Source organism: Tunturiibacter gelidiferens (genome assembly GCF_014201335.1).
GTDB classification, from domain to species: domain Bacteria; phylum Acidobacteriota; class Terriglobia; order Terriglobales; family Acidobacteriaceae; genus Edaphobacter; species Edaphobacter lichenicola_E.
The window spans coordinates 115,344-229,140 of the sequence record NZ_JACHEB010000012.1 but is presented as its reverse complement, the minus strand read 5'-3'; the positions used below and the strand labels follow the sequence as shown (position 1 = coordinate 229,140).

The window sequence follows — 113,797 nt, the reverse complement described above, 5'->3', positions numbered from 1 at the left end:
GTATTGCTGATCGCGGGTGTAGAGGCGAGCCAAGAGGCGGGTGAGATTGGCGTCGTCCGGGTGGGCGGCGTGGAGCTTCGCGGCGAGGGGGATGGCCTGGGCGGTTTTTCCCTGCTGCTCGTAAAGGCTGGCTAACTGGGCGTTGAGGATGGGGTTGTCGGGATCTTTGGCGAGGGAGGCGGTGAGGAGGGATTCTGCCTGGTCGGGTCTTTGCTGGCGGGCGAGCAGGTGTGCAAGGGCTGCGGTGGCGTCATGATTTTGTGGGTCGACGGCGAGGAGGCGGCGGTAGGCTAGCTCGGCGGCGGTAGTGTCGCCGGAGGCTTCGGCGAGTTCGCCGGAGAGGAGGATATCGTCGCCGGTCTCAGGGGTGATTTTGATGGCGGAGAGGAGTTCGTCACTGGCGGTGGCGGGGTTGGCGGTCTGGTCGATGCGGGCCAGGGCTCGGAAGGCGCGGCCTTTGAGGGCTGGGTTGTCGGTGTTGAGGGTGGTGGCTTTGAGGAGTTCGGCGTGGGCGTCGGTGAGGCGGCCACCGCGGGCGAGGAGGAGGCCGAGGGCGAGGTGTGGATCAAAGTAGGTGGGGTCGGCGGCGATGGCGCGGCGATAAGTGGCCTCGGCGGCTGTGATCTGGTCGAGTGCGTCCTGGGTGAAGGCGAGATCGTAGAGGAGGTGGGCGTCGGTGGGAGATTTTTCGGCGAGGGGGGTTAGGAGTTTGAGGGCGGTGGGGTAGTCCTGCTTGTCGAGCGCTTCGTTGGCCTGGGTGCGGAGGGGATCCTGGGGTGCGGTCTTCGGGGGAGCGGTGGTGTCGATGGCTCCTGCCGGGAGCTGTGCGTTGATAGACCCGGAGGCGAGCACGAGGGCGCAAAATAAATAAGCCGGAAAGGCGGAGACAGCGCGATAGAGCAAACTTCGGTGCGCTCGTTTCTTGCTTCCTGCGTGGTGCATTGCCGGTACTCCCCCTCCTACCCTAAAGTGTGCAAAGTATTCGATCCCGATACTTTAGGTTTGGACTTCCTGTGGTTTCTTAAGTGCGGAAGCCCGGCCTGGATGGCCGGGCTTCGACAGCTTTTCTCTGATTTAAGAGTAACAGATCAGTCAAGAAGGCGCGGCCGGAGGCTGTTACGAAACTCTATGGGCGGACGCATCTTATTGTGGGTGTAACCGCCGATTTGCGGACCATCGGTGCCTTATGACTTCGTAGTTCGAATTCAATGGACACTGGGCTGCTCGTGAAGCCATTGAAAGTCCAGAAGACCGGAGATCCTGGCACTACTTTCGGTTGCCGTGGTACGCAGTAGCCCTCGGCAGAAAGATACGAACCGCAGTACCGTGGTTCTCCGTGTCGCTCTTACTTTCAATTTCGATCTTGCCTCCGTGCCCTTCGATAAACTGCTTCGCGACAAACAGTCCAATGCCGGTTCCTATGGCGCTGCGGGTCGTGAAGAAGGCGTCGAACACCTTCGGCAGATGCTCCGGCGCGATCCCCACACCATCGTCCTGGATGGTCAGCACAATCCCGTCGGGTGAACCTTTCGAGTCCTCGACCGAGATGGAAAGAACGCCGCCTGATGGCATCGCGTGGATCGAGTTCGCGATCAGATTCGAGATCACCTGCATCATTTCGCCGCGGCGCAAGACAATTTTGGCCGACGAAAGGAGCGCTGTCCTGATCTCGATACCGGCAATTTTACAGCGCGGTTCGTAGATCGTGATCGCGTGGAGAGCGATCTCTGTGAGCGAGGCGTTGCTTGCCGAGGCGTGTTCACGGTAGTAGCCGAGCGTCTGTTTCGCGATGTGCGAGACGCGGCCAAGTTCGTCTTCGGCGGAGCTGAGGTAGTTGATGCCGACGGGGTCGGTAATCATCGGGCGGAGGAGGTAGAGCAGATTCATCACTGCTTCGAGGGGATTATTGATTTCATGTGCGATCGTCGCCGCCATGCGTCCTGTTGCGGCAATTTTTTCTGACTGCAGTAAGGACTGTTCGATCCGTTTGCGTCCTGAGATATCGCGGAGAATCTTGGAGGCTCCAATGACTCGTCCAAGATCATCCCTGATCGGAGAAATTGTGAGCGAGACGTCGATCAGGCGGCCGCTCTTTGTAAGACGCACAGTCTCGAAGTGTTCGACTCGCTTACCGGCGCGAATGCTTTCGATGATGGTCTTCTCGTCGGAGTGGAGATGATCGGGAATGAGCTTGAGAATCGACGAGCCAACCATCTCCTCTGCCGAATAGCCGAAGACGCGTCTGGCAGCGGCATTCCAACTGGTGATTATGCCATTGAGATCTTTGCTCAAGATCACATCGTCGGAGGATTCGACGATTGCCGCGAGTTCATAAACGCGCTTGGAACTATTCTGCAGTGCCTCCTCGCCTATCTTGATCTCCGTGATGTCGCGTATGGTGCCGAGGATCTGGCCGGCTGAACCATGCATCTTTGGTTGGAGTTGCCCACAAGCCTCGATCCAACGCAGAGTCTTATCCGGAAGCGAGATCATTCCCTCGAACTGGAATGGCACTCCATTCTGCAACGTCGATTCTGTAGCCTCTCGAAATGCTTGCCGGTAGTCGGGATGCACCACCTCGTTGATGAATGCGGTGCCGTTGATGGGACCATCTTCGCGCGAGCGCCCGAAGATCTCGTACATGCGGTCATTTTCCCAGACACCGCGATCTTCAAGAGTGTCCCACATGAACACTCCAAGCTTTGCCACCTCGGTTGCCAGCTTCAGCCTTGTTTCACTTTCGCGAAGCCTGCGAGCTCCCACCACGATCTCGGTCGTGTTGCGGTAAGCGTCGTAGACGCCTGCGATGCTGGCGTTTTCATAGACCGGGATAAGGGAATAGCTCCAGTAATGGTCCTCCAGGACTCCATTCAGGAAGATGGGAATTAACATGTTGTCCCGGACCGCCGTCACGCCCTGGTAGAAACAGGCTTCCAGATCGGCACTGACGAGGTTCCAAGCCTCATGGAAGACATCGCGGTATAGTCCGCCGAGAGCGGTCGGATGCTTTCCTACCAGGGTAGGGATTGCCGCATCGTTGTAAAGGAACACCATCTCCGGCCCCCACGAGAGGATCGTTGGAAATGGCGAATGCAACATGAGGTTGACGGTCGCGACGAGTGTCTCGGACCAGTCCTCTATTGGGCCCAGTGGTGTCGCGCTCCAATGGTGTGCTCGAATGCGATCGGCCATCTCGCTATTTCCGGCAATCAGGCTCTTCGCTCGTGCTGTCAGAGCAGGTGAGTTCACATTCATAAGACTACTGTTCGAACATCGTGCATTTCAATATCTACTAATAACTAAACGTTTTCGCAACCGTTGATGTGAGTCTTGCAATCTGTTATCCATCCGACATAAGCGAGCAACGAAAAATATCTGGATTTGAAACACGTGGGCGCCGTCAGCGAGATTAGCAGACGCTGCTTTCGCCCGCCAAGCTTGAGTTTCGTATCGAACTCCGCTGCCCGCAACAGTCGGGGGCTTTGGTCCGATGAACCGGTTGTCACTTTTATGGGTTGGAGCTATTTCTTCGCGCTTGGCTTTATTGGAGGACGGCTTCGTGCATCGGCAACAGCTTCTGCACGAGAACAATAAGAACACTCTGCTCCTACGCCATCACCTTTGACCGTAAGCCGTGAAAACGTAATCTTTTGTCTTCACTGCCGTATGGCACGCGAACCCGCACTTGGCGTCGTTCCCCTGCGGTGGCTTGTCACCTAAGTTGCCGAGTCTGAACTTGCCGGAAGCGGCGTCGAACTCGAAGACGCCGTAACCCCATCCGCCGCTGTCCGCGAACCTTTTGCTGTCCTTCACCATGAAGTCTACGTCATGCTGGACGCCTGGCACCGTGGGTGCACCGGGCTCGCCGGCATCGACTTTCGCGACCCAATGGACCTTCGCCATCCTGGCGCCATCCGGAAAGGGCTTGCCGTTACCGGGAATTCCTGCCTTATAGGCATCGATCATTGCAGGGTTTCCGAGGATGGCAGCGACTGCGCCTCCGTTATGGCTGATGGCGATCACCGGCCAGCCTTCGTATCCTCTGAACTCAGCGAACGCGAGGCCATTCGGGACTTTGAGGGTGTATTTGTCCTGTGCGGAAACGACAGCTTGTCCCTGTGACGGGAGAGTTGTGGAGGCGGACGCAGCGCCGACGCGGGGAAGGTTGTGGATGAAACGTGCAAGCTTCCAAGTGTCGTTGTCTGAGATGCGCGACTTCCAGGCGGGCATGCCAGTGAGGCGAACTCCGTTCTGTATGATCCAAAACAGTTCAGCGTCGTTCCAGTGCTGCACGTGAGCGGAGGTCAGGTCCATGGCGGGCGGGGTCATGTTGCGCCCGAGGTCACTGTCTCCGCGCGCATCCGCTCCGTGGCATTGGGCGCACGACCCGAGAAACACCTCGCGGCCCTGGCTCACAACTTCGTCCGTCTCGGGCAGGGGATTGTTCATCTTGCCTGCCTCCAAGGGAATGGCAACGTCTTTAGCGGCATCGGCCAGACTGGTCTCTCCCTGAGAAGGAGTTTTGCCTGCTGTGCAACCTTGAAGCATGGCGCCCAGCGTTGCACTGATTATGCCAAGCATCAGTTTGTGTTGTAGCGCTACGCTCCGATCACAACCGGACCGGACACCAATCCACGGCAGACGCGCCGATTTCCTCATAAGTTCAGGCATGGAGGGTTCCCCTTCACAAAGAAATTTTCTAAGGTCCGATCCAGCGTGTGTCACCTACAAAGCTTCTGATGTTTGGAATTAGAATGCGGAGGTATTTACTTTTACTGCGCCCCGTCACGCGCTAACGCGGCGCGATGTGATCTATTTTTACCCCGGCGCTCATGTTTTGGGAAGACTGGCTTTCTTCCCGCGTGACTTGATTGGAGGACGGCTTCGTGTTTCGGCGAGGGCTGCCAGGCCCTTTTGCATGGATTCGAGACGCTTGCGGCCGGTCCGTGATCCTTCTACAAGTTGTTCGACGTTTATCACAAACTCGGGCAGGTCCATCTCCTGGCGAAACTGGGCCAGGTAGGGTTGAATTTTGGCGTATTGGAAGTACATCTCAGGGCAAGTGTCGTAGAGCAGCTCGGCATCGAGGGCACCGCTTTTTACAAAGGCGGCGACCATCTGCCAGTATCCATACACCTGAAGAACGAAGCTGCTTTGCTTGTCGCCTGCGCTCACGATTTGGATGAATTCGCTCGCGGATGCGGGAAGAAACGCGCCGCCTACATAGGAGCGAGCTTCCCGCATGACGGTCTCTCGCCGTAGTTCATACAGCTTGAGAATCAGTTCCGCTTGCCGAATTGCGTTGGCGGTGGTCGTCTTCTTCTTTCTCATCGCCTACACGATAACAGGCTCGTCGAGGGATGGACTGCGTAAAGGCGAAAAATTAGAGAGTTCAGGCGATTTCAGAGACTTTGATTCGCTTGGTGCGCGCTGCTTCTTTGAGTTTGTCGTAGTCGCGCTCGTTTCGTTCGCTGTAAGAGAAAGCGAATTTGGTAAGCGCTTCGTCGATCTCGTCGGTCTTGCCCAGGTAGCCTGCGATGGTTGCGGCGTCTCCCGATTTGGCGTGCGCCAGAGCAAGACCCCAACCGCACAAGCGACAGTATGCTTCCATCCCTTTGTGGTTCGTGGTTGCGGGGTCGAAGTCGTAGCTGCCTTTCATATCTCGTAGCTGACGAACGTAGAAGCTGGTTTTGTTGAAGAATCCCCATCCCAGAAGAATGTCTGAAGAGCCCTGGATCAGATGTTGTCCGGACACTACGCGAAGGCCTTCGTTCTGGAATTTGGGTGCCTTCAGGTACGGTGCGAGTACGGACTCCTGAGCTTCCTTATATTGCAGGAAGAGCGGATCGCCTTCGTCCTTGCCTCGCATGAATCCTATCCAACAACGTGTGCCGACGCTGCCCACACCGACTACCTTTCGGGCCACGTCCACGACCTGATAGCGTGAGACGAGTTGTCTTCGGTCTTCGGTCAGTGAAGCGAGATATTGTTCGAGGAACAGTCCTAGAGCTTCGCGAATCGGCAAGCCTTGGTCCGTCTTTGTCTCGCGCACGACGAACGGAGCGTTTTCAACGATTCGTTGTTTGTTGTCGACCAGGTCCGTCATCTTCTCCAATACCTGGAGGTGTGATCCTTTCTTTGCCTTGTTAATGGCCTTCTTCCATTTGCCCAGAAATTGCGGCGGCGCTGCTGCGAGGATGTCGTCTTCGTGAATGACGGAATACCATGTGGCCAGATAGCCCATTTCGGCGAATTCACGAATACGTTGCCGGTAGGAGCTGACGATTGCGCGGCTGTAGGCTTCGCAGTCTGCATGATCTTTTCCGATGAATTGACCGGCGACGACGGCGCTGGTTGCGAGCCGTTTCAGGTCCCACTCCCACGGTCCGGGGATTGTCTCGTCGAAGTCATTGATGCCGAAGACAAGGTTGCGTTCGGGAGAGGCATAGACCGCGAAGTTTGAGACGTGCATGTCACCGCAGAGCTGAACCTAAAGGCCAGTGACTTGCGATGCTGCGAGATCCTGCGCCATGACGGCCGCTGTGCCACGTAGGAACGCGAAGGGCGATTGCAGCATTCGGGCATAACGGACGGGGACGAGTTCCTGGAGCCGGGTCTTCGCCTGGGCTTCGAGGATTGCGACAGGATCTTTGCGGTTCTTCGGGAGTTGGTTGTCCGCGAGGCTTGCCCTTGGCACGGTGGTTCTCAGGCGCTTTCCGGCGTCTTCACGGTCGGTTACGGATGGACGCGGCGCGGTGAACTGGTCGGCGAGCTTTTTGCTGGCGGTTGGAACCTTGGCAGGCGAGGCTTTTGTCGCTTTCGGCATTCGCGGTTCCTCTAATGGAAGCTCTCTCTTCAACTGCTTCCCGAGACCCGATGCTGGTCAGATTGTGTCTATGAGCCCTTCAGGAAATAAGTTTGTCGAAGGGATCAAATGTTCTCTTATGCCGTGCATCACGTCAAGTTTGTTGGTGAGCTACGCGGTGACCTGGAGCTCTGGTTCGGCTTTAGGGACGGCGAGGTTGAGGACGGGAGCGAGCCAGTGGCCGGTGTGGCTTCGCGGGTTGGCGGCGATCTCTTCGGGGGTGCCGGTGGCTACGATTTGGCCGCCGCCGGAGCCGCCTTCGGGGCCCATGTCGATGACCCAGTCGGCGGATTTAATGACATCGAGGTTGTGCTCGATGACGAGGAGGGAGCCGCCGCCTTCGATGAGCTTGCGGAGTGCGGCGAGGAGTTTGGCGACGTCGTCGAAGTGGAGGCCGGTGGTGGGCTCGTCGAGGATGTAGAGGGTGCGGCTACGGGCTTTGGCGGCGGTGTCGTTGGAGCTGCGCGTGGTGATGCTGCGTGCGGTGGCGAGGTGGGAGGCGAGTTTGACGCGCTGGGCTTCGCCGCCGGAGAGCGTGGTGGCGGATTGGCCGAGACGGACGTAGCCGAGACCGACTTCGTCGAGGACGTAGAGTTTGTCGATGATCCTGGGGTGGCCGGCGAAGTAGACGAGGGCTTCCTTGACTGTCATGTTGAGGACGTCGTGGATGTTCTTGCCTTTGTAGCGGATGTCGAGGATGGAGGATTTGTAGCGTGTTCCGTTACATTCTTCGCATGGGAGTTCGATGTCGGCGAGGAACTGCATCTCGACGGTGACGGTACCGTCGCCTTCGCAAACGTCGCAGCGACCGCCGGGGACGTTGAAGGAGAAGTGTCCGGGACCGAAGCTGCGGCGCTTGGCGTCGGGCTGGGCGGCAAAGAGGGCGCGAATGTCGTCGAAGGCTTTGATATATGTAACTGGATTAGATCGCGGGGTGCGGCCGATGGGGGACTGGTCGACGAGGATGACGTCGTTGAGGTGCTGGGTTCCGGAGAGTTCGCGATAGAGGTGCGCGGGATCGGCGCCTTCGGTTTGCCCGAGCGACTGCATGAGGGCTCGGTAGAGGACCTGGTGGACGATGGTGGATTTGCCGGAGCCGCTGACACCGGTGACGCAGCAGAGGAGGCCGAGGGGAATGTCGATGTCGACGCCGCGGAGGTTGTGGATTCGGGCGCCGGTGAGCTTGAGGTGCTCGCGGCCGGGTTCGCGGCGGTGTTTGGGGACGGGGATGGTGAGGCGGCCGGAGAGATATTTTCCGGTGATGGAGTTTGGGTTTGCGGTGACTTCGGCGACGGTGCCGGAGGCAAGGAGATGGCCGCCCAGCTCGCCTGCGCCGGGGCCGAGGTCGAGGAGATGGTCGGCGGCGCGGATCACGTCGGGGTCGTGCTCGACGACGAGGATGGTGTTGCCGAGGTCGCGGAGATCTTTCATGATGCCGATGAGCTTGGCGGTATCTCGGGTGTGGAGGCCGATGCTGGGCTCGTCGAGGACGTAGAGGGCTCCGACTAGGCGCGAGCCCAGGGAGGTTGCGAGCTGGATGCGCTGGGCTTCGCCGCCGGAGAGGGTGGAGCTGAGACGGTCGAGAGTGAGGTAATCGAGGCCGACCTGAAGGAGAAAGTGGACGCGCTGGCGGACTTCTTCGAGGATTTTGCCGGCTACTTCTAAGTGTGCCGGTGATAGTTGCAAATTATCAAAGAAGGTTTGCGCGGCGGTGATGGTGAGAGCGCTGGTCTCGCAGATGTTTTGGTTGTTGATTAAGACGGCGCGTGCTTCGGCGCGGAGGCGCTGGCCGCGGCAGTCGGGGCAGAGGGCGTAGCCGCGGTATTTGGAGAGGAAGACGCGGACATGGAGTTTGTATTTTTTGCGTTCGAGCGCGGCGAAGAAGCCGCGGATGCCGGGGAAGGTGCCGTTGCCGTCTTCGATGAAGGCTTGCTGCGCAGGTGTGAGGTCATACCATGGAACGTCGGTGGGGATGCCAGCGGCTTTAGCGGCACGCTTCATTTCGCCGTGGTGGGGGCGGTACTTTGTGGTAGTCCAGGGGGCGATGGCGCCTTCGTCGAGGGTCTTCGACTTGTCGGGGATGATGAGGTTGGGATCGAAGTCGATGGTGTTGCCGAAGCCCTGGCAGCGCGGGCATGCGCCGTAGGGATTGTTGAAGGAGAAGAGACGCGGTTCGGGTTCGCGATAGGCGCGGTGGCAGGTGGTGCACTCGAACGCTGCGGAGAATCGATACTTCGTTGCGGGTTCGGTTTCTTCGCGCGGAACGGTGTGGAATTGGACTTCGCCTGATTCACGGTAGCCGGTCTCGATGGCGTCGACGATTCTGGCGCGGCTCTCGGGGGTGATGGCGAGGCGGTCGATGAGGACGAAGATGGGTTGGGTGAAGTCGAGTTCGAGGAGAGATTCGGGGGTGGAAAATTCTACGATTTTGCCGGATTGGTAGAGACGGTTGTAACCGCGGCGGCGCAGTTCGGTGAGGCGGTCTTTGAGTGCGTCGGTAAGGGTGAGAGTCTCGATCGCTGCGGGCTTTGTGGACTTCGCGGATTTCTTTGCGGCGGTCTTTTTGGGCTTGGGGGCTTCGACCTCGACGTCGGGTGTGGCGATCTGCATCGGCTCGAGTTTTACTTCGGTGCGGATGATGGGGAAGAGGACGTGGGTGCGCGTGCCTTCAGGTAGGGCGAAGAGGGTGGTGATGATTTCGTCTACGGTGTCGTGCTTGACGATGCCACCGCAGTGGAGGCAGGTGACGGTGCCGCAGCGGGCGTAGAGGAGGCGGAGGTAGTCGTAGATCTCGGTTGCGGTGGCGACGGTGGATCGAGGATTGCGGGTTTGGTTTTTTTGCTTGATGGCAATGGCGGGGGCCAAGCCGTCCATGTGGTCGACGTCGGGCTTTTCGATGCGCTCGAGGAACTGGCGGGCGTAGGCCGAGAGAGATTCGACGTAACGGCGCTGGCCTTCGGCGTAGACGGTGTCGAATGCGAGCGAGGATTTGCCGGAACCGCTTACGCCGCTGACGACGGTGAGGGCGTTGTGCGGGATGTCGACGTCGATGCCCTTCAGGTTGTGGGTTCGTGCGCCGCGGATTGTGATCTGGTCATTCATAGGGAGTGGTGTACAGGGTGAGGCTTAGGCGTCAGTTGGTTGCGGGCGGAAGATTTCGATGAGGAGGAGGCAGGCGCCGATGACGATGCAGCTGTCGGCTACGTTGAAGTCGGGCCAGTGGTAGCTGCCGATGTGGACTTCGAGGAAGTCGACGACGTAGCTGTAGCGGACGCGGTCGTAGAGGTTGCCGACGGCTCCGCCGAGGATGAGTGCTAGAGCGACGGAACTGAGAGTGAGGACGCGCCCTGCTCGCCACAGCATTCCGATGAGGACGACGGCGGCGATGATGGAGAAGGCGATGAGAATGTTGCGGACGGTTGTGGGCGAGGCTGATTCGGCAAACATGCTGAAGGCGGCGCCGGTGTTGTGGACGTCGGTGATGCGGAAGATGTTGGGGATGACGGTGTGGGCCTGGCCGTTGGGGAGCTGCTGGACGACCATGCGTTTGGTGATGCGGTCGAGGATGACGACTGCTGCGGCAATAGCGAGCGCAACGCCGCGTTGATCGCGTGGTTTGGTCGCGATGGCTGGCGTTGCGGCTTCGTAGGTCGTCTTGTTCGGTGAGGACATCAGGCTTGCGGCTCCGTTGAGTTGCTCGGTGGTGAGTCGTAGGGTGGGAAGTGAATGGCTTCGAGAGCGTCGGCGCAGCGAAGGCAGACGGTTGGGTAGTTGGCTTCTTGGCCTACGTCTTCGGTGAAGCGCCAGCAGCGCTCGCACTTCGAACCTGCGGCGGGTTTCGCTTGGACGTAGAAGGCTCCTTTTTCTACGTTGCCTTCGGTGATGATGGCGTTCGAGATTTCAACCTGCGCTACGCCGAAGAGCTCGGGAAGGATGGATTTGTATTGCTCGAAGACCGGGTTCGGTTTCTCGGCAACGCTGTTTAGCCAGCCGAGCACGATCTGGGTCTCGGAGGGCTTGTTGCTGATGGTCTTTGCGGTGCGCGCTTCTTCGAGGACCTTGAGGACCTCGTCGCGGAGGGTGAGGAGTTGGTCCCAGTCTTCTTCGAGCTGGCGGGTGGTGCCGGGGATGATCTCGGCCATGGCGGGGAAGAGCGCGAGATGGACGCTGGCTTCTCGGTTCGGTGAGGGCGGGAGGAGCGCCCATACTTCGTCGGCGGTGAAGCTGAGGATGGGGGCGATGAGGCGAGTGAGGGTTTCGGCGATGCGCCAGAGTGCGGTTTGCGCGCTGCGGCGGCCGGGGTGGTTGGGGGCGAAGGTGTAAAGCCGGTCTTTGAGGACGTCGAGGTAGAGCGCGCTGAGGTCGGTGTTCACGTACTCGTTGAGCGCGTGATAGGCGCGGTGGAACTCGAAGTCGTCGTACGCGGCGCGGATTTTGGCGTCGAGCTCGGCGGTGCGGGCGAGGATGTACTGGTCTAGCGGTTGCAGGTTGGCGAAGGCGATGGCGTCGGCCGCGGGATTGAAGTCGTGGATGTTGCCGAGGAGGAAGCGCAGGGTGTTGCGCAGCTTGCGGTAGTTGTCGCTGACGCGCTGCATGAGGTTTTCGCTGGCGGCTACGTCTTCGCGGAAGTCGACGGAGGCTACCCAGAGACGGATGACTTCCGCGCCGAGACGCTTGGCGATGTCTACAGGATCTACTCCGTTGCCGAGGCTCTTTGAGAAAGCGCGGCCCTGCTCGTCGAGGGTCCAGCCGGAGGTTGCGACCATCTTGTAGGGGGCGTGGTTGCGTACGGCGACTGATGTGAGAAGCGAGGAGTGGAACCAGCCGCGGTGCTGGTCGCCGCCTTCGGTGTAGAGGTCGGCGGGGGAGTGGAGTTCGGGTTCGAGGTCGAGGACGGCGTGCCAGCTTGCCCCAGACTCGAACCAGACGTCGAGGATGTCCATCTCTTTGCGGAACTCCTGGTGATGGCAGCTTGCGCAGGCGGTTCCGGCGGGGAGGAGCGCTGCGGCTTCGTGCGCGTACCAGGCGTCGGCACCCTCTTTCTTGAAGAGATCGACAATGCTCTGGTTGACGGCGGGTTCGTTGAGAGGCTCGCCGCATTTGTCGCAGAGGAAGACGGCGATGGGAACGCCCCAGATGCGCTGGCGGGAGATGCACCAGTCGGGCCGGGTGGCGATCATGTTGGAGATGCGCTCTTCGCCCCAGGCGGGATCCCAGACGACTTTTTTGATCTCGTCAAGGGCGCGCTGACGGAAGGTGGTGACGGTGCCTTCGTCGGTGATCATCGGAGTTTCCATGCCGATGAACCACTGTTCGGTGGCGCGGACGATGACGGGGTTGTGGCAGCGCCAGCAGTGCGGGTAGGAGTGCTCGAAGCTGGTGTCGCTGAGGAGTGCGCCGCGCTCGCGGAGGAGCTCGATGATGGGCGCGTTGGATTTGAAGACGGTGAGTCCTTCGTAGGGTTCGCCAGGCTGGCCGCCATTCAGCTCGGTGTGACGCTGCTTGCCGGCGTTGTCGACGTATTGAATCTCGGGGAGGTGGTAGCGATGACCAGTATAGAAGTCGTCGACGCCGTGGGCGGGTGAGGTGTGAACGGCTCCGGTGCCTTGCTCGGCAGTGACGTAGTCGGCGGTGACGCCGAGGATGCTGCGATCGAGGAAGGGGTGCCGGAAGGTGGCGTGCTCGAGATGATTGCCGGTGAAGACGGCGACGATGTCGGCCTGGGACGCGGGCTCGGCGGGGTTCTTCGCGCTCATCAGGCGGCAGTGGGTGATGACCGAAGACATGAGCGCTTGCGCGACGATGTAGGTGCCGCCTTCGCATCCGAGAGCGACGTATTCGAGGAGTGTGTTGAAGGCTACAGCCTGGGACGCGGGGAGTGTCCAGGGTGTGGTGGTCCAGATGATGGTGTAGAGGTCTTTTATTCCGGCGAGCGATGGGGCGATGACCGATGGATCGCTGGTGAGGGCGTAGCGGACGTAGACGCTGGGCGAGGTGTGTTGTTCGTATTCGACCTCGGCTTCGGCGAGCGCGGTGCGGTCGTGGATGCACCAGTAGACGGGCTTGAGGCCTTTGTAGACAAATTTTTTCTCGAAAAAGTCGTAGAAGGTTTCGACGATGCTGGCTTCGTAGCCGAAGCTCATGGTGAGGTAAGGATCGTTCCAGCGGCCGAAGACGCCGATGCGCTCGAACTGGCTGCGCTGGAGGTCGACGTACTTCTGCGCGTACTCGCGGCAGGCGCGGCGGACGGCGATGGGATCCATCTCGAGTTTTTTGCGGCCTAGCTGCTCGTCGACTTTGATCTCGATGGGGAGGCCGTGGCAGTCCCAGCCGGGAACGTAGGGGGCGTCGAAGCCGGCCATGGTCTTGGTTTTGACGACGAAGTCCTTGATGCACTTGTTGAGAGCGTGGCCGAGGTGGATGGCTCCGTTGGCGTAGGGAGGGCCGTCGTGGAGGATGTATTTGGGCTGGCCGGCGCGGGCGGTGCGGATCTGGGCGTATAAGTCGCCTTGCTGCCACGCTTCGAGGCGTGCGGGCTCGTTCTGCGGCAGGTTGGCCTTCATGGGGAAGGCGGTCTGCGGGAGGTTCAGCGTCGACTTTAGCGCTTTGACTTCGGGTTTTGCCTGGGTTGCTTCCGACATTCGGTCCTCTTGGTTCGTTGTGACAAAGATCCAGTTTGTGGCAAACCTCTATTGTAGACGGCGCGGAGGGGTGGTACATAGGATGGCAAGGAGACATTCGCATGGTGTCGTGCGTCCAAGGTAACGAGCGCCCGTTGGCGAATGTTTGTAGAATGTTAACAATCAGGTGCTGTTGCCAGAGCCGGGCGAGAACCGACCTGGCATTTGGAACGTAAGAAGAGCAGTAGATTCAGGGCGGTCATGATTTTTGGAAGTGGTGTGCGGAGGCTGCGGCTTACTGCACCGAGGCGAAACAGCTTATGGCGAATAGTTTATTGACACCACCACCGCAGATAGACCCAGAGAGACAGGCTCCGACCCTGCGACCGGCAGATGCTCCAAAGTTGAACGAAGAGACCGATGGGTCCATGTGGACGTCGTTCTTTGCGAACCTTCGGGACGCGTTCAGCAAGTCAAATGAGGCTCCGCTGCAGTTGGAGTCGAAGCCAGTTGACAGCGACATGGTTATCGAGGAGGAGGGAGTCTTTGCATCCCTTGGGAGCAGCATTCGGGATGTGTTTTTCCCGGTAAAACTGCCGCCTCTGGTCCTGGAATCGAAGCCGATCGCTGTCGTCGATCGGATGAAGACGAAGCAGAATCCGATTGCGACGACCTCCGCGGTGATCATCTACGGGTTGATTATTCTGCTGATCGCGTTTCTGCTGGCGAAGAAGGTTCAGTTTTCAGCTCCGGTCAAGACAATGCAGGTGACGGAACTTTCCGTTCCCCCGCAGGCTCCGCCAAGGGCTCAGGCGATGGGCGGAGGCGGTGGACAAAAAGGGCCAACTCCGGTGGTTAAGGGATCTCCTCCGAAGTTCGCGGATACTCAGATAGTTCCGCCGAACAAGCCTCCGCTGGTTGAGCCCAAGATCAAGATCGACCCGACGATTGAAGTGCAGCAGGATGTAAAGATGGCCAGCAACTTGCCGCAGGTCGGAGTTCCGAACTCGCCGATCATTGGGCCATATTCGGGCGGCGGCGGCACGGGCACTGGTCTTGGATCGGGCAACGGTTCGGGGCTTGGGCCGGGCTCGGGTGGAAATACCGGTGGTGGACCGAAGCGAATTGGTGGAGGGGTTTCGGCTCCGGTGCTGATCTTCTCGGTTGAGCCGGAGTTTTCTGAGGAAGCTCGGAAGGCGAAGGTTGCCGGAAACGTTCTGGTCAATCTATGGGTCGATACCAACGGGAATCCGAGCCACGTTCACGTGATTCGCGGCGTTGGAATGGGTCTGGATGAGAAGGCTATGGAAGCGGTGAGACAGTACAAGTTCAAGCCGGCGATGGAGAACGGAAGGCCTGTTCTGGTCGAGCTGAACGTTGAGGTCAACTTCCAGATCTTCTAAGGTTGTTCTCTGCTAAACGAAGAGGCCCGCTGTGTGCGGGCCTCTTCGCTTTTGGGGAGGATGCGGTTGTTTATGCGGGTTGGAAGGTGGCATGACGTTTCGTGCTGCTCTCGACGCGAACCAGTCTTGAGTCCGGTGCGGATTTGAGGCTGAAGCGGTCGACCTGCTGCTCGAGCGTGACGGCGGTGGAGCGGAGCGATTCGATTCCAGCCGCGGTGGTGGCCATCTCGGTGAGATTTTCGTGGCTGAGGGAGTGGATCGAGTGCAGGCTGGCGCTGGACTGATCGGCGGCGGCGGTTTGCTGGGACGCGGCGATGGCGATCTGGGCGATCATGCGATCGACGCGCTCGGCCATACCGATGATGCGCTCGAGGGCTTCGCCTGCCTGGTTGGTGGTGATGACGCCCTGCTGTACGGTTCCGGTGCCGCTCTCCATGCTGGCGATGGCGGTGAGGGTGCGATCCTGAATGCCCTGAATCATGCTGGCGATCTCGCCGGTAGCCTGCGCGGTGGACTCGGCGAGACGGCGGACTTCTCCGGCGACTACGGCGAAGCCGCGGCCCTGGTCACCTGCGCGAGCGGCCTCGATGGCTGCGTTGAGCGCTAGCAGGTTGGTCTTGCGGGCGATCTCATCGATGACGGTGACGATCTGCGAGATGCGACGAGAGTCGTCACCAAGGAGGCCGACGGTGGCGGAGGTGTCGCTGACGGCTGTGGCGATGGAGTGCATGCTGCCGAGGACCTGCTTGACGATGGTGCCGCCTTCGCGTGCGGTTTCGGCGGCGCTGCGGGCGGTCTCTGCGGCGGATTGGGTGTGGCGGGAGACCTCGGCGATGGAGGCAGACATCTCCTGCATGGCGGTGGCGGCCTGCTGGGTCTGCTGACTCTGCTGGTCCATACGGCGATGGATCTGGTCGCTGGCTGAGCCCATAGTGGCGGCGCTGCCGGTGATGGTGGAGACGGTCTCGGCGAGGGTTCCGATGATTCCGGCGAGATTGGTCTGCATCTTCTGGACTGCGTTTGCGAGAGCGCCGGTCTGGTCGGTGGTGTCGAGGGCGAGGGGCTGGCCGCTGAGGTCGCCTGCGGCGATGGCGTCGGCACGCTGCATGACAACGTTCAGGGCATAGGCGATCTTTCGTCCGAGGTAGACCGATACCGTGATGCCGATGAGAGAGGCGATGATGGTGCCCAGCCAAAGGACGATGAGAGTGAAGTGGTTGGCTCCGCGGAGCTGTGCCTGCTCATCGTTGGCGAGGCGGGTCTGCGACTGGGCGATCTCGGTGATGTTGGAGAAGAGGCTTTTTTCAAGAGGCAGAATCTGGTTCTGCAGGGTGTCGTAGGCTGCAGCGGAGCCTTGGGGAGTCTTCGATTCGTTCAGGGTCTCAACCTTCTCTTCGAGTGTCTTGAGCGCGGCTAGATCGGAGTCGAGGGCAATTAGACGTGGGGCGTCGGAGCCGAGATCGAAGTGCGAAGTCTGCTGATGAAGCAGGGCGAGCGAGCTCTCGGCCTGCTCGAACTCATCGCGTCGCGACTTGCGATAGATTGCGGAGGAGTTCGCATCAATGCCGAAGAGCATGTAGGACTCAAGCAGACGAACGGTGTCGGTGAAGTGCGAGCGGATGTCGCGACTGGACATGATGACGGGGATCCGGTTCTCCGTGACCATGTTCGACAGGACGTTGGCCTCTTCGATGTATCGGTGGGCGATACTTGCGCTGAGAACGGTAGTGGCGACGATAGCGCCAGTCATCAGGAACATCTTCGACTGCAGTTGCATGAGGACCTCGGAGCGAAGTTAGAGAGTAGGTCGATTTAAAGCGTTGGCAGATACCGTCGGATTGATCCCGACGGTGGTTTCGGTTGCGAGGTATGTCTTGGTTATTGACCGTCGATGTTGAAGTTGACTTCAACTTCGGATTCGGTGGCATCAGAGTTTGGAGCGAAGCGCCAGTGAGTGACGGCGTCCTGCGCTGCGGGCGCGAGGAGGGCGTGGCCCGACTCCACCTTGGTGCCTGAAACAGTGCCGTCAGCTTTGACGGAAACGAGAAGGACGACCTTGCCGCCGACGTGCATGCGCTTTGCCAGCTCTGGATAGGCTGGGGCGGTGCGGGAGACGATTGCGCGGTGAACATCGCCAGCGAAGGCAGTGCCAACGCAGAGGGCAACGCTTCCGGCAAGAAGAAGGGGGCGCGAAGAGCGAAGTGGGATTGCCAAGGAAAACCTCCGGGGTACAGAGGTTGTATCGGCGGAGGTGAGGGAGGCTTTAGCGGAGGGAGAGTACCGGCGGGGTGATTTCGGCGAAGGTGAGGTTTTCGGCGGGGCTGCCGGTGCGTTGTTTCCAGTCGAGGAACAGCTTGCCGTAGCTGTCGGTGAGGCAGGTGTCCGGGTCGATGTGGAGTGCGACGAGGGTTTGGTCGATCCAGGCGGTGGGGCCTTCGAGTTCGGCGTAGGTGCCGATGGGGGTCTCGTCGAGGACCAGGTGTGCGGTGATGCCGGTGTCTGCTGAGTGAGACCACTCGGTGCGGTATTTTTCGTAGGTGAAGGCGGGGGCATAGCCTAGTTGCTGGAAGATCTCGGCCATGGCGTCGCGGTCGCTGAGGGTGGTCTCGGTTTCGATGCGGATCTTGTAGCGTGTGGTATCGACGGGGGCTTGCTCGTCGGGGAGACGCTTGTGGGTGAGGGTATATTTGTCGCCGTACTGGCGGAGGCGGAGGATCTGCCTGCGGGCGCGGAGGTCACGGTTGGGAGTGTCGTAGAGGGTGTTGTGCTCGAAGGTGCGTGGGGTGACGAGTTGGAAGCCAAGTTGTGGGAGGCGGGTTTGGAGAGCTTCTGGATCAGGGACGGGAAACTTGAGTTCGATCTCAGAGTTCTTCATGGGGGGAGTATACGGCGGGAGCTCGGTGAAAAACGTGTACTTTAGTTTGTTTTTGCGGCTTTTTTTAGACGGTCGCGGATGGCTAGGCCGAGGCCTTCGGGTTTGGGCAGAGGGCAGAGGATGGTGGTGACGCCGCGGTCGTCAAGATCTCTGAGGCCGGCGAACAGAGTTTGGGCGAGGGCGGTGGGGTCTTCTATAGAACTCCAGCGAAAGACTTCGACGTGGCTGGTTGGGATGGTCCAGCCTTGCGGGAGCATGACTCCGATACGGCCTTCGGTGGCAGCTAGGTGGGAGTTCAGATCGGCTTCGTTGTCGACGAGGATGAGACGGGCGCGGGGGGCGTAGTGGCGGATGCCGACACCGGGAGATGGCAGGCTTTGCGGGGTGGAGGTGGTCTGCTGGGGTGCGGTGTAGATGGTGACGGGGCCGGCGATGGATTCGAGCATGGCGGGGGTGATGGCCCCGGGGCGGTAGAGGACCATGGGGGACGGATTGGGGTCGAGGACGGTGGATTCGACGCCTACGCTGGTTGCGCCGCCGTCGATGACTGCGTCGATGCGGTGATCGAGATCCTGAAGGACGTGAGCTGCGGTGGTGGGGCTGGTGTGGCCGAAGCGGTTGGCGCTGGGTGCTGCGAGGGGAAGGCCCGTGGCTTCGAGGAGCGCCTGGGCGAGGGGGTGGGCCGGCATCCGGACGCCTACGAGGGGGCGGTTGGCGGTGACTGCGTCGGGGATTTTTTCGGTGCGCTGAAGCAGAAGGGTGAGGGGGCCGGGCCAGAAGGCTTTGATGAGGCGCTCTGCACGGTCGGATACGGTGGCGACCTCGTCGAGCATGGCGCGGTTGCTGACGTGGACGATGAGGGGGTCCCAGTGGGGGCGGTTTTTGGCGAGGAAGATGTTGGCGACTGCGTTGGGGTCGAGCGCGTTGGCTCCGAGGCCATAGACGGTTTCGGTGGGGAAGGCTACGGTGCCGCCGTTGCGGAGGATCTCGGCTGCGCGGGTGATGTCTTGCGGGCTGGTTGAGAGGCGCAGCGTTTCGCGCTCAGCGGGAGAGTCGTGCTTGCTCATCTTGCGGCTAGTTGGCCGGCGAAGGCGTCGAGAGAGAGGCTGCGGAGGAGGTTGCGGCGCATACCGCTTTGAACCTGATCGAGGCCGCGGGAGGCGGATTCGATCCAGGCGAAGTTGAGGGTGGCACTGAGGCGGTCGAGTTCGGGGCGGAGGTCGGTGTTGCGGAGGAGTTCGGGGGTGCCTGCGCCGAGGAGCAGGAGATCTTCGAGTAGGAGCGAGAGGGTGCGAAGGAGAGCGGATGTTTTTTGCTGGCCTTCGGCTCCGGCGCGATAGGTTTCGGTCATCTTGAAGAGGGCGGTGTGGTCTGATTCTGCGGTGCCGCTGCTGGATGCGGCAGCGTTACGGAGGAAGAGGAGGGCGTCGGCACGGGCGGCGGTGTAGGCTTCGAGGTCGAAGCCGAGGGCTTTGCCGGCGGCGCCTTGTGCGAGGCGGGCGATGAGGGTGCGCTGTTTGGGCGGTACATCGGTGCGGCGGTCGGCGAGGAGCATCTCGATTTCTTCGACAGGCAGAGCGCCGAGGCGGACGGTTGCACAGCGAGAGCGGATCGTGGGGAGGAGTTCACCGGGGTTTTCGGCGAGGATGATGATGTGGACGGTGTCGGGTGGCTCCTCGAGGACTTTGAGGAGGGAGTTGGCGGCTTCCTTCATCATGTTGGCCGCGGTGAGGATGAAGATCTTGCGTGGGGCCTCGCTTGGGAGGTAGTGGGAGCGCTGGATGACGGTGCGGATCTGGCCTAGTTTGATGAGGAGCTGCGGGGGGTCGGGTGGAACGATGAGGACGTCTGGGTGGGGCTGGACGAGGACGCGGGTTTCTTTTTTGTCTGTCTCGCGGAGCTCTTCGCGGGCGGCTACGGCTTTGTCGATCTCGTCGCCGAGGTTGGCTGCGCTGGCGATGCGGGTGCAGTTGTGACAGACGCCGCAGAAGCTGGCGAGGGAGACGCCGTTGGACCAGAGGTCGCGGGGCTGGCGCTGGCACTCGACGGCCATGGTGAGCATGAGGGCCAGGGTGTATTTTCCTGCTCCGCTGGGGCCGGCGAGGATGAGGGAGTGGGGGAGGCGGCCGGCGGCGATGGCGGTGCGGAGGTGCTCGATGGCGGTGCTGTTGCCGAGGAAGTCGTTGAAGGTGGCGGGCAGAGCGGTTGGTGTGATCACGACTTTCTGGCCTCCTCCTCAGGCGTACGTTCGATGCAGGTTCGGGATGGTCACCCGGGTGGTACTGTTTGGTGCTAAAGTATTCGGTCTATGAAGGTTAAGTCTGGACCTTCGTCGGGATTCTTCTTTGAAGAGAAAGGCTCCGAATCGGGTTCTTTCCAGAGTGATCTCCTGTCTCTATGATACCCGTTGGAAGAGGGGTAATACGTCAAACTGGTGAGGCTCTAAAAGGCGCTTGGTTAGCGGGTTTTGCGTTGTGTCCAAAGGTTTGGGGAGTTGACAGCGTTTGCGACGCTTAACTATCGGGTTTGTTAATCCGCAGACTTCCCGGCGAAGATTGATGCCCCCGATGATGGCGGCGGCGCATCAAGTCGGCAGTCACTTTTAGAAGAACAAGGCCAGCGAGTCGCTAAGGAGTTGTGCGAACGTCAGAAAGCACGTACGTAAGACAATCGCGTTGATTCTGATGGGAGCGTTCACCGACCTTTTGGGACAGAACATCAAGATCGTCAGGCCGGGTGCTACCGATGAGACGGTCCAGTACCAGCCGCAGTCTGAGCCGGCAATCAACGAGCCGCTCGAGAGGTACCCGCAGGAGCTGGACTCGGCTGTGGCGGCGCTGGGGTTGGTGCCGGCAGATCCGCTCTTTCAGACCGATCCTTTCAGGCTCGTTACCAAGTCGGCGGACATGGGTTGGAGCTGGCTGGAGATGAGTGCGCGGCTTCGATTCGGAGCGACGTATACGTTTCTCAATCAGTATGCGACGGTGATACCTGATACGGCACAGCGTCATGACCAGATAAGCGGACGGCTGGACTTTACGGGAAACTGGGCGGTGTATGAGCACGGAAGCACGGCTGGCTCGATTGCGCTGCTGGTGCGTTCGGGAACCAATATCGGGATGAGCCAGCAGTTCAACCTGAGCGACCAGCTGGGATCGGGGATTTTTTTGAATTGCCTTCAGGGGGGCGGGGCGCAACGGCCAATCACCGTGAACGTTCTTTATTGGCGACAGGATTTCATGCATAAGAGATTGTCGTTTTATGCGGGCAAGCTGCATCCGAATCAGTTTGTCAGTCTGAGCTTTCTGAACAACGATGAGAGAACGCAGTTTCTGAATGGAGAGAACGACGGCAATCTTGCGATTGCTTCGGATGGCACCTATGCGGGTGGAGGAGCGGTTGATTTTCAGATGACCCACCACTTCTATATGCACGCTTTGGCGATTGACACCATCGGTTCACAATACACAGGGATCGGAACGATGGCGCAGGGGAAATTTCTTGAGGGCGTGGAGTTCGGCTGGTTTGACGGTGCGCCCGGGAGCAAATATTTGAAGCTGCGTGTTGGGGGATGGCGTGACGATACGAAGAGTTCAGGAAGCGGCCATGGTGTCGCGTTTGGTTTTGATCATGAGTACGCGAATGGCTGGGCACCGTTTGGCCGGTATGGATTCGCTACGGAGACGGGAACCGCGATCAGACAGACCGACACGATAGGACTGACGAATGTTAGCCCGTTTGGCCGGCGGGGCGATATGTTTGGGACGGCGTTCAACTACATTCAACCGACGCGTGCGGGGAAGCGACACGAGAGTATCGTCGAGACGTTTTATCGAATTCGCATGACGAAGAGCATGGAGATCGGGCCCGATGTGCAGGTGTCGATTCATCCGATGTATGCGGCGAAGAGCTATACCACTGTTCTGTTGAATGCTCGTATGCGGATTATTTTTTGAGAACCTGGTGCGCGCCCTGCGCGGGCGGCGGTCACTTCGTGACTTGTGTACTCCTTTGGGTGGCGCTCCCGTTGGTCGCGTGAATCAGTAGAGGAGCACGGCTGTGTTGTAGGTGGTGAACTGGGGTTGTTTGCTGGCGCAGACTGCGACTTCGGCTGTGGTGTATCTGCCGGTGGCGATGGCGCGGAGGAGAGCGTCGGGCAGGAGAGTCGGGTCGGGGCCGTCCCATTGGACGACTAGTTTGGGAGAGCCTGCGGCTCCGCTTTGCATGGTGCAGGTTTGATGGGCGTCGGCGTTCGAATCGGCTGGGGCTATGCCGTGCTCAAGCAGGATCTGGGAGACACGTTTTTCGAGTGAGTCGAAGGATTGGACCGTCGCACTGCGAGAGAAGTCTTCGACGGCTGAGTAGAGGCTGTGATTTTCCGCGACGGAGATTCCGACTGCGTTGAGATTGGGGTCGAGGATGTTGGCGCGATGGCTGGGGCTGTTCATCCAGGTTTGATGGATGAGCGGGACGTCGGTGCCGCGACCGACGTTTTCGGCGATGGTGGTGAAGTGGGCTCCAGCTTGTGCGCCGCGAGTGGTGAGGTCGGGTTCGCCGGGGTATTGATGGAGGAGTTCGCCGGGTTCGTTGCGGACGCGTTGGACGTGAGTTTTGGCTGCGGCTGCTAGGGCGTTGTCCCAATGGAGCGGCGGCAGGTTGTGCGCGGCGCGGGCTCGGTTGGTGAGTTGGAAGAGAGTCTGCTCGGGAGAGGTGGGCGGGGGTTGGGCGTTGAAGGAAGACGCCGCGAGTGTGAGAGCAAGCAGAAGGGTTCGTGCGTGCGTTCTATTTTGCATGTGTGTGTGGTTGGAGCCGGGAGATCGGAGGAAAGTTGGCCGTGTGGATGGGCTTTTTGAGTTTTGGATAGGATGGTGGCGAGGTGCATGGGGATGAAGACAAGTGCGCGCAATACGCTGGCGGGGACGATTAGCAAGATTACAACGGGCGCGGTGAACTCCGAGGTCATACTGGCGACCGAAGCGGGGAGTGAGATCGTTGCGGTGATTACGAATGGCAGCGTTGAGGCGATGGGGTTGAAAGAGGGGATGAAGGCCTGGGCGTTGGTGAAGGCCAGTTGGATCATCGTGGGGAAGGAGATGGACAAGAGCAAGATCAGTACTCGAAATATCCTGTGCGGCGTGGTGGAGACGATTCACGAAGGCAGCGTGAACGATGAGGTGTCGATCAGGCTGCAGGGCGGGGAGGTGCTTACCGGTGTGATTACGGACGGCAGTCTGCACCGACTGGCGCTGCACCTCGGTGAGCAGGTGTGTGCGGCGTTCAAGGCTTCGAGTGTGATTGTTGCGGTGGATTGATTTTTGCGGGATCAGCGAGGGATGAGTTGCATCATGAGGGGGTCGCGCGGGCGAAGCGTGATCTTGGCCTGGACTTCGGGTGGGGTGGTGCCGAGGTAGTTCATGCGCCAGCGTTGGGCGAGGGTGGCGATGCTGAAGACACCTTCCATCCAAGCGAAGCTTTCGCCGATGCATTGGCGGCTGCCTCCGCCGAAGGGGAAGTAGGTGAACTTGTGGCGGGCGGCTTTGTTCTCGGGGGTGAAGCGGTCGGGGTCGAAGCGGAGTGGGTCGGGGAAGTATTGGGGGTCGCGTCCCATGATGTATTGGCTGAAGAAAAAGTGCGCGCCGGAGGGGATGGTGTAAGGGCCGAGGGTGATGGGCTTGGTGGACATGCGGCCCATGGCCCAGGCTGGTGGGTAGAGACGCATGGATTCGGCGAAGACTTGTTCTGTGTAGCGGAGGACGGGGTAGTCGGCGAGAGTGGGGAGGCGTTGGGTGGGGCCGGTGCCGAGGACTGCGTCTAGTTCGGCGTGGAGTTTGGCTTCGATGGCTGGATTTTGGCTGAGGAGATACCAAGTCCAGGCAAGGCCGTTGGCGACGGTTTCGTAGCCGGCGAGAAAGATGGTGAGGACTTCATCGCGGACTTGCTCGTCGGACATGCCGGTTTGTTTGGTGGGGTCGTCGGACTCGTATTTGCTGGCGAGGAGCATGGAGAGGAGATCTCCGCGATCTGGTTCACCACGGGCGGCGGCTTCGCGGTGCTCGTGGATGAGGCGATCGACGACGGCGTCGAGGCGGGCCTTCGAGCGGCGGAACTTCATGATGCCGGGGATGGGGAGGTGGATGAAGGATTCGATTTTGGGGAAGGCGACGATGAAGTTGTAGAGGTCCATGATGGTGTTGACCTCGTCGTTGATGCTGCGGATGTCGGCGGTGACTTCGGTGTTGAAGAGGGTGCGAGCGACGATCTCGAGCGAGAGCTGCATGCTGGCGGCGGAGATGTCGATGTGCTGGTTTGGGCGCCAGGCTTCGCGCTGATGTACGGCGCTGGCGACGATCTGGTCGCCATAGGCGGCGATGCGCTGGCGATGGAAGGCGGGCGCGGCGATCTTGCGTTGACGCATGTGGATGGGATCGTCGGAGGTGATGAGGCCTTCGCCGAGAAGGACCTTCATGCGGCGGACGGTGCGCTCTTTGACGAAGCTGTTGGCTTGGGTGACTAGGATCTCGCGGATGTACTCGGGGTCGTTGATGAAGACGATGGGGGTGCCGAGGAAGCGATAATGCGCGATGTTGCCATAGGTCTTGAGGAGATGCTCGAAGAGGAGGATGGGGCTGCCGAGTTTGACCCAGGGCTTGAAGGAGTAGAAGGGAAGCGAGTGCTTGAGGCCGGGTGGCATGCGGCCTTTGCCACCCTTGCGCGGCGAGGTGACGGAGGGGATTGGTTCGGGTGGGGCTTCGAGAGTGGGGGTGGTCATTGCTTCGCCTTCGTTGTTCTCTTAGACGAGGAGAACACAGTTCGGCGGGCCGGGGTTGGGAGCATTGACGAGGTGGAAAGAAGACTGGCTAGGCTTTGGCGGGGTCGAGGCGGGCGGCGACAATCTTTTGGATGCAGGCTTGAATCTGGTCGATGGAAGCATCGTCGCGGATGGGGACGACGCGGTGGGGTTCACGGGCGGCGATCTCTTCGTACTTGTCGTAGATGCGGCGGTAGAAGTCGTCGGGCTCGCGCTCGAAGCGGTTTTCGTCGGTGCCTTGTTTTTCCACGTGGCGCTGGTTGCGGCGGCGTGCGCGGCGTAGGGAAGATTCGAGCGACGGAAGAAGGAGGAGGGTCAGGTCGGGCTGGAGGTTGTCGCAGGCGGCGGCGTGCATGACGAGGATGCGCTCGCTGCCTAGCTGGCGGCCTCCGCCTTGATAGGCCTCGGAGGAGTCGGTGTAGCGGTCGCATAGGACGATGGAGCCGGCGGCGAGCGCGGGGAGGATGATCTCGGAGATGGACTGGGCGCGGTCGGCGAACATGAGAGCCATCTCGGCGGCGGGGGCGATGGGACCTAGGGCGGCCTCGGAGCGGGAGTCAAGAAGGATGCTGCGGATGCGGTCGCCCAGGGTTGTGCCGCCGGGTTGGCGGAGGGTGACGACGGTGTGGCCTTCGGACTCGAGAGAGGTGGCGAGACGGCGTAGTTGGGTGGTCTTTCCGGAGCCGTCGAGGCCTTCGAAGGTGATGAAATATCCGCGGGGCATAACTTTCAGCTTATCGCAGATGATGTAGACGTCATCTTATGTGAGCAGAGCAGGACACTGGCTGGAGAATGCTGTGGCTTGTGTTGCACGCCTGCTGGAGAAAGCGGGAGGATGAGATGCTTACCATCGCTTTTGTTGCAATGATCGTTGCGTTACTGGTAGTGGGCGGAGTGATCGCGTTGATGATGAGAGATCAGAGACGCAAAGGACACAGCGGAGACGCTGGAAATGCTGCTCCGGCCACGCATGGACGAGCTTCCGGATTTCACTCGCGGTAGGCGTGGATAAGTAATGGCTTCTGTCGGATGCGAGCCAGTGGGATATCTCTGTGTAGGGGCGATTGGAGCATTTCGCCGCTAAATATATTGCCAGTTTAAGTGTGGAAAGCCTATTATGTTGCGCGCTGCGGAAAGCGGTTGCAGCGGAGGGCTCTAAGTTATGACGGTAGTCGTTTTTGCAATGTTATTTGTGGTATTGGCGCTGGGTACTGTGGTGGTTTTGATGCACCGGGCTCACAAGCATGCGGTTCGGCACAGCTCGCTAGAAGTCGCGACCGAAATGCAAGGCGGAAATTTAGACTGAACCAGGCTATTTGCCTGACGTAACGGTCGTGTCGGGTTGCCAGAAGACTCCGGTGGGAGTGATCGCGATGGACAACAAACCTTCGGCTCCTTCTTTGAGGAAGGGGCCATTGGCTTTGTGGTCTTGATGGGCGCTGTCGGTATAGAGCAGCTTCATGCTGCCCGAGCCTAAAACTTTGAAGCGGTAGTGGAAGTCGGAGCCGGGGGCGAGGTTTTGTGTCCCGAAGCTGGCGCTGGGATAGTCGACCTCGAGGAGTTCGATGGGATGTCCTGTGCGATTGCTGACCGTGGTAGCTACGTAAGGGGAGTGGCAACCTACGGTGATGAAGCTGGTGATAAGGACGAGCGCGGACAGAGGACGCATAGAGTTCAAGGTTAGCAGGGTGATGGGGTGGGATGATCTGGCCAGTTGGACCGGCCGCAGCGGACAGACTGCGCGCGACAAAGGGCCGTCCGCTTCGATCGACTAACCCCACTTGCCCTTCTTCGCAAGGACGACCCTAAGAGGTTTGTCAGGCGACTTTTTGAACTCTCGGCGTTTGCTGAGAGCCACGCGGGATTTGACCAGCAGTTCCGCGTTGTCCAAACCATCTTCGGGCACATTTCCCTTCAGCCGCCGTAATACCTCTCCGGCACTACGGCGCACGTCCATATGCTGGCGCTGTTTCCCCTTAGGAATCGCCTTACGGCTGGACTTGCTATTTTCTCCATAGGTATTCCGCCGATCCAGTTCTAAGCTGAGCCGCTTCTTTTCCGTGGAGTTCTTAACTGTGCTCACGACAGCCATGCTAAACCAAGCTTGTGCAAAAAAACCCGGTTTTGCGCGGCTCGAACGGCTATCTGCCTAGATGAAAGGGAGAAGCTCGGAGGTGCGGGTGGGCTTGTCGAGGATGCGGGCGGTGAGGACGGCTCCGGAGCGGTTGTCGTGGAGGGTGATGGGGAAGGCGAGGACGCTCCAGGTTAGCTGCGGTTCTTGCGGGCGGGGTTGGGCCAGCAGGCCGCGATGGGTGCGATCGATGTAGGTTTCGCGGGTGAGGCAGACGGTTTGGAGGACGTCGCTCCAGTCGCGCATGAAGGGACGCATCTCCTCGTAGACGCTGCGGCCGATGAACCACTCGCGGGGTTGGCCGAGGTATTCGGCCACGCTGTCGTTGCAATACTGCCAGATGCCGTTCTCGTCGAAGATCTGGACGAGCACATCGGAGCCGATGGCCATGGCGATGCGGGAGTAAAAGAAGTCGCGGGCATCGACGACGACGGGTGCGCCACGGCGTTTGGCTTCGAGCGAGCTGAGAGCGTCAAGGAGATCTTCGACTGAGCTATGGCCTTTGAGCAGATGCATGTCTTCGACACCGCCGAAGTAGCGGTCGATGGTAGCCGAGAGAATGATGATGGGAACGTGGGGACGGCGGCGGCGGAGGAGAGCAGCTACTTCGGTGCCGAACTGGCCTGCACCGAGATGGTAGTCAAGGACGGCGATATCGATGTTGTTGAAGAGGTCAGTGGCCTCTTCGATGGTGGCGGCGGGAACGGCCTCGTAGCCGTGCTGGCGCAGGATGGCGGCGCGGAGGTGGAGATTGGTGGGCTCGTCATCAAGCAGAAGTACGCGAACGGGTTGTGCTGTGGTGCTTTGCATTTCGGTAAAGCCGTTACTGAGACTTTCGGGAGGTTCCGTCATCGTTCTACCCCCAAGTGCTTCTAGAGTTATATACGAGGAGGTCACTAGCTGGATGGTTATTTTAGTTTGGACTTTAGATCCCTCAAGAGTTCGGGGAGGCGATTGAAGAGAGCGACGGAACGAAGCCATTGCCGATTGTCGATGGCAGGATAGCCGCTGACGACCTTTCCGGGGGCTACGTCGTTTGGGATTCCGCTTTGTGCGGTGGCGATGGCCCCGTCGCCGATGGTGCAATGGCCGGCAACCCCGACCTGTCCGGCGAGAATAACGTTTTTGCCGATGATGGAGGAGCCGGCGAGGCCGACCTGGGCGCATAGGAGGGTGTTTTCGCCTACGGTGGAGCCGTGACCGACCTGAACGAGGTTGTCGATCTTGGCGCCGGCGTGCACACGGGTTTCACCGATGGAGGCGCGGTCGATGCAGGCGTTGGCCTGGATTTCGACGTTGTCTTCGAGGATGGCGGGGCCGGATTGGAGGATCTTGTACCAGGTGCCGTCGGATTGGCGGGCAAAGCCGAAGCCGTCGGCTCCTACGATGGCTCCGTTCTGGAGGGTGACGTCGTCGCCGAGCTTGCAGTATTCGCGGACGATGGCGTGGGCGTGGGCGAAGAAGTTGTCGCCAATGCTGGCGTGGGGGTAGAGGACGACGTGAGGGAGGATGATGGCGTTGTCGCCGACGGTGACGTGGTCGCCGATGACGGCGTAGGCGCCGACGTGGGCGTTGGCTCCGATGGTAGCAGTTGGCGCGATGCCGGCTGTGTGGTGGACGCCGGGGGCGTAGGCAGGGGGCTGATAGAAGAGCTCAATGGCGCGCGCGAAGGCGAGGTAGGGATTTTTGAGGCGGAGGGTGGCCGCGGAGATCTGGGGGAAGTCGGGCTCGACCAGGACGGCGGTGGCCTGGGTGGTGTGGGCGAGAGAGGCGTACTTGGGGTTGGCGACGAAGGCGAGAGCGCCGGGGGTGGCGGTTTCGATGCCGGCTACCTGGGTGATTCTGGCTGAGGGATCGCCGTTAAGGGTGGCTCCAAGATTGTCGGCCAGTTCGGCCAGGGTGATGGACTTCGCGGGAGATTGCATGGGGAAGATTGTAGAAGACTAGAACGTGTGCCCTGGGCAAACAGCGGGTTTCTCCGCTGCGCGGGCGAGAAAGCCATCCCGCCTCGGTAGAAATGACAGACCTAGAGCCGGAGTTTTCAGTTGGGGCGGGTGTTGGGTGGGATGAGGTTGGTGAAGAGGTCTTCCTGAAGGCTGGGGACTGAAGAGGCGGGCAGGGGCTTGCGGCGGGAGGGTGAGGTGATGACGGCCAGGAGCTGAAGCTCAGTGATCGAGGTGCGGGGCACGAAGATGCGCTGGGTGTTGGAGCGGACGTCGGGAGGGGTGAGTTGGAGACCGGCGTCGTGGATGAGGTCGTCGGTGAGGGTGAGGTCGATGGGGGCGAGGCCTTCGAGGAGGTCGCCGGAACGGAAGGTGAGCCGGAGCCAGAGGCCCTCGGTGCGCGGCTTGGCGAGGAAGGTGCGGCGGGTGAGGCGCTCGGGGTTGGATGTGTCGTTCAGGTTGAATTCGCGGACGTAGCAGATGTGCTTTATGTCGTTGAGGGCGAGGGGGATGACTCGGCCGCTCAGGTCGAGCAGGTCGATAGTGTGGTTACGGACGAAGCCGGCTAGCGGCAGGTAGCCGGGGAGGGTTTCGTTGGTGAGGCGGCGGACGATGACCTTCTTGTGTGCAGAGGACATAAGGACTCGCGGATTGTCGCATACCAGGGGTTGGAGCAACGAAAAAGGTGCATTCAGAGTAGTCAATTCGCTAACGCTGTGTTACATTGGCCTTTTGCGTTTACCTGTGCTCACCATTATAAACGCTTGATTCGTCGTAGCTTAGCTTGGCTTTGACGGGTTGAAGTGTCCCGGTTTGAACCGGCTTGGAGTAAAAGTACCAGTTATGGCCGACTACATCTACCTGCTCGAAAATCGCCTTTCTCATGCGCAACGCGCCGCGTTGCTGGCAGTCCGTGAAGTAGCTCGTGCCAAAGGACTTACCGTGTTTTTGGTGGGCGGCGCGGTACGGGATATGACCAGCGGATCGCCGGTGCGGGATCTGGATGTCGTGGTTCAGGGTAATGCCCTCAAACTCAAGAAAGATATAGAGAAAGCTCATGGCGTCATCACCGGCGAGTCGGAAGCGGGACAGGCGCTCTATGTGCGGTTTCCCGGTGGCGTGAGGGTGGAGATTGGCAGCACTTTGACGGTCACTTATCCGAAGCCGGGTAAGGCGGTGGTCAAGCCTGCGACGATTTTGGATGATTTGCGGCGGCGCGACTTTACCGCGAATGCCATGGCGCTCTCGTTGAACGACGGATCGTACGGGCTGCTGATGGACCCGCTGAACGGGGTCGCGGATATCGAGAATCGCGAGCTGCGGCTGGTGAGTAACTATGGATTTATCGAAGATCCGGTGAGGATGATTCGGGCTGCGCGGCTGATGGCGCGGTTGAGCTGGCAGATGGATGAGAAGACCCAGGCGCGATATGAGACTGGGAAGCAGGAGGGGTACATCTCGGCGATGGACGAGTTCCATCGCGGGTATGAGACAGAGGAGATCTTCCATGAGGAGGATCCGCTGCGGGTGTTGACGAAGCTGGAGGCGGAGGGGTGGGTGAAGCATCTGTTCCCGGCGCTGTCGGCCGCTAAGGCGAATGTAACGGAGTTGGAGAAGCTGCGCGAAGTGCAGGGGCAGTTGCAGATGCAGGGGATCCATCCTGAGGCGTCGGTTGCGAACTTCCCATATTTGACGGCAAAGATGGCTCCGAAGGACATCGCGGCGCTGAAGAAGAGCTTCGCGCGGCAGGGATTTGTGGCCGAGATCGAGGCGCTGGAGGATGAAGCGAAGGCGTTTGCGACGGAGTTTTCGGGCAAGGGAGCGGCGACGCCGTCGCAGGCGTGGAAGTTGCTACATTCGGCTAAGCCGGAGTCGATTCTTTGGGTGGCACATACGTCGAAGAACGCGGGGATTCAGAACAAGTTCAAGGGGTTCTTTACGGAGTGGGCTCAGGCGAAGCAGAAGCTGCCTTACACGTTGATGCAGGAGATGCGGATCGTTCCTGAGCTGCCGGGATATAACGAATTGCTGGATAAGCTTTTCTTTGAGCTGATGGACGGGAAGCTGGGGACGGTTGAGGAGATGAAGGCCTACCTTGAACCGTATTCGCCACCGGCACCTCCTCCTCCGGTTCATCTGCGCAGGCCGCGTGCGGCGAAGAAGGATGCCAAGCCTGCGAAGAGCCGCAAGAAGGCGGCGGTGGAAGAGAATGGTGAGGGCGTGGAGGCGATCGCCGCTTCCGGTTCGGATGAGGTTTCAGCGAGTGCTCCGGTGCTGGCTAAGAATGGGGCTGGGGCAAAGGCTGCAGCTCCCGCAAAGAAGGCTGTGGCGCCTGTGAAGCCGGTTGCACCAGTTTCGAAGAATGGTGCTGCGGCGAATGGGAAGGCCGCCGCAAAGGCTCCTGTGAAAGTTGCTGCCAAGAGTGTGGCCGTGAAGGCTGTGGCGAAGAAGGCTCCAGCGAAGGCTCCAAGCAAGGCTCCGGTGAAGAAAGCTGTTGCGAAGGCTCCGGTGAAGGCCGCGGTTAAGAAGGCTCCGGCAAAAGCTGTGGCAAAGAAGGCGGCGGTGAAGAAGGCGTCAGCGAAGGCCCCGGCTAAGAAGGCTGCACCGGCCAAGAAGGTGGCGCCGGCAAAGAAGGTGGCTGCGAAAGCTCCTGCAAAGAAGGCTGCGGTCAAACATGCTCCGGCGAAGAAGGTAATCAAGAAGGCAGCGAAAAAAGGACGCTAAGTCGGGCGTCTTTTTTTGATGTCACGCGAGCGCGAAGGTGAGTTTGCGCTGTCGTCTGTTGTGTCTTTGTGAGTGGCCTTTCAAATCGGTGGGACAAAAATAAATTGTGCGTTTCTAAAACTTGGGTGAAAGCTCGCTGAGTTTTTTGCAGCGGGCGACAACTGGGTTGGCATAGGTGCATCTCACGTCCTGAGGTGACTTTTGATGGTGGTTGCGGTGTTGTTGGGGTCTGTGCGGAGCGACCGGATGGGTGAGCGTGCCGCCAAGTGGGTAGTGGCTCAATTGGAGAAACGAGGGCACGAGGCCGTGCTTGTCGATGCGGCGGAGTTGAAGCTACCGCTGCTGGACAGGATGTGGAAAGAGGTTAAGAACGATACTTCCGCGAAGCATGAGAAGTTGCGGGAAAAGCTGGCTCCGTTAGCGAAGCTGTATGCGCGGGCGGATGGTTTTTGCGTGGTGAGCGCGGAGTACAACCACTCGATTCCTCCAGGGATGACAAATCTGCTGGACTATTTTTTGGAGGAGTACTTCTTCAGGCCATCGGCGATCGTTTGCTATTCGGCCACACCCTATGGCGGCGTGCGTGCGGCGATGCAGTTGCGGGCGCTGCTGCCAGAGGTGGGGATGCCGACGATTCCTTCGCTTCAGCCGATTCCGTCTGTTGGGAGTTCCCTGAGCGAAGAGGGAGTTGCTCTGACGCAGGAGTTGGCAGAGAAGAGCGGGAAGTTCTTTGATGAGTTTGACTGGTACATGCGTGCGATGAAGGCCGAGCGTGCCAAAGGTGTGCTTAGCTGAATTGGCGACTACGCGAAGCCGCTTACTTGCTGCATTGGGAGTGAGTTTGTGAACTTACGTAGTCGAGCGCTTATGGTCCATGTAACGCGTCATCTCGGAGCTGGGGACGGCGTCGGACGCGAAGTTGAAAGTGCCATGATCTTTCACTTCGCGTGCTGCTCGTAGAAATGCTCCGAGAGCGGCGCGGGCGAAGGCTCCGCCTACACTGATTCTTTTAACTCCGACGGTGGCGAGCTGCTCAACAGAGAAGGTCGCTCCTTTCAGCCCCATTAGGACGTTGACCGGTTTGGAGACGGAGGCGCAGACCTCTCGGATTGCGTCGAGAGTGGGGAGTCCGGGCGCGTAAAGAACGTCAGCACCGGCGTCGGCAAAGGCCTGAAGGCGGCGGATGGTGTCTTCGAGATTGGGTTTGCCGTGAAGGAAGTTTTCTGCTCGTGCGGTCAGGAAGAATTGGTGGCGGCTGGCCGTCTCAGATGCTGCCGCGACCCGGTCTGTCGCGTGTTGCAGCTCATAGATAGGGTCGGATGGATCACCTGTGGCATCTTCGATGGATCCGCCGGCGAGTCCGGCTGCGGCGGCGAATCGAATGGTCTCGGAGCAGCTGTGGGGCGAATGTCCGAATCCGTTCTGAAGGTCAGCTGAGACGGGAAGATCAGTCGCTTTGACGATCACCGCGGCATTCTGCAGGATGTCGTCGCGGGTTATTTCTGGTGCGGAGTCGCGATGTCCGACGGAGAACGCATATCCGGCGCTGGTGGTGGCGAGAGCTTCGTAGCCGAGCGTGGCGAGAATCTTTGCGGTGCCGGCATCCCAGGGGTTGGGAATCACGAAGGCTCCTGGGCGCTCATGAAGCGCTTGAAAGGCTTTGTATCTCTGCTCGCGTGTCATTTCGGGTGGTCTTCCTGGCGAAGGGATTTTTTCAAAGGTTGCGGGAGGCTAGCGATAGCGTTTGAAGAGGGCGACTGTACCTACGAAGAGGCCGCCGGCGGTGAGAGTCATCAAAATGATGGCGTGGCGGTAGGCGGCCTGGGTTTTAGGTGGAGTGGCGGCGGTGTTGTCCTGGCATTGCGTGCAGCCCTGGGGATGGGCGGGTAGAGGACTTGCGAGAGACGCGGCAAAGAGAATGGCGGTGATGAGAGTTCTTCGCGGTTTGAAGGTGCTCATTGGAAGAAGACTAGGAGGGTAAAGAGAAAGAGCCAGAGGAGGCCCATGGCGTGCCAGTACCAGGCGGCGCCGTCGACCAAGATCTGGCGGTTTTCGAGCTGGCGAGAGACGTAGAGACCAGTGAAGGCGGCGAGAAGGGCGGCGATTCCAAGGAAAAGGTGAATGGCGTGGACGCCAGTGATGAGGTAGAAGAAGTGGCTGCTCTGGTTGGTCTTGAAGAAGACGTGTTGGCGGGCCAGTTGGCGCCACGCAATCCACTGACCTGTGAGGAAGAGTACGCCGAGACCAATGGTTGCGGAAAGCCAGGGGAGAGCGCGGCGGGTGATTGGTTTGCCGAGGCCAAGCCACTCGTCCATGACGTCGGTTTCGCGGAACATGTTGCGGCGGGCGAACTCGATTGTGCCGGAGCTAAGGAGCAGTACGACGGTGTTGAGCCACAGGATGGGCGGGATCGTGGTGGGGAGCCATTCGTTGACGTAGTGGTTGTAGGCGTCGAAGTGGCCGGTGGACTGGTTGACGAAGAAGGTGCTGACGATGGCGACGAAGAACATGAGGTCGCTGGCCAGGGCGAAGAAGATGCCCATGCGATAGCGATGGAGGCGCTCGTAGGGGCCGCGTCGACCGTGGGGACGCTCGTTCCAGTTGTCGTTGTCGCCACCGCCGCCGGTGCGTTTGTCGGTAGGTGGACGGCGGCCTGCGCCGTTGTCGTGATCTTCAACGCGTCGTTTTCGTTCCTGCTCAGTTTTATTTGGAGTGATGATAGCCGGCATGAAGTTGCCCTCTGGGTCGACGCGTTGTGGACAGCTTACTCCGGTTTTGAGTCTGTGGCATTTGCAATTTCGCCCTGAGCGAAAGAGACGGGTGCCCATTGCGGCAGGAAGGAAATTTCAACCTTGTTGGATTGATAGTGGCATGGCATTCGGTGGACGGAAATCTCTGATGTATCGGATGCGGATGACGGGGTGAAAGGATTCATGGTCGGGTGCCATTCGAGTGTGGTGGCTTGCCATGGATTAGACGACGCGAAGTTTCCTTTGTACAGAGTGCGTGCGAGATTTATGAGAAAGAGTAGCTGGCCGGCGGCGAGGAAGAAGGCCGCGTAGGTGATGAAGCGGTTTAGGGGCAGAGTGTGGGAGAGTAAGGCGCCGGCTGGGCTTAGGGAGCCCCCAGGACCGGGAATTCCGGTGAGCTGGGCGTAGTGGCGGGGTTCGCCGGCCAGACCGGTGAGGTGCATGGGGAGGAAGACCGCGTAGGCTCCGATGAGGGTGCACCAGAAGTGGAGGTGGCCCAGCGGCTCGGACAGGAGGCGGCCGGGGTGGCTGCGGGTGGCGGTGAGGAGAGGGAACCAGTAGTAGGTTGCGGCGTAGAGGCCGAAGATGCCGGCCATCGCCATGATGAGGTGGAAGTGGGCGACGACGAAGAAGGTGTTGTGGAGGTACTCGTCGAGGATAGGCTGGGCGAGGATGGGGCCGGTGAGGCCTCCGGTGATGAAGAGGCTGACGAAGCCTAGGGCGAAGAGCATTGGGGTTTTGTATGAGGGGCGGGAGCGCCAGGTGGTGGCGAGCCAGCTTAGGACTTTGGCGGCGGCTGGGAGCGCGATGGCCATGGTGGAGATGGAGAAAGCAGAGCTGGCGAACGGGTTGAGGCCGGCGACGAACATGTGGTGTCCCCAGAGGAGGATGCCGAGGAGGCCGATGAGGAGGGTCGTCACGATCATGGTGCGGTAAGCGAAGACGCGGCGGTGGCTGAAGTTCGCCAGCAGCATGGAGGTGAGGCCCATGCCGGGGAGGATTGCGATGTAGACCTCGGGGTGTCCGAAGAACCAGAAGAGATGGAGCCAGAGGAGCGGGCTGCCGTTGCCGCCTTGGTGCAGGACGCCGTTGACGAGGTCGCCGTTGGGGAGGAAGAAGCTGGTGCCGGCGTGGCGGTCGCAGAAGAGGAGCAAGATCGCTGCGAGTAGGACGGAGAAGGCGATGATGCTGAGAAGAGCTGCGGTGAACCAGCCCCAGACGGTGAGGGGAAGACGTTCCCAGGTCATGCCGGGGCAGCGGTTGCGGAGGATGGTGGTGAGGGTGTTGATGGAACTGGCGGTGGAGGCGATGGCGAAGAGGGCGATGGAGGCGAGCCAGAGATCCATGCCGAGGGCTTGACCGGGGCCGGCGCTGGGGACTGCACTTAGAGGTGGGTAGGCAGTCCAGCCGGAGATGGCGGCTCCGCCGGGGGCGAAGGTGGAGCAGAGAAGGGTGATGAGGGCGATGGCGGTGAGCCAGAAGCTGGCGGCGTTGAGGCCGGGGAAGGCCATGGTGCGTGCGCCGATCTGGGCGGGGAGGATGAGGTTGCCAAAACCGGCCTGGGGCGCAGTGGTGAGGACGAAGAAGAGCATGACCGTGCCGTGGATGGTGACTAGCGCGAGGTAGTCTTCGGGGAGGATGAGGCCGTGCAGTGGAAGTGGCCAATCGGGCCAGACGAGGTGGATGCGCATCAGCAGCGAGAGGGTTGTGCCGATGATGACCGAGACGAGCGCGAGGATCAGGTATTGGATTCCGATGGTGCGGTGATCGGTGGAGAAGATGCGAGAGAGTATGGGGTGTGGCTTAGGGGTCAATTTGCGTGGCCCGTGGGATCGCGTTGGGGGGACGTTGGAGTGCGGGGTCATTGGGCCGCCTTTTGTTGCGTGGCGAGCCAGTTTGCGAATTGGTCGGGCGGGAGGATGCGGAGCGTGGCGTTCATCCGGTAGTGGCCGAGGCCGCAGAGTTGGGTGCAGAGGATCGCGTAGGTGCCGGGGGTGGTGGGGGTGAAGTGGAGGTGGATGGTTTGGCCGGGCACGGCGTTCTGCTTGAGGCGCATCTCGGGGATGGAGAAGCCGTGGATGACATCCTGGGCGTTGAGGCGGAGGTCGACCTCGCGGTTGGCGGGGAGGACGAGCTGGGAGGAGACATGGTCGTCGGCGGAGTGAGGATCTTTGGGGTCGACGCCGAGGGGGTTGCCTTCGCCGGGTGCTACCAGGTTGGGGTGGGTGAGGCCGAAGGTGGCGTCAGGGCCGGGATAGCGGAAGTACCAGGCGAACTGGACGCCTGTGGCCTCGACTTGGAGGGCTGTAGGGGAGGCTCCGGTGTAGCGAGCGGCGGCCCAGAGACGTTCGGCCTTGACGGTGAGGGTGGCGAAGAGCAGGGCGAGGGCGGCGAGTGGCAGGTATTCGATGCGCCAGAGATGGTTTGGAGCAGAGTGACGGCGAGCGAGGAGGCCGGTGAAGAGGATCAGATGGGCCAGGGCGAGGAGGGCCAGGGCGATCCAGAGGTTGAGCAGGAGGTGATGGTCGAGCGCGGGTCCGTGTGCGCTGGCGTCTGCGGGCAAGGACCAGGGAAGTTGTGTTGCGGCGCTGGTGAAGCGGGACCAGATCACCTATGCAGGATATCTTGTCTGCGGTTTTGTCTGCGAGGCTGCGATTCTGGTGTTTTAACCGAGTTTTTGGAGGAGGTAGGCGTAGCTGAGCACGAAGATGATGACTGCGGCCATTCCGACCAGGAGCGGCGCCAGAAGACCGAGATCGATCGCCTGGACTACGTTGTCGAGCCGATTGCGTCTGTCAGCGAAGAGAACGGATGCCTCTTCGGATCTCTCTGGGTTCGAGACATCCGTCGTAGCTGAGGCGGAGCGCATGATTCGATGATAGTTACGACGGCCTAAAAAAATCGTAAAGATGGCTACGAATCGACGGTGGCGTGAGAGTGGACCCTGTGAGAGGCGATCAGGTCGAGGAAGAGCTGGTGGACGCGTAGATCGTGACCTAGTTCCGGGTGGAAGGTGGCGGCGAGGAGATGGCCCTGACGGACCAGGACAGGGAATTCGTCGCGGGTGGCGAGGGTTTCGACCTCGGGCCCGGTGCGGGTGATGCGGGGGGCGCGGATGAAGACCATCTCGAGGGGGGCGCCGGGGAGTTTGGTGGGGGCGGTGAGGATGGAGGAGTCGATCTGACGGCCGTAGGCGTTGCGCTCGATGGTGATGTCGAGGGCGGAGAGGGAGATTTGCGGGGGATTTTGTACGTCGTTCGCGAGCAGGATCGCGCCAGCGCAGGTGCCGAAGGTGGGGAGGGTGCGGACCAGGGAGCTGAGGGATTCGAGGAAGCCATTGCGCTCCAGGAATTTGAGCATGGTGGTGGACTCGCCGCCGGGGATGATGAGGCCGTCTACGCTGGGGGTTCCTTCGAGGGTGAAGAGTTGGTCCGGGGTGCGGATGAGGCGGGTGGTTACGTCGAGGGCGGCGAGGGTTTTGGCGTGGGCTTCGTAGGCGCCCTGGAGGGCCAGGATGCCAACGGTTGCGGAACTAGAAGCTGTGCGATTATTGGTCATGTGTACCCACCCCCTCCCCCTTATGTGGCTGTAAGTCTATTTTTATCATATACTTACAGGAATAAAACTTTTGTAAATTCGTCCAAGCAAAGGACTTATGGCCAAATTCTTCTCAGCAAAGGACTTAGAAGGAAGAGGTTCGTCGAGGATTCGTTTGGCAATCTGTTTTTTGCCACTCTTTCAGTATAGAAGAGTTGGGAGGGGAATGCGCCACGCGTAACTCTTTTTACGACAATGGTTTACCGCGGATGGGGGCTTGACAGGTTTTTAGTGAGCTGCGGATGAAGCAGAGTGAAGCAACACAGATGCCTGGGTGTGACGACAAAACGGTTCGAATAGGTTGCTGCTATTTGTTTTGGCGCATTTCGGCGGCGGAGTCGAGATCACGTTGCGTGAAGGCGAAGGCCTCGGGGAACTTTTCTCGCAGGGTTTGCGCGTTCGAAATGCCGGAGAAGGCGAAGACTTCCTGATTAGTGAGGCCGGGGATGAAATCAGGTTGCTTGCGATTTACAGTTTGCAACCAGAGACCGTAGAGCATGTGAAGGGCGTTGGCCTGCTCCAGCAGATCAATTTCCTGCACCACCTTTTCGGGAGCGAGTGTCGAGGGGTCGGAGGTCTGCGCGGTGTAAGCGGCAGCGCGAGCGACTGCGACGGCGAGGGCGTTGTAGCCATCCAAAGCACGGTTAAGCTCGAAGTAGGTTTCGGAGTTTTTGGTCACTTCCTCCCGAGGCATCAGGGAGAGGACGCTTGTCTCTCCAGCGGTGGTCCATGCAGACGTAGCGGGTTCAAAGACGTTCGGCGGAAAGAGCACGACGCCAGGAAGTTTTGCCTGCGGAGTTCCTGGATGTTGGCGAAGGTAGTTGAAGACGCGAAGATTGTTTTGGAAGATCGCGGCGATACCGAGGTAAGCTTCCGCGTTGCGACGGAAGGTCTCCCTGTTTAGTTGGCGCTCCTCCGCGAGAGCTTTCCGGGTCTCCGCAACTTCGTTGTGTTGATGGATGCTCTCGACGACCTGCTCGAGGCACACCGCAATGATTAAGCCGATGACGATGGTGGCGATGTGGATGAAAAAGTCTCGCCAGGTGTGAACGGCGTGGTCGGGCGAGTGTACGTCGAGCATGTGAGGATTCTCCGGCAGTTAGTTGCAATGGTAGCGGAGAGTGAATGGGGCAGATGAGCCATGAGTAACTCTTGTACGTGAGGTTTTTTGTGGCGAATGGGCGAGAGAGGTTTTCTTTGAAATGTGGATGGACGCCATAAGTTTCCGCTCAGTTTGTTGCCATAACACTTCCGAGCTCTGTCACGTTGACTCCGAAAAAGTGCGGAGCTTTTGGATCTTTCTGGCCGGCGAGCTATGGTGGTGCAGCTTGACGGGTGTCCGGAGAGCGGCTCTATGGGTGGCGCGCATCGTTGCGGATGAGCGGTTCGTCGGTACGGTCACCGAGACGAATCAAGGTGGACGGGGTGAATGTTGTGAGTTTGCCTTGGCTGGGTATTTCCGGTGCGGGTGAGAGCGAAGTTGTAGCAGATCGACTCTAATGTAAGCGTTCTAAGTGGTTCTCATTTTTGTGCGAGAAAGGCCGAATTCTCTCTAAGAATCCGGCCTTTCTCGCTTTTATTTGAAGGATCATAGCGGTTGTCGGCGCATTCTAGTTTAGTGAGCGCCGCTGGCGTGGAACATCTGGTTGACGGTGCGGATGAAGTGCTCCGAACCTGGCTTGGGAGGGACGCCGCCGGAGAGGATTTTCTCGTAGGTGACATCGCTGCCGTAGTAGGCGGTGGTGTCGTCGGTGTTCTGGTGGACTACGTCGCCGGTGAGGTCGATACCGGCGAAGATGCCTTTGTTGCGAGAGTAAGTGAGAAAGGCTGCGTTAGCTACTTCGGTGGTCGACGCTGAGGTGCTGCGTCCGACAGGGCCAGCCGCTACGGAGGCATCGCCGCCGAGCTTGACCTTGTCGTGGAGAAGGCGCTCGAAGGCATCGTGCGTGGTGCCAACGAGGACCAAGTCTGTTGATTGGCCACCGGCCTGAAGACCGAAGCTGGCGCCGGTGAGCTGGATGAAGACGGGAGCGCTCCAGCCGTGGCCGGTGCGGCAGCTAACTACGCCCTGGCCGTACTGCGCGCCTACGATGAAGGCTCCCTTCTTAAATCCGGGGACGACGGCGACGCAGGTGGCTTTGGCGGCGATGTCGTCAGGGATGCCTTTGTCGGGCGTGTCCATGAGCTCGTGAAGGACGAGGTGCGCGGCTTCGATGCGCTCATTGAGCTTTTGTACATCGGTCGCGGCCGAAGCGGCGACGGTGAGAGACATGGTTAGTGCTGCAGTGGTGCAGAGTATTTGAAAGAACCGCTTGTTCATCATATTTCTTTCTCCCTTGTTTCGCCGGATTTCAATATCCGAAATTCAATGACTGTGATGCGATGCATATGAAATCGGAGGAGTTGTGCAGGATGGTTGTGATTGATGAACACGATCGATAAATTTACGAAGAAAAATCGTCGGCCAAACGCAACTAATTTGGGAGATTGAAAGAAGACAGCGCCTCTACAAACATGTGACAAATGTTGTGTTGTGGGAGGGATAGTGTGGCTTTCCAGCGGGCTGAAGTCGGCTCGTCAAGGAGAACCATCGCTATGAAGAAGCAGAGCAGTACGATGTCGAATCCGCTGGATCGCCGCTCGTTTATGAGGGGCGGACTGGTGGCAGGGGGCGCAGCAGTAATGGGCGCCGGGCTATTGAGCAACAGCAGAGAGGCTGTGGCGCAGGACTATAACAACGGACGTGGTCTCAACCGAGGGGATGCAGCGATTCTTCGGTTTCTGGCCGCGGCGGAGCTGATCGAATCGGATCTTTGGACGCAGTATGCCGAGTTGGGTGGTCTGACGCCAGGCCAGAAGCCCGTAGAGGACATCCCAAACTTCACACCGATGAATACCTATCAGGGGTCATTGATGGCCCTTGATAGCGATGGTCCGCAGTACATTACCAGCAACACTCTGGATGAGGTCAGCCACGCAGAGTTTTTGAATGCGTATCTTGCATCGAAGGGAGCGGATCCGGTTAATCTCGATCAGTTCCGTACGCTTCAGGGAAGCAAGGCGACAGGCGCGAAGAACATCGGCCGGCTTACGAACCTGATGCACCTGAACGTCGATACGAGTTGGTTTACGCGTTATCGGAGCACGACGAACCCTGATGCCGGGGCGACGTTTCCGCAGGCTGTTACGATCACAAACCGCAGTGCGATTCCTGTGACGAATGCCGACTTCAACAATCCGAATCATATTCAGGTGATCGCCAATATTGCGGCGTTTCACTTTGGTTCGATCGAAGCCGGCGGTTCGAGCCTCTACGCTAGCCTATCGCAGAAGGTTTCGAGCGCAGAGGTGCTGGAGATCACGCTGGGCATCGGCGGCGATGAGATTGCGCACTTTCTGGAGTGGGTCGACTTCGCGGGTAATGGATGCCAAACGCCGGTTGCGCCTGTGACGGATAATGGGCTGACGTTTCCTAACTTGTTCGCGAACCCGGGCACACCCGAATTTCAGCCGAACCTGATCTTCCCGGTGCCTGCTGAGTTCATAAGCCCGAACCTCCCCCTGTGCGCGACCATTCGACCTTTGACCGACAAGTTTGCCGGACCTAAGGCTGCGGTCGCATCTTTGACTGGTTCGGGACTTTTTACCGGGCAGAGCAATGGGTTCTTCGCTACGCTCGAGATTCTTGCCGATCAAGCTGAAGCTGCGAGTCGTTTCTAATCGTCAGCTGATCTTTTGAGTGCTTAAACCAATGGAGCTCTGAGGCTTCTGAAGTATTTCCTTCAGGAGACCGGAGCTCCTTTTTCCGCACGTAACAGGGGCTTGGCGGCGGTACATCCTTCGTGGGATGGGTTGGAAGGCGAAGATCGTTTATACCGGAGATGTGTTAGATCTTCGGGCCAAAGTTTGGGTGTGTGTCGTGCCGTTGTTGATGGGGTTGCCGGTGAGGGCATCGGTACCATCCGCGGTTTCTGCGTGTAGATTTGGTTCGACGGTTCCGGAAGAGATTGTTGTCACAGAGCCGGTCGATAGCGACGCTGCGATGCGTGAGAGTCTCAGGCGCGACGCGGCGGATCATCCGGGTGATTTCGTCGTGTTTCTGACGCGGACGGGTGCGGACCATTTTGTGAAGGATCACCGGGATGATGTCGAACGCGAGACGAACAGCAGGGTCGTGTTGCGGGGGATCGTGGGGTACTGGCAGGGGAAGACGCTGGTGGTGCTGCCGTGGGCTCCGTTGAAGAATTTTCAGTAGTCGTTCGCCGTAGCTTGGAACGATTTTCGGCAACTCTCCAAACAGATTTGGTGGATCGTAAGAAGTGCGGCTGTGTTTTACCAGCCGCGGGTTTGCATGAGGTCTCGCTCTTCGATCGCTGCTGCTGCCAGACCCTTCATCGAGCCTATGACGGCTTCGCTGGCTTCGGCGACGATCTTGGGGTCGTTGAAGTGGGTGGTGGCGATGACGATGGCGCGGGCGCGGCTGACGGCCTCTTCGCGCTCCTTCGGATCATTTTCGACGTCGAGTGGGGTGGCGCGCTCCTTCATGAAGATGCCCGAGCCTACGAAGATTGTTTCGGCGCCTAGCTGCATCATCAAGGCTGCGTCGGCTGGGGTCGCTATGCCGCCTGCGCTGAAGTTGGGGACTGGGAGCTTGCCGGCTTTCGCGACCATGCGGACGAGTTCGTAAGGGGCGCCGTGGACCTTGGCGGCGTTGTAGAGTTCTTCGTCGCCGAGGACTGTGAGGGCTTTGATCTCGCGGACGATCTGGCGCATATGCTGGACGGCGTGGACGACGTCGCCAGTACCAGGCTCGCCTTTGGTGCGGATCATCGCTGCGCCTTCGGCGATGCGGCGAAGGGCTTCGCCTAGGTTGCGTGCGCCGCAGACGAAGGGAGTGGTGAAGGCGTGCTTGTCGATGTGGAAGGTTTCGTCGGCGGGGGTGAGGACTTCGGACTCGTCGATGAAGTCTACGCCGAGATGCTGGAGGACCTGGGCTTCGGCGAAGTGGCCGATGCGGGCCTTGGCCATGACGGGGATGGAGACGGCACCGATGATCTGCTTGATGAGCTTGGGGCTGGCCATGCGGGCGACGCCGCCTTCGGCGCGGATCATGGCGGGGACGCGCTCGAGCGCCATGACGGAGATGGCTCCGGCCTCTTCGGCGATGCGGGCTTGCTCAACGTTCATGACGTCCATGATGACGCCGCCTTTGAGCATCTCGGCGAGGCCGAGCTTGAGGCGGAGGGACGGGGGGCCGAAGTTTCCGTTGCCGTTGAGGGTGGGGTCTGCCATGGTGTCTCCTTGCTTCTTTACTTGATTCGTATGTTGCTGTGCGCGGGCGGTGGCGCGCTGGTGTGGCTTATGTCCGCAAGACTTTTAAGTTTAGCAGTTTTGTGCTGAGGTGATTGGGTTGTGTTTGGGTGTTATTGCGGATGGTTTGAAAGTTCTTCTGCATGCGAACCACTAGAATGAGGATATGGAGATTAAACGCATCGGTTCGCAGCCCTCGGGCAAAGGTCCGGCAGAGTGGTTTACCGGCACGGTTCGGATTGACCCGCTCTTTCAAGCGCCCGATCCGGCATCTGTTGCCGGCGCCAGCGTCACGTTCGAGCCGGGAGCGCGTACTGCGTGGCATACGCATCCACTCGGACAGACTCTGATTGTGACTGCGGGCTGTGGATGGGTTCAGCGGGAGGGTGGCGCGGTTGAGGAGATTCATCCCGGAGATGTGGTTTGGTTTGCGCCGGGAGAGAAGCATTGGCACGGGGCTACACCGACTACAGCGCTGACGCATATCGCGATTCAGGAGCGATTGGATGGCAAGGCGGTGGAGTGGATGGAGCACGTGAGTGAAGATCAATACCGGCGGTGAACCACTTTGTGGGTGCGCACCCCTTCAGGTCGATGAGGATCTTCGTGCAAACCAACGAAGGATATGGCGAGGCCGTTAACGAGTTTGAGGCTTTTGGGTTGGATTTAGCTGAAAATTCAACGGTGGTTTATCCGGATCCGAGGGTTGCAGGCTCAAGCTTCGCATAAGGGGCGGTGTGTGCCCTGACGGAGGCTCCTGAATGGTTGGTCAACTGACGATCGTGATTCCTGCCAAGAATGAAGTGGCGATGCTGCCGAGGTTGCTGGAGTCTCTTTGTGAACAGGACTATGTGGGGATGGCGGGGACGCGCGTGCTGGTGGCGGATGCGGGTTCGACTGATGGGACTGTTGAGGTGGCGCTGGGATTTCGCGATCGGCTCGCCGTAGAGGTTGTGCCGGGTGGGTTGCCTTCGGTAGGGCGCAACGCTGGAGCGAAACTGGCTACGACGAAGTACGTGCTGTTTCTAGATGCGGATGTGGAGCTGCCGGAGCCGACGTTGTTGCGAAGGGCGCTTTGGCGGATGGAGCGGCGAGGATTGCATCTGGCGACTACCAACATTGCTTGCCGGCAGGGTAGTTTTTTCGATGATCTGCTGTACGCAGGAAATAACCTGATGCAGAGGGTGGGATCGTTTACCAAGCCGTTTGCGACGGGAATGTTCATGTTGTTTGACCGCGAGGTTTTTTGGGCGCTGGGTGGATTCAACGAGCGGGCTCTGTTTGCGGAGGACTATCTGCTGTCGAAGGGCGTGGCGCGGCAGCGGTTTCGCATAGTGCGCGGACGGGTGCTGACGACGAATCGGCGATTCCAGAAGCTGGGGCACTGGCGGATGGTCTGGATGTTCTTCAAGACGATGGTGCATACCTGGGATGAGGAGTATTTTCTTGAGGACCAGGGGTACTGGGGTGAGGCGGGGTAGGGCGTTGTCCTGCCGGACGGGCCCACTTCGCGTGGGGCGGCCACTTCGTGGCTTGTGTACTCTTTCTGGGCGGGTGGACGGCTTGGTCCGGCCGTTGGCCGGAGATTAGGCTTCTGGTGGCGTGATGCCGGCGGCGAAGAGAAGTTTTTCATCGATGGCGATGAAGAGGCCTTTGCTGCGGGCCAGGACCGTGCCGTCAGGGTGTTGGATTTCGGCCTGATGGAAGAGCTTTCGGCCTGGTGTGCCGTCTTTCGCGGGGCGGTTGAGATGACGACCGATGAGTACGAGCGGTTGGTATAGCGGGACGGGACGAAGGTAGTCGATCTCCATGTGGCGAGTCATGGCGAGGACGTTGAGGGGGCGATTGAGCTTGCTCATGGCTTCGTCGAGCAGGGCGGCGACGATGCCTCCGTGGATGTAGCCTGGGGGGCCTTCGTGCATGCGGTCGAGTTGGAAGTGACAGGTGGCTGTGATGGCTTCGGGGTTTGAAGTGTCGGTGGTGAAGGCGAGATGGAGGCCCTGTGGGTTGGCGGGGCCGCAGCCGAAGCAGTGGTTGGCGCGCTCGTCGATGGTAGGGTTGCCATCCATCGAGTTGGGGGTGTGGCGGGCGGTGTCGGGTGTAGTCATCGCTTCCTCTGTTGCACGTAGCCCATTGTAGCGAAAAAATGAATAGCCATTCATTTTTAAAATGAACGTTCAAAGTTCACTTACCGTGAGATTTCTTATGCGCTGGGCTAGGGGGTCTCTTCAGCAGCTCGTTTAAGCGCTAAGAGCCACTGGTTACCGGCTTCGGTGAGTTTTTCGGAGGGATAGAGTTTAGCCATCAACGGCCCGTCCATCGACTCTTTCATGAGGATCAAGGTTTGATTGCCGGGTTGGGGCTGCAACTCCCAAACGTGGACCGCTTTGGCCGTCAACGCGGTGCCAGTCCAACTCAGGCGACGTTCCGGTTGGAATAATTGCACCTGAGAGTGAATGTCTGTACCGCCCGTCTTCCAGGAGAAGCGTGTGCCATTCTCCAGTGGTCCCTCTACGGTCACGCTGTCGATCTGCTTCGCCCATGTGGGCCAGGAGGGTGCGCCGATCAGAAGTGCCCACACTTTTTCGGGTGGCGCCGCGATCTTGATCTGGAGATGAGTTGTTACCGGCGCGTCTTCATGGATGGAGCCGACCGCAGAGAGTCGATTCAGTGTGGTCAGCGAATCTCCGCAACCAACTATTGTCAACACTCCCGAGAGAAGCGATACAGCTCCGAGCGTCTTTCGCATACTTTTGCGTTGTCCTCATGCAGCCAGAATGGTCCCTGCCACTCGAGATACGCAACCGTTGCTGAACGGTTCAATTTGGCGACTTCGCCGAATGGCGAGTGGCGACTCTGCATCGTCGGAGATGGCGGTTATGTTGAAGTGGGTTCGCCGACGAAGACTAGGCAGTCGTTCGGGTCGGAGATGTGGAATTCCGTCATGCCGTAGTCGCGGTCGAAGAGGTCTCGAATGCGGTAGCGGTCTTTGAGGGTCTTTACATGCTCCCAGAGCGGGTGGATGTTGGAGACTTCGATATAGATCTCGGTGTGGCCGCGAACACATAGCATGACATCTTCGGAGGCTGCCTTTTGGAAGTGGATGGTTTGGCCATCTCGTTCGACGATGGAATATGCCGGCGACTTCACGATCGGTGTGAAGCCGAGAATTTCTTGATAGAAGGCAACGGTTTCTTGCATGTCGAGCACTGCCAAGATGGGGCTGATCTTCTTCACCGCTGTTGCATTCGGCATTGTCGGCCTCCAGGGCTGCGACCGAGTGTCTTATTTTTCAGTGAAGACTGATTTAGGAGCTTTCAGTATTCTGAAGGCCCATAGAGTCATCAGTTCGTAGAAAAAGAAGAATATGGACGCAACGAAGATAGAAATAACGATTATCCCGATTGATAGGTGGGGCGTCGCCATGTATTTATCGAAGCGGTGTTCTTCGTAAGCGATAAAGGCGTCGTGGCCATGTCGACCCCACATCGCATAGCCGTAATTGATGAATATTCCTAAGAACGCTCCCATGACGATTGCAGCGATCATTTTGCAAGTGAGATGACGGTTCATTTGGCCTCGTCTCCAAGTCTTCTCTGCAGAGTCGCGCCAGTTTACCTTACGCGGTGACGGTATTAGGTCGTGCAGACCTCGATGATGCCGGGGCCGAATTTTTCGATCTTATCGAGGCCGAGGCCGTGGACGGATTTAAGTTGGGTGAGGTTTTGTGGGCGGGCGAGGACGATGTTGCGGAGGGTGGTGGAGGCGAGGACGAAGAAAAGGGGGAGGCCGAGACGCTCGGACTCGGACTTGCGCCATTCGCGGAGACGCTCGTCGAGAGCTTGTTGGTCGGGGGTGAGGGATTCGTTGGGCTCGGGCGTGGTGGCGCGTTGGCGGTGGAATGTTTCGGTGATACTGGGGGTCGCGCCACTCAAAGCAAAATGCGGGGGTCTCTCCACTTCCCGTTCGACTCGTTTCACTCGCTCAGGTTCCGGTCGAGATGACAATTCTTTTGAGTGTTGTTGTGTCTCGTGATTTTGAGTTGAGAATTCTTTGCTGATGCGAGGAGCTGAGGATTTTGGAGCGGAAGTAATGGAGCGTGAAGGTGCGATGTCGCGAGAGTTGGAAGAATCGATGACGCCGCTTTCCTTGCCGGCTTCGGCTCGACAGAGGGCGATGATGTTGGCGCCGAGACGGTCGGCTTTTTCCTGGCCTATGCCGGAGACGGTCAAAAGCTGAGAGATAGTTTTGGGACTGGCGATGACGAGGTTGTGGAGGACGCTGTCGGAGAAGACCATGAAGGCGGGTTTGCCGGATTTGGCGGCTTCGGTCTTGCGCCACTCGCGGAGGTTGGCTTCTAGGGATTTTTGTGTGGGGGTGTAGGCGGCGGTGGTTTGTTCGCGCTCGGCTTTGAGGGAGGCTTTGGAGGGTTTGGTGGTGTTGCTTGGTTTTGATTTTTTGCGGGAGGTGGTGGTGGCTTGGCTGCTCTCTTTGAGGAGGAGGTCGGGTGGGAGGGGGCCGGTGAGGGTGCGGCCTTCGTGGGTGAGGGCGGCTTTCTTGTAGGTGACTACGTTGCCTTCGGGGTTGGTCCACTGGTCGGTGATCAGCGTGATGAGGCCAGAGCGGGTGAGGGCGTCGAGGAGAGTGTCGAAGACTTTGCGATCGGCCGCGGGAGTGTTGCGGAGGGCGGAGGTGGAGAGCTCGGTGTGGAGTTTGCCGGTGGCTCGGGTTTGGCCGTCGAGTGTGCGGAGGATGGCGCGGAGTTGGCGGTCCTCTTCGGTGGTGGGTTGACGGAAGGTTTGCGCGGTGGCGCTTTGGGGGGAGCAGAAGTCGCAGTGGCCGCAGGGGCGGAGGCCGTCGTCGGTGTCGCCGAAGTGCTGGATGAGAGCGGCCATGCGGCACTGCGCGGACTCGGCGAACTGAACCATGCGATCGATCTGGGAGCGGCGGAAGTTGATCTGTTCGTCGTAGCCTTTGCGCCAGGCGGCGCTGCGGGGGGCGTCTTCGGCGGCGCGGACGTTGCCCCCCATGTCGATGTTGGCGGCGCCCTGGGCGATGAGTTTTTCGACGGCCTTGTCGAAGGTCTCGGCTTCCATCTGGAGGCGCTGACGGAGGAGGTCGGGCATCTGGTAGTCGCCGGTGAGAAGGGCGGCAACGCGGGTGAGATCGGTGATGGCGGGGTAGTCGCGCTCGAGGAAGAAGTCGTGCATCTTGCGATCGGCGAAGGAGTGTAGGAGCACGGTGCGGGAGGGTTTGCCATCACGCCCGGCACGGCCGATCTCCTGGTAGTACTGCTCGACGGAGCCGGGGAGTGCGGTGTGAACTACGGTGCGGACGTCGGCTTTGTCGATGCCCATGCCGAAAGCGATGGTGGCTACGACTACTTCCAAATTGCCGGAGAGAAAGTGACGTTGGACGCGCTCGCGTGTGGCAGGGTCGAGGCCTGCGTGGTAGGCGGCTGCGCTTCCTCCGAGTGTGGAGGCGAGTTCTTCGGCTGCTTTGCGTGAAGGCGCGTAGACGATGGCGGGGCGGTTGGATTTTTCTTTGAGGAGGTTGGCGGTGAATTCGTTGCGGCGGGGTTTGGAGAGCTCGACGACTTCGATGGCGAGATTGTGGCGACGGAAGCCGTGGATGAAGAGGTCGGGTTGAGTGAGCTTGAGCTGGGTGATGATGTCGCGCTGGACGGTGGGCGTGGCGGTGGCGGTGAGGGCGATGACAGGTGCGGGGCGGAGGGCGGGGAGGAAGTCGCCGAGGGTGCGGTAGTCGGGACGAAAGTCGTGGCCCCAGGCCGAGATGCAGTGGGCTTCGTCGATGGCGATGAGAGACGGCTTGCGGCGAGCGAGCATCTCGGGGAAGTTGGGGACGCGCATGCGCTCGGGCGCGATGAAGAGGAACTGGAGAGTGCCGTCGAGATAGTCACGGCAGGCCTGACGGGCTTCGTCGCGGGAGAGGCCGGAGTGGATGCGGGCGACGCGGAGACCGGCCGCGGTGAGCTTGGTGGCCTGGTCGTCCATGAGCGCGATCAAAGGGGAGATGACGAGTGCGGTGCCGCCGCGGGCGATGGCGGGGAGCTGGTAGCAGAGGGATTTTCCTGCTCCGGTGGGCATGACGAGCAGAACGTCGCGGCCATCGGTGGCGGCGCGACAGACAGCCTCCTGGTTGGCGCGAAACTCTGCGAAGCCGAAGGTTTGATGGAGGAGGGTTTCGAGGTTCATGCTGCTAGATCGAGTTTCGCATAATCTTCGCGTGAGGGCGAAGTCGTCTTGCGCGGCTAGAGGTAGACAGTTTGAGTCCTGGAGTTCGCGAGATGGAGCTAGAAGATCTGGAAGTTCACTTCTACGTTCAACCGATACGGAACAGGAGTGTCGCGGTAGGTTGCAGGAGTGAACCGATACTGCGCCACGGCTTTGACTGCTTGCTGGTCGAGGGTGAAGGCTGCTTCTCGATCCTTTTTTGACACCGTATCGGCGATCGATTTCACAACGTGTATGTCAGTTGCGGTGCCGTTCGTGGCCACGATCAGGGAGACCACGCAGTTGCCTCCAATCTTTTTCTTTCTTGCCTTCTCAGAGAACTCTGGCTCGACGGGGAGGATGAGCTTCGGAGGCGTCACTCCGTCTCCAGCGTGATAGATGCCGAAGAAGTCTGGATTGGGAAGTGACTGTTTGGGATTTGCTTGTGGGTCTGGTTTCTTGCTCGCCGCGGACGATGCGGCGGTCGGAGATTGTTGCGCGGGAGCCAAGGCTGGGTTCGCGATGGCAGTTTGGAGCGTGAGTCCGATGAAGAACGCTATGACGCTGAGCTTGGTAGCGGTCATGGTTGTCGTCCGAAAAAAAATCAGAGAGAGTAGCACGTATTGCGCGATTCCGAATGTTTTCAATTCTCAGCTTGGCATGAGTAGAGTACAGCCTGAAGGTGGGCGGCTCGATTCACTAAAACGATTAAATAATGGACTTTTCTCGTAGGGGTCTGTAGAAAGTTGACACGTTTATGACGGGTTCAATTTTGCAGACGAAAGATTCCGGGGTTGGTGTGCGCGACGCCAGATTGATGTCTCTCGACGTTTTGCGCGGCTTGACGATAGCTGGAATGATTCTGGTGACCGATCCCGGGACTTACAGCGCGGTGTATTGGCCGTTGCTGCATGCGCAGTGGAACGGTGCGACGCCGACTGACATGATCTTCCCGTGCTTTTTGTTTATGGGCGGGGTGGCGATTACGCTTTCGTTCGCGGCGAGGATGGAACGTGGGGCTGACCGCGTTGCGCTTGCCCGGCATATCGCGGTGCGCTGCGTTGTGCTCTTCGTGATCGGCCTGCTGGTGAATGGGTTTCCTGACTACGATCTGCATACGATGCGTATTCCGGGGATTCTGCAGCGCATTGCGATCTGCTATTTATGCGGCGGCCTGATCTATCTGTGGTGTAGCGGCGATGGGAGATTTCGTGGGCGCGGCAGTTGGATGATCGGAGCCGTGACGGTTTGTATTCTTGGCGGGTACTGGGCGGTGTTGAAGCTTGTGCCAGTGCCTGGGTTTGGAGCGGGCCGGCTGGATTCGGTGGGGAACGTTGCGGCTTGTGTCGACCGTGCCGTGATGGGCACGGGGCATATGTGGGCTTACGGGACTACGCCCGGCCATGGGGTGACGTATGACCCTGAGGGGATACTTTCGACGGTTACTGCGTTGGCTACGCTATTGATCGGCGTGCTTGCGGGGGAGTGGATGCGCGGCAGACGCTCGGATGAGAAAAAGTCTCTGGGGCTGGCATTGGCTGGGTTGGTGCTTGTATTGGCGGGGTGGTTTCTGCAGCCGTGGCTTCCGATCAATAAGAAGATTTTGACGAGCACGTTTGCGCTGTTCAGCAGTGGGGTAAGTCTGCTGGCTTTTTGCGTGTGCTTTGTGATGCTGGATATAAGGCGGTGGCGTTGGTGGGCTGGGCCTGCGCTGATCTTTGGCACCAATTCGATCTTTGCCTTTGTGCTTTCGAACGTGATTACCACGCTTTCCGACCGTATTCATGTGAGGGTTGGTGGCGCTGACTTGAGCCTGCATGCGTGGGGATACCAGCACGGATTTGCTTCGTGGATGCAGCCGATCCATGCGTCTCTGGCGTATGCCATTACGATCGTCTGTCTGAATTTGGCGATTGTTGGTCTGCTCTACCGGAAGCGGATCTTCCTGAGGATTTGACATCGCAGATTGGTGAGGTAGAGGGATCCATAAAGCTCTTTGCATCAGAAGATTTCTTCTGCTGCGGCGTCAAGCGGACTTAGAGCAGTAGCCTCCTGTTTCTGAAACAGGTTCGATGTAATCGATTGGCGTAGAATTCAGCGCATCTTTCGACATGGGTATTCAATCAGATAGTAAACAGAAGTAGGAGGATCAAAATGTATCTGATTTTGATTTGTGCAGTTGGGGGATTGGTCCTGTTGTTCGGGCTTTTGAGGATGAGGCAGTTGCGCAATAGGCGTGAACTGGAGGAGCACAGCATCGACGCCGACTCTCTCCGGCAATTGATGGAAGAAAATGCGGATATTCTGCTGTTCGACGTTCGGCAACCGCTAGATTTGCTGGCGCATTCGGAGATTATTCCAGGCGCGAAGAGGCTTCCACCTAAGGAGGTGCTCCACGAGGCTTCGCTGATTCCGAAGGAGAAAGAGTCGGTGATTTATTGCACCTGCGTCAGCCAGAGCACGAGCCGGATGATTCTCGAAAGAGCATTGAAGCTCAACTTTACGAAGATCAAATTTCTGAAGGGTGGCCTGGATGCATGGAAGGCGAAGGGATATCCGGTCGAGCGTTACACGACGCCGTTCCATCTTGATACGGCGTAAGTAACACCGAAGTATTAGCACCGGAGACGCGGAATTGCGGCTTTGTGGAGGCGGTCGGAAAGGTATGATGATCGCGTCGACAAAGCTGCAATTTGTTTTGGATTGTGTCTGATTTTGGATACCGTTCCCGGAGAATTGAATTGACTCAGACCGAGGCTTCGAAGTTTCTGGTATCTCGGATGCCATACGCTGTTGTTGCATTGATGGTGGTGTTGATGTCGGTGCCTGCATTCTCTCAGGCAGCCGAGAGTAGGCAACATGCTGGGGAAGCCGAGCCGAAGAAAGAAGAGCCGAGCGTTCCTATTCCTGCAGAGGCCGGTTCGATAACGAAGCATGAGTGGGCCGCAGGCGGGCGGATGGTTCATTACACGGCGACTGCGGGAAATCTGCTGATACGAGATGATCAGGATAAGGCGAATGGAAGTATCTTCTATGTGGCTTACACGGAAGATGGGGTGGATGCGAAGAGCCGGCCGATCACCTTTTTCTATAACGGCGGACCGGGCGCAGCGTCGATCTGGCTTCACATGGGATCGTTTGGGCCGGTGCGGGTGGTGACGCAGAGTCCCGAGGCTACAGGGCCGGCGCCGTTTGAGTGGGTGCAGAACCAGTACAGCCTGCTCGATAAAAGCGACCTGGTGTTTATCGATGCGCCGCTGACGGGGTTTTCGCGTGCGGTTGGGAAGGGAACGATCAAAGACTTTGCTGGGACCGATCAAGATATCGCGGCGTTCAGGAAGTTTATTGTGCGATATATCACGGCGAATCAACGATGGAATTCGCCGAAGTTCTTATTTGGCGAGTCGTATGGAACGACGCGTTCGGCGGGGTTGGTGAGTGCGCTGCAGAATGATGGCATCGAGTTCAATGGCGTAACGCTGCTGTCGTCAATTTTGAACTACAACAGGCGTAATCCCGGGCTGGACTATGAGGCGGTTGGGTATCTGCCTTCATTTGCGGCGATTGCGTTTCACTATCACAAGGTGAAGCCGAGCGTGGGTTTGGCTGAATGGGTGGAGCAGGCGAGAGTGTTTGCGCGGGGGCCTTATGTGGAGGCGCTGCAGCAGGGCGACAAGTTGCCGGCGCCGGAGTTTGATGCGATGGCGGCGAAGGTGGCGGCGATTACGGGGCTGAGTGTGGAGTATGTGAAGGAGGCGAAGCTGAGGATTTCGGCGACGCGGTTTCGAAAGGAGTTGCTGCGGGAAGATCAGCGGACGCTGGGTCGATATGATGCGCGATTTATGGGATGGGACCAGGACTCGGCAGGGGAGAACCCCGGCTACGACCCGTCGGATGCGGGGATCAGCGGAGTGTATGTGGGGGCGTTTCATGAATATCTTCAGAGGGAGCTGAAGTATATGAGTCAGGAGCCTTATTACACCTCTGGGCCGGGGGTAAATGAGGCCTGGGACTTCAAACACAGGGCTCCTGGAGCTGAAGGTGGGCGTCGTGGAGATCAGGAGGCGCCCGATGTTGCGGTGGATCTGGCGGATGCAATTCGGAAGAACCCGAAGCTGCGGGTGTTTTCGGCCAACGGGTACTTCGATCTGGCTACCCCGTTCTTTTCAACGGAGTATGACCTGAGTCATATGGATTTGCCAGAGAAACTGGTTGATAACGTCCAGTTTGGTTACTATCCGGCGGGTCACATGGTCTATCTGAATGTGGATGCGTTGAAGGAGATGAAGGCTGATTTGGCGAAGTTCTACGCTCTGGCTCAGCAGCGCTAGAACTACTGCTAGAACGGCTTATGGGAGATAGCGGCGTAACTTGCTTTTGTAGTGTAAATGCCTTAGAATGAAGGTTGCGTTAATTTCCCAGCGAGTAAAACGCGAAGTGCGGAATTCAAATTGAAGAGGTACTGAGAAAAACATGGCAAAGCGTCGTGGAAATCCCAACTGGGGCAAGCCTGAGCCGATAGGGCCGGTTGTTCCGACGGTAACATCGTTCGAGCAGGTTGTGAAGGAGTTCAAGCTCACACCCGATCAGTACATTCGTTCGACTCGGCTCCGTGAGTGGGCCCGTAGAAACAAGAATTCGAAGTACATTCCCGAGGCTCTTTTAGAGGCGTGGGGATTCGAGATCGAGTCCACGCTGTAAGTGTTTGGTTTCGATTTTGTAATTCGCTTGTAAAAAGAGAACGCTGCCCGTTGTGGGCAGCGTTTCTTTTTTGCGTCGGACGTAAGATGGGATGCGTCGAAAGAGATGCAGTTGGGAAGGCGGGACTATGTTTGCTGACGTGGCAGAGGCTGTAGCGGAGTTCAAGGCGGGGCGGATGTTGGTGGTCGTCGATGACGAAGACCGCGAGAATGAGGGTGACCTGACGCTGGCAGCAGAGTTTGTTACGCCGGAGGCGATCAACTTCATGGCGAAGTATGGTCGTGGGTTGATCTGTCTGACGTTGACTGAAGAGCGTGCGGACTATCTGCGGCTGGGGCCGATGACACAGGAGAACACGTCGCGGTTCGGGACGGCGTTCACGGAGAGCATTGAGGCGCGGGAGGGTGTGACGACGGGAATTTCGGCGGCGGACAGAGCGCACACGATCAAGGTTGCCATTGATCCGCGTTCGACGGCACATGATCTGGCGCGGCCGGGACATGTGTTTCCGCTGCGTGCGCGTAAGGGTGGCGTTCTGGTGAGGGCGGGGCAGACAGAGGCTTCAGTGGATCTGGCGCGGATGGCGGGGCTGGTGACCGCTGGTGTGATCTGCGAGATCATGAACGACGATGGGACGATGGCGCGGGTGCCGGATCTGGTGAAGTTCTGCGCGGAGCATGGGCTGCTGATGGTGACGGTGGCGGACCTGATTCGCTACCGGTTGCAGCATGAGCGATACATTCATCGCGTGGCCGAGTCGCTGATGCCTACGGCACATGGTGAGTTTCGGATGATCGCTTATGAGAGCGAGGTGGATGGTGGGGAGTCGCATGTTGCGTTGGTGTATGGGGATGTGAGCGGTGAGGAGCCGGTGACGGTGAGGGTGCATACACACTGCCTGGCAGGCGATGTTTTTTCTACGACGCTGTGTGATTGCAAGGCGGTGGTGGACGAGTCGTTGAAGATGATTGCGGATGCGGGCAAGGGAGCGCTGGTGTATCTGCACAACGGGAGCGCGGGTTTTGGCGTGGATAAGGCTGTGACGCCGGCGCGGATTGTTTTGCATAGGGAGCAGCGGGCGCGGGAGGGCAGTGATGATCGGGCGCACAGGACACTGCGGCAGGTGGGTCTGGGCGGGCAGATTCTGTCTGATTTGGGGATTCATAAGATTCGGCTGCTGACGAATACTCCGACGCATGTGCCGGCGTTGCAGGGGTTTGGGATTGAGATTGTGGAGCAGGTTCCGGTTTCGATTGGGGCGGTTCGGCGGTAAATTTTTAAGAAAAAAATACTGGCGTGGTGGGGTTGGGGAGAACTGCGGTTTGTGGCGTCTTTTCAGGGGGTGTTTTGGAGAAATGCTCGTTTTGAGGTGGTGTTTTTGTGGTGAAGATGTGGTGGGATGTGTGGCTGGGGTGGTGATTAAGCCGCGCGATTTTTGGGTTCTGGAAATACGCCACGTTTGAGAGAGATTTATTGAGCTTTTTTTTGTGGCGTGGACTATGATCTGTACCACTCCCCGAACAGTATGATTGATAGTTCAGGCCTGACGAGGGTCGGAGTTGACGTGACTTCGATTCTTCAAAGGATTGAACCGCGCAGGTAGTTTGGCCGGGATGGCGTAGGGGTTCTACATGGGAGCGGTCGATTCGATTACGGTGGATACGGGCCTCGAGGTGATCGACCTTCTTGAGGATGTTTCGTTTGCGGAGAGGCATCTGCATGAGCGCGACGTTGTGACCCAGATGGAAGGGATGCGTCGGGTAGCGCGTGCCTTTATCAACAAACCGGATACGATTTTGCAGGAGTTGGTGAATGCGGCGGTGGAGTTGTGCGGCGCGGACAGTGCGGGCATCAGTATCGAACGGGAGAATAGGACCGATACGGATTTTTACGAATGGGTCGCTACTGCGGGGGCGTACTCGGGATTTCTGAATGCTGTGCTTCCGCGTTCGCCGAGTGCGTGCGGAGTTTGCCTGGAGCGAGGGCGGCCACAGCTGTTTCGCGTGACGAAGCCTTTCTTCGATCTGCTAGGGGTCGAAGCACTTGAGGTGACCGATGGGATTTTGCTTCCATGGGATGAGGGGGAGACTCGCGGCACGATCTTTGTTATGGCGCATGGGCGGGATGAGGCGTTCGACGGGAACGACGTGCGGATGATGCAGATGCTGGCGGACTTTGTGGCGATGGGTGTGAGGCAACAACGGCAGCAGAAACAGCTGATGGAGCAGGCCATCCATGCGGCGGCTGCGGGAATGGCGAATGAGCTGGCTCACCGGATCAACAATCCCTTGCAGAGCATTACGAATATTGTGTATCTGGCGGGTGCGGGTGGTATCGACGGTGATGCGAAGACGCTGGCGGGGGAGCTGGCGGAACCTATTCAGCGGCTGTCTGTGTTGGCGGCGAGGTTGCTTTCGCTGCCGAGGACTGCGGCGAATCGGCGGCAGCAGGCGGCTGACGAAGAACTTCGCGTGGAGACGGCGGAGTAAAGCTCACTGACAACTGAAGAACTCTTTTCCTGAAGTGTTCTTTTCCTGAGCGACGGTTCGGGAGGATAATGGCTTCGCTTTCTTGTAAGGAGGAGAGCCGTGATGAGTTTGGTTCGCTTTGAGAGAGCAACTTTGCTTGCGCTGTTGAGTGGCTTTGTCTTTTCTGTAGCCGGGATGGCTCAGCTAATGCCTGCGCCGCCGCAGGTGCCCCAGATTCCGCAAGGACCGCCGATGCCGAGCATGCCGACGATGCCTGACTCGCAGGTTCCGCAGGGACCGCCGCCGGATATGCCGCAGCAGAGACAGCAACAGCAGGATCAGGAGCGAAGAAATAATCAACAGGGATCGGCGGGGTTTCTGGGGGCTTGGTGCGCGCAGGGAGATCCTTCGAAGCAGGCTTCGATCAGCAGCAATGGACCGATGCTGAACCTGACGAATGAGAGTGGAAGTACGTCGATTGGGAATATGCAAGGGAACAACCAGATCGTCGCCCCGGAGTGGCAGTTTGTGACGGGGACGTTGAGTGGAGATGGGCGGCGGATTAACTGGTCGAATGGGACGTTCTGGGCCCGGTGCTACGGCGGTGGCGGTGGTGGGGGAGGTGGGTATCGAACGCCAAATTTGAATGGGAACTGGTATCCGAATGGGAATCGATCGCTGCAGTGCTCGATTCAGCAGCGGCGGGGAAATCTGACTCTGCAGAACGAGGTTGGAGACAGAGCTACTGGATCATTCAACGGCAAGTGGAGTGTGACGACGAACTGGCAGGGAACCAGGATCACGGGGACGATAAGCAGGGATGGGACCCGGATCGATTGGAGTAATGGGACGTACTGGATTCGGTATCGGCTTTACGGGCAGTGAGATCTGCTTCCGCTAGTACGATCGAAGGGGGCGACGCAAAGATCTATGCGGGAAGCGCATCGACGATCGACTCCGCCAAATAACTCTTCATTGCCTGACCCAGTTGTGAATCGATCTCGTCGGCGATTGTCATGACTCCGATCAGCACTACGCTGAAGTCAATGTTCGCGAGGTTTTTCTGCAGGGTGTTGAAGACGCTGACCTGGAGGATGCGCGACTCCTCGACCATCATGGCAGCGGTATAGCCTTGTTTGCGGCGGGCGGTACCGTGCTCTTTGGCAGTAGCCGAGAGCATCTCTTTGGTGCCAAGAGTTTTTAAAGAGCGAAGACGCAGGACGAGATCCTGGAAGACTTGAACCAGATGGCCGGAGCGTAGTTGGAATGTCATTGGAATTGCCATCAACGACTCTTCCTTTTCGACAAGTTCGTACCAGTCTCTGATGGTGCTTTCGGTGGAACGTTCGAGAATGGTGGCGACACTCTCCACCAGGCGGGTACGAGTCGGGCCGACAGCGAGCCGCTGTTTGATGGCATCCACCAGCATGTTTACGTCCATCGGCTTGACTAGAATTTCATCAGTCTGGAGCAGGATCGCCTGCGCCGCTGCGTCCATGTGGGGAAACGAACTTAGCAGTATGGTGACAGCTTTTGGGTTGGCATGACGCATAGCGCTGACGACGGTGAGGCCGTCTCCCGCACCGGGCATGTGAAGATCGCTGAGAAGGACGTCGAAGACCTCGGAGCTGATGCGCTTGAGAGCTTCCGTTACCGTTGCAGCAACCGTCACGTCAAAGCCGTGTTTTCTTAGAATGATGTCGAGGGTAAGGAGTATTGTCTCGTCGTCGTCGACTAATAAGAGCTTCGCGGGGGCCATCGTTCTTCCTTCCAGGAGTCCGCGAAGAGCTGAAGTTTGCGCTCGGGGGCTTCTTTAGAGTACTCCTATGTGGTCTGTCCGACAGAGTGCAATGAAACGATATGGTTTGTCTGCGGGTCAGTGAGCTGTGACGACGAGGCAGAGGGTGACTGTCTGGCTTAGCTGGGCACCGTTTTGGGCGGCGTACCTACTTGTGCAGAACGTCGGGAAGGTGTTGTCTAAAGGAGAGTGAGATGAAGCCAGGTTTGGTTGCTTCGTTGGTGGTGGCGGTCTTCGTGTGTCCGGTAGCGCGTGGAGTGGATATACCGAAGATTACTGAGGTGGACCTAGTTCAGCGGACACAAGAGCTTTACGATGCGGTTGGGCCCGGTAATCAGGCGCCCTGGAAGAAGTATGTCGCGGACGATGCGATGTTCTTCGATGAGAAGGGCAGGGCGATGGACAAGGCAGCACTGATGGAAGATCTGCAGCCGTTGCCTGCGGGCTACAGCGGGACGATTCGGGTGGTGCATCCGAAGTCGCTTCTTGCGGCTAACGTTGCGATTTTGAGTTACGACTGCGATGAGGTGGAGACGGTGTTTGGACGGGAGCTGCATGCCCGGTATCATTCGACGGATACGTGGTTGTATCGGAATCAGGCGTGGCAGATAGTTGCGAGCCAGACGTTGCGGTACTACGAAGATCCGGCGGTGGGAGAGGTTCGGGAGGCGCTGTTGAACGACTATGTGGGTGCGTATGAGTTGGCTCCCGGGAATGTGGTCACGGTGACTCGGCAGGGGGGTGAGTTGTATGCGGAGCGCAACTTGGGGAAGCCGTATCAGCTTCTGCCGGAGTCTCCGGATCTGTTTTTTCGTGCGGGAGTGGAGGGGCGGCGGCTGTTTCATCGTGATGCGGCGGGGCATGTAGACATGATGATCGACCGCAGGAATAACGAAGATCTGCTTTGGAAGAAGATTCGATAGCGCGTCAGAAAGTTTGATTAGGAAGAGGTGTTTGTGCCGCCGAGTACTAATATCTGGATTTGCGCTGCGGGAGTGATCGTTCTTGTGATCGGGTTTGTTGCTGCGAGAAGAGAGTTGCAGGCGGCGGCGGGGCCGGACAAACTTGTTGCGGTGGGAAGGGTGCTGTTTGCGGCGCCGTTGGCGGCATTTGGCGTGGAGCATCTGGTGCTCGGCAAGGTGATCATTGGGGCTGTTCCGGTGTTTATGCCGGCGCGTTTGTTCTGGGTATATTTCGTGGCCATTGCGTTGATTGCTGCGGCTTTTAGTCTGGCGCTTGGGATACGCGTTCGTTTGACTGCGACGCTGCTTGCGATCATGTTTTTTCTGTTTGTGGTGATGCTCCATGTGCCGAATGCGGTGAAGGGGCACGACAGAATCGTGTGGAATGTGGCGCTGCGGGATCTTAGTTTTGGTGCAGGAGCACTGGCGCTTGCGGGGTATTTGTGGAGTGGGGCGCGGGATCGCGGTGAGAATGTAGCGGTGTGGATTGGGCGCGTGGTTTTTGGTGTTGTGCTGATGGTGTATGGCGTGGAGCTGATACTGTTTCCGCAGTTTGCGCCGGGGGTGCCTTTGGGCAAGTTGACGCCGTCGTGGGTGCCGGGGCCTCATGTGTGGGCGTTTTTGACGGGGGTGGTTTGTATTGGTGGCGGGGTGGCGATACTGACTCGCAGATATTGCCGTGATGGGGCTACGACGGTGGGTCTGGTGATGACGCTGCTTACGCTGTTTCTTTATCTGCCGATTTTTCTGATGGCTTCTGGGGTGCCTGCGGGGTTGGAGGGGGCGAACTACGTTTGGGATACGTTGCTGTATGCGGGGGCGGTGTTGCTGGTGGCGGAGGGCGCGCCGAAGCTGCGTTCGCAAGATGACGTGATGCTGCGTGATGAAGTTAGGAGCCCCGTGGTTGTCAGGTAAAAACGAGTAACGAAGTGTAAGTGCTGATCACCATTATGTTGTGACTCCTTCGGTCTTCGACCGAATCTCTCCTGTGTCCGTTCAACGGACGCAAGTCGCCAGGCCCTGAACAGTTCGAGATTTCAACGTGCTGACCTTGATCAAGGTCACGAGGAGACACTATGCAGTTTGAGAGAATATCTTCCGTACGAATTGCCCCTGATAACGCGACAGTCCTGAAGAATCTTGGGCTTATCGCAGACCTCGCCGGAACATGGCGCGGTAGCGGCTTCAACCTTATTGCGCGTCCGAACTTTGAGGGAAACGAAAACCTTTACCTTCAACTCAATCAGACGCATGAGAGTCTTGTGATTGAGCCGATCGGATCTTCGATTCCTAATCGTGGCTTTGGACAGGATGATATTGAACTGTTTGGGCTGACGTATCTGCAGAAGATAAGCGATGCGCATCATGGAGGCGCGTTGCATATCGAGCCGGGGATATGGGTAACGCAGCCAGCGACGACTTATCCACCGGAGACTTCGCCGGCGGGAACGCAGATCGTGGCGCGAATGGGAAATATTCCGCATGGAAATTCGCTTTTGGCGCAGGGTGTCGCAACGGCATTCAATGGACCGCCGACCTTGAAGAGCTCGTCGGCTACGTATGCGTTTTCGGCTTTCCCCTCTTTCAACAGCACACCTTTTCCTGTGCCGCCTGCACCAGGGGTTCCTATCCTGAATGCTGATGGCTCGTCAGAGCTGTTGACGGTGCCGGTTCCTCCGCGGTTCGATGAATACAACCTTGCGATTGCTGACAGTGCAACAAATCCGCGTACACCCTTTGGCACGACGGAGCCTCCTTTGCCGGCGAATATCGATGGGGTGGCGATGCAGGATGTGGTCAACGATCCAATTCGTTTGCTGCAGGCGAAGATCGATGACCAGGTGAAGAAGGGATACACGTTCGAAGGAACGGCTCTCAACATCGCGACGCAGGCAAAGATTACATTCTTCCAGAATGCGAATAGCAGTCCTACAGCAGTTCCGCTGCCGCCTACGGTGGTGGTGAATGTTGCGAATGGCGCGGGCGGAGCAGAGAATATTTTGTTTCTGGAGGGCGGCGAACCGACTGGGGCGAAGGGGCCGAACGCAGATACGGCGCTAGTCTATGCAACGTTCTGGATTGAGAAGGTGAAGCATCCGCAGCATGGAAGCTTCATGCAACTTCAATATGTGCAGAACGTGATTTTGGGCTTTCCGATTCTGAAGGCTCTGCCTACTGTGGTGCCGATTGGATGGCCACATGTGTCGGTCGCTACTTTGAGGAAGTCGTTCAACTAGGTTGTTAGAAGGTTCATCGCGGGCGTCTGCTTCAAGATTAGAAGCAGGCGCCTCGGTGCGTTATTGGGCTGTGACGACGAGGTTGAGGGTGACGGTTTGGGTGAGTTCGACACCGGTGGTGGAGGTGGCGGTGACCTGGTATTGATAGGTGCCCGGTGGGGTGAAGCGGAGGTTGGGATCGGTGCCCCCTCGGCCGCAGCCGGAGATCCAGAGCGCGGGTAGGGTGAGGAGGATTGCGAATAAGAGCAGGCGGGTGGGGTGGGGTTTTTGCGGGCTGCTTGATTTTGATTTTCTGAAGAAGAGGAACGAGAGGGGCAGGAGGCAGAGGAGGGTGCGGTTGCGCGTGGCGTGAGTGTTTTGGGAGGTGGTGGGTGGGACGTCGGCTACGGTGTTGATGTTTGCGATGGAGTTTTGTGCTGCGCCGTTGAGATTGATGCTGGAGGGGAGAAGCGAGCAGGCGGCGTAGGGGCCGGGGGTGACGGGGGTGCAGTTGAGGATGACGGTACCGCTGTAATTGGATTGCGGGGTGAGCGTGAGGGCGTAGTCGGCGGCTTGCTCGCTGGGGATGGTGAGGGTGGCGGAGGGGCCTCCGTTGACGGTGAGGGTGAAGGTGCCGTTGGGGACGCCAGTCCCGGTGAGGGGGATGTTGAGGTTTTGGAGGCCGGTGTTGGGGTCGGTGGAGGTGATGGTGCCGTTGCGTGGGCCGAGGGCGGTGGGAGCGAAGGTGACGGTGAGCTTGCAGCTGTTGCCGGGGGCAATCGTGGTGGAGGTGCAGGGGACGGTGATGGCGTAGTCGCCGGTGACGGTGAGGGCGACGTTGGTGAGGGGGCCGGTGCCGGTGTTGGTGAGGGTGAGGGTTTGGGCCGCGGAGGCTCCGATGGCGATGCTGCCGAAGTTGAGAGTGGTGGGGACGGCTTGGAGATGGGACTGGATGCCGATGCCTTGAAGGTTGGCGATGATCGGCACGTCGGTGAGGGAGGTATGGACACTGAGTAGGCCGCTGCTTGCGCCGGTTTGGGTGGGCGTGAAAGTCACTTGGGCAGTGCAGCTGGTGGCGGCGGCGAGAGTGCCTCCGATGGTGGGGCAGGCGCTGGCTACGGTGTAGGGCGGACTGGCGGCGAGAGCGAAGTTACTGGCGGGGGTGGCGCTGGTGTTGGTGATCTGGACGGGGAGGGTGGCGCTGCTGCCGAGTTGGACGGAGCCGAAGTTGAGTGAGATGGGTGTGACGGTGATGGGGGATGGAGTAGCGATGCCGAGGAGGGAGATGAACTCGAGAGCGGTGCTGGAGTCGGAGACGATTTCGAGGGCGGAGATGCGGTTGGTGGTGGTGTTGGTGGCGACCGGTTGTGGGGAGAAGGCGATGAGGATGGTGCAGCTCTGCGAGGGGACGAGCGTGGCGCAGGTGGATTGGATGGTGAAGTCCGGTATGAGGTGGATGGGTTGGAAGTGCAGGGTGGTGGTGCCGGTGTTGGAGAGGGTGACGGTTTGGGTTTCGGTGAGGTTGCCTACCTGGGTAGGGCCGAAGGTGAGGGAGCTTTGCGAGAGCGCGTAGGAGACTAGCGGGGCGGCGTTTGAGGGAGCGGATACTGTGATGGGGGCGGCGCGGCCGGTGAGGGTGAGGAGGTCGGGGGCGCTGAGAGCGTCGCTTTCGATGATGAGGGTACCGGAGTCGGGTGTGGCGGGGCCGGGGGTGGTGGCAGTTTGGTTGATGGGAGTGTAGGCGAGGGTGGTGGCGCAGCTTTGGTTGGGGGCCAGGGTGTTGACGCAATTGGTGGCGGCGATGAGGAAAGGCCACTGGCTGGTTAGGCGGCGGATGGTGAGTGAGGCTGTGCCGGTGTTGGTGAGGGTGACGGTTTGGGTGGTGCTTTGGCCGGAGGAGACCTGGCCGAAGTCGAGGACAGTTTGCCCGGGGATGATGTTGCCGGAGATGGTGAGGGTCGCGGAGCCGATGCCGAAGCCTTCGACAAAGCCGAGGCCGTTGAGGGTGGCGGAGCCGTCGGTGGGGGTGGCCTGGGCGAAGAGGGTGCCGGTGATGTCGCCGTTGGTGAGGGGGAGGAAGGTGATGTCGAAGTTGCAGGAGGCGTTGGGGGCGAGGGCAGAGCAGGCGGGGCCGTTGAGGAGGAACTGGCGGGGGAGCGCGATGTCGAGGGCGAGGGATTTGGCGGTGAGGTTGGTGATGGTGAACTGGCGGGTTCCGCCGAGGGTGCTGGTGGGGGCGGAGCCGTAGTTGGCCTGGTTGGGGATGATCTGGAGGCCCGCGCTCTCGGTGGTGTAGGCGCCGCTGAGCTGGACCGAGTAGGTGGTTGGGCCGGTGGCTGAGCTGGTTACGGGGATCTGGAGGGTGTCGGTGACGTTGGCGTTGGTGGGGACGAAGTTGACGGTGATGGTGCAGATGGCGGCGGGGGCGAGGGTGGTGCAGTTGCTGGTGGAGGTGAAGCTGGCGGTGGTGTTGGTGGGGGTGGCGATCTGGAGAGTGGCGGAGCCGGTGCTGGTGAGGATGATGTTTTGTTGCGTGGAGGAGAGGCCGGGGACGTTATTGAAGATAAGAGCGGTGGGGTTGAGGGCGAGGCCGGGGTCGGGTGAGCCGAAGCCGGTGAGGGTGGCGGTGATGGGGCCGGTGGAGGCCTGTAGGGTGAGGGTGGCGGTGCGTGCGCCGGTGGCGGTGGGGGAGAAGTTGACGTTGAAGAAGCAAGAGGCGTTGGGCGCGAGAGGGCCGCTGCAGGCGGAGCCTCCGGTGGGGGCGTTGCTGAGGGCGAAGTCGCCGGTGGAGATGGGGGCGGTGAGGTTGACGGTGGCGGTAGTGAGGTTGGTGAGGGTGAAGAGTGAGGGGGCGCTGGTGCTGTGGACGGGGACGGTGCCGAAGTCCTGCGTGGTGGGGCTAAGGATTAGGCCGGAGAGGGCTACGCCTGTGCCGGTTAGGGTGAGTGGGGACGGGGTGCCGGAGGCGGAGGAGGTGAGGGTGACGGTGGCGGTTTGAGTGCCGGGGGTGGAGGGGGTGAACTGCACGCCTAGCCAGCAGTTGGTGCAGGAGCCGGTGAAGGTCGAGAGGAAGGCGGAGGTTGGAGGCTGGCCGTGGCCGAAGCCGATGTCTTCTACGAGGATGGCTCTGAAGTCGGGTGCGGAGGTGGTGGCCGTGAGGGTGCTGAAAGCGGAATTGACCTTGTACCACTGGACTGACGGTTGGCCTACGAGAACGCTGCCGAAGGCGAGGGTGTTGTTGGGTGCGGTGACGATGGCGGTGCCGGTGCCGCTGAGGGTCACGTAAGACGGAGAGGAGTTGCCGGCGGCGACGGAGAGGAGGCCCTGGCGGGTGCCTGGTTGCGATGGCGCGAAGGTGAGAACGACGGTGCAGGTTGCGTTGCCGGCGAGGGTGGCGGTGCAGTCGGTCGCGTCGGTGAAGTCGCCGGTGAGGGTGAGGGCGAGTGGAAAGGGGACGACGCCGATGTTGCTGATGGTGACGGTTTGGGTGGTGCCGGATGTGCTGGTGACGAGGACGGCGTTGGAGAAGTTGATGGTGGCGGGGGTGACGGTGAGGTTGGGGTTGGCGGACTGGCCGATGCCGGTGGGTTGGGGGTGAGTGGCGCCGGTGATGAGGACGGTGAGGCCTTCGTCGAGGGTGAGGGTGGTGGAGTCGGCTGACGGGGCTACGGGGGATTTGTAGGTGATTTCGAGTTGGCAGACGATGTGGGGTTCGAGCGTGGTGGGGCAGTGATCGGTGAGGGTGAACGGGTCGGCGAGAGTGACTGCAGAGTGGGTGATGGCGTTGGCGGAGTTGTTAGAGAGGTAGAGGTAGCGAAGCAGTGTGGGGCTGGCGTCGGAGCCGGTGCCGAATTGGGTGCCGAAGTCGATTTCGGTGGCGGAGAGGTTGAGGTCGGTGGCCTGGGAGTAGGCGGTGAGGAGGGCGGAGTCGGTGCCGATGGTCCACGGGATTTGGGCGAAGCCGTCGCTGGCGGAGGAGTTGGAGGGAGTGAAGCTGAGGGTGATGTGGCAGGTGGAGTTGGCGGCGAGGGTTTTGGTGTTGCCGGTTACGACGAGGCAGTCGCTGGAGGATTCGGCGAAGGTGTAGGGGGTGGATTGGTTGCTGCCGAGTTGCGAGGGGAAGGTTTGCGGGGCGTTGCTGAGATTTGTAACTGTGATGGTTCGTGTGGCGATGGGGCTGGTCGCGGTTTGGATGCCGAAGTCGAGTTCGCGCGGGGAGAAGACGATTGCGTTTGGTGTGGCTGTGGTCGCGGGGAGCGTGACGGTTTGCGTGGTGGCGTTGCTGGCTTGGGCGGTGACCGTGCCGGAGTTGCTGCCGGTACTGGTGAGGGCGATGCTGCAGTCGGCTCCGGGAGCGAGCGTGGTGGGGCAGTCGGTGGCGAGGGTGAAGTTTGTGGCTGTGAGTTGGAGGTTGGTTACGGCTAGGCTGCCTAGGTTGCGGAGGGTCAGGTTGGGGGAGTCGTCGGTGGAGATAGCTAGGCTGGGCGCGGCGGTGGTGGGGTTGAGCTTCGCGAGGTAGGCGGCAGAACCGGCGCAGAGGCTTCCGGTGCAGGAGCCGGTGGTGAGTGCGGCGGAGCGGAGGGGTGAGGGGAGTGCGGTGGTTGGCGTGTTGAGGAGCGGGAGGTCGTAGGTTTCGGTGGCGAGGAGGCTGGAGCTGGCGGTGGGAGAGGCGCTGCCGGCGAAGGTGGGTTGGCCGAGCGCGTCGACGGTGAGGCCGGTGAGGGTGACGGGGGCGCTCGCGAAGGCAAGGTTGGTAGTGGGGATTCCGCCGAGGCGGATGGTTTGGTCGATGGTGTTTTGTTGCGTGATGCGGAGGGCATAGCTGTTGCCGATGGTGGAGAGGGCGTTAAGCGGGAGGAGCCAGGCGGGGTTGTTGCCTGTTGCCGAGACCCAGGCGGCGCCGGAGGGTGCGGGGGTGACGGAGGATTGTGTGCCGGGGGCGAGAAGTTCGGAGGTTATGAGGGTGCTGCCGTCTAAGGAGAGACGGAGGAGGGTTTGGTAGTTCGTGTTGACTAATGGAGAGGAGACGGAGGCAATAGGGAACTGGCCGGGGGCGATGGAGCCGGTGAGGAGGAGGTTCTGGGCGACGGGGTCGATGGCGAGGGAGGAGATGCCGGGGCCGGGGATGAAGGTGGAGAAGACTATTCCGTCGCCTGCGGGGGTGAGCTTGGTGAGGAAGCCGGAGGTGGTGGTGAGGATGTCGGAAATGATGGCGGAGAGGGTAGGGTAGCCGGTGGAGGTGGTGTAGCCGGCGATGTAGGCGTTGTCGGAGGGGTCGGCTGCGATGGCGGCGGGTGCGGTGTTGCCGTTTTGGCCGCTGAGGTAGGTCGCGTAGAGGAGGGTGGTTCCGGTGGGGTTGAATTTTTCTACGAAGCCGTTTTGCAGGGAGCCGGAGGCGGGGGACTGGATGATGCCGGAGGGGCTGACGGGAAGCGTGGAGCCGAAAATGCTGCCGGTGACGAAGACGGCGTCGGAAGTGGCGGCGATGGCGGAGGCGGCGGTGCGTGGGCTGCCGGTGTAGGTGAGGAAGATCGGATTCAAGTTTTGATCGAACTTGCCGATGAAGGAGTTGATAGATGTATCGGCCGCGCTGGGAAAGGCTGCGCCGGAGGTTGTGGTGAGGGTGCCGGAGGTGGTGGTGCCGGTGATGTAGAGATTGCCTGCGGGATCGGTGGCCATGGCTAGGCCGATGTCGCCGCTGGAACCTAGGTGTGTTTGGGCGAGGACGTTGGTTGCGGAGGAGTCGGTTTTGAGGAGGCGGATCCCGTCGCCCTGGTCGAGCAGGAGGTAGAGGTTGCCGGAGGAGTCGGACTGGATGGCGTTGAACTGTGCGTAGTGGGCGTTCGAGGGATTTGGGTTTGATGAGCCGAGCAGGCCGGTGAAGAGGAGTTGTTGGGGGCCGGTGGTCTGTGCAGCTAGGGCCAGGGAAGAGATCAGGAGGAGAGCGATGAAGCCGCAGAGACCGGCAACTGTACGTCGGAGAGAGAGCGGTGTCTTCATGTTTTGTTAGCTGCGGGCAGTACGCTGGTGCAGCCTGACCTTAAATATTCCTTGCGCAGGAGCTGTTGAGGTGGAGGAATTGGGGAGACGCGTTACCGAGGTACTATAGCTTCCCGTTTTGGGAAGCCGTATTCCGCTCAAGTTGTAGGAGGTAGTCGAGTCCGCGGGCGTGCATCTCCTGCTCGAAGGCTGGGTGAGTGGAGTACTGGATGGCCTGCATGCCGGCGGCGATGGCGGCTTCGATGTTCTCGGATCTGTCGTCGAGGAAGAGGATGTTTTCGGGAGGAGTTTGAAGGCCCTGGGCGGCGTGCAGGTAGATTTCGAGCTCGGGCTTGGCGAGATTGACGGCGTGGGACCAGATGTGGTGGTCGAAGGATTCGATCCAGGCGTGACGGGCGCGGAGGCCAGCTTCCATGGCGTCGGGCATGTTGGAAAGGATGCCGGTGGGGATGCCGGCGCGTTGGAGTTCGCTGACCCAGGCGAGCATGGGCGGGTTGAGGGTGGACCAGTAGTCGGTGTCGGCGGCGACGAGGTCGGCGAATTGTTGGGGCGTGAGGACGATGCCGGCGCCTGACGCGGCGGTGTGCCAGAAGGACTCGGCGTTGAGGTCGCCGCGGTCGTAGGCGTGACGGTGTGCCCAGTACTCGCGGTGGAGGATTTCTTCGCTGAGACCGGTGAGGGAGAGCATGCGGGCCCAGGCGGTGGGGTCGGGTGGGCCGGAGAGGACCATTCCGTAGTCGAAGAGGACTGCTTTGATTGGAGGCATCAAGGGCAATTGTAAGGGAGTCTGGACTTTGTAGAAGGGTAGGTATTGCTGCTTCGTAGTCGGCTGCGCATTAGGATGATTGGGTGAGCTATCGGTTCTCTGCGCGGACGGGTTGGGATGTGGGGGAGAGTGCATTTGCCGCTGCGATTCGCGAGGCGCGGGCGGCGGGGCGGGAGTTGGTGGACCTGACGGTTTCGAATCCTACGGTTAGTGGGTTTGATTACGATGCTGAGGCAGTTCTTGCGCCTTTGGCTAGCCGGGACGCGATGACGTACGATCCTGATCCTCGGGGGATGAGGTTTGCGCGGGAGGCGGTTGCGGGGTACTACGGGGATCATGGCGCGGATGTCGATCCGGATAGCGTGGTGCTGACGACCAGTACGAGCGAAGGGTATGGATATCTGTTTCGGCTGCTGTGCGATGCGGGTGATGAGGTGTTGGTCGCGCAGCCTAGCTATCCGCTGTTTGATTTTCTGGCGGATTTGGAAGATGTGCTGCTGAAGCCCTATCCGTTGTTTTATGACTATGGGTGGTGGATTGATTTTGCGGAGCTTGAGAGCAGGATTGGGCCGCGGACGAAGGCGATTGTTGTAGTGCATCCGAACAACCCGACAGGTCACGCTACGGGGACACAGGAGCGGAAGAAGCTTCAGGAGATATGTGTTCGGCGTGGGTTGGCATTGATCGTTGATGAGGTGTTTCTGGACTATCCGCTGGAGGAGGGTGCGAGGCTGGGGAGTTTTGCGGTGGGGCCGCATCCGGTTTTGACGTTTGTGTTGAGCGGGATGAGCAAGATCGCAGGGTTGCCGCAGATGAAGGTGGGTTGGATCGTGGGGGTCGGGCCGGAAGGGGATAGAGGCCGTGCGATGGGGCGGCTGGAGGTGGTGGCGGATACCTTTCTGTCGATGAACGCTCCGATGCAGAGAGCGTTGCCGGTTTGGCTGGCGGGACGGCTTCGGATCCAGGAGCAGATTCTGGATCGGGTGAAGGGGAATTTGCGGTCAGTGGTGGAGTGTGGAGTTGAGGTGCTGAGGGTGGAGGCGGGGTGGAGTGCGATCCTGCGGTTGCCGCAGAAGCTTGCTGAAGAGGATATGGCGGAGAGGTTGCTGAGAGAGGCGGGGGTGATCGTGCATCCGGGGGCGTTCTATGGGATCGCCGGAGTTGGTCGAGTGGTGGTGAGTTTATTGGGGCCGATGCGGGAGTTTGGGGAAGGGATCCAGAGAATAAAAACGGTAACAGGGTTGAACCACGGTAGTTACTAGTTCATGTGATGCGTCTAAAGCTGTGCTTTCTGTTATGCGTGTAACTAATTCTATTTATTAGTCTTGTAGGAATGGATTTGAATCGCGTTCTGTGCCGATGGTGGTTCGCGAGCCGTGGCCGGGGATGACCGTCGTGTCGTCTGGCAGGGTAAGAAGACGCTCATGGATCGAACTGAGAAGCTTGCGGGTGTTGCCGCCGGGCAGGTCGGTGCGGCCGACGGAGCCGGCGAAGAGCGTGTCTCCGGCGAGGAGGAGGGATTGGGTGGGGATGTGGAGACAGACGCTGCCTTCAGTGTGGCCGGGGGTGTGGAGGATGGAGCCGGTGAGGCCGGTAACGGCGATGAGCTTGCCGTCCTCGAGGGTGTCGTCGGGGGCGGAGACGGTGGGGCTGGGGATGCCGAGCCAGCTGGCCTGAATGTCCATCATTTTGACCAGGGGGAGATCGTGCTGGTTGTAGAGGATGGGAGCGCCGGTGAGCTGCTTGAGGCGATGCGCTCCGGCGATGTGGTCGATGTGGGCGTGGGTGATGATGATTTTTTTGACGGTGAGGCCGTGGGTGGCGAGGACGGCGATGATGCGCGGAATGTCATCGCCTGGGTCAACTACGATGGCTTCGCGGGAGTTCTCATCTCCAAGGATGGAGCAGTTGCATTGCAGCGGACCGACGGTGAGGATTTCGTGGATCATAGGTATAGGGGCTCGGCGCTTTCGACGATTGTCTGTGTGTTAGTTGATCTTCGAAGGTGAAATGAAAAATGCGCAAGCCGGTGGCCTGCGCATTTTGGAAGACTGAAAGGACTACTTCTTCGCCGGCGTCGTCTGGTGGGTCGGGTGCGCGGTGCCGGAGAGGACGGAGTGGTCTCCGCCAGCGCGGGACAACAGGATCGTCAGGCCGATGGAGGTGAGCATGAAGACGATCGCCGAGTAGGTGGTCAGCTTGGTGAGGAGGTTGGCTGCGCCGCGAGGACCGAATGCGGTCTGCGAACCCTGGCCTCCGAAGGCTCCGGCGAGGTCGGCGGACTTGCCTTGCTGCAGGAGAACGACACCAATGAGAAAGAGACAGACGACAACATGAATGATGACGAGAAGAATAACCATCGGAGCTGCTTGGTACCTCTTGAGCCCGGAGACATGTCCGGAAAATGTTCGGATGGGTGCGGAGCAGGGAGTTGATCTCGTCTGCTCAGGATATTTGCACCTTAGCCTAAAAGTTAGTGTATCACCGGTTCTGAAAGAAACCCAAGGAGCCGCCGCCGATATAGGTCCCTGCCCGGAGCACGTGCAACAGCAGATCCCCTGCGGGGATGACAACAAGAAAAGCAACGGCAAGTGCACAGCAAGTACAGCAGCAGATCCCCTGCGGGGATGACTACAAGAAAAGCAACGGCAAGTACACAGTAACTACAACAGCAGATCCCTGCGGGGGTGACAACAAGAGAGGGGACAGGTTCTATGCTGTTTTGATGATTGTGATTTTGTTCGAGGGCATAGGATTCGAGGGGCGGTTTTGTACCGGGGGCGGGTTGCGAGGGGTAAGCGCGTACAAGACGGCCTCCATCCGGTTCGAGACGCCGAGTTTGTCGTAGATGCGGAAGAGGTGATTTTTGATAGTGTGCTCGCTCAGTTTGAGTACCGTGGCTAGCTCGGAGTTGCTGAGACCGTCGGAGAGAAGATGCAGGACCTGTTGCTCTCGTGTGGTGAGCAGCGGCTTGCCATGGCGGTCAACGACGTTCGTAGATCTTGGGTGAGACAAGGAAGAGACCAGGTGAGCGAGCAACTCGTTTTTTGCCCAGATCTGTCCCTGGTGGACGCACCGGATGCATTTGCATAGGAGTTCGAATCGAAGGTCGGCGCTGCCGAAGATTCCCTTCGCGCCGGCGCGAAACAGGGAGATGACCTCGGCATAGTCGGGGTCCTGGGTGAGGACGACGACGCGGGCATTCTTGTATACGTCAGGGATGGATTGAAGAATGGAGACGGCGCCGAGCGAGTCCGTTTTTGAAGAGCCGATGAGAATAACGTCAACCGGGAGAGGTTCGGCCGCATTGAGAAGATGCTGGAGATCGTTTGCGGGGAGGACGATCTTGATGTCCGGAACGGCTTGAAATGCACCCTGCAAAAGCTCGCAGAGAATGATGGGGAGATTTGCCGCCATCACCTTGATGACGCCAGGGGAATTTCTTTCTTCAGTAAATCGCTTCATGAGTCTCTCCAGCCAAAGGTTGGTCGCTCAATTGAGAACATCTTCTCACTATAGAGATGTTCTCCAATCGCAAAAGCTACAATAATTTATCCTTCGTATTTAAGACGTAAGTACTCGTCCAGCGTTTCTTACGGCAACTTGTTTACTCGAGAAATTAACAATGAAGGCTCGAACATTGCGGATGATCGCAGTTCTGGTGCATTGTTTTTTCACGGAGACATTTTTACTAAAACGTCTATGAGAAAAACTTCTCAACTCTATGAATTCTGAACCAGCCCAATTTCGGCATTGGCTCGAAAGTACCCTAACGACATCTCAAGCCCCTGACGCAGCTGAATCTTCGGGGTCCATCCGAGCAGTCTGATTGCCTTGCTGATGTCGGGTCTGCGACGTGTTGGATCGTCCTGGGGAAGGGGCTTGAAGACGATTTTCTTGTCTGACCCGATGAGCTTGAGGATCTCTTCGGCGCAACTCAGAATGGTCCACTCATCTGGGTTGCCGATGTTGACCGGGAGGTGCTCGTTCGAGTCTGCGAGGGCGAGAATGCCTGCGATCAGATCGGAGACGTAACAGAAGCTTCGGGTCTGCGTTCCATCGCCATAGACGGTGAGAGGCTCACCGCGAAGAGCCTGCGTCATGAGGTTGGAGATGACGCGGCCATCGTTGATTTGTAACCTTGGTCCGTATGTATTGAAGATTCGCACGAGGTGCGTATTGACGTGATGGTAACGGTGATAGGCCATCACGGCAGCTTCGGAGAACCTTTTGGCTTCGTCGTAGACCGATCGGGGTCCGACCGGGTTGACATTTCCCCAGTAGGTCTCGGGCTGTGGATGAACTTCGGGATCGCCATAGCACTCGGAGGTCGATGCGTGCAGATAGCCGGCCTGGTATTTTTTCGCAACTTCGAGAGTGTTGATGGTTCCGGCCGATCCGACGAGGAGGGTTTCAACGCCGAGCCGGGCGTAGTCGACTGGACTTGCGGGTGAGGCAAAGTTGAAGACGAAGTCGACTTCGCCGACGTCGAAGGGCTGACAGATATCGATCTCAGTAAAGTCGAAGCGGGGCTCGTTCTGACGATGGGCGAGGTTTGCTGCGTTGCCCGTGCTCAGGTTATCGACGCCGATGACACTGTTTCCTGCGTCGAGCAGGGCATCGCAAAGGTGCGAGCCAAGAAAACCTGCAGCTCCCGTTACGAGGATTCTTTTTGAATTCATAGTTCCCCTAGATGCTACAACGGTTGAGCTCTTTTAGAAAAAGCTTCACCAATTCGTACTGCAATGATATTTCAAGACTTCGATGGTATGACGCAAGCAAAGCTTCGACTAACGAGAGCGAGATGCAACGGCTGCGAGCTCCGGGGTGTGATGCCGCGTGGGCCTCCCTACACTAAAGTAAGTGATCTCATTTTCCAGCATGAGTTCGGGATCATAAAGATTGCGGCCATCAAGCACGATGGGGTAGCGCATGGTGGCAGCGAGTCGCTGGAGATCCAGACGGCCAAACTCCGCCCAATCGGTGAGGATCAGAAGTGCGTCTACATCCGTTGCGGCGTCGTAGGGGTCGACAGCGTACTGGAAATTTGGGCCCGGGGGAAGTACCTGCTCTGCACGCTGCATTGCTGCGGGATCGAAGGCTCTGATGGAGCATCCTTCCTCCATCAACATACGGACTAGTTCGATAGCCGGAGAGTCGCGAATGTCGTCGGTGCCGCCTTTGAACGCAAGGCCGAGGACAGCGAGCTTCTTCCCGCGAAGGGTCCAGAGTGCTGAGCGCACCTTGCTGAGAAATCGGCGCTTCTGGTCCGCGTTGATATTTTCGACTTCGGTCAGCAGAGCAAAGTTGACTCCGAGCTGCTCGGCGACGGAGCGGAACGCCGCGACATCTTTGGGGAAGCAGGATCCTCCATAACCGATTCCGGGCCGTAAGAATTTTGGACCGATGCGGCTGTCGAGTCCCATGCCCTGAGCGACCTGTTCGACGTCGGCGTCTGCGGCCTCGCAAAGATTGGACACGGCGTTGATGAAGGAGATCTTCAGTGCGAGAAACGCGTTAGATGCATGCTTGATGATCTCGGCGCTCTTGGTGGAGGTTCGTAACAGCGGCGGTGGGGTGTCGCGATTACAGACGCCGTCGATGGCTCCCGCCTTTGCGTAGTATCTGCCGGAGGTCAGGGGTTCGTAGATCTTCGACATGATATCGGCAGCGCGGTTGCTGTCGGTTCCGACAACGATTCGATCCGGATGGAGGAAGTCGGCCACGGCGGTTCCTTCGCGCAAGAACTCGGGGTTCGAGACAACGTCAAACATCTCGCGCGAGACTCCGTTGCGCTCCATGACCCGGCGAATCCACTCGTTTGTGTAGACAGGAACTGTGCTTTTTTCTGCTATCACCTTGTAGGTTGTGATGGACCGAGCGATTTCACTGGCGACCGCCTCGACATAAGACAGGTCGGCATCTCCTGTTTCACTCTGGGGTGTTCCCACCGCTATGAAAATTGCCTGTGCTTCACGCGTGGCGGCAGACAGGTCGGTGGTGAAACGGACCCTGGCGTTGCGATATCGCTGCAGGAGGTCAGGCAGATACTTTTCGTGGATCAGACTCTCTCCGCCTTGCAACGCAGAGACTTTTTGCTGGTCATTATCCACACACACGACGCTGTGACCCATCTCCGCAAAACAAACAGCGGCTACTAATCCGACGTAGCCAGAACCGACGACTGCAATGTGAATTGAATCACTCATACGATCTCCAAGGGTCTACTTTGGTGCGTTAAATCGAGATTGGCGACTGTTGGCCAACTCGGTTCTTTTTGCATGTAGCTTGATTCTTACTGGGGGTGCGACCTTTATAAGACGGCTTAAATTGAGAACGCGTTGGCTGGGTAGCGGAGATATCTTAGATATCGCCATCAGACCTCACAAGGCACCAAAAACGGATTAATGGTCGGAGTGCGAATAGGGGTGACGGCACAGGAAAGGGCTATTTTATCGATAAGTCGATCCATGAGACCCCTCCGCTGACTAAGGAATTTCGTTCAAGCTCAATGAGGCTCTGATTCAGAAAAACCGTCAAGTCTTCTTATACCGCAGTTTGCAGTGTGGATGCCATTCTTATTTTGTCTGCGAGTACCACTTTCGTGAACAAGCTGTGATTTCGCATCGTCGGGGTGTTAGACCGAGGGCTAGCTATCGATATGTGATCCTGGAAATCCGACCGACAAGAAATGTTCACAATGTTGCAATCGTATTGTCTCGGTTTGCAATCGTAACGGTTTTTGGTGAGAAATACTTCTCGGGCCATTTTCTTCATTGCCTGCACGCTATAAGACGGGTTACTCTGAGGCCTGACCTATTCGGGCTCAACCTGCTGCTCCGCACTTCCACTAACTTTTCGAGAAGGCACTCTCAGAAGGGGCTTCCCCAATGACACCTTCCAACAGAGCAACTATCTTAGAGCTGGCGCCAATCGGCGATATCGCGTTACTGTTCGGCTGTCTCGGCCTCTCTTATGTAACAACCATTCATCAGCCCGTCTTCGATGTGCTGAACTCGCTTGAGACCCACTATCCCATTCAGGTCTTTTCGGCGACGTTCGTGCTGGCGTTGGGATGGCATACGGCACTCCGGGTCAATGGGCTTTATCGTGGTGGGAGACGGCGAGAGTCTGTGCGGGAGACCTTGAAAGTAGGCTGGGCCTGCTCTTTCTGCGCGTTGTCGAGCCTGGTCTGGCTTTGGCTGATCGGTTCAGAATCGATGCGGAGCTCGGTGGATCTGGTTGTTGTCGCAGTCCTGTTTGGCATCATGAGTTTTGCGGCTATTCTTACGACCCGTCTGATCTCCCGAGCGATGATACAGGCGTTTCGCGCTCGCGGAAGAAACCGTAGACACATCCTCATCGTAGGTACGAATCGCCGTGCGAATAGTTTCGTTCGCGAGCTGGCGGGGCATCCGGAGTGGGGCTTTTGTGTGCAGGGCTTTGTGGATGATCAATGGTGGAGCAAGCAGACGGCTGATTCTCATCTGGGAGCTTTAGTGGGCGGACTTGATTCTGTTCCTGAGTTGCTCAGAACGCTGCCGGTGGATGAGGTCATTATTGCTTTGCCTCTCGCATCGTTCTACCAGCAGATTGCGGGCATCATCTCCTCGTGTCGCGATCACGGAATTGCGGTTCGGTTTCTTGGCACTTTTTTCGATCGGCAAGATTCGAAGCGAACAGCTTTTTTGCATGGATCCATCAGCACAATTACTTTGCATGACGAATCATGGAATGCTTGGGCTTTCATGATCAAGCGTGTGGCCGATGTGACGGTTTCCGCGCTGCTGCTCGTGGCACTCGCGCCCCTTTTCCTGATGATTGCTTTATTGATTAAACTGACAAATCCGGGCCCGGTCTTCTTCAGACAAACCAGGATAGGCTACGGGAAGAGGCCATTTGAGATTCTGAAGTTTCGTACGATGGTTCAGAATGCGGAGCGTCTTATGGCGCAGGTTGAACACCTGAACGAAACTCAGGGGCCCACGTTCAAGCTGAAGAATGATCCTCGGATTACACCGGCGGGCAAGTTTCTGCGCAAGACGAGTCTGGACGAGATACCGCAGCTCTTTAATGTTCTGGTCGGAGAGATGAGTCTTGTAGGCCCGAGGCCACTTCCGCTTCGTGACTATGAAGGATTTTCACAGGACTGGCATAGGCGGCGGTTCAGTGTAAAGCCAGGAATTACCTGCCTGTGGCAGATCATGGGCCGGAGCTCCATTGGATTCGACGAATGGATGGCTTTGGATATGCGGTATATAGATCAGTGGTCAGTCTGGCTCGATATCAAGATTCTCTGTCAGACGATCCCTGCCGTGTTTCGGGGATCTGGTGCTGTTTAGAAGTTTGATCTTCTAGGGAGCCGGCTTCTCGATATCAAGGCGGGAACGTGAACATAATCTGCAGGAGGATGTTGAGCGTTTATCTCTCGCATTTGGCAGCGTTTACGTGATTTGAGCCTACGTTGGCAAGTCTGCAACGAAATTCATTGAGCCTGCTAAAGAATCGCGTGATTTTGACGCGTTTCGTTCGGAAAAAGAGAAATGTTTACCTTCTCAGGAGGTGATGTATTCTTCCGGACATGCAGGCAGGCATCGCACCAACGAATCACTTGAAAGACGCATGGGATATCGCTGCTCACGTCGCGAGCGTTATCGGCCTCATGGCAGCAGGCGTATGGGGTTATTTTAATTTCGTAAAGAGTCGAACCTATTATCCACGCATGGAGCTGTCAGTCTCCGGTGAGATCATCACATCATCTGACAAAAAATTTCTAGTTCCTCGAGTAATACTCAAAAACATTGGAAGGTCTAAGGTGCAGCTACTCCAAAGAGGTAGCGGCTACAAAATATGGATTGCAAACGGTAGAACCAAAGTGGGAGGATCTCTGGCGTGGTCGGGTGGCAAGCCAACCTACAGGATCTTCGAGCAGCACGGATGGATCGAGCCGGGCGAGGCAATTTTCGATGAGCGCCAACTCCACGCACTACCTCCAGATTGCGTGGCGGCAAAAGTGGAGGTCCGCCTGAGAGCACCCGTCGGAATCGTCGTACCTAAAGTCACGGTTTGGACTTGTTCGGCAGTTGTAGGCCCTGAGACCAAAAAGGAGGGAACAGAATGAATTTCAAAAAAGAGTACCCACTTCAACAGCAATGGGATCCGGAGAGATCGGGTGGCGGTGGTGGCGGAGGCATATCCAAAACTCCAGTGTCAGATAAACCCAAGGACAGGGACAGAGCACAGCAGTCCGACGATAAGGACACCACAGAAGAATGGGAGAACGACAAGCTTCCAAAAGGCGAAGACTGAGCATTCACGAAAGATGAAACTCGCAATGCAGTCCGCCTACTGGCCAGCTCAGTTTTCGGCTCAGCGATTCGCACGGATTTGAATGGGGAGTTGGTTTTACATCAACAAAAAAGAAAGCCAGCCGATGAGGGCTGGTCTTTCATATGTATTTGATTTGTTGGATTGGTGGGAGGAGGGGACTTGAACCCCTATACCTTGCGGAGCTAGCACCTCAAGCCAAAACTAGGTGTAATCACCGGTTTCGCAGAGGCTCAAACTATTGATTCTATGAGGGCGGCCGTATCGCCGAGTATCGTGGCTTTTCGTTAAACCGTTACACTTTAGTTACAGTTTTTGTCGGCATCATCCGACGTTTCACAAACTCCCTGGCAATATTCAAATCGTCAGTATCTACGATATTATGGCGACGCTCCATCGAATCGTTTTTAGTCCGCTGATTTTCATCCGAATCACTTGCGGTACCCCTGCTCGTCGCATGTTGCGAACTGCTGTTCGACGAAGGTCATGGAATTTAAGATCAGGCACTCCGGCTTTTTACAGGCATTTGCCCACAATATACGGAAGTCGATAATTTGCCTTTCCTCGCGATTGAAGTCCCAAGGCGAATCCGGCCGCTGTTCGTCGCGCTCCTTTTTGGCTGCCAAAAGAAAGTCCCTCATATCCCCATCAAAAATGGGCACCGTGCGACCTTCGCCGGTCTTAGTCTTGTCGGGATTCAAGTTTATTAGGTTAGTCTCGAAGTCGACCGGACTGTTGTTTCCTTCACCATTGGAAAATAGGGAACCACATTCACTTTGGGAGGGGTGCGTTTTCGCGCATTGTGAAAGGCGGTTCGAATGATCGAAAGCTCACGATTGACTGTCGCATGGGTACGACCCTGGGCAGTTCGCTTTTCTCGATATCTTTCCATCAAGTCGGTTGACAATCTGGCTGCCCTTACGTTGCCGAAGTAAGGGCGGAGATCGATGCCACCGAACTAAGAACCCATATCGGATCCTCTGTAAGCAGGATTGCGCGCCCAGGCGTGTGCCAACAGAACCAGGTCTGGAACCGAAAACAGAGTAGCGACCGAGTACCAGACCGGCATCACCTTTCCAAGCACGAGAGCAGAACGGCTTGGCATCTTCAATCGCGATTCGGGTTCGAGCCGCGACGCGGCAGGGTTCACGAATGCACATACAGAAAACTCGACTCCTACCAGAGTAAGAACGACGAAGAGGGTCGCCATCTTGAACAAGTGCATAAGGGGATCCTATTGACTCTCGCTAAAGACGCTTTCGAATGGAGCACTGATGCAAAAAGCAGCACTGACAAAATTGTCAGTTGGAGTAATCTATGGGCGTCTCAAAGAAAGAGATCTCACCATGCCCCATCGATGTGACGCTAAGCGTCATCGACGGGCGATGGAAGGGCACAATCCTCTGGCGACTGTTGGCCGGTCGATCGTTGCCACTTTCATATGAGTCGACAGAAATGGGAGGCGAGTTCTCCCATCAATTTCGGATCCGAACGTAGGATGGTAAGGGCTCTAGGCTGATAACGAAGGAGGGAACCTAAGCATGCAGCCCGCGCGATCTTCAATGCCATTGAAAAAAATAGGTCACGGTTGGGTCTGCCATGGCAAACCTATGGGCTCCCTTTTCTCAAGGGTGTCTTGCCAACCGCAATTGTGGGGAGAGTTCTAGGCGTGTATAGCAGCATGATCACATTCATCGGACATCAAACTACCGATCGGAGCTAGAGGCCATGCCGCAAATCACCGACGTGAGCACGAGGATCAATGACGAAACGACTCTAGATGCAATACATGATCTGTTCCGAGCGCAACGCCTTGCGTCTCGAACTGTGCCAACGCTAACGGTCAAGCAACGCGTGAAGTCCCTCAAGACTATTCGTGCCCTGATCCTCAATAATGGCGAGGCGATTAAAAAAAGTATTTGCAATGATTTCGGAAATCGTTCGACTACCGAAACCGAGATGCTCGAAATGATCCCGGTCTTGAACGCGATCCGCCATGCCCATCGAAATCTAGCCGCGTGGATGCGTCCGGAGACACGACCCGTTGACCTAACGTTCCAACCTGGACGTGCCTGGATCCGTTATGAACCGCTAGGAGTCATAGGCATCATCGCGCCGTGGAATTATCCGCTACTACTGAGCCTCTCACCGCTTGTCGACGCGATCGCCGCTGGTAACCGTGTCATGATCAAACCTTCTGAGCTCACGCCCTGCTTCTCAAAACTCCTCCACAAGCTCATCTCATCCCACTTCGATACCACAGAGATAACGGTGGTGACGGGTGGCCTATCCACCGCCCGCGAGTTCGCACGCCTTCCCTTCGATCATCTCATTTTCACTGGGTCGACCTCTATAGGACGCGAGGTGATGAAGGCGGCAGCGGAAAATCTTACACCCGTAACGCTCGAGCTTGGCGGAAAGTCACCCGCAATCGTTTGCGCCGATTACTCCCTGGAGAAGGCAGCGCGAAGCATCGCTTTCGGAAAATTCCTGAACGCAGGGCAGACTTGTATTGCGCCTGACTATGTTCTTGTTCCATCGAATCTGTGTCGCGAATTTGCCGAGGAGGTCATCACGCGGGCACAACGAGCTTATCCGACCATCCAAGAGAATCCTGATTACAGCACCATCATCAATGAGCGCCATCGGGCGCGGCTCCTCGATGCTCTAGCCGAAGCGAAAGCGGGAGGAGCAACGTTGCTAACGACAACGCCAGAGTCCCAACAGGCTGCGATCGCCCCTACGGTTGTACTCGGCGCCCCCGCAGGGTGCTCATTGTTGCAGGATGAGATATTTGGGCCAGTCCTACCGATTGTTTCTTACGAAACGCTCGAAGAAGCGTTCGATTTTATCAATGAGCGACCAAAAGCACTGGCGCTCTACTGTTTCAGCAATGAAAAGATTACGCAGAATAAGGTTCTCGAACGAGTCAGTTCCGGTGGCGTCACAATCAACGGGACTCTTCTTCATATCGCACAAGACGGGCTGCCGTTCGGTGGCGTCGGACCGAGCGGCATGGGTGCCTATCACGGGCGTGATGGGTTCCGACGGTTCAGCCACGTGCGTTCGGTTTACAAAGTAAGAATGCTGAATGTCTTCGAGCAGCTCGGACCGCCTTGGGGAGGCCTCGCGAAGCGAGTGGCCAGCTTACTGAAGCGTCGTTAGCATCGTCTTTGAGACCTATCGTCGCTATGATCTGCTGGGCTCTACCGCCCTTCCGCGGGATTCTCTAGATACTTATCGAGAAACGCGAGCTGTTTCTCATACGAGTCTTTCCTGTGCTCACGTTGTTGAAATCCGTGCCCTTCGTTGGGGTAAGTGAAATACAGGTATGTCTTGCCAGCTTTCTTCAAGGCTTCGGCGAACTCAGCAGATTCTTGCGGTGGTACTTGAGGGTCTTTTTCGCCGTGCAGAATCAGCAGCGGAGTCTTGATGGACTCCACATCCGGAAGCACATTGGCCTTGCGGTACACCGCAGGCTTCTCCTCGGGAGTGCCACCCATCTTCGTCTCCCAACGAATTTTTGAGTTGCGATTGGTGTACTCCAGGAAGAGCGCTCGATCGACCACGCCAAACATTTCGATACCTGCGGCGAAGGTATCAGGCAACTTGGCTACTGCATTGGCGACGACCGTTCCTCCGTGACTTCCGCCTCCGATGGCAACTCGCTTTGGATCGGTCAGGCCCGAATCAACCAGATATTTAACACTCGCACCGATGTCGTCGATCTCGCCACCTCCGGAGTCTTCCACATTCGCATTGCGAAACCGTTCCCCATAGCCTGTGCTGCCACGAAAGTTTGGTTCCAGTACGACGTAACCCTGTTGCGCAAGGAAGAGCGACCACGGATTCAGGCTGAGTACAACTTGTCCCTCTGGACCGCCATGAGCCCAGATAACGGTGGGGTAGCGCTTGCCGAACTCATACCCGACGGGCTTGTAGAGAATTCCCGCGAGCGCTAGACCGTCCCTCCCCTTGAAGTGCGCTACTTCAGGAGTGACGCCGAGACCCTCGTACTTTGAGGGCTGCGATGGTTCGAGTAGACGTGGGTTACCTTTTCCGTTTGCATCGGCGACGTAGGTGGCTCCAGGACGTAGCGAAGTGGCTCGAAGGAAGTAGATGGAAGAGCTATCGGGCGACCACTGCGGATTCGTTTCGATTCCTGCGAGCGATGTGAGCCGATATGGATTGCCTCCCGTAGCAGGAACAACCCATAGGTGACGCTCTTCTGGCAGATCACGATTTGAAGTGAATACGATCCATCGTCCGTCGGGAGAGTAAACCGGATTTTCGTCCTCGCCGGGTCCCTTGGTTAATTGTTTGGGCGTTCCGCCTGTCGCACGGATCTGCCACAACTTATCCCATCCAGTCGACTGTAGGATCACGGTGAGTGTCGTGCTGTCGGGTGACCATGCGGCGGTGTTGATTGCCCAGGCTCCACCTGGATCGTTCTTTGCGGTGTAGAGGTCGACTGCAGCGCCAGTAACGGAGCCCGTCTTCTGATCGAATGGAATAACCTTCAACTTGCCGGAGAAGAACTGGCGTGACCGTTCCGTGTAAGAGACTCGTGTGCCATCCGGCGACCAGAGGGGCTGGGGGTTGAAACGGTCGGAGGAGACAGCGTCCCCGCGATCTGCCGCAGTATTGGTGATCATGTCCGATCCGGTATAGATCTCCGTTGCGGCGAGCAGTTTTTCCTTCGTACCGTCCTCACTTACTACATACAGTTCGTTGAAGCCTTTTCTGCCTGATTCGAAGAGGATCCAATGCCCGTTCGGATTCCAAAGTGGATGATGATCGGTTGCACCGCGCGGATCGCCCGGTCCCGCTGGATCATGCGTGAGGCGTTGCGGCTTCCCACCTTCGCTAGCGATAGTCCATACATCGCCTTCGCTGATGTAAGCAATGTGTTTGCCGTCGTGCGACCATTGCAGCTCGGACTTCGATTTCGGAGATGATGTGATGACCTTTGTTTGTCCACCATTGACGGGAACCAACGCGATCTGACCGTTCTCTTCTCTCGCGAAAAATCTACCATCAGGCGAAAGTTGTTCGGAATCACCGCGTCTTGCTCCTGCGGATAACAAATCGTCTATAGTGAGTCGCTCCGATTGTGCGAGAAGCATCCCCGGAACAAGCAGCACCGAAAAAGAGATCGATAGTTTTTTCATAATGTTCCTTTCAATGTGCAGCTAGAACAGGAACTTGCCAAAGACAACAAGCACGCGTCCGGAGACAATCGCGCCTTGGCCGGTTCCGTAGATACTGGTGGGCGAGCTGACCGTAGAAGTGATCAGGCCGAAGCCGCTTCCTCCTACGTTGCTGTTGGGGACGGCGAGATTCGTATGATTCAGCAGGTTGTATGCATCAGCGCCGAGATCGAAGTGAGTATGCTCCGTCACGGGTATCGTCTTACTGAGTTGTGCGGCAATGGAAAAGAATCCTGGCCCTCGGAAACTATTCGGAGCAGTATTGCCAAAATCACGTTGTCCGCCCGGATTGGAAGCTGTGACGACGGATGCGAATTGGCTGGCCTTGAGGCAAGCTGACTTGACTGCAGATTTACCGCAACCCGTGCCGAGAGCTTTTTGGTCTAGCGTGTCGGCAAGGATCAATGTGCTGCTGGGAAAGTTGTTCGTCTGGCCACTCGATACCAGGCTTGATTGAATCAGACTGTTGGTGACGGAAAAGGGGCGCCCGCTGTAGCGATAGAGTTTGCCTCCCACCGTCCATCCTCCAGCGGTTGCGTTGAGGAGTTTACCTCGCAGCCTGGGCTCGGTGTAGACGAGGTCTGCTTCCAGATTGTGGCGTGTATCGAAGTTTGTCGGACCATAGGAGCCTGCACTTTGCGATGTGTCTCCCTGACTAAAAAACGGAGGGTCAAAGATTGTGCCGAACTGCAAAGCATGACTCCAGGTGTAGCCAATCTGACCTTGAAAGTTGTGAGCGAAAGCATGTCGTTCGGTGACGGTAACGCCCTCGTAGTTCGAGTATCCGGCGTTGGATATTTGGGTGACGGTCGAAAAACGTGGATCCGGTGCAGATGTGGGCAGGCCCCCGAATCCAGTCGGGTAAAGTGCTGCGTTTGAAGCATAAGCGTTGGCCGCTGCATTGCTGAGTGGCTCGTCGTACCCATGGTTGCCGCTGTAGGAGAAGCTGACTAGATCGTGTGCAGAAAATGGCTGCTCTAACTCCGCACTCCATTCGAGAACCTTAATCGTGTGGAAGAGGTTGGGATTGACATAGAGCGTGGGCGTGGCAAAGGTTGTTCCAGAAGGAACGGCTGCTCGAAGCTCAGGCAAAGTAGAACCCTGCGTAAAGCCTTCCTGAAAGACCTGGTTGGAGGCAGAAGCTGCTGCTTGAGAGCTGCCTGGAGTGCTTGTGAGACCAACGGTGCCGCTGCTGACGGTTGGCGAGAATTTATTTGGCGCATTCCCGAAGACGCTCGCAGTGATACTGCCCTGAATCGTATTTGCGAACAGTCCAACGCCACCCCTGATAACGGTCTTTCCATCACCCAGTGGCGAGTAGGCGAATGCGAATCTTGGCTCTGTCACGATACCTTCGAAGTCTTTGAAGTTTTTCTTAAGCCCAGTCTGCAGCGTCGCGTTGTAAGGAACGGAGAGCCCCGCCTGGTAACCCGGTGTAAGGAATGCAGTATTCGCGCGGGAGTAGCAACTCTCCTGGCACGAAGGATTCCCCTGCAACTCAAAGCGAACTCCATAAGTAAGGTTCAGGTTTCTACGTATCTTCCACTCATCCTGCACATAAAAGCCGAGTGAGTTGAGACGAGTATGAACCGTTTGAAGCAACGGAAATGACTGAGTATAGGCACTTCCTTTACTCGTACTGTTGACGATGCCATCTGCAAAGTCAGTTAGGTCGTTGAAGTTGTATGTGCCCACAATGGATCCACTTGCGATACTCGAATCTGAGATGCGGTTGTTGCGATCATTCACGCCTGCCTGCAGGGTATGACGTTTCACGCTCCACGATAAGTCATCGATGATGCCCAGTTGTTGTCCGCGTCTCCCAACCGGAAGAGATGGACCGATTCCTGCGAAGCCTGGTGAACTATTTACGGTGGTGGTGCTTGTCGGGCCTCCATTTGTCGTATTGCTTCCATTGGCACCGCCGTCGGCAAAGCCAACCGCGGTCGGAAGATCTGTCTGCGCCAGCTTGAAGTCGGCTGGCCCCGTAATTGCGGAGTACCAATTGCCGTTGAGAACGAAATTGTTCACCAGATTAGGCGTTATGGCATAGGTGTAATTCAATTGCGGAATAACCCAGGGCTGAACACTTTGCCGGTTATAGACAGGACTGATCGGGCTGGTGAAGCTGGCCTGTGTTCCTGCATCGCGACTGATGCGGAAGTAGATCTTTTGTTTGTCGTTGATGCTGTAGTCGAGACGACCTGAAATGAAGTACTCAGTATTGATGCTCGACGCAGTGGTACCGAAGGCTACTGCGCACGGAGTGTCTACACCGAATTGTGGGCCGGAGCTCCCGTTGACATATGTTCCGGTGAACGTCTGTCTACCGCAACCAAGATGACCGCTACTGTCTTGTAAAGGAAGGTTTCCATTTGTTACCGGAACAGCGCGTCCGACGCCAGGGGCCGAGTTATAGAGCTTGAAGAGACTCTGATAGATCGGCAAAGAGGATGCGGGTACGTGGCTAAGAATGTACTGCTGTAGAGCTGGTGACGGCAGGGAAACAACACCGCTCGAAGGCAGGGCATAGCGCAGGCCTTCTGTGTTCACGAAGAACGCAAGTTTATCTTTGAGAACGGGACCGCCGACTGAAGCAGCGTATTGGTTTGCTACCGATCGAGCACGAGGCGTGTTGTTCAGTTTGTTGAAGTAGTCGTTGGCATTGAGAAATTCGCCGTTGTAATTTTCGACCAGATTGCCATGGAATTGGTTAGTCCCGGACTTACTGATGTAGTTGACCTGAGCGCCTGCCTCGCGCCCGTACTGTGCGCTATAGGCATTGACTACGACTGCAGCTTCAGCGACATCGTTGGCCCCCAGCGTGTTATTACTGGCTCCTGATTTGTTATTCAGGTTGTAGGGCTCAACAATGTCAGCTCCATTCATTGTGAAAAGCACCGAGTTGAAAGGCAGGCCGTTCACATTGAAGTTTGCATTTCCACCCCCGACATTGAGACGCAACCCCGGCGTAGTGAATGCGACGTTCGTGATATCGCCGCCATTTACTGGGGTGTTCTCGATATATTGCTGGCTGTAAGAAGTGACCTGGTTTCCATTCTCCGCTTGTACGAGGGTCGAAGCAGTGGTTACATCCACGGACTGCTGAACGGACTGCACCCCAAGCGTGATATTGACGGCCTCTTCTTTGCCGACGAGAAGCTGCACATGAACGGGGATCGAGTTCAACCCTCCGCCTTCTGCCGTAACGATGTAGTCGCCAGGTTTCAGGAAGGGAAAGCGGTACTCGCCCGCACCATCTGTCGTTGTCGTACGGACCACCTCAGTACCGGTTTGTGTAATCCGAACGTTGACTTGAGGAACGAAAGCGCCCGAAGAGTCGGAGACGGCTCCGACAATCGTGGCGCTCGTAAGCGTCTGAGTGATGACATTCTTTGTAAATGAAGCGAATAGCACTAACAGGATTAGAGCTCTGGCGAAATTGACACGGATCATATAGGTCCTCGCTGTCATGCAAATCTTTGGAGAGATACCGCTCTGGCGTCGAAGTATCACTTGCGAATACCGAAGTCCTTCGCAGGAACTCGGCGCGCTTAGGTAATGGCGTTTAGATAACGGACCAAAAAGAGGAAGATTCAATCCCCATAGCCTTACGAACTCTGTGATCGCGTTCCACGTACAACTCGGGCGTCACGGTTAAGCGATGACGATGCGGTTCGATAGGATTAAGTCAGTTGGCAGGGATGTTATGCGCGACAACAACAACAGCGAGTACCGGCACATAAGGATGAGCCGGACATCTCAAGCGGTTGTTCTAGGAAAGATCGTCGCATTTTCAAACAAGATATCACATATCTAAAGGGGGCGGGAAATTATTCGAGACGGGGAGATTGTGGACAGCAGCAGCCCGCCGACCAACTGCACCGCGAAAAAAAATGTTGCAAAGTGCGAGGTGCTGATGGCCACGAAGAATTGTATTGCGAGTGGATTCGCCGTCGGTAGTTGGTGGTTCAATCCGGAGTTACGGTAGAAAACACTGATCCACGCATACTTCGGAGTCGGCGGATGCTGATGGAATCCCTCGCCAGGTTATTGAATAAAAAACAGTTTGAAGATATCTCGATTCAGGAGATCGCCGGCGAAGCTTCCCTGAACCGGGCCACATTCTACCTGCATTACGCGGACAAGAACGCTTTGCTGCAGGCAATGACAGCTGAGCGTTTTAAGGACCTCATCGCTCGCCGAGGCCTTTCTTTCACAGACTGCGACGGGGCCCTCCGCCATCGCCCTAGGTGTCTGCGATTATCTCGCGGACACCACAGGATGCCCCAGTCAGTTGACGACGATGCCGCTCGAAGGCTCCATCATCCCCGTTGTGGAAGACATATTTCGGGAAGGCGGCGCGAATCACGAGATACCGCCAGGTGCTGATCCCGAACTTCTCGCAACCACGGCCGCCTGGGCCATCTTTGGCGCCGCCCGGCGATGGTACCAGACACCCGACCGCATTCCTGCTGAGGAGATGGCCGCTAGGATTGAAGCAATGGTGAAGCCAATTTTTCTTAGCGCTTACGTGTGACGGACGATCGGTGCTGCCAATCAACACTCGCTCCCGGATCGGCAACGCTCGACCTTCTCACCAACTTCGCAGACTGTGACAGCCTGAAGTAGAGTGAATATGTGAAGATCAGTGAGGCCACGACCCTCATTCATACACCACACATTAAGTGGGAACGACCTCAATCCTGGTGCGATCTTGGCTGCGGGAGCGGGACCTTTACGACGGCACTGGCTCACTTGCTGGCTCCCGGTAGCATGATTCATGCGGTCGATCTAGACGCCCGAGCTTTGGACTCTGTGCCGAACCATTACAACGGAGTCGAAATTCGGAAGTTACTGGGAGATATTGGAAGCCCCAGCCTTCGCCTTCCACCAGTCGAAGGCATTCTAATGGCAAATTCGCTGCACTTCATTCAGGAGCAGCAGGAGTTGATAAGGAGGCTTCTATCTGTGACGGATCGCTTCTTGATCGTAGAGTATGAACGATCCAAGCCGAACAGATGGGGACCGTATCCGGTCGGCTTTGAAAGACTCCGCCAACTGTTTAACGGAGCAGGAGTGCAGCATGTGGACAAACTTGCGACACGGCCCTCGTTGTTTGGCGGGACGATATACTCTGCTCTCGCCGAACGATCATTCGGGAGGGGCGAAGCTGAAGGATAAGCGGCGTGTTCCCATCATCGTTTATCCGCCTGGGTGAAACTCTTTTTGCCGACTCACGGCATCACTGTCCCCAGATCGCAAACTGCGGAACACGAGCGCCGACAGGATAGTCAGTGCGCCAAGTGCGAGAAGTGCCTCATGAACACCATGGATCATTTCACCTGGAACGTTGTGTGCGTTGCTGGGAACGAAAAAGGCAGTGGCCAAACCCGCCGTTGCAACGCCAAAACTGATTGACATCTGGTGCATCGTGGTCGCTATGGAGCTGGCTGCACTAGTCTGGTCATCGGTGGAGTCAGCGTTTACCGGTGTGTTCATGCTCGAGTACTGCAAAGAGGTAAAGGCACCGTATAAAAATGCCTGCAGCGGCGGCCGGAATTGATCGTGCCGCCGACAGGAGCAGACCAAGCGCCAGTTTAGCAGTAGCCGACTCGCTGTCGCCACCAACGGTGTTGGACACAACAATACCCTTCTCCGTGCATGCGGCAAGATCGAGCGAGGCATTGGAAGATCCGGTGATCCCCAGCATGCGGAGCTTGGGCAGAGCGCTAATCAATGAGCCTGAGAGCACGGTGCGTTCTCGCATGGAAAGCAGCAAATCGAAATCTGCCAGGGCTGCGACTGCGTCGGTCTCGGCGCGAAACGCCTGGTCAAAGAAAACAACCTCAGCGATGGAGTGCAACGGCGACCAATTTGCGCTGCTACTGGCGACCCCTTGCCAATCATCCAACACAGCGATCTTTGTCATCATGCCACCACTTCTCTCATTCTCGCAGACGAGTTCCGCTTGCCGTCGCGGCATCGGGGATTGACGGAGTGCTAGGCGGAATAGACCGCGGATTTCGATATTGCAGCAAAACACTTGAACTACTGGTGAGCCCATTGACACCGACGGCTTGCGCGACCTTACAGATGTGGTTCTGCGTCGAGCTCTGGCCGGTTGCGGGTATGAAAATGTTTTAGGAGCTCAGCACTCGATTTCGATTTCCAGTGACGGATGTAGTGGTCAACAGAGGAGAAGCTGTGGCTCCACATTCTGTCGATAAATAAGGTCCCTTTGAGATGATCGATCTCATGTTGCAGAATGCGCGCATACCATCCTTCCGCTTCGATCTGAATGGGCTCCCTAGCTTCATTGAGAGCCCGCACTCTCACGACTCGCGCACGAGGTACTATCGCCACAAAGCCGGGCAGACTAAGACAGCCTTCGAAGAAACTTACGTCCAGAGGAGACAATAATTCAATCTCAGGGTTGATAAGTACATGGAAGGGAACTGGGCTCCGTTCGCGCTCTGTCAGTTCTTCCGATGTCAGATTTGCCTGGTACTCCGCTTTGTCCTCAATGATCGCGAGTTGTAGCTGTTCCCCAATCTGGGGGGCAGCTAAACCAACGCCGGGAGCATCGGCCAGAGTCTCTCTCATATGGTCAATGAGCTGGTGAATGCGGTCGCTGCCAATCTCATCTGTACGAAGTGGCCGCGCTGCGTTGCGCAGGACGGTCTCACCGACGCTCGCTATCTTGATCCTCATATTCTCTTCGCCTAATCCTGGTATTTTCCGCGCAACCTCGGGGTAAGCCGCAACATCAGTTGCACACGTTCCACTTCGTCGAGCCAGTCGGCGAGTGTAGTTTCCGCTTCACCCTTCTCCAGCGGAAGGATGCCCGTCGGACAGCTTGGCCTAGCCGTTTCAATGCGAGCGCACGATATCGATTGAGCGTCCGGTCTCCTGATGTGGCGCACCAAGGTCCATCTTCGGAGTAAAAGCGAAGGACAGGAACCCGGCTTCCACCGTTGATACGCAGATCTTCGCTGAGTTCCGCATTCATCTCGCGCTCCAGGAAACGTAAGTCAATCTTTGCAGGATTGGCTTCGGCGATTCGCTGGATGAATGGGCATTGCTCGACGCAATCTCCGCACCAGATACCGCTATGCACGAGGATTTTCATTTCTCGCTGGAAGCCGGCAATGAGTTGTTGTTGCGTCGGGTCAAGATGTGCAATGTTGTAGACCTGCTTCCATCGACGTTGTTGCTCCTCGGTACCGACCGCGAGATATCGTTCGTAACGAAGTGCAGAGGAAAACTGGTCCGAAAATGATGGCATCCTGATTCTGTCCTCAGAGAGATGAAGGTTGTTACTGCTCCGTTCACCTATCAGACGCGCTGTCTTGATGCTGGATGAACTTTCTTTAAATGGGCGGACGTGGTTTTAGGCAATCATGAACTCTGGATCGACAGGGACTTGCATCGAATTGGCCAGGGAATTGGTTTGAGCGGCCATGCTGACGACCGCCAGAAACTCAGCATATTGTCCCTCAGAGAGACCTTTGGCGCGTGCTGCGGCTGTGTGCGAATGAACGCAATAGCTGCAACTGTTCGCGGTGGATACAGCGATATAGACAAGCTCTTTTGTGAGCGGATCGAGCGTTCCGGGCTCAATCATCACCCGTTTGATACTCGCCCACGTCCGCTCAAGAAGATCGGGCTGATTCGCGAGAGCGCGCCAGAAATTGTTTACAAAATCAGACTTGCGAGTGGCGCGTATGTCGTCGAACACAGCTTTGACTGTGGGTACTGCTGCGGCCGCCTTGTCGGTCCAGAGTTTTACAGTGGACATCTGGTAAATCCTCCGATTGTCATCATATTTGCTTGTAATGGCTTATTAGCATAAGTCGAAAGTATCTTCACAAAACCAGATATTTGCATAAATAACCGCAAGTATTGCTTTAGCATGGTTTACTGTTTTGATTTCCCTAGTCTAGCGGTCTACCACTCTCCGGAAGTAGCATGACTGCTGATTCGGTAACGGAAAAATATCTCGCCCGAGACCCGATATTTGATCGTGCGGATAGCTTTGGCAAGCAAGCGACACAAAGTGCTTGATGCCCATGAACGGATCGGTTGGCATAAAAGAAATAAACTGTCATCGAGATGGACAGCCTAAGCCTTCACGCAAAACAGATAAATCATGGCCAGTCGGAGATATGGCTAGGCGGGGCCCATGTCCAGGAGATGACACCGCGGCGCACGCTCACTACTAATGAGGTCCTCAATGTGACGCGGCGACATTGCAGCCCGGAGCAGTTTGAGGCGTTTTGTAACGAATCCCACGTCGCTTTGGGGCACATCGCTTCACTCAATGTCCCCAACCTGAACGAGAATGCTTCGGAACTACGCCTCCGGATAGCCGGATAACAGCTTCGATGATTCTCAGCGCGTTGGAGCCAAGACCAGAGCAGGACGAAGATGCGATGTCGGCAAGCAGGGAACAGCCAGAACTCGCGGCGGTGGCATAGCAACCCATCCTTGAGAAAGGCCGGTGGGTGGCACCCCGGCCTCTACCTCAAAATCGCCGATCCACCCTATATGGAGTTGGTCATCGAGGTCATAGATGAATTCGGCCCGATGGGACTTCCCGTGCTGTCAGTGGCTCAGTATGGACAACAGAACGGCGACCTCATGCGCGACCTGTTTCTGCGCGATGTGAAAGTTGCAATCTGAAGTGGCTGTTACGGTCAACGGCTGTTCGTGAGACATTTATTCTGCGTAGGCAGAGCGTCTTGGAGACAGTAACGGGAGCCGAGAGCTGTCCTGGGCTAGGTTGGCGGCGGCCGACGCCCCGTTGTGATCATCGTTTCCATTTTCCGAGCCTTGTAACAGTTCCGGAATTTGAGTGCAGCGTGACAGGAGCGTCCAGGGGCAAGGCTCAGGATCGCGCAAAAGAGACGAAGATGAAGACGAAGGACACCGTCCACGAAGATATCCAGAGGATGCAGGACCGCGCAGAGCGTTCTGTTTTGTAAAGGTCCCAGAACACCTCACGCCACTACGCTGCCGCCCGCCGCCCCAAAGCACCTTTCAGGAACTCTCCGAGATCGCGATTCAAGCTCTTACGGTGCGTGCACATCAAGCCGTGTGATGCACCGGGATAGGTGTTCAGCCTGCCGTTGCAGATCATCCGTTGAACGCGTGCCGCTGTTGCAGTAAGCGGCGCGAAGACATCGGCTTCGCCGTGGACGAGCAACGTCGGCATCGTGAAAGCACTCATGTCGGCGCGTACGTCCTCGAAAAACCTCGTACGATAGATCTCGAGCATGGGTACGAGCGGATTGCGCAGGCTAAGATCCATGATCCACCCGCGAGCGCCCTCCATGACTGGATGCTCCGCGCCTTCAGGGTTGAAGAACAGATCGAGGCTGTCGAGGAAGGTATGTGCACGGTCTTCGATCATGCCGCGCAGGAAGGGCTCGTAGGCTGGGAAAGGGCGCAACCGTCGAGACAAGCGCAGCGCGCTAGCACGCATCCGCCGAACGACAGCGTTACGACCGAGAGATTGGGCCGGTCGAGATGCCGGATGAGCGCGTCGAGATCGCTGGCGAGCGTGTCGATGCAGTAATCCGTCGCAGAGACGTCGGAGCGGTCGAAGCCGCGCTGGTCCTAGGTAATGCATTCAAAGCTCTTGGCGACAACTGCGGAAACCTGAAACTCCCAGACGCCGGCGCCGACGTTGCTGCCCTGGATAAAGAGAACGGACTCGCCCGCGCCCCAGGCGGAGTAGAAGAGGCGTGTACCATCCTGTGCGTGAACGTAAGACATGATTCTCCTTTCGCTATGCATATCTTTACGTAGAGAACAAGCAATCCGACTATGCGTGGCCGTTCTTCCACAAAACAATTGCCTCTTCCGCGATTACATCGGGCATCTCCTCGGGGAAGAAGAGATTTGCTTCTTCGAGGCGCCGGATGCCACGCGAGCCGGGAAGATTCTTATCGAGCCAGTCGGCAGACTTTGTATCGAAGAACGGATCCTTCATGCCCCAGACGATGCGGGCAGGCCCGCGCCAGCGGCAGAGCGCATCGCGTGCCGGCGGCAGAGGATTGGCGCGCAGCGAAGAGGTGTACTCCTCGAGCTTGGCCTTGCTGTCGGGGTCGTCGACCAGCGGCCGCAGGTAGATGTCGATAGTCTCCTCCGTTAGCCGGTCCGGCCAGGTGTATGCGCCGCCGAGTCCCCTGGGCGAACGTGCAAGCGCCTTATCGGCGACCTGCGGAGCCAGAAAGCGGTCAACGAGTGCGTTGGCCACCAGGTCGACCGACTGGATATGCAAGGAATCGAGCAGCCCGGCGAGCATCTGCACCTGCGTCTCGGGCGTGACGGGCTGATTGGCGGGGGTGATCGTGTAACCGAGCGCCATCACCCGCACGGACCGCGCTCTGCGGTGTACCCCCCACACCGATCCAGATCGGCAACTGCCGTTGCATGGGGCGCGGGGAGAGCTCCGCATCTTGCAAGGCACTGCGGAAGTTTCCTCTCCAGGTGATCCGCTCCGTCCGGCTGAGCTTTCTGAGGAGGTCGAGCTTCTCTGAGAACAGCTGATCGTAGTCACGCAGGTCGACGCCGAACAACGGGAATGGCTCTGTAAAGACTCCGCGTCCTGCGATGATCTCTGCGCGACCTCCCGAAATAAGATCCACCGTGGAAAAGTCTTGAAAGACCCGAACCGGATCGGCTGCGCTCAAGACCGTCACTGCACTCGTCAGCCGAATGCGTTTGGTCGCCTGAGCGATCGCGGCCAGGACGATCGCCGGGGACGAGACGGCAAAATCGAGGCGGTGGTGTTCTCCAACGCCGAACACGTCGAGCCCCACCTGATCCGCGAGCGCAGCCGCTTTGATTGTTTCGTCGATACGGTCATGGGCATTCATCTGAACGCCCGCTTTGGGATCCGTGATGAGATCGGAGAGCGTGTAAAGACCGAGTTCCATAGTTGCGTAGCCTTCTGTTCAGCTTTTGAAAGAACCAACATCCGAATGTTGGGGGTTGCGGTACGATCCTCATGAGACGAGGTGCGCTAAGTTCAATTTGTGCACCGCCAGAACACGCGTTGATCCTGTGCTCTGGCGGCGGATCATCTTTCCAACTCCAGCGCCGCCCTTATGCGTCCTTCAGGAACTCCAGGTCCAGAGTGATGCTGACATCCTCGCCCACCATCAAGCCGCCGGCCTCGAGGGCTGCGTTCCAAGTCAGCCCGAAGTCCTTGCGATTGATCTTTGTGGTCGCCGACAGACCGATGCGCGTGTTGCCCCACGGATCCTTCGTCGCAGGAGAGGGCCCTTCCACCGCGAACTGCACGCTGTGGGTGACACCCTTGATCATCAGGTCGCCCGTGACTACGACTTCCCCATCCGACTTCAGCGCGATGTGCGTTGACTTCAACTGCATAGTCGGAAACTGCTCGGCGTCGAAGAAGTCCGCACCCTTGAGGTGGGCATCGCGGCCCTCGTCCCGTGTGTGGATCGACGCAATCTCGATCGCAGCCTCTACGCTCGACTGCGTCAGATCATTCTCATCCAGCGATAGTGTGCCGGTCACGCTGGTGAAGTTACCCTTCAGGTTGGAGATCATCATGTGTTTGATCTTGAACTCGACAACGGAGTGAGTCGAATCGACGTTCCAGGTGGTGATGGCGGGGGTTGCAACTGTGGTGCTCATAATGGTGTTTCCTTTCCGGTGGCTTGCACCGTGCTATTCAGTTATTTGATGCGTGGCAAGGATATTCGTTGCAACAACTGTTAAACCAAAAATTAACCGTGAGGCTGACGGGCAAGACGCAGCAGATCCGTCAAAAGCTTCAATCGCTTGGCGCCAAGGTGGCCCAGGAGTTCGAAATGAGTCGCAAGCACGGGTTTATCCAGCCGCGCCAGCAGTTTCAGCCCCTCCGGCGTAATCCGCGCCCATACTGTCCGCCGATCCTTGCTCTCCCGGGAACGGGAAACCAAAGACCGCTTCTCGAGCCGATCAAGCAGCCGTGTAATATCCGAGTCCCGCGTCACCATACGGTTTCCAATCTCCCCGCACGAAATTCCCTCCGGGTCGCCCCGCAGAATCCGCAGCACGTTGTACTGTGTCTCCGAAAGATCCTCGGCTTTCAACACCTGCGCAAACCGGTGCGATAGAACCTCCATCGTCCGCATCATCTCAAGGTGCGCGACCTCTTCTGGGGAGGACCCCGGCTTTGGCTTGGGCTCGGTTTGGACAAGGGGTTTCATTTACTTTCCAACGATATTCCTTATAACAACTATTGTCAAGAGGAATGATGGAATGACTGCGACCGGCAATAAGGCTCGGCCCAAACCGGGGTGAGCCTTATTGCCCAGGGAAGGGATTTCCGCCGAAGCCACACATTTTCTGTCGGCTTCCTGATTGGCGCGGCGGAAGATAGGGTCAGGCTAGTACCGGGATGTCGGGCAGTGTCCGCCGATCCGTCAGGGGCGTGATCCTCGATTGACGATATCAGGCCAATGCACTCATCCAGCACTGATGCCGTCAGGATTAGCAATGACAAACGCGCTTGTGTTTACCAATCTGGTTGGCATTCCTGGAAAGTCCGGTTAATGGCAAGTTTAAAACCGAAGTTTCTCATAACCCCGTTTCTCGCGAGATACTTTTAGCTCATAGGGGTGGTGCAACGATGACCTTTAGAGGGAGGAGTAACCAGGGCGAAGAACACGTGCAGCGCGTGCGACGGATCTGCATGGGAATGCCGGAATGCGAAGAGAAGCTATCGCACGGCGAGCCGACATGGTTTCTGCGGAAGCGAGTGTTTGTGATGTTCGCAAATAATCACCATAACGACGGCCATGTCGCAGTGTGGCTGCCGGCTCCCCTTGGTGTGCAGGGGAGTTTGATTGAGGCTTCGCCAGAGACTTTCTTCCGACCGCCGTATGTGGGGACGAAGGGGTGGGTCGGGATTGAGTTAGATCGAGTGGGAGACGAGGAGTTGAAGTCCTATATATTCGAGGCCTGGAAGCTGATCAAACCGAAGAGGTTAGAGTTCAGAAGCTGTCCTCGCCCCGCAAGGGCCTCTGGGTGAACTTGCCGCTGACCCCGTTTTTCGCGAGTACGTATAGGCATCTAAATCTCCGACGAGTGCCTCGGCGATTTATCAATCATCGAAAAGACACCCTTAGCTACAGACTTCGCACGATTCCCTGTGGTAACAGCAATGACTTCCCTGAGAGAAGAGATCAGGAACGCCGATTCCTTGCATATTAAGTGCGAGTTTTCTTGCTGTCCGTAGGGGACTTCGCAATTTTAAATCTGTGCTAATTAATTTCCGCCTATTTGTAACCGACTCTCAGAACAGAGATTGCACGAATCTGATTGCGGCGGGAGTAGTTTTACTGCTGCGCGAACATTTTGGCCCTTCAATTGCTTTTTCGCTTTCAACCGCCTCATCCGCCAGCATGCTGTGAAAGTGTTTAGGAGACGGCTTCGGAGGCAGCTGTGGCCGCTTGGACGTTCCAATCATTCTTCACTAATGGAGAAATTAGCTGTCGTAGGTTGTGTGCATTCTGGCGAAGCGTTAAAATAGGAAGTTCGCTCGGGCGTGCCGTACTCCTTTCACTCTTACTGACGGCGATCTTTACGAGCTACGCACGTGGGGCGATCGCGACCGACGCCGCCGTATCGAAGGATAACTCTGCTGCCAGTGCGACGATTACGAGCCCCACGTTTTCAACCTCCCAAGCGAACGAATTGTTGCTGGCGTTTGTTGCGACGGACTATCTGAGCGGCGCGAACACGACGGTAAAGAGCGTCACAGGCGGCGGATTGATCTGGGTCCTGGTCCAACGAACGAACGGGCAGAGCGGATCTTCGGAGATTTGGAGGGCCTTTGCGGCCACACCGCTGAGTGGCGTAACGGTCGCGGCTACTCTGTCTCAAAGTGTTATCTCGTCAATGACCGTCATGAGCTTTGCGGGAGTGAACACCTCCGGCACGAATGGGTCCGGGGCGATCGGAGCGGTCGGAAGCAAGAGCGCGGCTTCGGGAGCGCCTACCGCGTCGTTAGTGACTACGGTGAACAACTCGTGGGTTGTCGGAGTCGGGAACGACTTCGACAATGCTGTTGCAAGAACGGTTGGTGCAGGACAGACGCTGCTTCACCAATATCTGGCACCGACTGGCGATACGTACTGGGTCCAGATGCAGACCAGCCCGATTCCCGTCACCGGGACGACGGTATCCATTAACGACACAGCGCCCACAAAGGATCGATTCAACCTGAGCATCTGTGAGATTCTCCCAGTTGCCGCGAGCGGTCCGTCGTGGAGCATCTCGGGCAGTATTAGCCCAGCAGCCAGCGGAAGTGGAGCCACGGTTACGCTGAGCGGAGCATCGAGCGCAAGTACGGTCGCTGATGCGAACGGCAACTATAGCTTTACGCAGTTGGCGAATGGCTCCTATACGGTCACACCCAGCAAGTCCGGCTTTACGTTCTCCCCGGTATCGCAACTGGTAACGGTCAACGGCGCAAACGTCTCGGCTGTCTTTGCGGCGCAGCCAGTTGTGACAGGCGGCGTCCAATTGATGCAGGCAAATGAAAACGGAAACGAATCATCTGCGTCGAGCATTGCTACATCTTTCACGGTTCCAAATACGGCCGGAGATTTCCTGCTTGTGTCAGGTTCGATTGCACGCCCCGCAGGAACACTTACGATCTCCGACACTTCGGGGAATACCTATACTCCAGTGACCACCCCGGTTACCGATACGAATCAAAATGTGACTTCATACCTGTGGTATGTGCCGAGCTGCAAGGGCGGAGCGAATACAGTGACCTTGACGCCTGCGACTGCTGGGGCTCTCGAGGTCCATGTTTCAGAGTGGTCTGGAATCTCTTCTACTTACCCTGTGGACGTGTTTGCGTCTGCCGCGGGAGCCGGAACAACTGCATCAAGCAGGGCTGTCACGACAACCGCTGATGGAGAGTTGATCTACGGTTATACCTTTCTCATGAACACCGCCGCGGCCGGCTCGGGATTTACCGGTATAACTTTTGTAAACGGTGATCTTGATGAGTACGAGATTCAATCCACAGCAGGGAGTGTCGCTGCAACTTTTACACAGACGAGCGGAACGTGGTTTGCTCGCGTGGCCACCTTCCGTCCAAATACTGCGACTCAAGGGGTGATCTCTGGAACCATCACTCCTTTTACGGGTGGGAGCGGTGCCACAGTTACGCTTAGTGGCCTGGAGAGTGCGACGACAACTGCAGATGCGAACGGAAACTTTACATTTTCTGGATTACCGAATGGCTCGTACACGATTACACCAAGCAATGGCGGCTATACCTTCAGCCCGGTGAGCCAGGCAGTCAACTTGAATGGAACGAATCAGACCGCGGTGAATTTTACAGCCCAGCCGATCGTATCCGCCTGGAGTATCTCGGGAAGCATCATTCCTGCAGCGAGTGGGAGCGGTTCAACAGTTACGTTAAGCGGAGCGGCCAGTGGAGCGAGCGTTGCCGATGCAAACGGGAACTACACCTTTGCTGGAGTGGGAAACGGCTTATACACGATTACGCCTGCCAAAACGGGGTATACATTCAATCCCGTCAATCAAGCAGTCACCGTCAACGGCGCGAATCAAGCTGGAATCAATTTCGCAGCTCATGGGACAGGTCCGACGTGGAGCATCTCCGGCAGTATTAGCCCTGCTTCAGGGGGAAGCGGCGCAACGGTTGCGTTGACCGGAGCCGCGAGCGCGAATAGTATCGCCGATACAAACGGCAACTATATGTTTTCAGGTTTGGCGAACGGCTCCTATTCGGTCACGCCAACCAAAAGCGGCTATACCTTCAACCCTCTCAATCAAGCAGTCGCGATTGCCAGTTCCGACATCACCGGAATAAATTTCACTGCTATCGCGCCCGCAAATTCTATCTCGCTGGATGTGAACAAGTCTCAGGATGGAGCAAAGGCAAGTGCGACGATTGCCAGCCCCGCCTTCTCCACGGCAACAGCGAGCGAGTTGCTGCTGGCCTTTGTTTCCACGGATTACCTAAGCGGCGCCAATACGACTGTGACGGGAGTCACTGGAGCAGGGCTGACGTGGACGCTGGTGCAGAGAACCAATGGACAAAGTGGCTCTGCCGAGATCTGGCGAGCTTTTGCGGCATCGACTGCGAGCAACGTGACGGTTACAGCGAGTTTGTCTCAAAGCGTCATCTCTTCGATAACTGTCATGAGCTTCTCGGGCGTCAGCACTGCAGGCACAAACGGATCCGGGGCAATTGGCGCGGTCGGCAGTAAGAGTGCCTCCACAGGTGCGCCGACAGCTTCGCTTGTGAGCACAACGAACAACTCGTGGGTCCTCGGGGTCGGGAACGACTTCGATAATGCCGCTGCGCGAACCGTGGGCACGGGACAGACCTTGGTGCATCAGGATCTGACATCTACTGGCGATACGTACTGGGTCCAGATGCAGACCAATCCTGTTCCCGTGGCTGGAACGACTGTCACGATCAATGATACGGCGCCAACCAAAGATCGTTTCAACCTGAGCATCGTCGAAGTCCTCCCCGGCAGTGGCGGCGTAAATTCGACGCCTCCAACGGTGTCGATGACTTCGCCAGCTCAAGGTACGCTGCTATCGAGCCTGGTGACGGTCTCTGCGACGGCTTCAGACACGATCTCTGTTGCAGGAGTTCAGTTCCTGCTCGATGGTGCATCGCTGGGCGCCGAGGTCCTCAGTTCTCCTTATTCCATTACGTGGGACACGACGACGGTGGCCGACGGTCCGCATACACTGTCGGCTCGCGCACGTGACAGTGTGGGGCTCAGCACGACTTCGGCTCCAGTCGCGGTTACGGTCAACAACTCCGCAAACGCATCGATAGTCGGAAGCTGGTCTGCTGCGGTTAAAACTCCCGCTGTCGCAGTAAATCTCATCCTTCTGCGAAATAACCGGGTGCTCTTTTATCAGGATGGCGCGACGCCGACAGTTTGGGACTATGTTGCTAGTACGTTCACAAACGTTCCCACGTCTCCGGATCTCTTCTGCTCTGGACATGCTTTGATGTCCGACGGCAGAATACTCGTTGTCGGAGGATACGGTGGAAGCGCGACAACCATTGGTATCAAGAATGCTGAGATCTTTGATCCGACAAGCTTGACCTGGACTCCCGTACCCGACATGCAGTACCGGCGCTGGTATCCGAACGCAACCACACTTTCGGATGGTCGGATTCTGGTTGTGGCCGGTTGGCAGACCAGTGCAAATACCAATGCAGGGATCTCGGAGATCTATGCTCCTGCGACAAACACATGGACATCCCTCACGAATGCCAACAACCCCTTCGAGACCTATCCGTTTATGTACGTTATGCCCGATGGAAGAGTCATCCATATTGGCGGTTCGGAGTATGCTACCGACACAGACATACTCGATCTCACGACGACGAACTGGTCTGTAGTTGATTCCAACATCGTCGATGGTGGTAGCGCGACGATGTACCTGCCGGGCAAGTTTATGAAGGCAGGCAGCGCCGCTGACAGCCAGAACGTCGGACCTTCCTCCAACACAACCTTTGTGTTGGATATGACTCAACCCTCACCCACATGGCATCAAACGGCGTCGATGGCGTATCCGCGCAGCTTCTTAAATCTCACGATGCTGCCCGACGGTACAGTTCTGGCGACCGGCGGTGAGACCGATAAGAATGGCGGAGATATCAGCAAAGCGGTCTACGCCGCCGAACTGTGGTCGCCGCAGACACAGACATGGACCACTATGGCCTCGATGCATACCCCCAGGGAGTACCACGGCACAGCTCTGCTATTGCCGGACGGAAGGGTGTTGGAGTCTGGAATGGGGGCTGACTTCGGAAATGTTCCCAATGAGGAGAGTGCGGAGTTTTACTCGCCGCCCTATCTATTCAAAGGTGCCCGGCCGACGATTAGTCAGGCGCCCAGCCAAATACAATACGGCTCAAATTTCTTTGTGAGCACACCGGACGGTGCGACTATAGCAAGTGTCGTATTGATTCGAAGTGGTGCCGTGACACATTTCTTCGACGAGAATGAGCGCTATGTGCCGCTAAGCTTCACACAAACCAGCGGTGGCCTCACCGTCACAGCACCTGTCGATGCGAATCTCGCTCCGCCCGGCTTCTACATGTTGTTTATCTTGAACACCGCAGGCGTTCCGTCGATTGCACCGTTTGTTCAGCTGCCGTGAGAGTCCGTTAGCTATGCTTGAGAGCAAAGGAGAAGCCGTGAAGGCAGTGTTACTCACCGCCGTGATTTTAGTTTTGATGACCCAAGCGATGTGTGCTCAGCAGTTTCATCTAGGGGCACCGGTATCCGATTTCACGTTGCATGACATGAGCGGTAACTCTCTGAGCTATCAGGCGCTCAAGGGTAAAGTAACCGTAGTGATGTTTTTTTCTACACGTTGTCCGATATCCAACGCGTTCAACTTTCGGCGGAATACCGTCTATAGAGATTTCAGAAAGCGCGTGAACTTTATCGTTGTGGACTCCAACTCCAATGAGTCGCTCGAGGAGGTGCGAGCGTACGCCAAAGAAGTTGGGTTCGATTTTCCGGTATACCTGGATGTAAATAACCAGGCGTCCGACGGCTTCGGAGTGTTAGCGACTACAGATACATTTGTCATGGATTCATCCGGAGTGATGCAGTACCACGGCTATATAGAAGACGCGCTGAATCCGGAGCGGACGACGAAACAGGGGCTCCGGCTTGCCATCGAAGCTGTGCTTGAGGGCAAGCCGGTCGAAATGGCCGAATCGGCGGCGCGCGGATGCGCTATCCGGCGCTCGAGTCCTCCGTAGATCCAAAATCGGAATTGCTAGGGAAGCATGCCATCGCCTGCTACTTCGACCCGTCGCGTACCAGCAGGATCACAAATTTGTTTCAGATCAACCAATTGCGACGTCATCATCTTGATGAGAACAGATGGAATGAGAAGGCAGGTCTCCAGCGGGATGCGTTAAGCTCCAAGTTATCGGCGCGCTTGAAGCGCGGGAGACGACGAGACGTGCGATGAAGAGGCTATGACGGTATCTGGTGTTTTTGCATCCTGAATGTCCAGGTCCACTTACGGGTCCTGGTAGTTATCGAGTCGACCATCGAATACTATCCAATGATCGGAGGAGTCAGCCAGGGGTTGCGAGACCAGTCGAGAGCGTTCCGTCGTGTGGTAAGGTTGGCATCCCATTCGGATTCCATCTTTTGCCGTGTAAGAGAGAACACGCGATTCACATCGGGGAAGCGGAGCCGGGGAAAATGGGGCGTGCCAGACCGCGGAGGAACGCGAGTCAGGAGAATACTGAAAGATGGTGGGGGCTAACGAGCGAGACTCGAACTCATAAAACAACATGTCATCTGCAGCTAGATATGACGGAATGAGCCGTATGGTTCCGTCCTCCGGAGTTTCTATTGCCCGAGATCCCCCACTGTGATTCCCCATAGGTGGAGACTCATCCTGAGATTCTCAAGATAAAGAACGTATATGTAGTGATTTCGGATCGATACCTGGTGGATGTGCCGTTCTTGCTCCGCAACGATCACCCTTCGGACCTGTCCTTCACGGTCCAATTCAACGATTGAGCCACCGGTTGCCGAATCGTACATGGCTAAGAAGATAGACCGTTTCTGAGTGCCGGCATGCAGGTTGCAGAGAACCTCTGGAAGACTGGCCGCCAATAGGTATCTTCAGCTCTGGAAGCAAGATAAGCGTCGCTGCCAGGTGCTGTCCCGAGTCGTAAATGTACATCGCACCCAAATCGATCTCGTCGGAGAGCAACACAAGCCGACTTCGCGCTGTACGCGGCAACGAGAAGACCAGTACATCTCTTTCCAGAGGCTCTCCAAAGACATGACGGTTGATGACGTGAGAAGCCGCGTTGTCTCGGACGTCATGCGAGTAGTAGACGCCCCGACTTCGATTCAGGAACGCGATGCCCGAGGGCGACCTAACGCGAGATATTCTTTCAGGACCTCACCACGACAAAGATCCACGAAATGGTCTCAACTCCATCTCCTCCTCCAAGTCTTGTCTCAAACGCGAGCATCGATCCATCAGTCGCGACACCATGCAGTCCGACCGGGAAGAATGGACCCAGACCGAGGCGGCAGCCTCCAAGAGTTCGCTGCAGCCTTAAACAAGGCTAATTTTTACGAGCTACTAGCCGTCGCGATGGTGCTCAATTTCCGCAACCGTTACAAAAACCGTTACGGTGGCAAGAAATAAGGCCAGCCGTTTAGGGCTGGCCTTCTCGTAACTTATTGATTTTTTGGATTGGTGCGGAGGAGGGGACTTGAACCCCTATGCCTTGCGGCGCTAGCACCTCAAGCTAGTGCGTCTGCCAATTTCGCCACCTCCGCGCTTTGTCTCGACGCTGGTGAGCGCGAGGTGCGGTAAGCAATCCGAAGGTAAGTATAGCATCTGCGATGGGTTGAATGAGAGCGGGTGTGGATAAGGTTTTGCGAAAGCGAGAACTCACCGGCGAGGAAGATGGTGAACCAAGCGAACAACACCCGGAGGACGGCGTCTGGTGCGAGCTGACGCCACCCTTCCGGGCGAGGTTTGGCGGACTATTTCTAGTTGGCTGATGCGGAACGCTTCGGTGATGCTTTGCGGAGCACGCTGTCCAAAGCCTTCCCTGCAGGCGTTACGGTTACGGCTCCCTCGCGGACGATCTCGGTTGCAGTGATGTTTTTGCCGTAGACAGCCTTGTTGGCGTCGTCGTCGGTGTCCATCGAGGCGCTAGCGATCGAGGCTCCGGCGAACAGTCCGCCTTTGGCTCTAGAGTAGGTGAGGACGTCGACGCCTGGATCGTTGGCAGCGACCGCCTTGGCTCCGGTTGGCCCGGCAACCGCGGTTGCGTCAGCACCCAGTTTGGCCTTGCCGGATAGAATCTTCTGGGCTCCGGTTTTGGTTTCGACCAGTAGGACGTAGTCTGTGGAAGAGCTGCCGAGCTGCACTCCCAAGCTGCCAACATCCAGTTTGTACATCGCGGGAGCCGACCAGGGACCGTTCATGTCCGTGCCGGAGCGGCAGACAATGACCCCACGACCGTAGGTTACGCCGATGCCGATCCCAACTTTTTTGACAGCAGGGAAGACGAGGACACATACGGATTTATCGAGCAGATTTTGGGGGATGCCGTCAGGTTTGGCGAGGATTTGTCTCAGAACCTCTGCTGAATCACCCAGGCGATTGTCGATCTTGGATTGCGCGACGGCGGGGAAGGTGACTGCAGTGCATACCAGAGCGAGTAGGAAGTTCTTTTTCATTGTGGAACCTTTCTTGGTTGCTTTCTGGAATATTGGCCGATCGTCGTAGCTGGTTCGATGCACATAGGACTGACCAGTCTTAACCGGTGAAACTTATCGAAAGTACCAGGCCGTGATGCAACGGGAGGAAGAGTACGGCAACGGTAATACGGAAATCAACCGCCATCGACTATGGAGGAAGTTAAAGGGAACGGCCTCCTATGTCAACAAAAAAGGTCATTTGACTTGTCGGAAGAGGCGTGGTTTATGCAATTTACCTTTCGGACCCTAACCCGCTTCCCGGGACGATCACGGAGGTAGCAGGTGTACGTTTCCTCTTTTTGACCGGCGGTGCGGCGTTTGGCGGGCGTTGTTTTCCGTGGCCATTACCGTTTTTTTTCTTGCCGGGAGTTTCGATCACGGCGCGCATCCAGTAGTTTCCTTCGGCGTCGGACTCTATGCCGTGAACTTCGCGCTCGAAGCCGGGGAAGCGCTTGCCGAACTCCTCCATTGCCAGAATGAGCTTGATGACAGGGCTTTCAGAGCCGCCGAGGCGCTCGCCGGGCATCGACATTGGAATGCCTGGAGGGTAGGGAACGAGCATGACAGCGGCGATTCGGCCGGCCATCTCGGAGAAGCGAATTTTTTCCGTTTCATGGCGAAGGAGCTTCTGGTAAGTCTGTGCAGGAGTCAGGATGGGGTCGAAGTCTTCGTCGCAGGCGTCATTGACGAGGCCTGAGAGGTTGAGCTGAATCATCGCGGCGTGCATCTCGTCGGAGAGCTCTTTGAGGGAAACGTTGCGATAGCGGTGGGGATAGCGGGTGACGAGCTCAGGCAACGCTTCTTCGAGCGAGGCTTCTGAGTCGTAGAGACGTTTGAACTCGAAGAGGTTTTCAAGCAGGGCGCCCCACTTGCCTTTGGAGGTGCCAACGGAGAAGAGGACAAGAACGGTGTAGTCGCCAGTACGGGCGATCTCGACGCGGCGGCCGTCGAGGAATTCGGTGATGATGGCTGCGGGGATTCCCCAGTCGCTGACGACACCCTGGGCGTTGACTCCAGGGGTGAGGATGGTGACTTTGGTGGGGTCGAGCATGCAGTAGTCGTCGGCGATGTCCTCGTCCTGATAGCCATGCCACTCTTCGCCGACTTTGAGGGTCCAGGCGCTGGAGCGGTTGGTGAGGAGTCCGTCTGCGGCTTCTTCGAGGAGATAGGTCTGTCCGTCGAGGGGATCGAAGACGTACTCGGGCTGATATAGCCGGAAGAACCAGCCTTGCTCGGCTGCGCGGAGACGGTGACCGATCGAGGACATGGCCTTGCGGAAGCTGATGGCATCCTGCAGGGTCTCACTCATCAGGGTGGGGCCGGCGGGCTCGTCCATCATTGCGGCGGCTACGTCGAGTGAGGCGATCAAAGGGTAGAACGGCGAGGTGGTGCCGTGCATCATGAAGGACTCGTTGAACTGATCGAAGTCGAGATTGGCGCGGGGGCTTAGCTTGACGTGGATCATGGAACCCATGGAGAAGGCGGCCAGCATCTTGTGGGTGGACTGCACGGCGAAGATGGTGGGGCGATCGGGCATGTCGTCCGGTACGCCCATCGCGAAGCGGCCCTGGTAGATCTCGTGGAACTTGGCGTAGGCGTACCAAGCCTCGTCGAAGTGGATGCGGGGGACGGATTTCGAGAGCTCGGAGACGACTTTATTGACGTCGTAACAGAGGCCGTCGTAGGTGGAGTTGGTGACGACGGCGTAGGTGGGGTTCTGGTTGGCGACGCCGGTGGTAAGGGGGCTCTTATCTATGATGCCGCGGATGAACTCGGGACTGAATCGCTTGAGTGGTACGAGTCCGATCATGCCGTAGCCATTGCGCGTGGGCTTCATATAGACGGGGCGTGCGCCGGTGACGGTGAGGGAGTGGCAGATGGACTTGTGGCAGTTGGCGTCGGCTACGACGATGTCGTCCTGCGCGATGACGCCGTGGCCGACGATCTGGTTAGAGGTGCTGGAGCCACCGAGGACGTAGAAGGTCCAGTCAGCGCCGAAGATGCGGGCGGCGTTGCGTTCGGATTCGCCTGGGGGGCCGAGATGATCGAGCCAGGAGCCCAGCGGCGCGGTAGAGATGCCGAGGTCCGAGCGCATAATGTTTTCGCCGAAGAACTTGTGAAACTCCATGCCGACGGGATGCTTGAGATAGGCCACGCCGCCCATGTGGCCGGGCGCGTCCCAAGAGTAGGCGCCCTGGTCGTTGTACTTCTTCAGCTCGCGAAAGTAGGGCGGGAGGAGTTGCTCGTGGTAGCGCTCAACGGCGAAGTCGACGCGGTTGGCGATGAAGGCGGGGGTGTCGCCGAAGAGATGGATGTACTCGTGGACCTGTTTGACCACTTCGAGAGGAAGTTCGCTGACCAGAGTACGGTCGGCGATGAGAAAGATGGGGATTTTTTTGTTGCGGCGACGAACGGCGCGGAGGATGGCCAGTGCGGCTCCTTCAGCAAACTGGTTCTCGCCTTCGAGGTCCCAGTCCAACAGGATGGCGCTGTAGGACGGATCGGATGTGACCAAAGACAGACCATCTTCTGGAGTCGAGGTGCGGACGACCTCGTAGCCTTCGAGACGGATTGCCTCGACGAGGCGCTCCATGGCGCGATCTGAAACGGAATCCGTACCGCCAACTTCACTCGCAATCAATAAAACCCAACGACCTTCGCTCATTACACCTCTCACTTCTTCTCTTTTAGTCCTCTTAGATGGTACAGGGAAGTTTTGTGGGAGGTTTATGGAGTGTTAACGTGGGGGATTTTATTGTTTTACGGCACTGGCGCACCGGAAGAACGCAAGGAGCAGTCTTCGGTCTTCGGCCACGGCGTTCAGGATAGCTTTGTTTCGACGCAGCGGCAGTCGAGACAACCGTGCTTCGAGCAGGTGCCGCAGACGAGAGTGAGCTGCTTCTTGAGGGCTTGACGTGCACGATGAACGCGAACAGTGGCGTTGCTTTGCGTGATTCCGGCTTTGAGTGCGAAGGCCTGCAGGCTGCCTTCTGCAAGGTCTACGTCACGAAGTATCTCAGCGTACGTCGGTTTCAGTGTGTGGAGGACGTCGTCGATACACGCGCAGACAATTTCACGAGTGCGCGCGTCTTCCCCCGCTTCGCGGTTTAGATCTTCAGCCCATCGTTCCAGCGCACGATCTTCGGCAGCTCGATGGCGATAGTAGTCGATGACACTATTGCGAAGGGTGCTGTAAAACCAAGCGATCGCTGACTCATCCCGCCGGAGATTTGAGGTCTGTTCCATGGCGCGGAGATAAGCGCTTTGCAGAATATCTTCCGCAGTCGCAGTGGAGTCAACTCGTCTGCGCAGGAAGCGAAGAAAGTGCTCCCGCTGCTGCAAAAGCCCGGTGAGGACGGTCGTGGACATGTTTCGAGAGGTAGGAAGCGGTGCGAGATCGTCTCCACACCGCTCCTGTTCGTTATTTGGATGCATTGCAAGTACAGTCAGCGTCGCAACACGAGCATTCGGCGCATGTGCAGATGGGCCAGCAAGAGCATTCACAGTTTTTCGTGGTCATAAAAACTCTCCTTGTGTCCGGCTTTAGGATCCGAACAAAGTAGAGGACGGACGAAGGGCGAAATCATTACAGTTGGAGAGTGGAGAGGGGCCGCTAAAAGTGTCGGGTGAGATCGGCGAAGCTTGCCAGCTCGATGAGTTGTTGGCCAGCGGGGGGCTGGTTGACGACTTCGTGTTCGAGGACCCAGGTGAAGTCGTGGGGGATGAAGATGGCGTTCAGGCCGGCTGAGAGAGCGGGATTGACGTCCGAGCGTGGACTATTGCCGATCATCCAGGTATTGCAGGCGTCGCAGCCGTGCTGAGAGGCTAGCGAGAGATAGGCCTGATGATGTTTTTCAGGGAGCACCTCGACTGCAGTGAAGTGGGCGGCGAGGCCGGAACGATGCAGTTTGTCGGTCTGTTCGGTCTGATCTCCCTTGGTGACCAGGATGAGACGATGGCGGGTGGCAAGTTCGCTGAGGGTGGGTGCCACGTTGGGTAGGAGCTCGATCTCCTGCTCGGCGATGGATTGGGCGAAGCTTTCGATGCGGCGGTGTTTCTCATCCGTCATCGGGGTGTCGGTGAGCTGCTCGAAGCAGGCGATCAATGATTGGCGGAAGCTGTGAAGTCCGTAGCCGTGGGTACGGATGGTGTCGTGCTCGACTTGATTGAGATGGCTTCGCACCTCTTCGGCTGTGTGGACGCGATGATCGAGGTAGGAGACGAAACTGGTAATCGCACGTTCGAAGTAGATGTTGTTCTCCCAGAGAGTGTCGTCGGCGTCGACGAGGAGGGTCTGGTTGGCGGGGCGGCGAGTGACCTGATTGGGGGAGTTCACAGGCTGATTATAAGGCGAATCGAGGTTCCGATTCGACACACTCAGAGAACAAGCAAAGGGGGATGCCACGCTTGGGGGATGTATCCCCGGAGTGGGGTATGCCAGAGTTGAAAGCAATGATTAGTACTGTTCTCGCGCATATGGAAATGTCGAATGCAGGATTTACTCACGATCGCAAACCCTCTGTGAATGTGGGTTATAGAGTATGGAACCCTTTCGAAGTAGAACTGAGAGCTTCCACCGACGGTCAGTATGATCAAGTCGCACAAGGTGTTAAGAGCTCGATATCTGTTGTGAAATGACCGCTGCGCGAATCTCGTGAGATTTGATCGACGCTGAAAAAAATAAAAGGCAGACCAGGGGCATGATTCCAGAGAGTGGCCAGAGGTTCGGTCCGTACGAGATCCTGGGCAGGCTGGGCAGCGGCGGTATGGGCCTCGTCTTTCGTGCGTGGGATGAGCGGCTGCATCGCCAGGTTGCTGTGAAGCTACTGCATGAGAGCTACAAGATGCCCGGGATGCGAGAGCGCTTTCTGCAGGAGGCGCGGGCCGCATCTGCGTTAAATCACCCGAATATTTGTACGGTCTTCGATATCGGCGCTCAGGATGGCACGCCTTACCTGGTGATGGAGTTGCTCGAGGGCGAGACAGTGAAGTCCCGAATTGAGCGGGGCGCGCTTTCGCCGGACGAGATTGTCCGCTATGCGTTGGAGATCTCCGACGCGCTGGCGGCTGCGAACACCAAGGGCATCGTGCACAGAGATATTAAGCCGGCAAATATCTTTCTGGTAAAGATGCCGAATGGAAAGAGCCAGGCGAAGGTGCTGGATTTTGGCTTGGCGAAGATCGGGCTTGAAGAACGTGGGGGGTGGGAGTCGCGGACGCTGGATATGACGCTTTCCGGGGCGACGGTGGGAACGGTGGCGTACATGTCACCGGAACAGGCACGGGGCGAGTCGCTGGACGCACGCTCGGACTTGTTTTCACTGGGTGTCGTATTGTACGAGATGGCGACTCGGCGAGTTCCATTTGAGGGAACGACGAGTGCGCTGATGTTTGTTCAACTTCTCAGTCACACGCCGGATTCGGTGCGCACCTGGAACGAATCGATTCCTCGTGAACTTGAGCGCGTCATCTTTAAACTGATGGCCAAGGATCGGACAGACCGATTTCAAACGACGAAGGAGTTGCAGGAGGCCCTGACTAAGGCCGGCGGCAAATTAGGTCGAGGCGGATGGCTGCACAAGGGGCCGATGTCGGCCGTTCCGCTTGTTCGTGCTTATGACCCGGTGGCTCCGCATAAGGGGCCGAAACGCAGGTCCGAGTCGGGCCATGGCGGTAAACCGGCGTCGCCGCGAACAAAGTCTTCAAGCGATAACAACAAACTGGTCCGTACGGCTGCCGGTCCTGGAAAAGATTATGCGGGCGCTATAGAGGGCGCGCGTTCGATACAAGCTGAAGCTCCGGCAGATGAAAATGAGTATCAGTTGCAGCTTCGTTCGACGTACAGTGTTTCGACGCGAGGCGACTCTTCGAAGGACGCTGTCGACGAGGAGTTTGATCATGTTGCGTCGGCGGCGCCGAGTTTGCGATACGGAGAATCGGTTCCGCTACAGCCTTCCGCCGTACTAACGAGCTTTGAAGACGGCACTGAGGACGTCGTCGAGAAAGCGCTACCGGAGTGGTCGCGTTCCGAGGACGAATTCTTCGCAGAGTTGGTGGCGGAGCAGGCGAAAAAAACGCGTGTGCGGATGGCAGTCATAGTGGTCGTAGTTCTTGGCGTGGTGGCGGGTGCCTTTCTGCTGATGGGTAGAAGTCTCTTGCGACCGATGGTGCTAAAACCGAGTGATCGTTTGCTGCTGACTGTTATCCAGAACAAGACCGGCGATCAAACGCTGGACGGAACGGTGATGCAGGGTCTCGAGATTGCACTGCATCAGTCAAAGAGTTTGAATGTGCGTGGTGGTGACGCATATCATGCGGGGTCGCGTCAGCTCGAGACAGAGAGCAGCGATGTGGTGATGACGGCACCTGTGCAGAGTGTCGCGCAGAAAGTTGGCGCGAGGGTCTATTTGTATGGAGAGATCACTGGATCGGAGGCACCCTACACGATTAGTGTGGATGTTCTGAGAGCAGACTCGAACGACAAAGTGGCGAGTCTTGATGTGATTGCTGCGAGGAGGGAAGAGATTCCGGCGGCGATCGGTCAACTGGCCGTGGCGGTGCGAAAAGAGATCAGTGTGGATAGTAAAGCCGACGTCCAAAAAAGTGTTTCATTTGGCGATGATGCTTCGGCGAATCTGGAAGCGTTACATGCATATTCCTCAGGTGCAACGGCTGAGCGAAATGGTCGGATCGTTGATGCATTGAAGTCGTATCGAGAAGCCGTCGGCTTTGATCCTAAGTTTGTCCAAGCACAGATGAGGTTGGCGTGGCTCTATCGCGAAGAGAAGGCCGAAGTTTCATCGGCAAATGCAGCTGGAATGGCTCGGGAAGCGGCTGCTCGCGCTAGTGACGCGGTGAAGCTGCTGGCGCAGTTTTGTTTTGAGATGAACGCAAGTGGAGACCTGACACATGCTACCCGGACGATCCACGAATATGTGATGAGGTATCCGCTCAGTGTTGACGGGCAAAAAGGTCTAGCGTTGACGTTGCGAACGCAGGAGCGATTTCAAGAGGCCCTACAGGCAGCGCAAAAAGGCTATGCGGAGAATCCCTTCGACGCGGAGACATACGTGGAGGCAGAACGCGATCTGATAGGGATGAATCGCTACGGCAGTGTTCTCGAATTGAGTTCACAAGCGCAACACACTGGCGTTGCGCGGAATGCCAACATCTTGACGGCGGCTCACCTGAATGGGAGGGAAGATCTGGTGACGACGCAGGTAGCAGAGTTGGAAAATGCTCTCACTATCACAACGTCGGCCGATCGCATGCAGACAACGTATGCGAATTTGGCCAATTACGTCCTGTTTCTAGATAACACAGGAAGGAGGAGCACTGCAGTGGAACTGTGGCGGAAGACCGCTGCGAGAGCTGGCGACGATAGACAACTTTTGGGCACGCAAGCATATTTTTTGGCGCAGGGCGCACTGGATCAAGCTTTGGCTGAGAATTGCACTGTCGCGCTCTCAATGGTTGAGGAGGTGAAGGGCTTGCAAAAAGGACCTAATGCGATGTTCGTCGCAGGGATGGCAGCCGCTCTTTGCGGTGATCAGCCGTATGCGGTGAAGACTGCCGCTACGCTTCAACAGGATTTCCCGCGAAATACTGTGGCCGTCCAGAACTATGTCCCAGAGTTGCAGGCTGCGGCTGAGATAGGGATGAACGAGCCAGAGAAGGCTCTCCCGGGTTTAGACACGAGCGCACAATACGACCGGTCATTATTGGCAACATATTTGCGCGGGATGGCTTATGCTGCATTGGGCCAAGCGCCGCTAGCCGGCCTTGAGTTTGAGTCGTTGTTGGCTCGCCAGGGTGAGGCGTCGATGCAGCAAGGAGATGTTTATCCGATGGCGGAGATAGACGCAGCGCGGGCCTACAAAAGCAGTCGTAATCAATCAGCAAGCGTCGAGGTTTACCGTAGGTTTTTGAAGTTGTGGAAAGACGCTGATCAGAAGGATCCTCTAGTAACTGAAGCACTGGCTAGGAATAAATAGCCCGTCATGGGGCTGGGCGTTTAATTGGACGCAGCAGAAGTTCGTGCAATAATTAGCATTCAAAAGAATCAGACCAGAACCTAGGCGACCGGAGTGTTCCTTGCCAGACTGTAATTCAACGAACACACACATCGCTTGCAGATTTCGTTGGTCTCCACATCGAGTGAAGCCCTGAACTCCCTTGCCCGATCTCCGTTGACTACGTCTTCTAGAGTCGAGTGAGTCATATTTCCTATTGAGTTGTGAAAGAAGCAAGGACGGACATCGCCATCGATTTCAACGACGGCTGAGACCCAGGGAGCGTTGCAGAGGGGAGCCTCGGGAGAAAATTGTCCGAGATGCTCGCGGAAGCGACGTGTGATCCTTCGCAACTTCGCCGGTGACTCGGCGATGAATCTTCGGTTGAGGTCGATCTCAAACTCTTGAATCATCTGTTCGATTTCAACTTCAAGATCGATTGTCTCTTTGAGGGTCAGACCAATTTGGTTTTGTTTCTCGGCAGGCCATATCTGAAGACGATTGAAGGCTTCGGAGGTTAGATCCGCTGCGAGAAACGAGATGGAATTCAAGCCCCAACTCTTGGCTGCAGTTACTGTCTCTCGCAGATGACGATGGTTGGCTTTTTGGACGGTGGTCCGGCAAGTTATGGGTATGGATGGATTCGATCGGCGAACCGCGCCGACGCCCTTGTGGATGAGATCGAAAGCTCCATTGACACGGCGGATACCGTCGTGAACCTCTCGGGGACCGTCCAGGGAAATGATGATGTCGTCGAAAAGGGTTGCAATCTCAAAGGCACGCTTCAACAACAGAAGACCCGTGGTCAGGAGGGTTATCCGAATTCTCTGATCGCGGAAAAATGTACAAAGCGCTGCGAGATCGTTATGGAGGAGCGGTTCGCCTCCGGTTAAGACTATTTGTCGGACTCCGAGTCGTTGCAACGAAAGACGGTGGCGCTCCAGATTCTCCAGGCGAATCTGTTCTTTACTTTCACGTTTCCAGATGTCGCACATGACACAGCGACAGTTACAGAGGCTATGCACATTCAATATCAAGATCGGCAGCTGTGCGATCCGCTCGGCCTGCGGAGATCGTTTGGTTGATGGCTCATGCAGCACTGGCATGTTCCACCTTCTTTCCGCCGACTCGAATGTCTCGTCCAAGAGTTTTTCTTGCCTGGGCCAACAGACTCTCAATTGGAGCCCGTAACCATCGCCTTATGCCGTCGACGAATAGGGGCTGCAGTCCGACTTGAAGTGAGTTGGGAAGAGAAGCAAATAGAGAATCGCTTGCGAGTTGGACCCTGCCTTCTAATATGACTAGTTCAACCTGATCTACCGTAAGTTGCGCAACGGTTTCTGCCGGTGTAAGGCCCTTGTCGGGCACGGCGATAAGATCGGCTATGGCTCCCGGACGAAGACGCCCCTCTCCGTTCCGGAGCCGCAGGACCCTGGCCGATCTTACGGTAACCATGTCGAAGAGAGACTCCGCATCGAGGCCAATTTCATTGCGCGCAAAATTTATTTCGTCGAGCAGATCACCAGCAGAGGTGAGTGGAGAGTCGCTGCCTAGAACGACTGTGTTAATTGATTTGATCAGGGTTGCGGAAAGAGAAGAATGAAAGAGGAATTGATTCGAAGTGGGGCAAATCACGAGTGCTGAGCGACGTTGATTAAGAAGTGAAATCGCTTTGTGATTCAGGGCCAGACCATGTACAAGTATAGTTCGTTCATCGAGAATTTCCAGCCGATCCAAATCAAAGATCTCCTGCGCGCTTTTTGCATCGACGCC

Annotated in this window: 100 protein-coding genes, 1 tRNA gene and 2 pseudogenes (2 of these 103 only partly in view); 36 read left to right on the top strand and 67 right to left on the bottom strand. The window is 57.6% G+C overall.

Annotated elements, in window-relative coordinates; translation table 11 throughout:
* From HDF14_RS21925 to ileS, 8 genes and pseudogenes are all read right to left on the bottom strand, one after another.
* Nucleotides 1-942, bottom strand: the 5' portion of a protein-coding gene (locus HDF14_RS21925) for a tetratricopeptide repeat protein (RefSeq protein ID WP_183980885.1). It extends 435 nt beyond the left edge of the window; the window shows 942 of its 1,377 coding nt (coding positions 1-942); it begins with the start codon at nt 940-942; its stop codon lies off the left edge, out of view.
* Between the two features lie 324 nt (nt 943-1,266).
* Complete coding sequence (locus HDF14_RS21920; protein WP_183980884.1) at nt 1,267-3,255, bottom strand: PAS domain S-box protein; 1,989 nt, start codon at nt 3,253-3,255, stop codon at nt 1,267-1,269.
* A gap of 360 nt (nt 3,256-3,615) precedes the next feature.
* Complete coding sequence (locus tag HDF14_RS21915; RefSeq protein ID WP_221304813.1) at nt 3,616-4,449, bottom strand: cytochrome P460 family protein; 834 nt, start codon at nt 4,447-4,449, stop codon at nt 3,616-3,618.
* A gap of 381 nt (nt 4,450-4,830) precedes the next feature.
* Nucleotides 4,831-5,331 carry a DUF4760 domain-containing protein gene (locus HDF14_RS21910; RefSeq protein ID WP_183980883.1) on the bottom strand — a complete coding sequence of 167 codons (501 nt, stop codon included), beginning with the start codon at nt 5,329-5,331 and terminating at the stop codon, nt 4,831-4,833.
* Between the two features lie 61 nt (nt 5,332-5,392).
* Nucleotides 5,393-6,826 (bottom strand): annotated as a pseudogene (locus tag HDF14_RS21905) (DUF2252 domain-containing protein).
* A gap of 150 nt (nt 6,827-6,976) precedes the next feature.
* Nucleotides 6,977-9,967 (bottom strand): excinuclease ABC subunit UvrA, encoded by a 2,991-nt coding sequence (uvrA, locus tag HDF14_RS21900; protein ID WP_183980882.1) that lies wholly within the window; start codon nt 9,965-9,967, stop codon nt 6,977-6,979.
* A gap of 24 nt (nt 9,968-9,991) precedes the next feature.
* On the bottom strand, nt 9,992-10,537 hold the full coding sequence (lspA, locus tag HDF14_RS21895; protein WP_183980881.1) for a signal peptidase II: 546 nt from the start codon (nt 10,535-10,537) through the stop codon (nt 9,992-9,994).
* Entirely contained in the window at nt 10,537-13,506 is a 2,970-nt protein-coding gene (ileS, locus tag HDF14_RS21890; RefSeq protein WP_183980880.1) for an isoleucine--tRNA ligase, read from the bottom strand. Before ileS ends, lspA begins: the two co-directional genes overlap by 1 nt.
* A gap of 299 nt (nt 13,507-13,805) precedes the next feature.
* Here ileS and HDF14_RS21885 point away from each other — a divergent pair, with 299 nt between their 5' ends.
* Nucleotides 13,806-14,888 carry an energy transducer TonB gene (locus HDF14_RS21885; RefSeq protein ID WP_183980879.1) on the top strand — a complete coding sequence of 361 codons (1,083 nt, stop codon included), beginning with the start codon at nt 13,806-13,808 and terminating at the stop codon, nt 14,886-14,888.
* A gap of 70 nt (nt 14,889-14,958) precedes the next feature.
* Here HDF14_RS21885 and HDF14_RS21880 read toward each other — a convergent pair whose 3' ends face one another.
* The 5 genes from HDF14_RS21880 to HDF14_RS21860 all read right to left on the bottom strand — a co-directional run bounded on the left by HDF14_RS21880 (nt 14,959) and on the right by HDF14_RS21860 (nt 19,978).
* The gene (locus HDF14_RS21880; protein ID WP_183980878.1) at nt 14,959-16,665 is read right to left on the bottom strand and encodes a methyl-accepting chemotaxis protein; all 1,707 of its coding nucleotides are present in this window, start codon (nt 16,663-16,665) and stop codon (nt 14,959-14,961) included.
* A 101-nt stretch (nt 16,666-16,766) separates the two neighbouring features.
* A complete protein-coding gene (locus HDF14_RS21875; RefSeq protein WP_183980877.1) occupies nt 16,767-17,102 on the bottom strand; it encodes an energy transducer TonB in 336 nt (111 codons plus the stop codon).
* Between the two features lie 49 nt (nt 17,103-17,151).
* On the bottom strand, nt 17,152-17,763 hold the full coding sequence (locus HDF14_RS21870; RefSeq protein ID WP_183980876.1) for a class IV adenylate cyclase: 612 nt from the start codon (nt 17,761-17,763) through the stop codon (nt 17,152-17,154).
* Between the two features lie 41 nt (nt 17,764-17,804).
* On the bottom strand, nt 17,805-18,830 hold the full coding sequence (locus tag HDF14_RS21865) for an L-threonylcarbamoyladenylate synthase (RefSeq protein WP_183980875.1): 1,026 nt from the start codon (nt 18,828-18,830) through the stop codon (nt 17,805-17,807).
* Nucleotides 18,827-19,978, bottom strand: a complete 1,152-nt coding sequence (locus HDF14_RS21860; RefSeq protein WP_183980939.1) for an ATP-binding protein — start codon at nt 19,976-19,978, stop codon at nt 18,827-18,829. Before HDF14_RS21860 ends, HDF14_RS21865 begins: the two co-directional genes overlap by 4 nt.
* A 469-nt stretch (nt 19,979-20,447) precedes the next feature.
* On the opposite strand from HDF14_RS21860, the gene HDF14_RS21855 reads away from it, so the two are divergent.
* A complete protein-coding gene (locus HDF14_RS21855) occupies nt 20,448-21,719 on the top strand; it encodes a carbohydrate porin (protein ID WP_183980938.1) in 1,272 nt (423 codons plus the stop codon).
* A gap of 84 nt (nt 21,720-21,803) precedes the next feature.
* On the opposite strand, the gene HDF14_RS21850 is transcribed toward HDF14_RS21855, so the two are convergent.
* On the bottom strand, nt 21,804-22,556 hold the full coding sequence (locus HDF14_RS21850) for a CAP domain-containing protein (protein WP_183980874.1): 753 nt from the start codon (nt 22,554-22,556) through the stop codon (nt 21,804-21,806).
* A gap of 93 nt (nt 22,557-22,649) precedes the next feature.
* Here HDF14_RS21850 and HDF14_RS21845 point away from each other — a divergent pair, with 93 nt between their 5' ends.
* Nucleotides 22,650-23,075: a TOBE domain-containing protein gene (locus HDF14_RS21845; RefSeq protein WP_183980873.1), complete on the top strand. Its 426-nt coding sequence runs from the start codon at nt 22,650-22,652 to the stop codon at nt 23,073-23,075.
* A gap of 11 nt (nt 23,076-23,086) precedes the next feature.
* Here HDF14_RS21845 and HDF14_RS21840 read toward each other — a convergent pair whose 3' ends face one another.
* Nucleotides 23,087-24,532 (bottom strand): cytochrome P450, encoded by a 1,446-nt coding sequence (locus tag HDF14_RS21840; RefSeq protein WP_183980872.1) that lies wholly within the window; start codon nt 24,530-24,532, stop codon nt 23,087-23,089.
* A gap of 88 nt (nt 24,533-24,620) precedes the next feature.
* Nucleotides 24,621-25,295, bottom strand: coding sequence for a dTMP kinase (gene tmk, locus HDF14_RS21835; RefSeq protein WP_183980871.1), 675 nt, complete (start codon nt 25,293-25,295; stop codon nt 24,621-24,623).
* Between the two features lie 116 nt (nt 25,296-25,411).
* Here tmk and HDF14_RS21830 point away from each other — a divergent pair, with 116 nt between their 5' ends.
* Nucleotides 25,412-25,573, top strand: coding sequence for a hypothetical protein (locus HDF14_RS21830; RefSeq protein WP_183980870.1), 162 nt, complete (start codon nt 25,412-25,414; stop codon nt 25,571-25,573).
* 310 nt (nt 25,574-25,883) lie between these two features.
* Here HDF14_RS21830 and HDF14_RS21825 read toward each other — a convergent pair whose 3' ends face one another.
* From HDF14_RS21825 to HDF14_RS21805, 5 genes are all read right to left on the bottom strand, one after another.
* Entirely contained in the window at nt 25,884-26,240 is a 357-nt protein-coding gene (locus HDF14_RS21825) for a hypothetical protein (RefSeq protein ID WP_183980869.1), read from the bottom strand.
* A gap of 102 nt (nt 26,241-26,342) precedes the next feature.
* On the bottom strand, nt 26,343-26,654 hold the full coding sequence (locus HDF14_RS21820; RefSeq protein WP_183980868.1) for a hypothetical protein: 312 nt from the start codon (nt 26,652-26,654) through the stop codon (nt 26,343-26,345).
* Nucleotides 26,655-26,720: 66 nt separating this feature from the next.
* Nucleotides 26,721-27,554 carry a response regulator gene (locus tag HDF14_RS21815; RefSeq protein WP_183980867.1) on the bottom strand — a complete coding sequence of 278 codons (834 nt, stop codon included), beginning with the start codon at nt 27,552-27,554 and terminating at the stop codon, nt 26,721-26,723.
* 56 nt (nt 27,555-27,610) lie between these two features.
* Nucleotides 27,611-28,606, bottom strand: coding sequence for a UDP-3-O-(3-hydroxymyristoyl)glucosamine N-acyltransferase (gene lpxD / locus HDF14_RS21810; protein WP_183980937.1), 996 nt, complete (start codon nt 28,604-28,606; stop codon nt 27,611-27,613).
* A 137-nt stretch (nt 28,607-28,743) separates the two neighbouring features.
* Nucleotides 28,744-29,283: a DUF6982 domain-containing protein gene (locus HDF14_RS21805; protein ID WP_183980866.1), complete on the bottom strand. Its 540-nt coding sequence runs from the start codon at nt 29,281-29,283 to the stop codon at nt 28,744-28,746.
* 205 nt (nt 29,284-29,488) lie between these two features.
* Here HDF14_RS21805 and HDF14_RS21800 point away from each other — a divergent pair, with 205 nt between their 5' ends.
* Together HDF14_RS21800 and HDF14_RS21795 are read left to right on the top strand one after the other, a co-directional pair.
* On the top strand, nt 29,489-31,369 hold the full coding sequence (locus tag HDF14_RS21800) for a CCA tRNA nucleotidyltransferase (protein ID WP_183980865.1): 1,881 nt from the start codon (nt 29,489-29,491) through the stop codon (nt 31,367-31,369).
* A gap of 204 nt (nt 31,370-31,573) precedes the next feature.
* Nucleotides 31,574-32,164 (top strand): NADPH-dependent FMN reductase, encoded by a 591-nt coding sequence (locus HDF14_RS21795; RefSeq protein ID WP_183980864.1) that lies wholly within the window; start codon nt 31,574-31,576, stop codon nt 32,162-32,164.
* Nucleotides 32,165-32,218: 54 nt separating this feature from the next.
* Here the strand turns inward: HDF14_RS21795 and HDF14_RS21790 are convergent, their stop codons facing one another.
* The 9 genes from HDF14_RS21790 to HDF14_RS21750 form a co-directional block, all read right to left on the bottom strand.
* Nucleotides 32,219-33,052 carry an isocitrate lyase/PEP mutase family protein gene (locus tag HDF14_RS21790; protein WP_183980863.1) on the bottom strand — a complete coding sequence of 278 codons (834 nt, stop codon included), beginning with the start codon at nt 33,050-33,052 and terminating at the stop codon, nt 32,219-32,221.
* A gap of 48 nt (nt 33,053-33,100) precedes the next feature.
* Entirely contained in the window at nt 33,101-33,328 is a 228-nt protein-coding gene (locus tag HDF14_RS21785) for a copper resistance protein CopC (protein ID WP_221304809.1), read from the bottom strand.
* Nucleotides 33,325-34,098, bottom strand: a complete 774-nt coding sequence (locus HDF14_RS21780) for a cytochrome c oxidase subunit 3 (protein ID WP_183980862.1) — start codon at nt 34,096-34,098, stop codon at nt 33,325-33,327. Before HDF14_RS21780 ends, HDF14_RS21785 begins: the two co-directional genes overlap by 4 nt.
* A gap of 35 nt (nt 34,099-34,133) precedes the next feature.
* Entirely contained in the window at nt 34,134-35,984 is a 1,851-nt protein-coding gene (locus tag HDF14_RS21775) for a cytochrome c oxidase subunit I (RefSeq protein WP_183980861.1), read from the bottom strand.
* Nucleotides 35,981-36,730 (bottom strand): cupredoxin domain-containing protein, encoded by a 750-nt coding sequence (locus HDF14_RS21770; protein ID WP_313899658.1) that lies wholly within the window; start codon nt 36,728-36,730, stop codon nt 35,981-35,983. Before HDF14_RS21770 ends, HDF14_RS21775 begins: the two co-directional genes overlap by 4 nt.
* A gap of 54 nt (nt 36,731-36,784) precedes the next feature.
* A complete protein-coding gene (locus HDF14_RS21765) occupies nt 36,785-36,988 on the bottom strand; it encodes a hypothetical protein (protein WP_183980860.1) in 204 nt (67 codons plus the stop codon).
* A gap of 44 nt (nt 36,989-37,032) precedes the next feature.
* A complete protein-coding gene (gene pdxT, locus HDF14_RS21760; protein WP_183980859.1) occupies nt 37,033-37,677 on the bottom strand; it encodes a pyridoxal 5'-phosphate synthase glutaminase subunit PdxT in 645 nt (214 codons plus the stop codon).
* Nucleotides 37,678-38,023: 346 nt separating this feature from the next.
* The gene (locus HDF14_RS21755) at nt 38,024-38,797 is read right to left on the bottom strand and encodes a hypothetical protein (RefSeq protein ID WP_183980858.1); all 774 of its coding nucleotides are present in this window, start codon (nt 38,795-38,797) and stop codon (nt 38,024-38,026) included.
* 534 nt (nt 38,798-39,331) lie between these two features.
* Nucleotides 39,332-40,039, bottom strand: coding sequence for a lipid-binding SYLF domain-containing protein (locus HDF14_RS21750; RefSeq protein WP_260698479.1), 708 nt, complete (start codon nt 40,037-40,039; stop codon nt 39,332-39,334).
* Between the two features lie 272 nt (nt 40,040-40,311).
* On the opposite strand from HDF14_RS21750, the gene HDF14_RS21745 reads away from it, so the two are divergent.
* Nucleotides 40,312-41,436: a hypothetical protein gene (locus HDF14_RS21745; RefSeq protein ID WP_183980857.1), complete on the top strand. Its 1,125-nt coding sequence runs from the start codon at nt 40,312-40,314 to the stop codon at nt 41,434-41,436.
* 163 nt (nt 41,437-41,599) lie between these two features.
* Nucleotides 41,600-41,971: a hypothetical protein gene (locus HDF14_RS21740; RefSeq protein ID WP_183980856.1), complete on the top strand. Its 372-nt coding sequence runs from the start codon at nt 41,600-41,602 to the stop codon at nt 41,969-41,971.
* Nucleotides 41,972-42,048: 77 nt separating this feature from the next.
* Here HDF14_RS21740 and pdxS read toward each other — a convergent pair whose 3' ends face one another.
* On the bottom strand, nt 42,049-43,008 hold the full coding sequence (gene pdxS / locus HDF14_RS21735; protein ID WP_183980855.1) for a pyridoxal 5'-phosphate synthase lyase subunit PdxS: 960 nt from the start codon (nt 43,006-43,008) through the stop codon (nt 42,049-42,051).
* Between the two features lie 184 nt (nt 43,009-43,192).
* On the opposite strand from pdxS, the gene HDF14_RS21730 reads away from it, so the two are divergent.
* Together HDF14_RS21730 and HDF14_RS21725 are read left to right on the top strand one after the other, a co-directional pair.
* A complete protein-coding gene (locus tag HDF14_RS21730) occupies nt 43,193-43,588 on the top strand; it encodes a (R)-mandelonitrile lyase (protein ID WP_183980854.1) in 396 nt (131 codons plus the stop codon).
* A 199-nt stretch (nt 43,589-43,787) separates the two neighbouring features.
* Nucleotides 43,788-44,507 (top strand): glycosyltransferase, encoded by a 720-nt coding sequence (locus tag HDF14_RS21725; protein ID WP_183980853.1) that lies wholly within the window; start codon nt 43,788-43,790, stop codon nt 44,505-44,507.
* A gap of 105 nt (nt 44,508-44,612) precedes the next feature.
* Here the strand turns inward: HDF14_RS21725 and HDF14_RS21720 are convergent, their stop codons facing one another.
* The 6 genes from HDF14_RS21720 to HDF14_RS21695 form a co-directional block, all read right to left on the bottom strand.
* Nucleotides 44,613-45,134, bottom strand: coding sequence for a PaaI family thioesterase (locus HDF14_RS21720; RefSeq protein WP_183980852.1), 522 nt, complete (start codon nt 45,132-45,134; stop codon nt 44,613-44,615).
* Between the two features lie 107 nt (nt 45,135-45,241).
* Complete coding sequence (locus HDF14_RS21715) at nt 45,242-45,775, bottom strand: SRPBCC domain-containing protein (RefSeq protein WP_183980851.1); 534 nt, start codon at nt 45,773-45,775, stop codon at nt 45,242-45,244.
* A gap of 128 nt (nt 45,776-45,903) precedes the next feature.
* Nucleotides 45,904-46,281 carry a VOC family protein gene (locus HDF14_RS21710; protein WP_183980850.1) on the bottom strand — a complete coding sequence of 126 codons (378 nt, stop codon included), beginning with the start codon at nt 46,279-46,281 and terminating at the stop codon, nt 45,904-45,906.
* Between the two features lie 30 nt (nt 46,282-46,311).
* Complete coding sequence (locus HDF14_RS21705) at nt 46,312-46,599, bottom strand: hypothetical protein (RefSeq protein WP_183980849.1); 288 nt, start codon at nt 46,597-46,599, stop codon at nt 46,312-46,314.
* Between the two features lie 62 nt (nt 46,600-46,661).
* Nucleotides 46,662-49,241, bottom strand: coding sequence for a RecQ family ATP-dependent DNA helicase (locus HDF14_RS21700; protein ID WP_183980848.1), 2,580 nt, complete (start codon nt 49,239-49,241; stop codon nt 46,662-46,664).
* Between the two features lie 98 nt (nt 49,242-49,339).
* Nucleotides 49,340-49,843 (bottom strand): energy transducer TonB, encoded by a 504-nt coding sequence (locus HDF14_RS21695; protein WP_183980847.1) that lies wholly within the window; start codon nt 49,841-49,843, stop codon nt 49,340-49,342.
* A 173-nt stretch (nt 49,844-50,016) separates the two neighbouring features.
* On the opposite strand from HDF14_RS21695, the gene HDF14_RS21690 reads away from it, so the two are divergent.
* From HDF14_RS21690 to HDF14_RS21660, 7 genes are all read left to right on the top strand, one after another.
* Nucleotides 50,017-51,216, top strand: a complete 1,200-nt coding sequence (locus HDF14_RS21690) for an acyltransferase family protein (protein WP_183980846.1) — start codon at nt 50,017-50,019, stop codon at nt 51,214-51,216.
* 257 nt (nt 51,217-51,473) lie between these two features.
* Complete coding sequence (locus tag HDF14_RS21685) at nt 51,474-51,860, top strand: rhodanese-like domain-containing protein (protein ID WP_260698489.1); 387 nt, start codon at nt 51,474-51,476, stop codon at nt 51,858-51,860.
* 140 nt (nt 51,861-52,000) lie between these two features.
* Nucleotides 52,001-53,590 (top strand): S10 family peptidase, encoded by a 1,590-nt coding sequence (locus HDF14_RS21680; RefSeq protein ID WP_260698478.1) that lies wholly within the window; start codon nt 52,001-52,003, stop codon nt 53,588-53,590.
* A 142-nt stretch (nt 53,591-53,732) separates the two neighbouring features.
* Nucleotides 53,733-53,960, top strand: a complete 228-nt coding sequence (locus HDF14_RS21675; protein ID WP_020713518.1) for a hypothetical protein — start codon at nt 53,733-53,735, stop codon at nt 53,958-53,960.
* A gap of 127 nt (nt 53,961-54,087) precedes the next feature.
* Nucleotides 54,088-55,233: a 3,4-dihydroxy-2-butanone-4-phosphate synthase gene (ribB, locus tag HDF14_RS21670; protein WP_183980844.1), complete on the top strand. Its 1,146-nt coding sequence runs from the start codon at nt 54,088-54,090 to the stop codon at nt 55,231-55,233.
* A gap of 358 nt (nt 55,234-55,591) precedes the next feature.
* Entirely contained in the window at nt 55,592-56,449 is an 858-nt protein-coding gene (locus HDF14_RS21665) for a GAF domain-containing protein (protein WP_183980843.1), read from the top strand.
* Nucleotides 56,450-56,551: 102 nt separating this feature from the next.
* A complete protein-coding gene (locus HDF14_RS21660; protein ID WP_183980842.1) occupies nt 56,552-57,313 on the top strand; it encodes a hypothetical protein in 762 nt (253 codons plus the stop codon).
* A gap of 43 nt (nt 57,314-57,356) precedes the next feature.
* Here the strand turns inward: HDF14_RS21660 and HDF14_RS21655 are convergent, their stop codons facing one another.
* Nucleotides 57,357-58,187, bottom strand: coding sequence for a response regulator (locus tag HDF14_RS21655; protein WP_183980841.1), 831 nt, complete (start codon nt 58,185-58,187; stop codon nt 57,357-57,359).
* Between the two features lie 233 nt (nt 58,188-58,420).
* Between HDF14_RS21655 and HDF14_RS21650 the strand changes: the two genes are divergently transcribed.
* The 3 genes from HDF14_RS21650 to HDF14_RS21640 all read left to right on the top strand — a co-directional run bounded on the left by HDF14_RS21650 (nt 58,421) and on the right by HDF14_RS21640 (nt 61,425).
* The gene (locus tag HDF14_RS21650; RefSeq protein ID WP_183980840.1) at nt 58,421-59,149 is read left to right on the top strand and encodes a DUF4440 domain-containing protein; all 729 of its coding nucleotides are present in this window, start codon (nt 58,421-58,423) and stop codon (nt 59,147-59,149) included.
* 33 nt (nt 59,150-59,182) lie between these two features.
* Entirely contained in the window at nt 59,183-60,103 is a 921-nt protein-coding gene (locus tag HDF14_RS21645; protein ID WP_183980839.1) for a hypothetical protein, read from the top strand.
* A 161-nt stretch (nt 60,104-60,264) separates the two neighbouring features.
* Nucleotides 60,265-61,425 (top strand): heme-binding protein, encoded by a 1,161-nt coding sequence (locus HDF14_RS21640; protein ID WP_183980838.1) that lies wholly within the window; start codon nt 60,265-60,267, stop codon nt 61,423-61,425.
* Nucleotides 61,426-61,485: 60 nt separating this feature from the next.
* Here HDF14_RS21640 and HDF14_RS21635 read toward each other — a convergent pair whose 3' ends face one another.
* Nucleotides 61,486-67,404 (bottom strand): choice-of-anchor D domain-containing protein, encoded by a 5,919-nt coding sequence (locus tag HDF14_RS21635; RefSeq protein WP_183980837.1) that lies wholly within the window; start codon nt 67,402-67,404, stop codon nt 61,486-61,488.
* Between the two features lie 103 nt (nt 67,405-67,507).
* On the bottom strand, nt 67,508-68,170 hold the full coding sequence (locus HDF14_RS21630; RefSeq protein ID WP_183980836.1) for an HAD family hydrolase: 663 nt from the start codon (nt 68,168-68,170) through the stop codon (nt 67,508-67,510).
* 83 nt (nt 68,171-68,253) lie between these two features.
* Here HDF14_RS21630 and HDF14_RS21625 point away from each other — a divergent pair, with 83 nt between their 5' ends.
* Nucleotides 68,254-69,432, top strand: a complete 1,179-nt coding sequence (locus tag HDF14_RS21625) for a pyridoxal phosphate-dependent aminotransferase (protein WP_183980835.1) — start codon at nt 68,254-68,256, stop codon at nt 69,430-69,432.
* 57 nt (nt 69,433-69,489) lie between these two features.
* Here the strand turns inward: HDF14_RS21625 and HDF14_RS21620 are convergent, their stop codons facing one another.
* From HDF14_RS21620 to HDF14_RS21600, 5 genes are all read right to left on the bottom strand, one after another.
* Nucleotides 69,490-70,119 carry an MBL fold metallo-hydrolase gene (locus tag HDF14_RS21620; RefSeq protein WP_183980834.1) on the bottom strand — a complete coding sequence of 210 codons (630 nt, stop codon included), beginning with the start codon at nt 70,117-70,119 and terminating at the stop codon, nt 69,490-69,492.
* A gap of 111 nt (nt 70,120-70,230) precedes the next feature.
* Nucleotides 70,231-70,530, bottom strand: a complete 300-nt coding sequence (gene secG, locus HDF14_RS21615) for a preprotein translocase subunit SecG (protein ID WP_183980833.1) — start codon at nt 70,528-70,530, stop codon at nt 70,231-70,233.
* A 352-nt stretch (nt 70,531-70,882) separates the two neighbouring features.
* Nucleotides 70,883-71,635 (bottom strand): response regulator transcription factor, encoded by a 753-nt coding sequence (locus HDF14_RS21610; protein ID WP_183980832.1) that lies wholly within the window; start codon nt 71,633-71,635, stop codon nt 70,883-70,885.
* Nucleotides 71,636-71,892: 257 nt separating this feature from the next.
* On the bottom strand, nt 71,893-72,852 hold the full coding sequence (locus HDF14_RS21605) for a UDP-glucuronic acid decarboxylase family protein (protein ID WP_183980831.1): 960 nt from the start codon (nt 72,850-72,852) through the stop codon (nt 71,893-71,895).
* A gap of 108 nt (nt 72,853-72,960) precedes the next feature.
* On the bottom strand, nt 72,961-74,379 hold the full coding sequence (locus HDF14_RS21600) for a UDP-glucose dehydrogenase family protein (RefSeq protein ID WP_183980830.1): 1,419 nt from the start codon (nt 74,377-74,379) through the stop codon (nt 72,961-72,963).
* Between the two features lie 681 nt (nt 74,380-75,060).
* On the opposite strand from HDF14_RS21600, the gene HDF14_RS21595 reads away from it, so the two are divergent.
* From HDF14_RS21595 to HDF14_RS21585, 3 genes are all read left to right on the top strand, one after another.
* On the top strand, nt 75,061-76,512 hold the full coding sequence (locus HDF14_RS21595; protein WP_183980829.1) for a sugar transferase: 1,452 nt from the start codon (nt 75,061-75,063) through the stop codon (nt 76,510-76,512).
* A 239-nt stretch (nt 76,513-76,751) separates the two neighbouring features.
* Complete coding sequence (locus HDF14_RS21590; protein WP_183980828.1) at nt 76,752-77,291, top strand: hypothetical protein; 540 nt, start codon at nt 76,752-76,754, stop codon at nt 77,289-77,291.
* On the top strand, nt 77,288-77,479 hold the full coding sequence (locus HDF14_RS21585; protein ID WP_183980827.1) for a hypothetical protein: 192 nt from the start codon (nt 77,288-77,290) through the stop codon (nt 77,477-77,479). Before HDF14_RS21590 ends, HDF14_RS21585 begins: the two co-directional genes overlap by 4 nt.
* A gap of 449 nt (nt 77,480-77,928) precedes the next feature.
* Here the strand turns inward: HDF14_RS21585 and HDF14_RS21580 are convergent, their stop codons facing one another.
* Nucleotides 77,929-78,198 carry a hypothetical protein gene (locus tag HDF14_RS21580; RefSeq protein ID WP_183980826.1) on the bottom strand — a complete coding sequence of 90 codons (270 nt, stop codon included), beginning with the start codon at nt 78,196-78,198 and terminating at the stop codon, nt 77,929-77,931.
* Nucleotides 78,199-78,455: 257 nt separating this feature from the next.
* On the bottom strand, nt 78,456-78,722 hold the full coding sequence (locus HDF14_RS21575) for a hypothetical protein (RefSeq protein ID WP_183980825.1): 267 nt from the start codon (nt 78,720-78,722) through the stop codon (nt 78,456-78,458).
* 503 nt (nt 78,723-79,225) lie between these two features.
* Between HDF14_RS21575 and HDF14_RS21570 the strand changes: the two genes are divergently transcribed.
* Nucleotides 79,226-80,662, top strand: coding sequence for a coniferyl aldehyde dehydrogenase (locus tag HDF14_RS21570; protein ID WP_183980824.1), 1,437 nt, complete (start codon nt 79,226-79,228; stop codon nt 80,660-80,662).
* A 41-nt stretch (nt 80,663-80,703) separates the two neighbouring features.
* Here the strand turns inward: HDF14_RS21570 and HDF14_RS21565 are convergent, their stop codons facing one another.
* Together HDF14_RS21565 and HDF14_RS21560 are read right to left on the bottom strand one after the other, a co-directional pair.
* On the bottom strand, nt 80,704-82,668 hold the full coding sequence (locus HDF14_RS21565) for a prolyl oligopeptidase family serine peptidase (RefSeq protein ID WP_183980823.1): 1,965 nt from the start codon (nt 82,666-82,668) through the stop codon (nt 80,704-80,706).
* 21 nt (nt 82,669-82,689) lie between these two features.
* Nucleotides 82,690-86,163, bottom strand: a complete 3,474-nt coding sequence (locus tag HDF14_RS21560; RefSeq protein WP_183980821.1) for a carboxypeptidase regulatory-like domain-containing protein — start codon at nt 86,161-86,163, stop codon at nt 82,690-82,692.
* Between the two features lie 570 nt (nt 86,164-86,733).
* Here HDF14_RS21560 and HDF14_RS26930 point away from each other — a divergent pair.
* From HDF14_RS26930 to HDF14_RS21550, 3 genes are all read left to right on the top strand, one after another.
* Nucleotides 86,734-87,099 (top strand): TetR/AcrR family transcriptional regulator, encoded by a 366-nt coding sequence (locus HDF14_RS26930; RefSeq protein WP_313899657.1) that lies wholly within the window; start codon nt 86,734-86,736, stop codon nt 87,097-87,099.
* Nucleotides 87,005-87,247: a hypothetical protein gene (locus HDF14_RS26925; protein WP_260698492.1), complete on the top strand. Its 243-nt coding sequence runs from the start codon at nt 87,005-87,007 to the stop codon at nt 87,245-87,247. Before HDF14_RS26930 ends, HDF14_RS26925 begins: the two co-directional genes overlap by 95 nt.
* 101 nt (nt 87,248-87,348) lie before the next feature.
* Nucleotides 87,349-87,891, top strand: coding sequence for a class I SAM-dependent methyltransferase (locus HDF14_RS21550; RefSeq protein ID WP_183980819.1), 543 nt, complete (start codon nt 87,349-87,351; stop codon nt 87,889-87,891).
* A gap of 295 nt (nt 87,892-88,186) precedes the next feature.
* On the opposite strand, the gene HDF14_RS21545 is transcribed toward HDF14_RS21550, so the two are convergent.
* The 4 genes from HDF14_RS21545 to HDF14_RS21530 all read right to left on the bottom strand — a co-directional run bounded on the left by HDF14_RS21545 (nt 88,187) and on the right by HDF14_RS21530 (nt 90,508).
* A complete protein-coding gene (locus HDF14_RS21545; protein WP_221304808.1) occupies nt 88,187-88,642 on the bottom strand; it encodes a hypothetical protein in 456 nt (151 codons plus the stop codon).
* A gap of 155 nt (nt 88,643-88,797) precedes the next feature.
* Entirely contained in the window at nt 88,798-89,421 is a 624-nt protein-coding gene (gene def / locus HDF14_RS21540) for a peptide deformylase (protein WP_183980817.1), read from the bottom strand.
* A gap of 55 nt (nt 89,422-89,476) precedes the next feature.
* Nucleotides 89,477-89,995: a thioredoxin family protein gene (locus HDF14_RS21535; RefSeq protein ID WP_183980815.1), complete on the bottom strand. Its 519-nt coding sequence runs from the start codon at nt 89,993-89,995 to the stop codon at nt 89,477-89,479.
* A gap of 105 nt (nt 89,996-90,100) precedes the next feature.
* Nucleotides 90,101-90,508, bottom strand: a complete 408-nt coding sequence (locus HDF14_RS21530) for a carboxymuconolactone decarboxylase family protein (protein ID WP_183980813.1) — start codon at nt 90,506-90,508, stop codon at nt 90,101-90,103.
* A gap of 314 nt (nt 90,509-90,822) precedes the next feature.
* Between HDF14_RS21530 and HDF14_RS21525 the strand changes: the two genes are divergently transcribed.
* Entirely contained in the window at nt 90,823-91,086 is a 264-nt protein-coding gene (locus HDF14_RS21525; protein ID WP_183980811.1) for a hypothetical protein, read from the top strand.
* 51 nt (nt 91,087-91,137) lie between these two features.
* Nucleotides 91,138-91,392, top strand: coding sequence for a DUF6908 domain-containing protein (locus HDF14_RS21520; protein ID WP_406707255.1), 255 nt, complete (start codon nt 91,138-91,140; stop codon nt 91,390-91,392).
* Nucleotides 91,393-91,717: 325 nt separating this feature from the next.
* Here the strand turns inward: HDF14_RS21520 and HDF14_RS21515 are convergent, their stop codons facing one another.
* Nucleotides 91,718-92,122: an alpha/beta fold hydrolase gene (locus HDF14_RS21515; RefSeq protein ID WP_183980809.1), complete on the bottom strand. Its 405-nt coding sequence runs from the start codon at nt 92,120-92,122 to the stop codon at nt 91,718-91,720.
* The gene (locus HDF14_RS27725) at nt 92,119-92,280 is read right to left on the bottom strand and encodes a hypothetical protein (protein WP_406707257.1); all 162 of its coding nucleotides are present in this window, start codon (nt 92,278-92,280) and stop codon (nt 92,119-92,121) included. The genes HDF14_RS21515 and HDF14_RS27725 overlap by 4 nt, the downstream gene beginning before the upstream one ends.
* On the opposite strand from HDF14_RS27725, the gene HDF14_RS21510 reads away from it, so the two are divergent.
* Nucleotides 92,239-92,520 carry a hypothetical protein gene (locus HDF14_RS21510; protein ID WP_183980807.1) on the top strand — a complete coding sequence of 94 codons (282 nt, stop codon included), beginning with the start codon at nt 92,239-92,241 and terminating at the stop codon, nt 92,518-92,520. The genes HDF14_RS27725 and HDF14_RS21510 overlap by 42 nt on opposite strands.
* A gap of 16 nt (nt 92,521-92,536) precedes the next feature.
* On the opposite strand, the gene HDF14_RS21505 is transcribed toward HDF14_RS21510, so the two are convergent.
* The 4 genes from HDF14_RS21505 to HDF14_RS21490 form a co-directional block, all read right to left on the bottom strand.
* On the bottom strand, nt 92,537-92,971 hold the full coding sequence (locus HDF14_RS21505; RefSeq protein WP_183980805.1) for an alpha/beta fold hydrolase: 435 nt from the start codon (nt 92,969-92,971) through the stop codon (nt 92,537-92,539).
* A complete protein-coding gene (locus HDF14_RS21500) occupies nt 92,952-93,653 on the bottom strand; it encodes an LLM class flavin-dependent oxidoreductase (protein WP_183980803.1) in 702 nt (233 codons plus the stop codon). Before HDF14_RS21500 ends, HDF14_RS21505 begins: the two co-directional genes overlap by 20 nt.
* 169 nt (nt 93,654-93,822) lie before the next feature.
* Nucleotides 93,823-94,380 (bottom strand): YceI family protein, encoded by a 558-nt coding sequence (locus HDF14_RS21495; protein ID WP_183980801.1) that lies wholly within the window; start codon nt 94,378-94,380, stop codon nt 93,823-93,825.
* A 92-nt stretch (nt 94,381-94,472) separates the two neighbouring features.
* Nucleotides 94,473-94,937 carry a MarR family winged helix-turn-helix transcriptional regulator gene (locus tag HDF14_RS21490; RefSeq protein ID WP_183980799.1) on the bottom strand — a complete coding sequence of 155 codons (465 nt, stop codon included), beginning with the start codon at nt 94,935-94,937 and terminating at the stop codon, nt 94,473-94,475.
* A gap of 422 nt (nt 94,938-95,359) precedes the next feature.
* Here HDF14_RS21490 and HDF14_RS21485 point away from each other — a divergent pair, with 422 nt between their 5' ends.
* The 4 genes from HDF14_RS21485 (at nt 95,360) to HDF14_RS21470 (ending at nt 102,856) form a co-directional block, all read left to right on the top strand.
* Nucleotides 95,360-95,761, top strand: a complete 402-nt coding sequence (locus tag HDF14_RS21485; protein ID WP_183980797.1) for an MmcQ/YjbR family DNA-binding protein — start codon at nt 95,360-95,362, stop codon at nt 95,759-95,761.
* A 413-nt stretch (nt 95,762-96,174) separates the two neighbouring features.
* Nucleotides 96,175-100,911 carry a galactose oxidase-like domain-containing protein gene (locus HDF14_RS27280; protein WP_183980795.1) on the top strand — a complete coding sequence of 1,579 codons (4,737 nt, stop codon included), beginning with the start codon at nt 96,175-96,177 and terminating at the stop codon, nt 100,909-100,911.
* A gap of 37 nt (nt 100,912-100,948) precedes the next feature.
* Nucleotides 100,949-101,524 carry a redoxin domain-containing protein gene (locus tag HDF14_RS21475; RefSeq protein ID WP_183980793.1) on the top strand — a complete coding sequence of 192 codons (576 nt, stop codon included), beginning with the start codon at nt 100,949-100,951 and terminating at the stop codon, nt 101,522-101,524.
* Between the two features lie 1,128 nt (nt 101,525-102,652).
* Nucleotides 102,653-102,856 carry a hypothetical protein gene (locus HDF14_RS21470; RefSeq protein WP_183980791.1) on the top strand — a complete coding sequence of 68 codons (204 nt, stop codon included), beginning with the start codon at nt 102,653-102,655 and terminating at the stop codon, nt 102,854-102,856.
* A 138-nt stretch (nt 102,857-102,994) separates the two neighbouring features.
* Here HDF14_RS21470 and HDF14_RS21465 read toward each other — a convergent pair.
* The 5 genes from HDF14_RS21465 to HDF14_RS21445 form a co-directional block, all read right to left on the bottom strand.
* Nucleotides 102,995-103,079: transfer RNA gene (locus tag HDF14_RS21465), tRNA-Leu, on the bottom strand.
* 216 nt (nt 103,080-103,295) lie between these two features.
* Nucleotides 103,296-103,991 (bottom strand): lipid-binding SYLF domain-containing protein, encoded by a 696-nt coding sequence (locus HDF14_RS21460; RefSeq protein ID WP_183980789.1) that lies wholly within the window; start codon nt 103,989-103,991, stop codon nt 103,296-103,298.
* A gap of 253 nt (nt 103,992-104,244) precedes the next feature.
* On the bottom strand, nt 104,245-106,677 hold the full coding sequence (locus tag HDF14_RS21455; RefSeq protein WP_183980787.1) for an Orn/Lys/Arg decarboxylase N-terminal domain-containing protein: 2,433 nt from the start codon (nt 106,675-106,677) through the stop codon (nt 104,245-104,247).
* 155 nt (nt 106,678-106,832) lie between these two features.
* Nucleotides 106,833-107,516 carry a sigma-70 family RNA polymerase sigma factor gene (locus tag HDF14_RS21450; RefSeq protein WP_313899656.1) on the bottom strand — a complete coding sequence of 228 codons (684 nt, stop codon included), beginning with the start codon at nt 107,514-107,516 and terminating at the stop codon, nt 106,833-106,835.
* 109 nt (nt 107,517-107,625) lie between these two features.
* On the bottom strand, nt 107,626-108,348 hold the full coding sequence (locus HDF14_RS21445; RefSeq protein ID WP_183980785.1) for an HAD family hydrolase: 723 nt from the start codon (nt 108,346-108,348) through the stop codon (nt 107,626-107,628).
* Nucleotides 108,349-108,712: 364 nt separating this feature from the next.
* Here HDF14_RS21445 and HDF14_RS21440 point away from each other — a divergent pair, with 364 nt between their 5' ends.
* Nucleotides 108,713-112,006, top strand: coding sequence for a serine/threonine-protein kinase (locus tag HDF14_RS21440; RefSeq protein ID WP_183980782.1), 3,294 nt, complete (start codon nt 108,713-108,715; stop codon nt 112,004-112,006).
* 80 nt (nt 112,007-112,086) lie between these two features.
* Here the strand turns inward: HDF14_RS21440 and HDF14_RS26915 are convergent, their stop codons facing one another.
* The 3 genes and pseudogenes from HDF14_RS26915 to HDF14_RS26905 form a co-directional block, all read right to left on the bottom strand.
* Nucleotides 112,087-112,575 (bottom strand): SPASM domain-containing protein, encoded by a 489-nt coding sequence (locus tag HDF14_RS26915; RefSeq protein WP_260698484.1) that lies wholly within the window; start codon nt 112,573-112,575, stop codon nt 112,087-112,089.
* A 150-nt stretch (nt 112,576-112,725) separates the two neighbouring features.
* Nucleotides 112,726-113,019, bottom strand: a pseudogene (locus tag HDF14_RS26910) (radical SAM protein); the annotation flags it as partial.
* 94 nt (nt 113,020-113,113) lie between these two features.
* On the bottom strand, nt 113,114-113,797 hold the 3' portion of the coding sequence (locus HDF14_RS26905) for an amidohydrolase family protein (protein ID WP_260698483.1). The gene runs 72 nt beyond the window's last position; 684 of the gene's 756 nt are visible here — the last part of the coding sequence; its start codon lies off the right edge, out of view; its stop codon occupies nt 113,114-113,116.

What these genes read in the sequence shown, in the direction of transcription:
- HDF14_RS21920 (WP_183980884.1), bottom strand. Translation starts at nt 3,255, where the DNA reads ATGAATGTGAACTCACCTGCTCTGACAGCACGAGCGAAGAGCCTGATT.
- HDF14_RS21915 (WP_221304813.1), bottom strand. Translation starts at nt 4,449, where the DNA reads ATGAACAATCCCCTGCCCGAGACGGACGAAGTTGTGAGCCAGGGCCGC.
- HDF14_RS21910 (WP_183980883.1), bottom strand. Translation starts at nt 5,331, where the DNA reads ATGAGAAAGAAGAAGACGACCACCGCCAACGCAATTCGGCAAGCGGAA.
- uvrA (WP_183980882.1), bottom strand. Translation starts at nt 9,967, where the DNA reads ATGAATGACCAGATCACAATCCGCGGCGCACGAACCCACAACCTGAAG.
- lspA (WP_183980881.1), bottom strand. Translation starts at nt 10,537, where the DNA reads ATGTCCTCACCGAACAAGACGACCTACGAAGCCGCAACGCCAGCCATC.
- ileS (WP_183980880.1), bottom strand. Translation starts at nt 13,506, where the DNA reads ATGTCGGAAGCAACCCAGGCAAAACCCGAAGTCAAAGCGCTAAAGTCG.
- HDF14_RS21885 (WP_183980879.1), top strand. Translation starts at nt 13,806, where the DNA reads ATGGCGAATAGTTTATTGACACCACCACCGCAGATAGACCCAGAGAGA.
- HDF14_RS21880 (WP_183980878.1), bottom strand. Translation starts at nt 16,665, where the DNA reads ATGCAACTGCAGTCGAAGATGTTCCTGATGACTGGCGCTATCGTCGCC.
- HDF14_RS21870 (WP_183980876.1), bottom strand. Translation starts at nt 17,763, where the DNA reads ATGAAGAACTCTGAGATCGAACTCAAGTTTCCCGTCCCTGATCCAGAA.
- HDF14_RS21865 (WP_183980875.1), bottom strand. Translation starts at nt 18,830, where the DNA reads ATGAGCAAGCACGACTCTCCCGCTGAGCGCGAAACGCTGCGCCTCTCA.
- HDF14_RS21855 (WP_183980938.1), top strand. Translation starts at nt 20,448, where the DNA reads ATGGGAGCGTTCACCGACCTTTTGGGACAGAACATCAAGATCGTCAGG.
- HDF14_RS21850 (WP_183980874.1), bottom strand. Translation starts at nt 22,556, where the DNA reads ATGCAAAATAGAACGCACGCACGAACCCTTCTGCTTGCTCTCACACTC.
- HDF14_RS21845 (WP_183980873.1), top strand. Translation starts at nt 22,650, where the DNA reads ATGAAGACAAGTGCGCGCAATACGCTGGCGGGGACGATTAGCAAGATT.
- HDF14_RS21840 (WP_183980872.1), bottom strand. Translation starts at nt 24,532, where the DNA reads ATGACCACCCCCACTCTCGAAGCCCCACCCGAACCAATCCCCTCCGTC.
- tmk (WP_183980871.1), bottom strand. Translation starts at nt 25,295, where the DNA reads ATGCCCCGCGGATATTTCATCACCTTCGAAGGCCTCGACGGCTCCGGA.
- HDF14_RS21830 (WP_183980870.1), top strand. Translation starts at nt 25,412, where the DNA reads ATGCTTACCATCGCTTTTGTTGCAATGATCGTTGCGTTACTGGTAGTG.
- HDF14_RS21825 (WP_183980869.1), bottom strand. Translation starts at nt 26,240, where the DNA reads ATGCGTCCTCTGTCCGCGCTCGTCCTTATCACCAGCTTCATCACCGTA.
- HDF14_RS21815 (WP_183980867.1), bottom strand. Translation starts at nt 27,554, where the DNA reads ATGACGGAACCTCCCGAAAGTCTCAGTAACGGCTTTACCGAAATGCAA.
- HDF14_RS21805 (WP_183980866.1), bottom strand. Translation starts at nt 29,283, where the DNA reads ATGTCCTCTGCACACAAGAAGGTCATCGTCCGCCGCCTCACCAACGAA.
- HDF14_RS21800 (WP_183980865.1), top strand. Translation starts at nt 29,489, where the DNA reads ATGGCCGACTACATCTACCTGCTCGAAAATCGCCTTTCTCATGCGCAA.
- HDF14_RS21795 (WP_183980864.1), top strand. Translation starts at nt 31,574, where the DNA reads ATGGTGGTTGCGGTGTTGTTGGGGTCTGTGCGGAGCGACCGGATGGGT.
- HDF14_RS21790 (WP_183980863.1), bottom strand. Translation starts at nt 33,052, where the DNA reads ATGACACGCGAGCAGAGATACAAAGCCTTTCAAGCGCTTCATGAGCGC.
- HDF14_RS21785 (WP_221304809.1), bottom strand. Translation starts at nt 33,328, where the DNA reads ATGAGCACCTTCAAACCGCGAAGAACTCTCATCACCGCCATTCTCTTT.
- HDF14_RS21780 (WP_183980862.1), bottom strand. Translation starts at nt 34,098, where the DNA reads ATGCCGGCTATCATCACTCCAAATAAAACTGAGCAGGAACGAAAACGA.
- HDF14_RS21775 (WP_183980861.1), bottom strand. Translation starts at nt 35,984, where the DNA reads ATGACCCCGCACTCCAACGTCCCCCCAACGCGATCCCACGGGCCACGC.
- HDF14_RS21765 (WP_183980860.1), bottom strand. Translation starts at nt 36,988, where the DNA reads ATGCGCTCCGCCTCAGCTACGACGGATGTCTCGAACCCAGAGAGATCC.
- pdxT (WP_183980859.1), bottom strand. Translation starts at nt 37,677, where the DNA reads ATGACCAATAATCGCACAGCTTCTAGTTCCGCAACCGTTGGCATCCTG.
- HDF14_RS21755 (WP_183980858.1), bottom strand. Translation starts at nt 38,797, where the DNA reads ATGCTCGACGTACACTCGCCCGACCACGCCGTTCACACCTGGCGAGAC.
- HDF14_RS21750 (WP_260698479.1), bottom strand. Translation starts at nt 40,039, where the DNA reads ATGATGAACAAGCGGTTCTTTCAAATACTCTGCACCACTGCAGCACTA.
- HDF14_RS21745 (WP_183980857.1), top strand. Translation starts at nt 40,312, where the DNA reads ATGAAGAAGCAGAGCAGTACGATGTCGAATCCGCTGGATCGCCGCTCG.
- pdxS (WP_183980855.1), bottom strand. Translation starts at nt 43,008, where the DNA reads ATGGCAGACCCCACCCTCAACGGCAACGGAAACTTCGGCCCCCCGTCC.
- HDF14_RS21730 (WP_183980854.1), top strand. Translation starts at nt 43,193, where the DNA reads ATGGAGATTAAACGCATCGGTTCGCAGCCCTCGGGCAAAGGTCCGGCA.
- HDF14_RS21725 (WP_183980853.1), top strand. Translation starts at nt 43,788, where the DNA reads ATGGTTGGTCAACTGACGATCGTGATTCCTGCCAAGAATGAAGTGGCG.
- HDF14_RS21720 (WP_183980852.1), bottom strand. Translation starts at nt 45,134, where the DNA reads ATGACTACACCCGACACCGCCCGCCACACCCCCAACTCGATGGATGGC.
- HDF14_RS21715 (WP_183980851.1), bottom strand. Translation starts at nt 45,775, where the DNA reads ATGCGAAAGACGCTCGGAGCTGTATCGCTTCTCTCGGGAGTGTTGACA.
- HDF14_RS21710 (WP_183980850.1), bottom strand. Translation starts at nt 46,281, where the DNA reads ATGCCGAATGCAACAGCGGTGAAGAAGATCAGCCCCATCTTGGCAGTG.
- HDF14_RS21705 (WP_183980849.1), bottom strand. Translation starts at nt 46,599, where the DNA reads ATGAACCGTCATCTCACTTGCAAAATGATCGCTGCAATCGTCATGGGA.
- HDF14_RS21700 (WP_183980848.1), bottom strand. Translation starts at nt 49,241, where the DNA reads ATGAACCTCGAAACCCTCCTCCATCAAACCTTCGGCTTCGCAGAGTTT.
- HDF14_RS21695 (WP_183980847.1), bottom strand. Translation starts at nt 49,843, where the DNA reads ATGACCGCTACCAAGCTCAGCGTCATAGCGTTCTTCATCGGACTCACG.
- HDF14_RS21690 (WP_183980846.1), top strand. Translation starts at nt 50,017, where the DNA reads ATGACGGGTTCAATTTTGCAGACGAAAGATTCCGGGGTTGGTGTGCGC.
- HDF14_RS21685 (WP_260698489.1), top strand. Translation starts at nt 51,474, where the DNA reads ATGAGGCAGTTGCGCAATAGGCGTGAACTGGAGGAGCACAGCATCGAC.
- HDF14_RS21675 (WP_020713518.1), top strand. Translation starts at nt 53,733, where the DNA reads ATGGCAAAGCGTCGTGGAAATCCCAACTGGGGCAAGCCTGAGCCGATA.
- ribB (WP_183980844.1), top strand. Translation starts at nt 54,088, where the DNA reads ATGTTTGCTGACGTGGCAGAGGCTGTAGCGGAGTTCAAGGCGGGGCGG.
- HDF14_RS21665 (WP_183980843.1), top strand. Translation starts at nt 55,592, where the DNA reads ATGGGAGCGGTCGATTCGATTACGGTGGATACGGGCCTCGAGGTGATC.
- HDF14_RS21660 (WP_183980842.1), top strand. Translation starts at nt 56,552, where the DNA reads ATGAGTTTGGTTCGCTTTGAGAGAGCAACTTTGCTTGCGCTGTTGAGT.
- HDF14_RS21655 (WP_183980841.1), bottom strand. Translation starts at nt 58,187, where the DNA reads ATGGCCCCCGCGAAGCTCTTATTAGTCGACGACGACGAGACAATACTC.
- HDF14_RS21650 (WP_183980840.1), top strand. Translation starts at nt 58,421, where the DNA reads ATGAAGCCAGGTTTGGTTGCTTCGTTGGTGGTGGCGGTCTTCGTGTGT.
- HDF14_RS21640 (WP_183980838.1), top strand. Translation starts at nt 60,265, where the DNA reads ATGCAGTTTGAGAGAATATCTTCCGTACGAATTGCCCCTGATAACGCG.
- HDF14_RS21635 (WP_183980837.1), bottom strand. Translation starts at nt 67,404, where the DNA reads ATGAAGACACCGCTCTCTCTCCGACGTACAGTTGCCGGTCTCTGCGGC.
- HDF14_RS21630 (WP_183980836.1), bottom strand. Translation starts at nt 68,170, where the DNA reads ATGCCTCCAATCAAAGCAGTCCTCTTCGACTACGGAATGGTCCTCTCC.
- HDF14_RS21620 (WP_183980834.1), bottom strand. Translation starts at nt 70,119, where the DNA reads ATGATCCACGAAATCCTCACCGTCGGTCCGCTGCAATGCAACTGCTCC.
- secG (WP_183980833.1), bottom strand. Translation starts at nt 70,530, where the DNA reads ATGGTTATTCTTCTCGTCATCATTCATGTTGTCGTCTGTCTCTTTCTC.
- HDF14_RS21610 (WP_183980832.1), bottom strand. Translation starts at nt 71,635, where the DNA reads ATGAAGCGATTTACTGAAGAAAGAAATTCCCCTGGCGTCATCAAGGTG.
- HDF14_RS21605 (WP_183980831.1), bottom strand. Translation starts at nt 72,852, where the DNA reads ATGAATTCAAAAAGAATCCTCGTAACGGGAGCTGCAGGTTTTCTTGGC.
- HDF14_RS21600 (WP_183980830.1), bottom strand. Translation starts at nt 74,379, where the DNA reads ATGAGTGATTCAATTCACATTGCAGTCGTCGGTTCTGGCTACGTCGGA.
- HDF14_RS21595 (WP_183980829.1), top strand. Translation starts at nt 75,061, where the DNA reads ATGACACCTTCCAACAGAGCAACTATCTTAGAGCTGGCGCCAATCGGC.
- HDF14_RS21590 (WP_183980828.1), top strand. Translation starts at nt 76,752, where the DNA reads ATGCAGGCAGGCATCGCACCAACGAATCACTTGAAAGACGCATGGGAT.
- HDF14_RS21585 (WP_183980827.1), top strand. Translation starts at nt 77,288, where the DNA reads ATGAATTTCAAAAAAGAGTACCCACTTCAACAGCAATGGGATCCGGAG.
- HDF14_RS21575 (WP_183980825.1), bottom strand. Translation starts at nt 78,722, where the DNA reads ATGCACTTGTTCAAGATGGCGACCCTCTTCGTCGTTCTTACTCTGGTA.
- HDF14_RS21570 (WP_183980824.1), top strand. Translation starts at nt 79,226, where the DNA reads ATGCCGCAAATCACCGACGTGAGCACGAGGATCAATGACGAAACGACT.
- HDF14_RS21565 (WP_183980823.1), bottom strand. Translation starts at nt 82,668, where the DNA reads ATGAAAAAACTATCGATCTCTTTTTCGGTGCTGCTTGTTCCGGGGATG.
- HDF14_RS21560 (WP_183980821.1), bottom strand. Translation starts at nt 86,163, where the DNA reads ATGATCCGTGTCAATTTCGCCAGAGCTCTAATCCTGTTAGTGCTATTC.
- HDF14_RS26930 (WP_313899657.1), top strand. Translation starts at nt 86,734, where the DNA reads ATGCTGATGGAATCCCTCGCCAGGTTATTGAATAAAAAACAGTTTGAA.
- HDF14_RS21545 (WP_221304808.1), bottom strand. Translation starts at nt 88,642, where the DNA reads ATGATGACAAAGATCGCTGTGTTGGATGATTGGCAAGGGGTCGCCAGT.
- def (WP_183980817.1), bottom strand. Translation starts at nt 89,421, where the DNA reads ATGAGGATCAAGATAGCGAGCGTCGGTGAGACCGTCCTGCGCAACGCA.
- HDF14_RS21535 (WP_183980815.1), bottom strand. Translation starts at nt 89,995, where the DNA reads ATGCCATCATTTTCGGACCAGTTTTCCTCTGCACTTCGTTACGAACGA.
- HDF14_RS21530 (WP_183980813.1), bottom strand. Translation starts at nt 90,508, where the DNA reads ATGTCCACTGTAAAACTCTGGACCGACAAGGCGGCCGCAGCAGTACCC.
- HDF14_RS21525 (WP_183980811.1), top strand. Translation starts at nt 90,823, where the DNA reads ATGGACAGCCTAAGCCTTCACGCAAAACAGATAAATCATGGCCAGTCG.
- HDF14_RS21520 (WP_406707255.1), top strand. Translation starts at nt 91,138, where the DNA reads ATGCGATGTCGGCAAGCAGGGAACAGCCAGAACTCGCGGCGGTGGCAT.
- HDF14_RS21515 (WP_183980809.1), bottom strand. Translation starts at nt 92,122, where the DNA reads ATGATCGAAGACCGTGCACATACCTTCCTCGACAGCCTCGATCTGTTC.
- HDF14_RS21510 (WP_183980807.1), top strand. Translation starts at nt 92,239, where the DNA reads ATGCCGGATGAGCGCGTCGAGATCGCTGGCGAGCGTGTCGATGCAGTA.
- HDF14_RS21500 (WP_183980803.1), bottom strand. Translation starts at nt 93,653, where the DNA reads ATGGAACTCGGTCTTTACACGCTCTCCGATCTCATCACGGATCCCAAA.
- HDF14_RS21495 (WP_183980801.1), bottom strand. Translation starts at nt 94,380, where the DNA reads ATGAGCACCACAGTTGCAACCCCCGCCATCACCACCTGGAACGTCGAT.
- HDF14_RS21490 (WP_183980799.1), bottom strand. Translation starts at nt 94,937, where the DNA reads ATGAAACCCCTTGTCCAAACCGAGCCCAAGCCAAAGCCGGGGTCCTCC.
- HDF14_RS21485 (WP_183980797.1), top strand. Translation starts at nt 95,360, where the DNA reads ATGACCTTTAGAGGGAGGAGTAACCAGGGCGAAGAACACGTGCAGCGC.
- HDF14_RS21470 (WP_183980791.1), top strand. Translation starts at nt 102,653, where the DNA reads ATGCCCGAGGGCGACCTAACGCGAGATATTCTTTCAGGACCTCACCAC.
- HDF14_RS21460 (WP_183980789.1), bottom strand. Translation starts at nt 103,991, where the DNA reads ATGAAAAAGAACTTCCTACTCGCTCTGGTATGCACTGCAGTCACCTTC.
- HDF14_RS21455 (WP_183980787.1), bottom strand. Translation starts at nt 106,677, where the DNA reads ATGAGCGAAGGTCGTTGGGTTTTATTGATTGCGAGTGAAGTTGGCGGT.
- HDF14_RS21440 (WP_183980782.1), top strand. Translation starts at nt 108,713, where the DNA reads ATGATTCCAGAGAGTGGCCAGAGGTTCGGTCCGTACGAGATCCTGGGC.